Raw genomic sequence first — 114369 nt, forward strand, 5'->3', positions numbered from 1 at the left:
GTCGTCGGCCATCAGGACGGCAGCAGGTCGATTTCCTGCTGTACTTCTTCTTCCTGGTTCTCGCTGGTGTCAACAACCTGGGGGTCAGCCATGACTACCTCACTCTGCGAAGACGACAGTGACGAGCTCATGATCACTCACATTGGCCCAACATGCTGCGGATTCCGGCGAAAAATCGACCCTGGTGGTGGGCGCGGAGAGCGGACGCGACCGGGACCGAGACAATGGCGGGATGACGGACCCGTACCTATGGCTCGAGGACATCACCGGCGACGACGCGCTGGGCTGGGTCCGCAAGCACAACGCACCGACCCTCACCGAGTTCGGCGGGCCCCTGTTCGAGGAGATGCGCACCGAGGCGCTGGAGGTCCTCGACACCGAAGCGCGGATCCCGTACGTGCGGCGGCGCGGCGACTACCTGTACAACTTCTGGCGCGATGCCGCCAATCCGCGCGGGCTGTGGCGGCGCACCACACTGGAGAGCTACCGCACCGACGATCCCGACTGGGACGTCCTGCTCGACGTCGACGCGCTTGCCGACGCCGAGGACGAGAACTGGGTGTGGGCCGGCGCCGACGTGCTGGAGCCGGATCACTCGCTGGCGCTGATCGAGCTGTCCCGCGGCGGCGCCGACGCCACCGTGGTCCGCGAATTCGACATGGCGAAGCGGCAATTCGTCACCGACGGTTTCGAACTGCCCGAAGCGAAGTCGAATATCACGTGGCAGAATCGCGACACCGTGCTGGTGGGCACCGAATTCGGCCCAGGCGCGATGACCGACTCCGGCTATCCGCGGATCGTGAAACGCTGGCGGCGCGGCCAACCCCTGGACAGCGCGGTGACCCTGTTCGAGGGCGAGTCGACGGATGTCAGCGTTGGCGGCGGCTACGACCCGACGCCCGGCTTCGAGCGCCTTTTCATCACGCGGTCATTCGATTTCTTCAACCGTGACCGCTACGAACTCCGCGGCGAAGACCTGATTCCGATCCCCATCCCCACCGACGCGGGGATGTCGGTGCATCGCGAGTGGCTGCTGATCCGGCCGCGCAGCGAGTGGACCGTCGGCGAAGTCACCTACCGGCCGGGTTCACTGCTGGCCGTCCGCTACGACGAATTCCTTTCTGGCACCGGCGAACTGATCGTCGTCTTCGAGCCGGACGACCATTCAAGCCTGGACAACTACGTGTGGACGCGCGACCACCTGGTGCTCATCGCACTGGTGGACGTGTCCAGCCAGGTGGAGCTCGTGACCCCCGGGACCTGGGAGCGCTCCCCCATTGCCGGCATCCCGCCGAACACCAATACCGTGCTCGTGGACATCGACGAGTACGGCGACGAGTTCTTCCTCGACTCAAGCGGTTTCACCGTTCCGTCGCAGCTGCTGTGGGGCCGTGCGGGTACCGAGGTGGTGCCCGTCAAGAGCGCTCCCGAGTTCTTCGACGCGTCCGACCTCGAGGTGAACCAATACTTCGTCGCATCTGCCGACGGCACGAAGATCCCGTACTTCGTTGTGGGGCACCGCGATGCGACCGGCCCCGGACCGACGCTGCTCAGCGGTTACGGCGGATTCGAGGTCGCCAACACGCCGGGATACGCAGGCGTGCTCGGCCGGCTGTGGCTGGCCCGTGGTGGCACCTACGTGCTGGCCAACATCCGCGGCGGCGGCGAGTACGGGCCGACGTGGCACACCCAGGCGATACGCGAGAACAGACACCTGGTGTATGAGGACTTCGCCGCGGTGGCAAAGGATCTCGTCGATCGGGGTATCACCACCGTCGAACAGCTCGGCGCCCAGGGCGGCAGCAACGGTGGCCTGCTGATGGGTGTCATGCTGACGCAGTATCCGGAATTGTTCGGTGCGCTGGTGTGCAGCGTGCCCCTGCTGGACATGCGCCGTTTTCACCTGTTGCTCGCGGGCGCATCGTGGATGGCCGAGTATGGCGACCCGGATAATCCCGACGATTGGGCGTTCATCTCGAAATACTCGCCGTACCAGAACATCTCGGCGGACCGACGCTATCCGCCGGTGCTGATCACGACGTCGACGCGCGACGACCGGGTGCATCCGGGGCACGCCAGGAAGATGGCTGCGGCACTCGAGGAACTCGGCCACACGGTGCACTACTACGAGAACATCGAGGGCGGCCACGCCGGCGCCGCCGACAATGCCCAGACGGCGTTCAGGTCGGCGCTGATCTACGGCTACCTGTGGAAGATGCTCACTTCACCAGCAGATCGCCCAGGAATCGATCCGGACCGGTGACGCCGGGCAGCACGAAAAAGAAGCCGCCACCGACCGGCATGATGTACTCCTCGAGCGGCTCACCCTTGAGCCGGCGCTGCACGGTGAGGAAGCCCTTCTCGAGGCTTCGCTGGTAGGCGACGAACGCCAGCCCCTGATCGAGCCTGCCCGCACCGTCGAAGCCGCGTGAGTAGTTGAAACCACGCCGCAGGATACGGTTTTCGTCCGTTTCGGGCGTGCGCGGGTTCGCCAGCCGGATGTGGGCGTCGAGCGGGATCCGCTTGCCGTCGGGATCGGAGGGATAGTCCGGATCGGTGAACTCACCCGTCAGCCCCAGCGGCGCGCCGCTGACCTTGGAACGCCCGATGAGGTGCTCCTGTTCGATGAGCCGGGTGCGGTCCCAGAACTCGACGAACATCCGGATGATGCGGATCGCCTGATATGACCCGCCGACCGCCCATTCGGGTTCGCCGTCGTCGGGCCCCACCCACACATGTCTATCCATCAGGCCCTGATCATCGACGTCGAGGTTGGCCGTGCCGTCCTTGAAGCCCAACAGGTTTCGCGGAGTCGCCGCTTCCGACGCCACCCCAGCGCCGATACCGCGGGCATAACCGTCGATCATCCAGCGCAACACCAGATCGCTTCGCGTGCGCCGCATCACCTGACGTAGCGCGAACTGAACCGTGTCATTGTGTCCGGCCTCGAAGATGATCGAGATGTCACCATGCGAGAGCTTGGGATCCAGCCGATCGTTGGCCAGGAACGGCATCGTTTCCAGTTCCTTGGGCTTGCGATCGGCAATGCCGAACCGGTCGTCGAACAGCGATGCCCCGACTCCCACAACGATCGACAGGTTGTCCGCGGGCGGCTTCTCGCCGAGGATGCCGGAGTCGACCGGCGGGTAGGCGGCATCGCGCGTTTCCGGCGGCTTACCGGCCATCAGCCCACGGATCTCCTCGGTGAGCTCCTGGAGCGCCCTCGTCAGCCCGGCTCGATCCTTCGACTGGACGTTGAACGTCGCCACCAGGCCCTGCTCGGGAATCGGCAGGGCCGTGACGCCTGTTTGGTGCACCCCTTCGAACGGAACGAAGGCCCCCTGGGCGGCGGGTGCGGGTGGCTGTCGCGCGCCGGAGTTCGTCAACGCCAGCGTGGCGCCGGCACCCACGGCAGCTCCCGCACCCGCGCTCAGGGCACCCGTGACGAATCCTCGACGCGAGATGCCCTGGCGCGGCTGCTCGGTCACGACAGCTTCAAAACCCCCGCGACCTGGGACACGTTCTCCGACAGTCCAGCCAGTTGAGCCTTGAGTTTGTCGATGGTCGCCGGGTCGACCGTCACACCGGTGCACCGGGGCGACGGGTACGGATCGTTCTCGGTGCAGTAGAGCACCCAGCCATCACCGCGGCGCAACGGCGCCAGCGTGGTGTTGATGTCTGCGAACCCGGCCTCGATCTTGCCCAGCAGCTCCGGATCGGCCTTCTCCAGAGCGGGTTTCAGCTTGTCGATCGCGGCCTGCGAGCCCTGCAGGTTGGCATCGAAGTCCCACAGGTCGGTCTTGGAGTAACGGTCCTCCTCGCCGGTGATCTTGCCCTCGGAGACCTCTTCGATCAGCTCGGCGGCGCCGGTTGCGACGTCGACCGGCTTCACCTCGACCGAGGGGAACTGCTCCTTCAGCGACGCGATGTCCTTGTCCAACTGGTCGGCGAACTGGGCGCCGCCCTCGGTCGTGTTCTGGTCGAACAGCAGGTACTCCAGGCGGTGCCAGCCCGTGAACTCCGCGTCGTCGACGCCGGCGAAGTCGTCGACCCGCGCGTCCACCTTGCCGTCGATCTCCTCGACCAGACCGGCCAGCGGCTCGATCCGCTCCCACGGGACGCGCGACGGCGCGTAGGCGTCCTGCGCGGCCTGCAGATTGTTCGCCCGCACCGCGTCGGTGAGCACCTTGACGGCGGCGACGAGCTCGTCGATCTGACCGGCTGCGTACGTCTTGTACTCGGCTGCCGCCTGCTCTGCCAGAGGATCGGGAGCGGCCGGCGCGGCGCTCGACGTCGTAGTCGTCGCACTGGCGGCGGATGTCTCCTCGCTACCGCTGGATTTGTCACTGGAGCAGCCGGCGACGATGAGGCTCACGGCAACAACCGGCACCGACCAGGCGAGATAACGATTCATTTGCACCTCTTAAGTTAGGAAAGGCAAAACATAGCATTGCCGCAGACGAGAAGGGTAGGCACACCTAAATCTTGATTCAAAGCGGTCTGTTCTTGACTTGGCGATCGTCAGTGACTCGACTGCTCCTATGCCTGCTCCTATGCCGACGTTCGAAACCCTGCTCTACAAGACCGAAGCCCCGATCGCGACCATCACGCTGAACCGGCCCGAGCACCTCAACACGATCGTCCCGCCGATGCCCGACGAGATCGAGAAGGCGATCGGCCTCGCCGAACGCGACCCCGAGATCAAGGTGATCGTGCTGCGCGGCGCGGGGCGCGCATTCTCCGGGGGCTACGACTTCGGCGGCGGCTTCACGCACTGGGGCGAAGCGATGAACACCGACGGTCGCTGGGACCCGGGCAAGGACTTCGTGATGACGACGGCCCGAGAAACGAGCCCCAACCAGAAGTTCATGGCGATCTGGCGGGCATCCAAACCCGTCATCGCGCAGGTGCACGGCTGGTGCGTGGGCGGCGCCAGTGACTACGCGTTGTGCGCCGACATCATCATCGCCAGCGACGACGCCGTCATCGGCACCCCGTACGCGCGCATGTGGGGCGCCTACCTCACCGGTATGTGGATCTACCGGCTCAGCCTGGCGAAGGTGAAGTGGCACTCGCTGACCGGGGAGCCACTGACCGGAAAGGAAGCCGCCGCAGTCGAACTCATCAACGAGTCGGTACCGTTCGAGAACCTCGAAGCGCGGGTCAAGGAGATCGCGCACAAGCTGGCCCGAATCCCGTTGTCGCAACTGCAGGCTCAGAAGCTCATCGTCAACCAGACCTACGAGAACATGGGCCTGGCATCCACCCAAACGCTGGGTTCGATTCTCGACGGCTTGATGCGCAACACTCCCGATGCGCTCACATTCATCGAAACTGCTGCGTCCCAAGGGGTTCGGGCGGCCATCGAAAAGCGTGACGGCCCGTGGGGCGATTACAGCCAGGCGCCGCCGGAGCGGCGACCCGACCCGAACCACATCATCGAACCCTAGCCCGAAGATCCAGCAGCGCATCGAGATCGGCGATGGCACGCAGCGTGTCGTTGAGATGCGTACACGTGCTGGTGCCGACGAACTCGCTACGGATGCGCTCGCGCAGCTCCGACAGCGTCACCCCCTGCACGCGCGCGGCGCTGCCGATCGCGCCGGGACAGTCCTGCCACGGCAGCACCCGCACGTGCGCGGTGACCGAAGCGATCGTGCGCGTCGACGTGTCCACCGCGCCCTCGACGGTGTATTCGTGCACGATCGTCTCGGCCCCGTCGCCGTCGACGTGTGAATCGCGGAAATGCGCGTCGAAACCCACCGCCGACGACGACGCGTCGACCGGATGCAGATCGAGCCGCCGGTACCGCCGCATCCCGTGCGCGCGCAGCGGTTCGACCGGATGCAGCCCGTCGAGAGGTGGTGCCGTCGGCCCGTGCACCGACGGGATGATGCCGATGCGACGCGCGTACCCGACGAGGGAAGCCTCCGGCGCGAACCCGGCGCAGATACCCGCCATCCGGTCGACGGTTCCGGGAGGCAACTTCTCCTCGACGCCCGTGATGATCGCCGCGTGCTGCGTCGAGTAACCGGATACCAGCGCCGCGCCGACCCAGTCGTCGAGCAACAGGTGCAGCAGGCTGGCGCGCTGCGCTTCCCCCGGCAACTTGGTGTTCACCGACGACCGGAACCCCGGGCCGACCCTGCACCCGCGCAGCGCGGCCAGGCGCTCGTCGCTTGGAGTGGACCCGATCTCGTCGATCACGCGCTGGGACAGGTGCGCGCGCACCCGGATCTCGTCGAGGACGTCGACGCCCTCCGGTCCTGCCACCACATCACGCGCCCGCAGGTCGACATCGGACTCGCCCGTTTCGGCCGGATGGGTGTCGATGGTGCTGGTGCGACGGAGCGCGCCGACGGCCAACACCACAGGCGTCTGGACGGGCTGCTGCGGGCCCACGATGTCCGAGACGAACGGCATGGCAGAACGGTACCTGGGCCTACTCCCGCCGACGCAGACCGCCGAGCAACGACACCGCGACGCCGAACACCACCAGCACACCGCCCGCGGCGAGCGTGAGGTTCAGCCACTGGTGCATGCTCGCCTCAGCCTGGGCGACCATGACCTCGGCGACGGATCGAATGTCACCCACCGTCTGGTTCAGTGCGTCGTTGACATATCGGCGTGACACCTCCAGCGCCGCCCACCCCGCGGCGCCCACGAGCAGTGCCGAAACACCCAGCGCCGCAAGGGCTCTACCACGTGAGCGAGCCGATGCCAGCACGAGCAGCGCCGACACCCCCGCCAATATCGTCGACCCCACGCTCACCCATGGACCCCACGTGGACGCCGCCCGCAGCTGACCGGGCCGCAACGACGAGGACTCGGGCACCGTGAGCGGCACAGTCAGCGTCTGCGGAACATCCAGGTCGAGATCACCGAGGGTCTGTTTGATCGAGGAATCGTTGAGCATCGGCGCGATGTCGACCAGCCAGCGGTCACCCGAGCCGCCCTCGGGCTGAACCGCGTTGGTGAACATCCAGCGATGGGCGATTCGATTGGCCTGCGCGAACTGGCCGGGGAATCCGTCATTTCGGGTGTAGGAGGTGACCACGCCGGACACCAGGTCGCGGTTGAGCGTGCCGTAGCCGTTGTCTGCGGCGAAGGTGATGATCTGTGTCGTCAACTCCGTGGCCATGGCCCGCTGCAGTTTCGGATCGTGTGCCGCCGCGGCCGCCAGCGCGGCGTAACCGTCCTCGCTCACCACGTTCCGTTGCGCCCACATCGTCGGAACCGCGACCGCGAGCAGGACGGTCGTGACGAGCCACAGGAACAGGGTCGCGACGAACCGCACACGTCCTCCTCATCCAGACCGGGTGTCGCCGCCGCTGCGGCTCGTCCCCCTCAGACGAACTTACTCAACGCACGGGGGACGGCGTTCACGCGTGCATCGTGAACCGGTGGACGGGAGGTGGACTACTTGGCGACCCGCCGCGGGCGCGTCAGCGCCAGCTTCGTCATCATGTTGGTCGTCCGCTTCAGCGCCTTCAGCGAGTTGTTGTAGTAGTTGCCGCCGGCGCCGACCTTGGTACGCGGCGTGACCACAGTCTCCTGCCTGCAGTACTTGCGCATGCCGTCGGCGCCGCCGAAGCGTGCCCCGATGCCCGACTCCTTCCAGCCACCCATCGGCGCCGTGATGCACATCAGGTTCGCCACCACGTCGTTGATGTTGACCGCGCCGGCATCCAGCTGCAGCGCAACGTCTTTGGCGCGTTTGACATCGCCGGAGAACACCGACGCGCTCAGCCCGTACGGGCTGTCGTTGGCCAGCCGGACCGCTTCGGCGACCGACGACACCTTCATGATCGGCAGCGTCGGCCCGAAGGTCTCCTCGGTCATGCAGCTCATCGAGTGGTCGACGTCGACGAGCACCGTCGGGGGGTAGAAGTTGCCCTCGGTGCGCTTGCCCCCGGTCAGCGCGCGCGCTCCTGCGTCCAACGCCTCGCGCACGTGCCGGTCGGTCACCTCGACCTGGGTCTGGTCGATCATGGATCCGAAGTGGTTGCCCTCGCCTGCGCCGACCTTGAGCTTCTCGATGGCAGCGACCACCGCGGCGACGAACTGGTCGTAGATCGGCTCGAGCACGTAGACGCGTTCCACCGAGACGCACATCTGGCCCGCATTGAACATGCCGCCCCACACCGCGGCCTGCGCGGCGAGTTCGACGTCGGCATCCTCCAGCACGATCATCGGGTCCTTGCCGCCGAGCTCGAGGCTGACCGGCGTAAGCCGGCGCGCGGCCCGCTCCATCACCTTGGCGCCGGTTCTGCTGGAGCCGGTGAAATGGATGAAGTCGGAGTTGTCGATGATGGCTTCGGAGACCTCACGCGCCCCCTGCGCCAGGGCCAGCACCTCAGGCCCCCCGGAGTCCTGCCAACCACGCAGCAGCAACTCAGCCGTAAGGGGTGTGCGCTCGGACGGCTTGAGCAGGACCGCACAGCCGGCGGCCAGCGCGCCGAGCGCATCCATCATCGCGTTGGCGACGGGGAAGTTCCACGGCGCGATGATGCCGACTACCGGGCGCGGCCGAAAGTGCACCTCGACCTTCTTGACCGCCATGAACGGCAGTGCGGCAGGCCGGGTTTCGGGCGCCAGCGCTTTTTCCATCGTCTTGATGTAGTAGGACGCGATCATGATGAGCATCGGCACTTCCTGCACGGCGTCAGTCGCCGACTTGCCGGTCTCCTTGATCAACAGCTCCTCGATCTCATCGCGGTGCTCACCCATCCACACCGCGAAACGGGCCAGCACCTTGGCACGGCCGGCGGCGCCGCGGGCCTCCCACTGCGCCTGCGCCGTACGCAGTCCCGCAGCGATGCGCGGAATATCGGCGGGGTCGGTCCATCGCACGGTGCCGGCGACGGCGCCGGTCGCGGGGTTGTGAACGGTCCTGGCGTCGGGCAGATCGACATCCGGTGTTGCGGTCATGGCCATATGTTAGCCATCGGATGTGATCTAGATCGCACCGGGGTTGACAGGTGTCAAGTCGCGGCGGGCGGCGAGCGCCGCGACAAACACGATGGACGATCCGAACAACAGCCCGCCGACGGTGTCGGTGAAGTAGTGGAACGTGGACCCGACCCCGACCATGGCCAACGCGAGGTAGGCGGCGGCGGCGAGGACACTCCACAGCGCGCCGCCCGCTACGACGACCAGGAGTCCCAGGACGACGGACGTCATCGTGATGTGCCCGCTGGGGTATGCCAGACCGCTGCCCTTGATGCGTCCGAAGAACGGTTTGATCAGCTGCACCAGCAGATAGGCGGCCGGCGGAAGCACGATCGCGACCGCCGCGAACCGCCACCACCGCCGATAGCCGGCGACGCCGACCACGATGCACCCGAGGACGGCCAGCGTCAGCGGGTTCGCCAGGTAGGCGAGCAGCCTGACGGGGGTGTGGCGGAACTGCTGGAACCAGTCGTCGAGCGGGGTGGCGCCGTTACCGACGGCCAGGCCGAGCACGATCATCGCCGCAACCCCGACCGGCGGCCACCACCGACTGTGGTTCACGCGATGCCGCGTACATAGGCCGCCTGGCCCAGATGCTGTGCGCTGTCATCGAAGATGCTCACCAACCGCACGCCGGCCGTCACCGGCGGATCCCAGTTGTCGTCGACGACGCGGTCCAGTTCCTCGGGCGTCACCGAGGCGATGTACTCGAGCGTCACCTTGTGCACCGCGTGGTAGTAACCGGCGAGCAGGTCCGCCGAGGCCCGCACGCGGGCGACCTCGTCGGGCCCGTCGCCGTACCCCATGGCGCCGCGCGGCAGGTCGAGGCCGAACCGGTCGACCCAGCCGTCGGTGAACCAGACCTGCTCGGTGCCTGCGATGTGGGCGAGCTGAATGTCGTGCTGGCGTGCGCTGTGCCAGATCAGCCACGAGATGCTGTTCGCGTTGGCGGTCGGCCGGAAGAACGCGACCTCGTCCGTCAACCCGTCGGTCAGGTCCTCCACGTGTTCGATCAGCCTGGTGAAGGAATCCCGGAGCAGTGCGCGGACCGCGGTCGCATCAGAGGAAGTCATCCCCCGACCGTACCCAGTTCAGCTCTGGGGACCCCCGCCGTGGAAAACGGCCTCGATGTTGTTGCCGTCCGGGTCGCGCACGAACGCTCCGTAGTAGCCGGGGTGATACTCCGGCCACAGCCGCGGCGCATGAAGGGATTCGGCTCCCGCCTCGATGGCAGCGTCGTAGAACGCCTGGACAGCGTCGGTGTCGGCGGCCTGGAACGCGAAGTGCACCTCACGGTTCGGCCCGGTCGCGTCGCCCGCGTTCATGTCGGCGATCCAGAAGTCGGGTTTGCCGTCTCTGCCGTAGCCGATGGCCACCTGGAAGTCCATTTGGCGGGTGTATCCGAGCACCCCGAGCACCTTGTCGTAGAAGGCTTTGGATTCATCCCAGTTTGCACAGTTGATTCCGAAGTGGTCGATCACCCGGCCATCGTAGATTCGATATATGACATTCGATTTGGTCATTCGCAACGGCACCATCGTCGACGGCTTGGGCGGCGAACCATATGTCGGCGACGTCGCCGTCTCCGACGGTGTGATAGCCGCGGTCGGCGCCGTCGAAGGTACGGGCGAGCGAGAGATCGACGCGACGGGCCTGCTCGTCACGCCCGGCTTCGTGGACCTGCACACCCACTACGACGGGCAGGCGATCTGGAGCGACCGGATGAACCCGTCGTCGGCGCACGGTGTGACGACCGCCGTGATGGGCAACTGCGGCGTCGGCTTCGCCCCGTGCCGCCCCGAGGACCACGACGTGCTCGTCGACGTGATGGCCGGTGTCGAGGACATCCCCGGCGTCGTGATGGTCGACGGGTTGCCGTGGACCTGGGAGACCTTCCCGGAGTTCATGGACGCGTTGGACTCCCGCCGTCGCGATATCGATGTCGCCGCCTTCCTCCCCCACTCCCCCCTGCGCGTGTACGTGATGGGCCAACGGGGCGTGGACCGCGAACCGGCCACCGCCGAAGATCTTTCGCTGATGCGCAAACTCGCCGCCGAGGCGGTGCGGGCCGGTGCGCTGGGCTTCGCGTCGTCGCGCCTGACATTGCACAAAACCATCCAGGGCCAACCCATCCCGAGCTACGACGTCGACTACGCCGAGATCGAGGCGATCGCACGCGGCATCGAAGACGCCGGCGGCGGACTGCTGCAATTCGTGCCCGACCTGATGGCCAGTGACTATCAGGAATCCCTTGGGGCGGTGTTCGACGTCGCAGGCGAGGTCGGGCTACCCGTGACGTTCACGATGGCGATCGGCAACGCGGGCCCGCCCATCCACCTCGATGCACTCACGATGGTGGAGAAGGCCAACGCCAACGGCGGCGACGTCACCGGTCAGATCTTCCCGCGGCCGATCGGCCTGATCCTGGGGCTCGAGCTGTCGGGCAACCCGTTCGTGATGTATCCGTCCTACCAGCAGATCGCGGACCTGCCGCTGGCCGAGCGCGTCGCCAGGATGCGGGATCCGCAAGTGCGCGAACGTATCCTGAACGACCACCCGAGTAGCGACGGGCATCCGCTGATGTTCGCAGCGCAGGCATGGGACTATATGTTCCCGCTCGGCGATCCGCCGAATTACGAACCGGCGCCGTCGGATTCGATCGGTGCCCGGGCCCGTGCGCGCGGTGTGACTCCGTTGGAGGAGGCCTACGATCGTCTCCTCGACGACGACGGGCACGCCATGCTGCTGGTCACCTTGGCCAACTTCCGCGACGGCTCGCTGGACACAGTCGCCGAACTGATCCAGCGCGACGACGTGATACTCGGCCTCGGCGACGGCGGTGCGCACTACGGAATGATCTGTGACGCAAGCTATCCCACGTATCTGCTGACGCACTGGGTCCGCGATCGCAAGTCCGGGCGGCTCCCGCTGAATCAGGTGATCAAGGAGCTCACGTCCGTGCCCGCCCGGATCGCCGGGCTGAACGATCGCGGGCGCCTCGCGGTCGGGTACAAGGCAGACGTGAACGTCATCGATGCCAACGCGCTGCACCTGCACCGCCCGATCGTCAAGTCCGATCTGCCCGCGGGCGGACGCCGCCTGGACCAGACCGCCGACGGCTATGTGATGACGGTGGTGTCGGGAGAGGTCATCGCGGATAACGGCGAGCCCACCGCCGCTCGTCCCGGCAAGCTGATCCGCGGCCGTCAGCCCGCGCCGGCCAACTAGCTCAACGGGTTACGACGACCTTGCCGGTCATCCGGCCGGTCTCGACATCGCAGTGAGCCTCGCGCAGACCGGCAGCGGTGAAGTCGTCGATGGTCTTGGTGACGGTCGTGCGCAGCGTGCCCTCGTCGACCAGCGTGGCGGTCCGGGCGAGCAGGCGCTGCTGTTCGATCATGTCGGGTGTCTCGAACATCGATCGGGTGAACATCAGCTCCCAATGCCACGCGATGCTCTTCTGCTTCAGATCGAGCAGGTCCAGACCCGGCGGTTCGTCGATCGCGGTGATGTGGCCGAACGGCCGCACAATCGCGGCGTAGTCGGCGATGTTGCCCTTGGAGTGAGGGGAGAACAGATAGTCGACGCCGTCGGGGGCGACCGCCAGCGCCTCGTCACGCAGATGGCGGTGGTTGATGACGGCGTCGGCACCCATACGCTCGGCCCATGCGCACGACTCGTCGCGACTGGCGGTCGCGATCACCCGCACGCCGGTCAGCGCCTTGGCCAACTGGATCATGATCGAGCCGACGCCGCCCGCGGCGGCGAGCACCACCAGGTCGCCCGTCGAGTCCTTGGTCAGGCCGAATCGCTCGAACAGCGTCTCCCACGCAGTGATGGTGGTCAGCGGCAGCGCCGCCGCCTCGGCGAACGACAGCGACGTGGGCTTAGGTGCGACGATGCGCTCATCGACCGCCTGAAACTCGGCGTTGCTGCCTTGGCGGGTGATGTCGCCGGCATACCAGACCTCGTCGCCGACGGACAGCGTTTCCACTTGGGGCCCAACGGCTTCCACGATTCCCGCAGCGTCGTATCCGAGGATGGTCGGCGTCTTGGACGGCTGCAGAGCAGCGCGCTGTTTGACGTCGGCGGGGTTCACCGAGACCGCCAGGACGCGGACCAGGACGTCGCGCTGCCGTAGCGTCGGCAGATCGACAGTGACGTCGACCAGCGCCTCGTCGTCGTCGATCGGCTTGGCGGCGAACGATCCGATCGCTGACATCCGGGTCATGTTTTCGCTCAACGCCGCGACGTGGTGGAAATCTTCCCTATGCCTCGTATCCTCGGTTCATGAGCGTCAAGGTGGATCTGGACCAACTCGCCGACGCGCTGGCGGATTTCTCGTTCGGTTATCTGATCACCGTCGGCGACGACTACCGCGCGCACACTGTGGCTGTCGATCCGGTGCTCAACGACGGCGTGTTCGACGTCGGGCAGATGGGCTCGAGCACCCGTCGCAACGCGGGCGAGCATCCCGACGTCACGGTCGTCTGGCCGCCGGCCGAGCCCGGCGGGTACACGCTGATCGTCGACGGCCGCGCCGAGGTGACCGACGACCGACTGACGGTCGCACCCACCCGCGCGGTGTTGCATCGCAGGGCCACGTCCGACTCCGTCGCGACGAGCCCCGACGGCCTGCACGACTGCTTGCCGCTCAAGAAGTAGCCAGCCGAGTTATCCACAGGTCGGCAACGGCGCCCTTTCGACCGCCGCCCTGGTGGGCTGCGATGGAATGGTGACCGAGATCGAGCGCATCGTCGCAGCGAATGGCGGAGTCGTATCCGCGGCCCAGTTGCGCACGGCAGGGTGGTCGCGACCGCAGATCAACACGCTGTTCACGCAGGGCTGGCTGCCGGTGCGGCGGGGTTGGTACGCCAGTTCTTCCGCCGACGCTCATGTCGTCCGCGCCGTCTCTTCCGGAGGTGCACTGGCCTGCGTGTCGGCTCTGCGCCTGCGCGGCGTGTGGGTTCCCGATTCCGGATTGCACGTTCGCTACTCCGCACGAGCGCGCAGGTCACGCTCCGGAGTTCGATCCTGCCACCCGCACCGTCTGGACCCACCCGTCCTCAGCGCCGTCGATCCGACGGAAATCGCGGTCGCGTCCGCGGCGAACTGTCTCGACGCGGAGGGGCTCGTCATTGTGCTGGACTCGATGCTGAACAAGCGGATGATCCAGATGGCCGACGCCAAAACGATCGTGGCAGCGTCGCGGTTCGCACGCCACGATCTTGCCGAGCGTTGCGACCCCAAAAGCGAGTCGGGTACCGAGACGATCATCAGATTGCGACTGCGGGCCGCGGGAATCCACCTGCGCACTCAAGTGGTGATTCCCGGAGTAGGGCGCGTCGATTTTCTTGTGGGCAATCGGCTCATCATCGAAGCGGACAGCCGAGAGCACCACCTGTCCAAGTATCAGGTAGACCGGACGCGAGACCGGGTCGCGACGGGATTGGGCTTCATGGTGATTCGGCTGACCTATCAGGATGTTGTGCATCGCTGGAACGCGGTCGTCGAGGACATTCGAGCAATCATCCGCAGACGGGAACATCGACGTCCGATCACAACGTCAGCCTGAGAGCTTCGCCGCGCATATATAGCCGCGGACGCTCTCTCAGCGCGACTTTGCGCTAGGCGAATCCACGGAAAAGCCCCGACTCGCCAAGCGAGCCGGGGCTTTTCCGGATTGGACAGACTTAGAAGTCCATGCCGCCCATGCCGCCGGTCGGGTCGCCCGCAGGTGCAGCCGCCTTCTCCGGCTTGTCGGCGACAACGGCCTCCGTGGTCAGGAACAGCGCCGCGATGGACGCCGCGTTCTGCAGCGCCGAACGCGTCACCTTGACCGGGTCGGCGACGCCCGCCTTGAGCAGGTCCTCGTACTCGCCGGTCGCGGCGTTGAGGCCGGTGCCCGCAGCGGAGTTGCGAACCTTCTCGGCGACGACGCCGGGCTCGAGACCCGAGTTGAAGGCGATCTGCTTCAGCGGAGCCTCCAGCGCCACGCGAACGATGTTCGCGCCGGTCGCCTCGTCGCCGCTGAGCTTCAGCTCCTCCAGCGCCGGGGCCGACTGCAGCAGCGCCACGCCGCCACCGGCGACGATGCCCTCCTCGACGGCTGCCTTCGCGTTGCGAACGGCGTCCTCGATGCGGTGCTTGCGCTCCTTGAGCTCCACCTCGGTGGCAGCGCCGGCCTTGATCACCGCAACACCGCCGGCCAGCTTGGCCAGGCGCTCCTGCAGCTTCTCGCGGTCGTAGTCGGAGTCGCTGTTCTCGATCTCGCTGCGGATCTGGGCCACGCGACCGGCGATGGCTTCGGAGTCACCCGCGCCCTCGACGATGGTGGTCTCGTCCTTGGTGACGACGACCTTGCGGGCCTGGCCCAGCAGCGCGACGTCAGCGGTCTCCAGCGAGAGGCCGACCTCCTCGCTGATGACCTGGCCACCGGTCAGGATCGCGATGTCCTGCAGCATGGCCTTGCGGCGGTCGCCGAAGCCCGGAGCCTTGACGGCGACGGACTTGAAGGTGCCGCGGATCTTGTTGACCACCAGGGTCGACAGGGCCTCGCCCTCGACGTCCTCGGCGATGATCAGCAGCGGCTTGCCCGACTGAATGACCTTCTCCAGCAACGGAAGCAGATCCTTGACAGTCGACACCTTCGAGCTGACGAGCAGGATGTACGGATCCTCGAGGACCGCTTCCTGACGCTCGGCGTCGGTCACGAAGTAACCCGAGATGTAGCCCTTGTCGAAGCGCATGCCCTCGGTGAGCTCGAGCTGCAGGCCGAAGGTGTTGCTCTCCTCGACCGTGATGACGCCCTCGTTGCCGACCTTGTCCATGGCCTCGGCGATGAGCTCGCCGATCTGGGTGTCGCCGGCCGAGATCGCGGCGGTGGCAGCGATCTGCTCCTTGGTCTCGACCTCCTTGGCCGACTTGAGCAGCGTCTCGGTGACCTTCTCGACGGCCTTCTCGATACCGCGCTTCAGGCCGAGGGGGTTGGCACCCGCGGCGACGTTGCGCAGACCCTCGCGAACGAGCGCCTGAGCCAGGACGGTGGCGGTGGTGGTGCCGTCGCCCGCGACGTCATCGGTCTTCTTGGCGACTTCCTTGACCAGCTCAGCGCCGATCTTCTCGTACGGGTCCTCCAGCTCGATCTCCTTGGCGATGGACACACCATCGTTGGTGATCGTGGGGGCGCCCCACTTCTTCTCGAGGACGACGTTGCGACCCTTGGGGCCCAACGTCACCTTTACGGCGTCGGCGAGGCTGTTCAGGCCCCGCTCGAGGCCACGGCGGGCCTCTTCGTCATACGCAATTGTCTTGGCCATTGCGAAGTGTTTCCTCCGGATCGGGGATGCACGTATGTCGGCCGGGTGCAGTGCCCGCGACGGACGGCTGGGGATGTGCTCCGCGTGTGCGGCCCCTGCCTCACCGTCCCGACCTAGCACTCACCGGTCGCGAGTGCCAACTGCATTTTTAGCACTCAACCATGGCGAGTGCAAGATCGTTCACCGGGGGCGAAGGCCGTCCAAGACAACGCTGGTGAGCCGCTCGGCCGCCTCGTCGCTGTAACTCTGCATGGCCTGCAGTCCGACCAGGATCGTCTTGATGTCGCGCACCGAAAGATCCCGACGCACCGCCCCGGCGTCCCGCGCCGCCGACAGCAGCTCACCCAGCATCGCGAAGAATTCCCCCTCCGCCTCGGGCATCGCCTTCGCGACGTCGACCCCGACCCCCGCGAGCGCTTCGGACAGACCCCGGTCGGTCGCACCCCAGGTGAGCACCATCGCCCGGAGGAACTCGAACAGCGCATCCGCGGGCTCGGCCTCGACCAACACCCGCCGACCCTCGCTGATGATGCCGCGGATCCTGTCCTCGACGACGGCACGGAACAAGTCCTCTTTGGTCGGGAAGTGGCGGTACACGGTGCCCGCACCGACGCCGGCCCGCCGCGCGATCTCGTCGATCGGCACCGAAAGTCCCTCGGCGGCGAAGGTGTCGTAGGCGACCTCCAGCACGCGGGCCCGGTTACGGGCCGCGTCTGCACGCAATGGTCGTTCGGTCTGGGTCAACTTCTCCCCCGGGAATGGACTAAGCGGGGCGTGCGTTCCGTATAGTTGTCGTCAACCGGGGCGCACGCTCCGCTTACCACTTTACCGAGGAGACCTCATGTCCAAGTGGACAACCGCTCAAATGCCGGATCAGACCGGTCGCACTGCCGTCATCACCGGCGCCAACACCGGTCTGGGCTATGAGACCGCCAAGGCGTTGGCCGCCAAGGGCGCGCACATCGTGCTGGCCGTGCGCAACCTCGACAAGGGTCGGGCAGCCGCGGACCTCATCACCCGTAGCGCTCCCAGCGCCCGCGTCTCCCTGCAACAGCTCGACCTGGCCTCGCTGACGTCTGTCCGCGAGGCCGCCGACCAACTCCGCTCCGACTACGACACCATCGACCTGCTGATCAACAACGCCGGCGTGATGATGACCGCCAAGTCGAAGACCGCCGACGGCTTCGAAATGCAGTTCGGTACCAACCATTTGGGCCATTTCGCGTTGACTGGTCTGCTGTTGGACCGGCTTCTTGTCGCCGAGGGGTCGCGGGTGGTCACGGTCAGCAGCGTCGGACACCGGTTCGCGCGCAACGGCATCCGGTTCGACGACCTGCAGTGGGACCGCGCCTACGGCCGCGTCGGCGCATACGGCCAGGCCAAGCTCGCCAACCTGATGTTCACCTACGAACTGCAGCGTCGATTGCAAGGCACTCAGACGATCGCGGTCGCGGCGCACCCCGGCGGGTCGCGCACCGAGTTGGGACGAAACCTGCCGCGACCGTTCGCCGCCGCCCTGCCGCTGCTGGAGTGGTCGTTCGCGTCCGCTGAGATGGGTGCACTACCCACGCTGCGGGCGGCGACCGATCCCGGCGTGATCGGCGGCCAGTACTACGGCCCGGACGGATTCATCGAGCAGCGGGGCTATCCCGTGGTCGTGGCATCCAACCGGGTGTCTCATGACGTTGATGCGCAGCGTCGGCTATGGGCAGTTTCTGAGGAGCTGACCGGCGTCACTTTCCCGGTTCCCGCGCTGGTCTGACTGTGGCAGGGTGGGTAGGGATGTCACTGGTTGTGCCGCCCTACCCACCGCCGCGGTACACCCGCGATGAGCCGGAGGTCAGTGCCTGGCTTCGGCCAGGTACTGCCCCTCCGGACTACGACTCGTTCGGCCTCGTCAAGTACCACTATCTGGCCAATCAGCAAGCCACCGACGGGGATTACGGCCTGTACCGCGTCGACATCGCGCCCAACGGGGGCGGACCGGGCCCGCACTTTCACCGCGCCATGTCCGAAGCCTTCTTCGTGCTCTCGGGAACACTGAAGCTCTACGATGGCAACGACTGGATGGACGGGCATCCCAACGACTTCCTCTACGTGCCGCCAGGGGGCATCCACGGTTTCCGCAACGACGCCGACGCGCCCGTCTCGATCCTGATGTTGTTTGCTCCGGGCGCGCCGCGAGAGGCGTACTTCGAAGGCCTCGCCCAACTCGCCGAGCTGTCCGACGAAGAACGCTCCGAGTGGTTCATCAAGAACGACAACTATTTCGTCTAGAGACACGCAATAGCCGACACGCCGAAACGTGCGCAGTCGTAATCCGTTGCGCTAGGCTCGCTCCGATCGCGTTCCGATCAGAACAAGGAGCTTTGGGTGCGGGCTAGTTCAGCGCCCGACACCCAGGCTTTGCGAGGCTGGCAGCGTCGGGCATTGGTGCGGTATCTCACCGCTGCGCCGCGTGACTTCTTGGCGGTCGCGACACCTGGCTCGGGCAAGACGACGTTTGCCCTACGGGTCGCCGCAGAGCTGTTGTCCACGGGTGTGGTCGACCGGATCACGGTAGTGGTGCCCACCGAACATCTGAAGATCCAGTGGGCACTTGCGGCCTCGAAGGTCGGCATCGCGCTCGACCCGAAGTTCTCCAACTCGTCGGCGCAGACCTCGTCGGAGTACCACGGTGTCGTCGTCACCTACGCCCAGGTGGCCAGCCACCCGACGCGGCATCGGGTGCGCACCGAGAACCATCGCACGCTCGTCGTGTTCGACGAGATCCACCACGGCGGCGACGCCAAGAGTTGGGGCGAGGCCATGCTGGAGGCGTTCAGCGACGCCAGCCGCCGGCTCGCGCTGACGGGCACCCCCTTTCGCAGCGACGACAGCGCGATCCCGTTCGTCAGGTACGAACGCGGCGCCGACGGGCTGCTGCGCTCGCAGGCCGATCACACCTACGGCTACGCGGAGGCCCTGGCCGACGGTGTCGTCCGCCCGGTGGTGTTCCTCGCCTATTCCGGCGAGGCGCGCTGGCGCGACAGCGCGGGCGAGGAGCACGCGGCCCGCCTCGGTGAGCCGCTCAGCGCCGAGCAGACCGCACGCGCATGGCGCACGGCGCTGAACCCGGCGGGCGAGTGGATGCCCGCGGTCATCGCCGCGGCCGACACCCGGCTGCGGCAGTTGCGCCAGCATGTTCCCGACGCCGGCGGCATGGTCATCGCCTCCGACCAGACCGCCGCCCGCGCATACGCAGAGCTCCTGACCAAGATCACCGGCGAGGCGCCGACGGTCGTGCTCTCCGACGACCCCGGGTCGTCGGACCGCATCAGCCAGTTCTCCGCGGGCACCAGCCGCTGGCTCGTCGCGGTGCGCATGGTGTCCGAAGGCGTCGACGTCCCCCGGCTGGCCGTCGGCGTGTACGCCACCAGCGCCTCGACCCCGCTGTTCTTCGCCCAGGCCATCGGGCGCTTTGTGCGGTCGCGCAGGCCCGGCGAAACCGCGAGCATCTTTTTGCCGTCGGTGCCCAATCTGCTGCTGCTGGCCAGCGAGATGGAGGCGCAGCGCAATCACGTGCTCGGCAAGCCACACCGGGAGACCGAGGGCGACGAGGAATTCGTCGAGCGGCGCCAGAGCGAGCCCAGCGAGCTCGACAACAGTGTCGAGTATCTGGGCGCCGACGCCGAGCTGGATCAGGTGATCTTCGACGGCTCCTCGTTCGGCACGGCGACGCCTGCGGGCAGCGAGGAGGAGGCCGACTATCTCGGCATCCCGGGTTTGCTCGATGCGGAGCAGATGCGCGACCTGTTGCGCCGGAGGCAGGAGGAGCAGCTCACCAAACGCACGGCGTCCGGCGAGGTGCCCCGCCCGTCGACGCATGGACAGCTGCGCGAACTCCGCCGCGAACTCAACGCGCTGGTGTCGATCGCCCATCACCGCACGGGTAAACCGCACGGGTGGATTCACAACGAGCTGCGCAGGATCTGCGGAGGCCCGCCGATCGCGGCGGCGACCAGCGATCAGCTACGCGCGAGGATCGAAGCCGTCCGCGACCTCTGACGCTACTGGGACTTGATCTCGAAGCGGAAATGGCTGTCGCCGATACGCACGTGGGATCCGTCGACCAGTGGAGCACTGCCACGAATTCGCTTGTGGTCCAACTCGACTCCGTTGGCCGAGCGCGCGTCGATGAGGATGAAACTGGTCCCGGTGTCGATGATCACCGCGTGGTGGCGACTGACCCTCGGATCCGCAAGGGCGATGTCGTTGTCGGATCGCCGCCCGATCCGCGTCGCCACACCCTTCACCTCGAAACACTCACCGGAGTCCGACCGCAGCTGTGCGCGCGCCTTCCCGGTGTCGATGGCCGTGCGGTTCGCGAGGCTGATGAAGGTGGCGCGGATCGTGGTGTCCCCACCCAGCTTGGTATCCATCGGCTCCTGCCGCAGGATCCGTTCGTGAAGGTCGCGTAGCTGCGCGCTCGGGTCGATACCGAGTTCCTCGGCCAGGACCATCTTCAGCCGCTGAAACGCATCGAGGGCGTCCGACTGCCGCGCCGAGACGTAGTAGGCGATCATCAACTGCTCCCACGCCGGCTCCCGGAACGGATGCTCGGCCACCAGCCGCTCGAGATCCCCGATCGTGTTTTTGGCTCGCCCGCATGCGATCTCGGATTCGGCGAGGGCGATGTGGGTGGCGATCCGGTCCTCTGCCATCGCGGTCGCGAACGCGGAGACGAAGTCGAAGCCGCGAAGGTCCTCGAGCATCTCACCGCGCCACTGGGCCAGCGCCGCTCGGTAATGCCTACTCGCCTCGTCGAATCGGCCGGCGGTCGCGGCCTGCACCCCTTCGTTGCGCTCGTGGATGAACCGCCCGAGGTCGACGTCCAGCTCCGCGACATTCAGCCGGTACCCGGGCGACACTTTCTCGAGCATGGTCTTACCGTCGAAGCCCACCGTCGAAAGCAGTCGGCGCAGATTGGACACATAGGCGTGCAGACTCGCGCGGGCCTCTGACGGCGGATCCTCACCCCAGACAGCGTTGATCAGGGAATCGGCCGCCATCGGCCGGTTGCGGTTCATCACGAGCGCCGCCAACACCGCCCGCTGCTTCGGCGTGCCGATAGGCACCGCATTGCCGTTGACCGACAGCTGCAACGGCCCGAGAAGACCAAACACAGGGTCCCTCTGCGACATCGGCTGCTACCCCTCGGCGAGAAGTGACGACAGCCAACGATACGGCCTGAGGGCCCTACCGCTCTGCGAGCCCGGCCAGGTTCTTCAGCGAATTGTCCAAGTGCTGGGTCGGAAACGGCGGAAACCCGATATCGCGCATATGCGCAGGCACCCCTGACCAGTCGTAAGTCAGCGTCACCCGCGTCTGGCCGGGCCCCACCGGTTCGAGGTCGTAGCGCCAGATCCAGCCGCCGAATTCCCGCTCGGTGCCATGCAGGAGGTAGCCACGCTCCTCCGGGCCCTGGCCCGGCTGCCAGGCGATGGCGCGCGGCGGGTCGAACACCTCGACCCGGTTGGCCATCTCGTAGTCCTTCTCGGGATGGTTGTCGTGGTACATGGCCATCCGGAAGATCTGACCCACTTCCGCAAGGGGTGCGCTGTCGAGGGGTTCGCGGACCCATCCCGTGCCGTCGATCGCCTGGTGTGTCGACGGGTCGGCCAGTACGTCGAAGACCGCCTCGGGGGTTGCGTTGACGGTCACGACGGCGTGTACGCGTTCATTGGTCATGTCGATACAGACCGCTGCCGGAGCCGGAAGTAATCGTCAGAACAAGCCGCACCCGGCGACGCCGCAGAGAAACGACGTCGCCCAGAGATACGGCCACGCAGCCACCATGACCACCAGCGCCGCAATATCGGAGAAAATCGGGAAGGTTCCGGTGAGCGCCGCCTGAAGTTCGCTCATCAGCTCGACGTGGAAGACGGTGTATCCGACGCCGATCACGATGTAGACCAACGTGATCCACAATGCGAGTTCCAGATAGGTGTTGATCCCCCGCTGCAGCAGCATCCGCTCGACCCGCTGCCACATCCCCGGCGCAGACATCGCTACAACCCTAGCAACCCCGGCAGGTCGGCGACCGAATCGATGACGTGGTTGGGCTGCATCGCGAACTCGTCGGCCGCCCACCGGTCCAACGTGTCCTGACGAAACTTGCCGGTGCGCACCAACACCCCGGTCATGCCCACCACCTGTGCGGGCAGCACATCGTTGTTGAGGTCGTCGCCGATCATGTACATCTCGTCCGGGTCGACACCGAGACGGCTTGCGGCGGCGAGGAACCCCTCGGGTGCGGGCTTGCCGACGGCGGTGGCCTTGCGCCCCGACGTCTGCTCCATGCCGATCAGGTACATGCCGGTGTCGATGCGCAGACCGGCGCTGGTGGTCCAGGCCGTGCTGCGATGCATCGCCACCACCGGGATGCCCTGGGACATCCAGTCGTAGACCCACGACAGCGTCAGATGGCTGTATTCCGGCCCGGCCCCGCCGAGCAGCACCACGTCGGGCTTCTCCGGCGCCTCGGGTCCGCTGAACTCGGTGGAGTACACGATGTCGATGCCGGGCATGTCCTCGGCGATCTGACCGCTGTTGACCAGGAAGCACCGCGCATCCGGATAGTTGTGCCGGACGTATTCCGCGGTCAGCACGGCCGCGGTGATCACCTCGTCGGAGCGCACGGCCATGCCCGCATTGGTCAACAGCTCGGCGATCTGCACCCGGGTCTTGGTGGTGGTGTTCGTGAGGTACGAGCACGCGATCTGGTGCTCGGCCAGGGTCTGCAACGCCTCCGCGGCGCCCGCGATGGGCTGCCATGAGGTCACCAGGACGCCGTCGATGTCGAACAACACACCACCGATCGCCATGGCCCGACAGTAAACGGCGGCTGAATCAATGCAAGTCGGGGTCACCCCGAGTTACCCAAGTCACCTGCCCATTTGCAGTTCGCCACCCACGGCGACGCCGCGGCCGCAATGGACCAGGCGATGTCCGCGGGCACATCAATCACCTGGTAGTGCTTGACGCCTGCCGCGGTGGCGGCGATCAGCGTGGCCACGCCGGCTCGGCGCTGCATCAGGGTCTGCCGCACGGTCCATCCGATGATGCCGGGTCCAGCGATGCAGTCGCGCCTGCGATGAAGGCTTCCGGTCCGCGCCACCAGCCAGCCGTCGCCCACCCGGTGGCCGAGCGCGCGTGAGCGGTCGTGGGCAAGCAGTGCACAGCAGACGCCGAGCAGCGCCAGCACCACCCAGGCCCACGCGGGCACGCCGACGATCAGCAGCACGATCGCAGCCAACGCGGGCAGTACCAGGGCACGCGTCCAACGCCTGCGAGTGGCCGCGGGCCCGTGCCGGCGCAGCGGCCCCCACACGGCGTCCGGCTGGGCGATCAGTTCGGCGAGCACCGCTTCGGCGGTCGACCTCGGGCACGGCGGTAACAACGTCGACGCTTCACCCGCCCCGCCGACCCCCGTCATCACCGCGTCCAACCGGGCGCCGCCGAACATCCTGACCAGCAACGGCTCTCGCAGCGTTCCGCCACGCAACCTGCGCATGTCGAAGGTGTGCTCGCGCACCCGCAGCAGCCCGTGCTTGAGGTGCAGGACGTCGGCGTCGCGCCGCAGATCGAGGTTTCCGTACGTCAGAAGGGACTGCAGCACCGACAACACCGACGACGCGAACAGCACCAGCACCACGACGGCGACGACGATCACTGCGATACCGAAGCGGTCTGCCAACGCCGCGCCGGACTGTTCGAGCCGCGAATCACGCAGTGCCGCAGTCGCACCCACTTGATAAGCCAGGCCGGCCGCCGCGGCGATCATCGCCAGACCGGTGAAGCTCAACGGGCTGTATCGCAGCCAGGACGGCTGCCAACGGGCGAGCACCCGCCCCGGCGTCATCGTCGGCTGCTCGACGTCGGGTGCCAACGAATCGGCCAGCAGAATCGCGCGCAGCCGCGGCACCTCGTCGGCCACGACCGCGTCGAGCGCGAATGCGTTGTCCCCTGTCGCCGCCTGACCGGTGCTGACCCGCACGACGGTCAGCCCGAGCAGCCGGTGCAGCAGCCTGGAATCCGTCGACACCGAGCGAATCCTGTTGCGCGGAAGGGAAAGTACCTTGCGTTGCAGGATTCCCGTCCGCAGTTGCACCTCGCCGGGGCCGATGCGGTAGCTCGTGGTGAACCAGCGGGCGATGCCGAACGCCACCGTCAACACGAGAACCACGACCGCGTACATCGGGTTCCCGGTCGCCGAGCCCAGCACGACCGTGCCGATGATCACCGGGATCTGCCGCAGCACCTCATGAACGGGATGCACCAACAGCATGCGAGGACTGAGCCGGTTCCAACCCCCGTCAACGGGCGTACTCACGTGGCGTCCTCGGCGCCGATCGCCGCGATGTCGGTGAGTTGCGCGACGACGCGGTCGGCGACGTCGACGTCCAGCGCGACGATGCGTACCGCACCTGCCGACGACGCCGTCGTCACGGTGACATTCGCAAGGCCGAACAGGCGGTCCAGCGGCCCGCGTTCGGTGTCGACGGTCTGCACTCTGGATATCGGGGCGATGCGCCGTTCCTGCACAAGCCATCCCGTGCGGGTGTACACCGCGTCCGGACTTACGTCCCAGCGGTGTACGCGGAACCGCCACAACGGAACCACCACGACGAACAGGACCACACCGACGGCCGTCGCCATCGCCACGAGCGCGTTCAGCCACCACCGGCTGTGGTCGATGACGAACCACACCAGCTGGCCTAACGCGAACATCGTCCAGGGAATTGCCGCGCCCAGCGCCCACACGAGCGGCGCCTTGCGGCTCGGTGGGTTCGCGGGATCCTGCATAGAACGAAAGTAACCGCCGACGCAAGACCAGTTCGCCAGACCGGTTGGCCTGAGTATGTTGATCGCATGAGCGCCAAATGGACCGCGGCCGATGTGCCCGACCAATCCGGGCGAGTCGCGATAATCACCGGATCGAACACCGGCATCGGCTACGGAGCTGCGGCCGTGCTCGCCGCCAAGGGCGCCCACACGGTGTTGGCAGTGCGCAACGTCGACAAGGGCAACGACGCCGCGGCGCGCATCAAGAGCGCGAGCCCGAACGCGACCGTCACCGTCCAACAGCTCGACCTGACCTCGCTGGACAACATCCGCGCCGCGGCCGACGATCTGCGCGCCAAATTCGACCGCATCGATCTGCTGATCAACAACGCGGGCGTGATGTACACGGACAAGGCCCGCACCAAGGACGGTTTCGAGCTGCAGTTCGGCACCAACCATCTGGGCCATTTCGCGCTCACCGGTCTGCTGCTCGACAACCTGCTGTCGGTGGACGGCTCGCGGGTCGTCACGGTCAGCAGCATGGCCCACCGCATCCGCGCCAAGATCCACTTCGATGACCTCAATCTCGACCGCAACTACAACCGCGTCGTCGCATACGGTCAGTCCAAGCTCGCCAACCTCCTGTTCACCTACGAGCTCGCGCGGCGGCTGCAGGCCAAGGGGGCGCCGACGATCGCCACCGCGGCGCACCCGGGTGCCGCCGACACCGAACTGCTGCGCAACATGCCCGCAGGTATCCGGCAGGTCGGCCAGTTCTTCTGGTCGACGTTCATCGCGCAGAGTGCCGACATGGGGGCCGAGCCGACGCTACGCGCGGCGACGGACCCGGCCGCCAAGAATGCGGAGTACTACGGCCCCAGTGGCTTCCAGGAACAGCGGGGCCACCCGAAAGTCGTTGCCTCCACCGCACAGTCACACGACGAGAGCATTCAGCGTCGGTTGTGGACGGTGTCCGAGGAGCTGACCGGCGTGACCTTCCCCGTGTGATGCGGTCCGTCGAAGAACATCAGCGCGTCGTCGCCGGCCTGATCACTCGCAGGCCGGCGGTCACCATGCCCATCGCTGAGACGCTGGGCCTGGTACTCGCCGACGATGTGGTGGCTCCGCTGTCGCTTCCCGGCTTCGACAATTCCGCGATGGACGGGTACGCCGTTGTCGCCGAGGATATTTCGGGCGCGACACCAGAACAGCCGGTGTTGTTGCCCGTCGCCGAGGACATTCCGGCGGGCCGCACCGACCAGCTCACGCTCAAGCCCGGCACCGCGCACCGGATCATGACGGGCGCGCCGCTGCCCAGCGTCGCCACCGCCGTGATCCCCGTCGAGGCCACCAACGCCGCCACCGACACCGTCGAGATCCGCGCGAGCGCGAAACCGGGACAGCACATCCGCCGTGCGGGTGAGGACGTCACCGCGGGCACCACCGTGTTGCGGGCGGGGCAGGTGGTCACCCCCGCGGCGCTCGGCCTGGCGGCGGCGCTGGGGCTCGGCGAGTTGTCGGTCATTCCGCGCCAGCGGGTCCTGGTGATGTCGACGGGATCGGAACTCGTCGCACCCGGAACTCCGCTGCAGCCGGGCCAGATCTACGAATCCAACGCGGTGATGCTCGCCGCGGCCCTGCGCGATGCCGGCGCCGAGGTGGTGGCCACCCCGACCGCCGGAGACGACGTTGCGGTGTTCCGCGACGCACTGGACCGCCACCGCGGCGACGCCGATCTGATCATCACCACCGGCGGCGTGAGCGCGGGCGCATACGAGGTGGTCAAGGACGCATTGGGCGAAGGCCAGGTCGAATTCGTCAAGGTCGCGATGCAGCCCGGCATGCCGCAGGGTTCGGGCGTCGTCGACGGCACCCCGATCATCACCCTGCCGGGCAACCCGGTCAGCGCGCTGGTGTCGTTCGAAGTGTTCCTGCGGGCACCCCTGCGGAGCGCGATGGGGCTGCCTCACCCCGAGCGCCCGCGGCGCACCGCGGTGTTGACCGAGGACCTCACCTCACCGCGAGGGAAACGTCAGTACCGCCGCGGAGTCTTCGATCCGGACGCGGGCACCGTCACCAGTTATGGGCCGCCCGCATCCCATCACCTGCGCTGGCTGGCGTCGGCGAACTGTCTGTTGGAGATCGACGAGGATGTCGTCGAACTCGCCGGTGGATCCCATGTTCAGATCTGGGACTTGGCATAGGCCTATTGGCGCCACGTCACGCCCGTAGAATCGCCCCACGATGGCCAGACGCCCCGACAACAACAAATCCGGCCCCGCACGGTTCGCCGCGCTGGTGCGTACCTCGATACCCCCGATGCACCCTGCGGGCCTGCCGTTCGTCGGTGCCAGCCTCGCGGTGGCGGCGCTCGGACACCGGAGTCGGTGGCTGCGACGCGCAGGCGTCGCATCCGCATTGGCCAACGCCGCGTTCTTCCGACATCCGCCGCGGGTGCCACCAAACCGTCCCGGCGTCGTCGTGGCTCCGGCCGACGGGCTGATCTGTCTCATCCAGGACGCCATACCGCCGGCCGAACTCGGCCTGCCCGCAACGCCTTTGCCGCGGGTCAGCATTTTCCTGTCGGTACTGGACGCGCACGTGCAGCGCGCACCGGTCGGCGGTGAGGTGGTGGCGGTCTGCCACCGGCCCGGAAAGTTTCATTCGGCCGAACTTGAGGCGGCCAGCGAGCTCAACGAACGCAACAGCATCGTCATCCGCACGCCGGAGGGTGCCCAGGTGATCGCGGTGCAGATCGCGGGCCTGGTGGCCCGCCGCATCGTGTGCGACGCGAAGGTCGGTGACAAGCTGGCGATCGGCGATACGTACGGGTTGATCCGGTACGGCTCACGCCTCGACACCTACCTGCCCGCGGGATCAAACCTCCTGGTCACCGTCGGCCAGCGGGCAGTCGGCGGGGAAACGGTGTTGGCCGAGCTCGGGCCCGATGACGTCGGGCGGACGGCTCCCGCATGATCAAGCCCCGCGTCAAGGCGCCGGTGATCAGCCTGCGCATTCTGCCCAGCGCCATGACCGTGACCGCCATCTGCCTCGGCTTGAGCGCAGTGAAATTCGCCCTCGACGGCCGACCGACGGAATCGATGGCGTTTCTGGCCGTTGCCGCGATCCTCGACGCACTCGACGGCCGCATGGCCCGGATCTTGAAGGCCACGTCCCGGATGGGCGAGGAGATCGACTCACTCGCCGACGCGGTGAACTTCGGTGTCGCACCGGCGTTCATCGTCTACGCAACCCTGCTCTCGACGTCCCAGATCGGCTGGATCGTGGTGTTGCTCTACGCGGTGTGCATCGTGTTGCGGCTGGCGCGGTTCAACGCGATGCTCGACGTCGCCAAGCCCGCATACGAGAACAAGTACTTCGTCGGCATGCCTGCCCCCGCCGGGGCGATCGGGGCGATCGGTCCGCTGGCCGCCAAGATGCAGTTCGGCGAAGGCTGGTGGACGTCTGAAATCGCAGTGATCGTCTGGATGGTCGGCGTCTCGCTGTTGGTGGTCAGCACGCTGCCGATGCGCAAGATCCACACCTTCTCGGTGTCACCGAACATGGTTGCGCCGCTTCTGGTGGCCGTCGCGATTCTGGTCGCGGCGTCGATCCTGTACGGCTACCTCGTGATCCTGGCGATCATCCTCGGCTATGTCATCCACATCCCGTTCGCGATCCGGACCCGGCGCTTCCTGGCGGAGCATCCCGAGGTGTGGGACGACAAACCGCGGCAGCAGCGGGCCGCGCGACGGGCGATCCGCCGCGCGCAGCCGCACCGGAGGTCCGTGATGCGACTCGGATTGCGCAGGCCGGGCTCCTGACGTGACCGGTTTCGACTCGGGGCGCTCTGCAACCGACCGCCCCGCCCTCAAACAGCAGCTCACGCTCACCGCCAGGTTGAACACGTCGGCGTTGGACACCCGCCGCGGTGTGGTCAGGCTTCATCCGGAAGTGATTGCGGCACTTGGTATCCGCGAATGGGATGCGGTCGCGCTGACGGGTTCGCGCACCACCGCCGCGGTGGCGGGCGTGGCACCGCCGGGCACACCGACCGGCACCGCGCTGCTCGACGATGTGACGCTGTCCAATGCCGGTGTTCGCGAGAACGCCCCGGTGCTGGTCGAACCCGTGACGGTGTACGGCGCGCGTTCGGTGACGCTGTCGGGCTCCAACCTCGCCACTCAGTCGATCTCACCGGCGACGCTGCGTCAGGCGCTACTGGGCAAGGTGATGATGGTGGGCGACACCGTCTCGTTGCTGCCGCGTGAGCTGGGTCCGGACATCCCCACGTCGGCGGCGACCTCCGCGCTCGCGTCGTCGGTGGGCATCACCTGGACGTCCGAACTGCTCACGGTGACCGGCGTCGATCCTGCGGGACCGGTGAGCGTACAACCCAATTCGTTGGTGAGCTGGGGAGACGGGGTGACGCCCACGAAGGCTGCGTCGTCGGCCCAGCCGACCGTCACCGCGGGCGAGAAGGCCCCCGCTGTCAGCTTCGACGACCTCAAGGGCGCGCACGCCCAGGCGTCTCGGTTGTCCGAATGGCTCAAACTCGCTCTCGATCAGCCGGAGCTGCTCGAAACTCTGGGTGCCACAGCCAATCTCGGTGTGCTGGTGTCCGGACCGGCAGGCGTCGGCAAGGCCACCATGGTGCGCACGGTCTGCACCGATCGCCGTCTCGTCGAGCTCGACGGTCCCGAGGTGGGTGCGCTGCGCGCCGAGGATCGGCTGTCCAGCGTGTCGTCGGCGGTGTCCACCGTGCGTGACGGCGGCGGCGTGCTGCTGATCACCGATATCGACGCATTGCTCCCCTCACCCGCCGAACCCGTTGCGACGCTGATCCTCACGGAGTTGCGCAACGCCGTCGCCACCCGAGGCGTCGCGTTCGTCGCCACCTCCGCGGTACCCGACAACGTCGACCCGCGGCTGCGGGCGCCCGACCTCTGCGACCGCGAGCTCGGCCTGAGCCTGCCGGACGGGTCGATCCGCAGGCAGCTGCTCGAGGTGCTGCTGCGCGACGTCCCGTCAGGTGAACTCGATCTGGGCGAAATCGCCGAACGCACACCCGGTTTCGTCGTCGCCGATCTGTGTGCGCTGGTGCGCGAGGCGGCGCTGCGGGCGGCCGCGAGGGCCAGCTCGGACGGCAAGCCGCCGGAGTTGACGCAGGACGATCTGACCGGCGCGCTGAGCGTCATCCGGCCCCTGTCGCGGTCGGCCACCGAAGAGGTGTCGGTCGGTTCGGTGACACTCGAGGACGTCGGCGACATGGCCGACACCAAGCAGGCGCTCACCGAGGCGGTGCTGTGGCCGTTGCAGCATCCGGAGACCTTCGAGCGACTCGGTGTCGAGCCACCGCGCGGTGTGCTGCTCTACGGCCCGCCGGGCTGCGGCAAGACGTTCGTGGTGCGGGCGCTGGCCAGCTCGGGACGGCTGAGCGTGCACGCCGTCAAGGGTGCCGAGCTGATGGACAAGTGGGTCGGCGCCTCGGAGAAGGCGGTCCGCGACCTGTTCCGTCGCGCGCGCGACTCTGCGCCGTCGCTGGTGTTCCTCGACGAGCTCGACGCATTGGCGCCGCGGCGCGGGCAGAGCTTCGACTCCGGGGTCACCGACCGGGTGGTCGCCGCGCTGCTCACCGAACTCGACGGGATCGAGCCGCTGCGCAACGTGGTGGTACTCGGCGCGACGAACCGTCCCGACCTGATCGACCCGGCGCTGCTGCGACCCGGACGGCTGGAGAAGCTGGTCTTCGTCGAGCCGCCCGACGCCGAGGCACGTCGCGAGATCCTGCGCACCGCAGGCAAATCCGTGCCGCTGGCCGACGACGTCGATCTCGACGCCCTGGCCGGCGACCTGGAGGGCTACAGCGCCGCCGACTGCGTGGCGCTGCTGCGCGAGTCCGCGCTGACGGCGATGCGCCGCTCGATCGACGCCGCCGCCGTCACAGCTGAGGACGTCGCCAAGGCCCGCGAAACCGTGCGGCCGTCGCTCGATCCCGTCCAGGTCGAGTCGCTACGCGCGTTCTCCGCCGCACGCTGACTCCCCCTTCCGCCGAGACTGCTGCCAGATCGCGATTTCGCGGAAATTCGCGATCTGTGCGCAGTCTCGGCGACCTCCGGATTAGATCTTGACAGTGACTAGTTGAGGGTGCATAGTCGTAACTAGCCACTGTCAAGATTGACTATCGGGAGGCACGATGCGAGCCGGCGATCTCGAACGGGAGCGGACCGCGAATCAACTGGGTCAGGCACTGGCGCAGGGCTACCTCACGCTGGACGAATACGAGCCCCGACTGCAGGCCACATTCGCCGCGCACACCACCGACGAACTGCACGACCTGGTCGCAGACCTGCCGCTGGACCGGATCCGGCGCAACGACCCGGCCCGCAGGCAGGCCCGCCGAACGGCAGCACGCCGCGGCGTGCAGATCCACCTCGGCGCCTACATGTCGATGGTCGTCATCGTGCTGGCCGTGTGGCTGGCCGTCGGCCTGACCGCCGGCGCCTGGTACTTCTGGCCGATCTGGCCCATCCTCGGCGCGGGCATCGGGCTCGTCGGCCATGCCCTGCCGGTCCGCTTCGCGACACCCGCGCTATGCGGAGCGCGTCACGGTTCGATCAGGCCGGCGCGGATCGCGTAGCGCGTCAACGCCACCCGGTCCTGCAGACCGAGTTTGGCCAACGTGTTGGTGCGGTGGCGGTCGACGGTCTTGGTGCTGATGCTCAGCGTCGCCGCGATCTCCCGCGTCGAGAAGCCCTCGGCGATCAGCTTGAGCACCTCCTCCTCGCGAGGCGTGAGGATGGTCTCGGGCAACGAGTCGCCGTGCCGCGCCCTGTGCAGGTAGTCGCGGATCAGCGCGGTGACCGCACCGGCATAGAGGAACGGCTCGCCCCGCAGCGTCGCGCGGCACGCCTCGAGCAGATCGCGGTCGGCCACCGACTTGAGTACATAGCCCGACGCGCCCGCTTTCAACGCCTCGAAGAAGTACTGCTCGTTGTCGTACATCGACAGGATCAGGATCCGCACATGCGGATACCGCCGATTCATCTCCCGCGCCGCCTGCAGACCCGTCATCCGTGGCATCGCGATATCGAGAATCGCCAGGTCGGCCGGGATACGCGAGAGGACGTCGAGCGCCTCGTGTCCGTCGGCGGCCTCCGCCACCACCGTCAGATCCGGCTCCGCGTCGAGGATCATCCGCAGGCCGCTGCGAACCAGGGCATGGTCGTCGGCGAGCAGGATCCGCGCGGGCGAGGCGAGCATCAGTCATCCGGCCCGGGCAACGGGATCACCAGTCGGACCTCGGTGCCCTCGTCCTTGGGGGAGGTGATCGTCAGCGCCGCGTTCACCAGCAGCGCCCGCTCCCGCATCCCGTTGATTCCCGCACCCTCCTCCGCGACACCACCACATCCGTCGTCGGCGATCCGCAACGTCAATCGCTTGGCGGTGGAGTGCATGTCGAGCCACACCTTGTTGGCCCCCGCATGCCTGGCGATGTTCGTGAGGCTCTCCTGGGCGACCCGGTAACACACCAGCTCGACGTCGGCGGGCAGCCGATCAGCATGGGACGCAATGTGTTTGACCACCTTCAAACCAGTGGCCTGCGAGAACTCACTGCACAGGGCGTTGAGTGCGCTGGTCAGTCCAAGGTCCTCGAGTGCGTCCGGACGCAACCGGCGGACGATGCTTCTGACCTCGTCGAGGCTCGCCCGTACCGCCTCCTGCGAACCGGCCAGTTCGCTCTTGATGTCTGCGGGTGCACGGTCGACGGCGCGTTTGAGCATCAACAGCGCGACGGTGAGCGTCTGCCCGATCTCATCATGCAGCTCGCGCGCGATGCGCTGACGTTCGTTCTCCTGCGCCGCCAGCGCCGCCGCACCCGCGGTCGTCCGTGCAGACTTCAGCATCGGCGCCAGACTCGATCGCAGCAGCAGCGCATTCGCCGTCAGCATCACCGCCAGCCCGACGACGAGAACCGGGATCTCCGTCAACTTGATACGCGACGACACCGTCGCCGGGGACAACGCCAGGACCAGGGTGCCGAGCACGAAGATCAGCCCGTTGATCACGAAGACACGCCGGAACAGCGCGTTGGCCCGGGTGCGCGCCCCTTTCATGACCCCAGCGTGGACCGTCAAACCGAGATTTGTCCATACAGGGCGTTTCCCTGCCCGAATGGGTGTCAGACCCGATGGTGCGGTGTCCGTTCCACGCCGAGACTGACCTCACCATGCACAAAGTGCTTCGCCGCCGACCGGAGAACGAGGACGATGACGCTTACCGCAGATACCGCCGGCACTAGATGGACCGCCCGAGAAGAAACCGTCATGCAAGCACATGAGATCGCCGTGACCCCACCGACGGTGCGAATGGACGATCCGGTGTCCAAGGCCATCCAACTGATGGTCGTCAACCGACTCCCGGGCCTCGTGGTGGTCGACGAATCCGACCACCCCGTCGCCGTATTGCCGGGCACCCAGGTGTTGCGGCTGACCATCCCGGAGTCCTACCGCGACGATCCGGCACTGGTCCGGACCGTCGACGAAATCCACGCCGACCTGTTCTGGCACGGCCCAGGCAAGCTGACCGTCGGCGACTGCCTGCCCTCACCGGTCGCCAAACCGGTGACGGTGGCACCCGACGCGACCCTCCTGGAGGTCGCGACCGTGATGGCGACCAAGCGCAGCCCGCTCATCGCGGTGGTGGATCGCGACGGAAAGCTGGTCGGTGCAGTGACGCTCGAGCGATTACTCACCAGCTTGGCCGTGGCCGGCCCCAACGACTGAACCCCCGACCCCCGTGCTGGCTCCACTACTGGCGCTGGCGATATTCGTCGTCGCGTTCTGGTTTCTGGCGACCGAGCGCGCGAACAAGGTAAAAACCGTCCTCGTCGCCGCCGGGCTGATGACGCTCCTCGGCCTGACGCCCGGCGTGCAGATCTTCTATTCCGAACACGAGGGCATCGACTGGAACGTCATCTTCCTGCTGCTCGGCATGATGGTCATCGTCGGCGTGGTCAAGCAGACCGGCCTGTTCGACTTCCTGGCCATCTGGGCCGCAAAACGGTCCAAGGGCAGCCCATTTCGGCTCATGGTGATGCTGATGGTCATCACCGGCGTGGCCTCCCCGGTGCTCGACAACGTCACCATCATCATGCTCGTCGCACCCGTCACGCTCGTGATCTGCGACCGGCTGGAGATCGCACCTCAACCGTTCCTGATCGCCCAGGTGTTGGCGTCCAACATCGGCGGCGCGGCCACCCTCATCGGCGATCCGCCCAACATCATCATCGGTAGCCGGGCGGGCCTGACGTTCAACGACTTCCTGGTCCACATGGCGCCGGTGGTCGCCGTCATCTTCGTCCTGTTCGTGTTGTTCACGCGATTTCTGTTCCGAAAAGACCTGCGCTCCAACCACATGCGGATGGACAAGGTGATGGCGCTGCAGGAACGACGGGCCATCAAGGACACCCGGCTGCTCGTGCGGTCGATGGTGGTGCTGGCGTTGGTGGTCATCGGCTTCTGTCTGCACTCGGTGCTGCATGTCGCCCCCTCCATCGTCGCCCTGCTGGGGGCGGGCACCATGCTGCTGGTCACCAACGTCGATGTCGCCGAGGTGCTTCCCGAAGTCGAGTGGCCCACGTTGGTGTTCTTCATGGGCCTGTTCGCCATGGTGTCCGGTCTGGTGCACACCGGGGTGATCGGTTGGCTGGGCGACGCGGCGGTCCACCTGTTCAGCGACAACTTCTTCCTTGCCGCCACCGGCCTGATGTTCGGCTCCGCGGTACTCGGCGCGTTCATCGACAACATCCCGTACACGGCAACGTTGACGCCGGTGGTCGAGGACATGGTTGACCACGCACCAGACCCCGAATCCGGCAGAGCGCTGTGGTGGGCATTCGCACTGGGCGCATGCTTCTCGGGCAACGGCACCGCGATCGCCGCGAGCGCCAACGTGGTCGCCATCGGCATCGCGCAGCGCGCCGGCCACGCGATCAGCTTCTGGCGCTTCACCCGCTACGGCATCGTGGTGACGATCCTCTCCACGGCGCTGGCGTGGCTCTACGTCTGGCTGCGCTACTTCTGATGAATCCAGTTATCAACCGCCGCAACCAGTTCCGCTTCACTTGGCACCCGGTCGCTCGCCCATGCCACATAACCGTCCGGGCGGACGAGAACCGCGTCGGGAATTTCCGGATGCCTTCCGGTGACCTGCACGACGTCGGAGCGGCCGATCTCCACCGGCGTCGCGGTGACGGCGACGAACTTCTGACCCCGCAGCAGTTCGTAGAGCCGGGTGCCGTTGCAGTCGATATCGGGCATCCGCCGGCCCACCATCCGATGCTCGCCACCCTTGTGCGCGTAGGCAATTCCGATACCGCTGAGGAACTCCCGCAGGATTCGCCTTGTCTTCGGGACCCGCGTCAACGTTCCGATCACGATGTTTCGCGCAAGACGCTGCACCTTCGAGTTTCCCAGCACCACCTGGTTGAACGCATCGGTCGTGCGCAGCACGGCGGCACCGACCGGATGCCGCTCGGCTTCATAGGTGTCCAACAGCGACGGCGGCGCCGTTCCGTTGACGGCGGCGACCAGCTTCCAGCCCAGGTTCATGGCGTCCCCGATGCCGGTGTTCATGCCCTGGCCGCCGAGCGGCGAGTGCACGTGCGCGGCGTCGCCCGCGATGAACACCCGCCCCGACCGGTAGTGCCGTGCCTGTTTGCGCTCCGACAGGAACCGCGAACTCCACCTCATGTCGGTCATGCCGTAGTCGTCACCCGCGATGCGCACGAACGAATCGCGAATCTCGTCCAGCGTCACGGGTTCGGACAGGGGCGCCTGTTCGCGCAGCCGGTCCCATCCGATGGCGCGGAACCAGCCGTCACCGAACGGGATCATCAGCACGACGCCGCGTTCGTTGGTCACGCCGGTCAACGTGTCCTCCGGTGCCCGCGAGAGCGCGATATCAGCCAGCAGGATGTGGGTCTCATACTGCTTGCCGACGAAGTCGATGCCGATCTGGCTCCGGACCGTGCTGTGCGCGCCGTCGCAACCCACGACGTACTTCGCGCGAACGCTGTGGCCGTCGGCGCACTCGACCGTGACGCCTTCGTCGTCCTGGGTCAGCCCCACCACCTCAGCGCCCCGGACGATCGGCACTCCGAGTTCGGCGGCCCGACCCTCGAGCACCTGCTCGGTGCCGCTCTGGGGGACGATCAACAACATCGCGTACCGGCCGGGCAGCTCCCGCAGGTCCAACGTCGCGCCACCGGGCGGAGCGACCTCGTACACAGACACACCGAGCGGGATCAGAGCGTCGGCCATGCCGCGCGCGTCGAGCAGTTCGAGGGTCCGGGCATGCACGGCGAACGCCCTGGTGATGTTGGGTGTTGAGGCCCGCTCCTCGAGCAGGCGCACCGACAGACCGCCCAGCGCGAATTCGCAGGACAGCATCAGGCCGGTCGGCCCCGCACCGACCACTACCACATCGGCAATGTCCACTACGCCGGATGGTAGCCCTATCGGCCCACGTAGAATGGCTTAAAGCCAGAGCATTCACCCGGCTGACACCCCGCCATCTGCCCTTCGCCGACGGCTGATTGCCGAGCCCACGACAGAAACGGAGTGCCCTTGCTCGCCGTCCTCATCGCCCACGCGGTCGCGACCGCGCTGGCACCCCTGCTTGTGCAGAAGTGGGGACGGATGGCGTTCTACCCGTTGGCACTGGTGCCGCTCGGCTCGCTGATCTGGGTGGTCACCAACTGGCCGAGGCCCGGCGCGGCGCCGACGGTCGATGTGCCGTGGGTGCCTGAGCTGTCGATGAACATCGTCCTACGGTTCGACTCCCTCGCGGCCATCATGAGCGTGCTCGTGCTGGGCATCGGTGCGCTGGTGCTCTTCTACTGCACCGACTACTTCCACCACCGCGACGGACACACCGAGAAGCGACTACCCAGCTTCGCGGCTGAGCTGGTGGCGTTCTCCGGCGCGATGTTCGGCCTGGTGACCAGCGACAACATGCTCCTGCTGTACGTGTTCTGGGAGATCACGACGGTGTTGTCGTTCCTGCTCGTCGGCCACTACGCCGAGCGCGCCACCAGCCGCCGCGCGGCGACCCAGGCGCTGCTCGTCACGACGTTCGGCGGGCTGGCGATGCTGGTGGGCATCATCGTGCTCGGCAACACCGCGGGCACCTATCGCCTGTCCGAACTCGTCGCGTCACCACCGACCGGCGTGGCCGTATCGGTCGCGTTGGTGCTCGTCCTCATCGGGGCCCTGTCCAAATCCGCCATCGTGCCCCTGCACTTCTGGCTGCCCGGCGCGATGGCCGCCCCGACGCCGGTCAGCGCCTACCTCCACGCCGCGGCGATGGTCAAGGCGGGGGTCTATCTCATCGCCCGCATGACCCCGGGGTTCGCCGATGCGGCGCCATGGCGACCGACCGTGATCACGCTCGGCCTGCTGACGATGCTGCTTGCCGGCTGGCGCGCGGTGCGTGAATACGACCTCAAGCTGATCCTTGCCTTCGGCACGGTCAGCCAGCTGGGCCTGATCACCGTGATGGTCGGTGGCGGCGGCAGTGACCTGATGCTCGGCGGGTTGGCGATGCTGTGTGCGCACGCGATGTTCAAGGCGGCACTGTTCATGGTCGTCGGCATCATCGACCACACCACCGGCACCCGCGACATCCGCAGGCTCGCCTGGCTCGGTGCGCGTGCGCGCCCGCTGCTGGTCATCGCCATCGGCGCCACGGCGAGTATGGCCGCGTTGCCGCCGTTCTTCGGGTTCGTCGCCAAGGAGGCCGACTTCGAGACCGTGCTGCACAGCCCGAGCCTCGGCGCGGCAGCGCCCTTCGTGCTCGCGGGAATCATGCTCGGTTCGGTCTTCACCACGATCTACAGCCTGCGTTTCCTGTGGGGAGCGTTCGGCCGCAAAGGATTACCGGAACCGAGCAAGCGCGTCGTTGAGATGCACCACCCGAATGTCACCTTCCTGATCGCACCCGGCATCCTCGCCGCGGCGGGGCTGCTCTTCGGGTTGTGGCCCGGCGGACTGGGCAACGTGCTGGACACCTATGCGGACACGGTGCCGGGCGGGGAGGACTATGAGCTCGCGCTGTGGCACGGCCTGAATCTGCCGCTGCTGTTGTCGGCGCTCGTCCTCGGTGTCGGCGTCGCCGCGTTCCTCGCCAGGGCCCGCCTGTGGCGGGTGCGCGGCATGCGCGAGTCTCTCGGCAACGCCGACCGCATCTATGACTCCGTGGTGCGCCACCTGGACCGGTGGTCGGTGGAACTCACCGCGGTCACCCAGCGTGGTTCGATACCCGTCACCCAGTCGGCCATCCTGACGACGTTGGTGTTGGTGCCGACGATCACGCTCGCTCTCGGGGCGAAGGACCGCCCCGACTTCAAACTCTGGGGCTCGCCGCTGCAGGTGGTCGTCGGACTGATCATCCTTGGCGCGGCCGTGGGCGCGATGGTGATGCGCAACCGGTTGGCGGCGGTGCTGCTGGTGGGGGTGACGGGCTACGGCTGTGGCGTGATCTTCTCGCTGCACGGTGCGCCCGACCTGGCGCTGACCCAGTTCCTGGTGGAGACGCTGACACTCGTCGTGTTCGTGTTGGTATTGCGGACGCTGCCCGCCGAGTCCGATCGCGTCCACATCAAACGCAACCGCCTGCCGCGGGTCGTACTGGCCCTCGCGGTCGGCGCCACGGTCACCGCCCTGGCGGCGTACGCGATGGCCGCGCGCACGGACATCCCGATCGCGTCGCTGATCCCCGATGCGGCGTACTACCGCGGCCACGGCTCAAACGCCGTCAACGTGCTACTCGTCGACATCCGCGCCTGGGACACCATGGGCGAGATCATGGTGCTCCTGGTCGCGGCGACGGGCGTGGCCTCGATGGTGTTCCGGCACAGGCGATTCGGGGCACCACCCCGGGTCTCCGACGTCGGTCAGCCCGATATCGGACGCCTGCCACCGATCCCGGGCACCAGCCCCGCGGCGGGCGACATCACGTGGCTGCGGGGCAGCGAACTGCGCGACCCGAGGCATCGGTCGCTGATCCTCGAGGTCGCCACACGGCTCATCTTCCCGCTGATCATGGTGTTGTCGGCGTACTTCTTCTTCGCCGGTCACAACACTCCTGGCGGCGGATTCGCCGGCGGATTGACGGCGGGGCTGGCGCTGGTGCTGCGCTACCTCGCAGGCGGACGCTATGAACTGGGCGAGACGCTGCCGCTGGACGCAGGCAAGATCCTCGGCGCGGGTTTGAGCCTGTCGGCGGGCACCGCGATCGCCTCGCTTCTGGTGGGAGCGCCGGTGTTGTCGTCGGCGCTGATCGAGATCGACGTGCCGGTACTGGGCACCGTCAAGTTCGTCACCGCGTTGTTCTTCGACCTCGGCGTCTACCTGATCGTCGTCGGACTGGTCCTCGACGTGCTGCGCAGCCTCGGCGCCCGCATCGACGTCGAGTTGAGTCAGGACCAGAAGAGGACGGTGGCCGCCTGATGACCACCTCGTTCGTGCCGCTCGTCCTGATCGGCGGACTCACCAGCGCAGGCATCTACCTGCTGCTGGAGCGAAACCTGACGCGAATGTTGTTGGGCCTGTTGCTGATCGGCAACGCCGTCAACCTGCTGATCCTGGTGGTCGGGGGTCCGTCGGGCAACCCGCCGATCAGGGGCCGCACCAGCGCGGACAACACCGTGACGGCGGATCCGTTGGCGCAGGGCATGATCCTGACGGCCATCGTCATCACCATGGGCGTCGCGGCGTTCGTACTGGCGATGGCGTACCGGTCCTACCGGTTGACCACTGAAGAGGAAGTGGGCGACGACCCCATGGATGCGCAGGTCTCGGAGCTGGCCGCCCAGGACACCGGTGCCGTAAAGGAGGACCTTCCGCAACCAGACGTCGCCCGCGACACCGATGCCCCCGACGAACTGGACGCGCTGCCGGGATTCGAGGGGTCGAAATGAACCTCCCCGCCACGCTGATGCCGCTGCCCGTGTTGATCCCCACACTGGGCGCGGCGGCGACACTGATCGCCGGTCGCCGTCCGAGGCTACAGCGGCTCATCACCCTCATCGCCTTGTCGATCGTCGTCGCCGTGTGCGCCGCGCTGCTCGTCCTCGCCGACCGGGAAGGCACGCTCGTGCTGAACGTCGGCGGCTGGGGCCAGTCGGTGCCCGGCATGGGTCCGCTGGGCATCACCCTCGTCGTCGACCGGCTGTCGGCCCTGATGCTCGTCGTCTCGTCGATCGTGCTGCTGGCGGTGGTGTTCTACGCCATCGGTCAGGGCATCCGAGACGGTGACGAGCGTCAGCCCGTGTCGATCTTCATGCCGACCTACCTGGTGCTGTCGGCCGGCGTCTACACGGCCTTCCTCGCCGGTGACCTTTTCAACCTCTTCGTCGGATTCGAGGTGCTGCTGGCGGCGAGCTTCGTGTTGCTGACCATCGGGGCGAGCAAAGACCGTGTCCGCGCGGGCATCTCGTACGTGATGGTCTCGATGGTGTCGTCGCTGATATTCCTGTTCGGGATCGCCCTCGTGTACGCCGCCACCGGGACGCTGAACATGGCGGAGATCGCCGTGCGGCTCGACGACGTGTCCACCGGCACCCGCTCGGCGATCTTCGCCGTGCTGTTGGTGGCCTTCGGGATCAAGGCCGCGGTCTTTCCGCTGTCGGGGTGGCTGCCCGACTCCTACCCCACCGCACCTGCCCCGGTGACCGCGGTGTTCGCCGGCTTGCTCACCAAAGTGGGTGTGTACGCGATCATCCGGGCGCATTCGCTGTTGTTCCCCAGCGGTGGGCTCGACCCTGTCCTGCTGGTGGCGGCGTTGTTCACGATGCTGATCGGCATCCTCGGTGCCATCGCCCAGAACGACATCAAACGACTGCTTTCCTTCACCCTGGTCAGCCACATCGGCTACATGGTGTTCGGCATCGCGCTGGCCAACGCGCTCGGGATGTCGGGCGCGATCTACTACGTCGCACACCACATCCTGGTGCAGACCACCCTCTTCCTCGTCGTCGGCCTGATCGAACGTCAGGCCGGGGCGTCGACGATGGACCGGCTCGGCGGCCTGGCGGCGGCCAGCCCGCTGCTGGCGTTCGTGTTCGTGGTGCCCGCACTCAATCTCGGCGGTATACCGCCGTTCTCGGGTTTCATCGGAAAGGTCGCGCTGCTGGAGGCCGGCGCACAGGTCGGCTCGGTGCTGGCGTGGACGCTCGTCGGTGGCGGCGTCGTGACCAGCCTGCTGACGCTCTATGTGGTGGCCCGGGTGTGGACGAGGGCGTTCTGGCGCTCGCGCGCGGACGCGCCGGAAGGTCATCTCTCCGCGGCCTCACCGTCGGCGCTGCTCGACGAGCCCGAGGACATCCAGTTTGTCGACCGTGACAACGTGGGACGGATGCCGGCCGGGATGGTCGCGCCGACGGGCGCGCTGATCGCCGTCGGACTGGCACTGACCGTCTTCGCCGGGCCGATCTTCTCCTACAGTGAGCGCGCCGCGGATGAGGTGTTGGACCGCGGCCAGTACATCAGCGCGGTGGTGGGGACCCCATGAGACGTATTGCGTTGCGGGTCTGGGTGATCTGTTGGCTGGTGCTGGTCTGGGTGTTGCTGTGGGGCACGTTCTCCGCCGCCAACATCCTCTCGGGGCTGGCGGTCGCCCTGTTGATCACCTGGCTCCTGCCGTTGCCCGTGGTACCCGTCAACGGCAAGGTGCACCCCCTGTCGCTGCTGCGGCTGCTCCTCACCGTCATCTACTTCCTGGTGTTGTCGTCGGTGCAGGTCGCCTGGCTGGCAATCAAGCCGGGGCCGCCGCCGTTGTCGGCCGTGATGCGCGCGCACCTTTCGGTCAAGTCCGATTTGGTACTGGCGTTGGCGGTCAACATCTTCAACCTCATCCCCGGATCGATCGTGTTGGAGATCGACCAGACCCGCCGACGGCTGTACATGCACGTCCTCGACGTCGGTTCGGACCGCGCGGTCGAGAAGTTCCACCGCCAGGTCGCCGTCGTGGAGCGGCTGCTGGTGGCGAGCTTCGAACGCGACGAGGACTGGCGCCCGACCGTGAGTGAGGAGAGCGCGTGACAGTCGTCTGGGTCATCGCCGCCGTCATGATCATCACGGCGGCGGCATTCACGATGTTCCGTCTACTGGCAGGGCCGAGCACGCTGGATCGTCTGGTGGCGGTGGATTGCCTTGTCGCGGTGGCGATGTGCGGCATCGGGATCTGGGCCGCCTACAGCCTCGACACCACCGTCACCTACGGCCTCACCGCGTTGGCGTTGATCAGCTTCGTCGGCTCGGTGAGCGTCGCGAGGTTCCGCGTGCCCGACATCGACAAGCCTCCCACCAGGCGGCCGCGATGAGCATCTTCGACATCGTTGCCAGCGTGCTCATCCTCGGCGGCTCCGCGCTCGCGCTGACCGCCGCCATCGGCGTGGTCCGGTTTCCCGACACCCTGACTCGGATGCACGCGGCTTCCAAGCCGCAGGTGCTGGGTCTGCTGCTCGTGCTCGCGGGGGCGGCGGTCCGGCTGCACGGTCACGTCGACGTCGGCATGCTGGTGCTGACCGGATTGTTTACGGTGATCACCGCCCCAGTCATCGCCAACAGGGTTGGCCAGCTTGCTTATCGGGAACAGAACGTTCGCGACGACTTGCTGACAAAGGACGAGATGTACGAGTTCACCGAACCCGAGACCGGCAATGGCCAGGTCTGACGACGACAGCTGGGACATCACCGAAAGCGTCGGCGCGACCGCGCTCGGGGTGGCGTGGGCGCGGTCTCAGGAAGCGGGTTCGTGTTGCCCACTGTTCACCGACTCCTATGCGCAGCGATTCATCGATGCGGCCCTTGCGCGCGGCTGGCAGTTGCCGCCGTCCCACATGGTCGAGCGGATCCGGTCGATATCGAATTACGCGGCGTCCCGCACGAAGTGGTTCGACGACTTCTTCATCACCGCCGGCGCCAACGGCGTCGTGCAGGCTGTCATCCTCGCCGCGGGACTCGACGCCAGGGCCTGGCGGCTGCCCTGGGCCACGGACAGCGTCGTCTTCGAGATCGACCAGCCGAAGGTGCTCGCTTTCAAGGCCGAGACGCTGGTGAACGACCGACCGGCGGCCCGTTACGTGGCGGTGCCCATCGATTTGCGCCAGGACTGGCCTACGGCCCTGCGCGACGCGGGTTTCGATACGCAGGAGCCGACGGCGTGGGCCGCCGAGGGCCTGCTGCCCTACCTACCTGCCGATGGGCAGGACCTGCTGTTCGAGCGCATCCACGAACTCAGCGCGCCCGGCAGCCGCATCGGCGTCGAATCGTTTGGCGCCGGGTTCTTCGACTCCGGATATCTGGAGAGCCGACGCGAACAGTTGCGCCAACTGCGTGAGCAGGCCGGTGACGACGCCGACGCCCCCGATGTGCAGGATCTCTGGTTCATCGAGGAGCGCACCGACGTCGCCGAGTGGTTGATGAAGCACGGCTGGCGGGTGTCGTCGGATGACGCCGGGGCCCTGATGGAGCGCTACGGCCGACCGCCCACCGAGACGACGCCGCGTACCGCGTTCGTGGAGGGTGTGCGCGTCTAGCCTGAGCGCTACTCGGACAGCTGGAACTCGACCATCGCGGTGACGGTGTCGACGGCCTCACTCAACGCCGCCACGCGTGCGGCGACGGATGGCGCGGCGAGCACCGCGTACCGGTCCGCCTGGCCCATCGGGAGGCGGGAAGCCAAGGCGTACAACCACATCGACGCATCGCCCGACTCGTCGGCACCCGCGACGATGTCCCTTCCGACCACCTGGGCGCCGCGCGCCTGCGCGATCCGCTCGAACAACGCGACCATCCGGTCCTCGATGTCCCTGATCGCGTCCACATCGACGCCCTCGCCCGGTTCGTCGGGCCAGGGTTCGACAGCCGCGCGGGGATACGGATCGTCGGGCTGCCACTCCACGACCCTGATCCGCTCGCCCATCGCGCACCGCAGACGATAACGGCCGTCCCCGAAGTCGGCGGCCTCGACGATGTGTGCCATGGCGCCGACGTCGCTGCGGACGTCACCGCCACCCACCTCGCGGCCCGCGGCGATCAGCACCACGCCGAACGCCGGATCGTCTGTGGTGAGGCACTCGGAAATCATTGCGGTGTAACGCGGTTCGAAGATCCGCAGCGGAAGCTCCTCGCCGGGCAGCATCGCCACCTGCAGCGGGAACATCGGCGTGACGGCCACCCTCAGATGTCCAACTCGGCGACCAGCGCGTCGACCACCGCGCGCAGATCGCCGTCGTGCTCCTCCGCGACCCGCCGTTGACGCTGGTAGGACCCGCCCGACTTGCAGATGTCGGTGACACGGCGGAGTTCGTCGGCACACTTCAACGACGCGGCCACCGGCTCCAGGCGGTTCAGCAGATCGTCGAGATCCTCGGTCACCAGACGCTCGTTGCTGTCTTCGTCCAGGATGATCACGGCGTCCAAGCCGTAACGGGCTGCGCGCCACTTGTTTTCCTGTACATGCCATGGCGGCATCGTGGGGAGCCGTTCCCCGGCGTCCAGGCGTCGATCGAGATCGACGATCAGGCAATGCGTCAGCGCGACGATCGCGCTCAGCTCGTGCACGTTCGACACCCCGTCGAAGACCCGCACCTCCACCGTGCCGATGTGCGGCGACGGCCGGATGTCCCAACGGATCTCGTTCATGTGGTCGATGATGCCGGTCTTCTTCTGGTCGTGAACGAAGCCTTCCCACTCCCGCCACGTCTGAAAGTGGAACGGCAGCCCGGCCGTCGGCAGCTGCTGGAACATCATCGCGCGGTTGGACGCATAGCCGGTGTCCTCACCGTCCCAGAACGGCGACGACGCGGACAGCGCCAGCAGATGCGGGTAGTGATTGAGCAACGACGTGTTGATCGCCATCACCTTGTGCGCAGACGAGATACCGACGTGCACATGGACACCCCAGATCAGCATCTGCCGACCCCACCACTGCGTGCGCTTGATCAGCTCGGCGTAACGGGGCGCATCGGTCAGACTCTCCGGGGACCACTTCGCGAACGGATGCGTGCCCGCACAGAACAGCTCCATGTTGCGGTCGCGCACGATCTTGCGAGCGGTGCGCAGCGTGGAGCGCAGATCGTCCATCGCCTCGGGGACGGAATCACAGACGCCGGTGACGATCTCGACGGTGTTGCGCAGCAGCTCCTTGTGGACCCGCGGGTTGTTCTCGCCGAGTTCCTCGATGACCTCGGTGGCCTCGTTGCTCACGTCGCGGGTCTCGGCGTCGACGAGCGCGAACTCCCATTCCACCCCGATGGTCGGGCGGGGTGAACCGACGAAATCTATATGGCTGCTAGCCGGTGCCGATGACACCGCACGCCACGCGCTTTCCGGCGTCGCCCGTGGCCAGCGTGGTCTCGTCCGGCGGCGGGGCGCCGTTGACCTGCTGATAGCGCTCGGGCGGGATGTTGGCGAAGTTGTCCGCCTTCTCGTGGATGATGATCGCCGTCTTGGCGTCGCTCGTCAGGTCCTCCGCGGTGAACGCGTCGGTGGTGGTCACCAGCAGCGCGGAGCCGTCCTCGCGAACCTGCAGCGATGACAGGTCACCGCTCGCGGGATGACCGGTGTGTCCGGCCACCTGCAAATGTCCACCGGCCGAGTTAAAGTCGCCCGGCGCACCGCCTGCCGGCGCGACCGAATTCGGCTCGCACTTGCCGACCGAGTGGATGTGCAGGCCGTGGAAGCCGGGCGCCAACTCGCCTGGGGCGGCGGTCTCCACGGTGACGGTGGCGTAGTTCCCGCTGAACGCGATCTGCGCCGTTGCGACCGTGGTGCCTTCCGCGTTCTTCAGGTCCGCGGTCAGCGTCTCGCCGGCGGCCTCACCCCCGGTGCCACCGTGGCCACCCCCGTGTTCACCCGGCGGCGCCGCCGGCGACGGCGAACCCGTCCAGATCGACGGCGTGGTGCCCGGCGAGGTTGCGGGTTGTTCGGGGGAGCTACAAGCGGTCAACACGAGAGCGGGAACAGCGAAGCAAGCTGCGGCAGCGACGGTCTTCAGCATGGGCAAGAGCCTAGCCGGTGACCACCACGAGGACGCCCGGCGGTTGCTCTGCGAGCTCGGGCAGTCGCGGTTCGACCGGGGCGTCCAACAACCTGCCGATCTCCTCGGCGGCCTCCCGCTCCCCGGGGCCGTCGGTGAAGTACACGGTATTGACCGTGACGTCCGGCAACTCGAGGTTCCCGGTCTCGGCGACGTCCCAGCCGCCCTCGCGAAGCCGACTGGCGGTACCTTCCGCGGCACCATCGACCGTCGAGATGTTGTAGACGCGCACCTCGGGCTTGGCCGGCTTGGTTGTCGTTGGGCTGGTTTTCGTGGTCGTCGTGGTGGTTGTCGCGATGGGCGACTGCTCGCCCTCGTCGTCTCCGCCACCCATCGCCTGGAATCCGACCAGCAGAAACACCACGCCGAGGAACAGCAGGACCATCACCATCGCGCGCAGGGGGAGGCCAGAGGATTTTTGCTGATTCATTGCGTTCACTGTATCCAGCCGGACAAACCGGCCCGCCAATCCCCCGACGGGCTCAGGTGACGTCGAAGCCCAACCGACGTGCGGCCCGCGCCTTCTGCCGGCTGGCCCGCAACCGGCGCAACCGCTTGACCAGCATCGGGTCGGCGGCAAGGGCCTCTGGGCGGTCGACGAGGGCGTTCAGCACCTGGTAGTAGCGGGTCGCCGACATGGAGAACAACTCTTTGATCGCGTCTTCCTTGGAGCCCGCGTACTTCCACCACTGGCGCTCGAACGCCAAGATGTCGTGCTCGCGCCGGGTCAACCCGTCAGCCAGGGCAGGGTCGTCCCCGGATTGCTCAGTCCGCGCGATTGCGCCGTCCATTTCGCTCCTGGACCCTTCCAAACACTCGAAATGACATCGCTGTGGTTCGGCGCTCATTCAACCACGGGTTAGCAACCTGAGGCGGCCGACATGCCCGCGAGTCGGGCGATAAGGATTGCCGACTTAAGCTGTTGCGCGTGGCAGTCGTACCGATTCGCATCGTAGGAGATCCCGTCTTGCACACCGCGACCGAGCCGATACCCGTCGGCGAGGACGGTTCGCTGCCTGCGGATCTCGCGGAATTGATCCAGGATATGTACGACACGATGGCCGCCGCCAACGGTGTTGGGCTGGCCGCGAACCAGATCGGTGTGTCCAAGCGAGTGTTCGTCTACGACTGTGCCGACGACCGCGGTAAGACGACGCGACGCAAGGGCGTCGTCATCAATCCGGTGCTGGAGACCTCCGAGATTCCCGAGACGATGCCCGACCCCGACAACGATGACGAGGGCTGCCTGTCGGTGCCCGGCGAATCGTTTCCGACCGGTAGGGCCGATTGGGCGCGGGTGACGGGTCTGGACGCCGATGGCACGCCCATCACGCTCGAGGGCACCGGACTGTTCGCGCGGATGCTGCAGCACGAGACCGGGCACCTCGACGGTTTCCTGTATCTGGATCGGCTGGTCGGCCGCCATGCCCGCAGCGCCAAGCGTGCGGTGAAGTCGCACGGCTGGGGCGTGCCGGGACTGTCGTGGACTCCCGGCGAGGATCCCGACCCCTTCGGTCACTGATGCAGATCCCGCCGGTGGGCACGCGGGTGATGATTCGTCACCGCCTGCCCGCCGGGTCGGTACCACCCATGACCGACGTCATCGGCCATCTCGAGCAGACCGGGCCGACGCTGCAGGTGCGCACCAAGCGCGGTGATGTGGTGGCGGTTCGCGTCGACGATGTGGTGGTGATCAAGGCGCTCACCGCCGCGCCGGTGCGCACCGGCGACATCCGCAACCTCGAGCATGCGGCCGCGATGGGATGGCCGGGTGTGGAGCAGCAGTGGGTGGGCGGCTGGCTCTGCCGGTTCGGACACGGCAGCACGCGGCGTGCCAATTCGGCTGTACCTCTGGACCCTTCGGCGCGCCAGGACATGGGCGCGATCGCCGACTGGTACACGGCGCGATCAGTACCGCCGCTTGTCAGCGCACCGGACCAGCTGTTCCGCATTCCGCCGGATGCCCCGGCCGACGCCGAGAACCTCGTCATGGCATGCGATGTCGGCCCGCGCGGCCCGTCCGATGGCGTCGTGCTGGCCTCACGACCGGACGACGGGTGGCTGCGGATCTATGAGCGCGACGTGCCCGTCGACGTGTTGACCGCCGTCGTCGACGGCGAGGTCGCCTTCGCGACGATCCCAGGCGCCGCGGTGGCACGCGCAGCCGTGACCGCCGCCCCCGACGGCACCCGCTGGCTGGGGTTGTCGGCGCTGAAGGTGAGCGAGGATCAGCGACGGCACGGTCACGCGCGGACCGTGTGCGCCGCACTGCTGAGTTGGGGCGCGGACCGCGGCGCTCAGCGGGCGTACACCCAGGTGCTGTCCGACAATTCCTCAGCGACCGCGCTTTTCGAGTCGATGGGGTTCATGCTGCACCACCGCTCGCGCTACGTGCGACTGCGTCCGTAGGCTTTCGACCATGCGGCTGGCCACATGGAACGTCAACTCGATCCGGGCACGAGTCGACCGCGTCGCGGACTGGCTTGAACGCGCCGACGTCGACGTGCTCGCGATGCAGGAGACCAAGTGCTCCGACGAGCAGTTCCCCACGATGCCCTTCCTGGCCGCCGGCTACGAGGTGGTGCACTGCGGGTTCAACCAGTGGAACGGCGTCGCGATCGCGTCCCGCGTCGGCATCGAGGACGTTGCGGTCGGCTTCGACAACCAACCGACGTGGAGCGACAAGCCGGAGATGGAAGCGGCAGCAGAAGCGCGGGCGCTCGGCGCGACGTGCAACGGGGTGCGCGTGTGGAGCCTGTACGTGCCGAACGGGCGATTCGTCGGCTCACCGCATTATGTCTACAAACTCCAATGGCTTGCCGCGCTGCGCGATACCGCACAGAGCTGGCTCACCGAAGACCCGTCGGCGCAACTCGCACTGGTCGGCGACTGGAACATCGCACCGACCGACGAGGACGTGTGGAGCGTCGAGGCCTACGAGGGCAGCACCCACGTCACCGAACCGGAGCGGGCGGCGTTCAACGCGATCCTCGACGCCCAATTCACGGATGTGGTAAGGCCTTTCACGCCCGGTCCGGCCGTCTACACGTACTGGGACTACACCCAGCTGCGGTTCCCCAAGAACCGGGGCATGCGGATCGACTTCATCCTCGGATCACCGGCGTTGGCGCAACGCGTGACGCACGCCGAGATCGTCCGCGAGGAACGCAAAGGCAAGGCGCCGAGCGATCACGCGCCGGTACTCGTCGAGCTGTCCTAGCGTCGCCCGAGGGATTCACGCCTCGATGTCGGCACCTGGTGCGTCGGCGTAACGGCCGGGGTTGAACATCGATGCGACGGCACCGATCAGCATCATCACCGCTGCGGCCACAAACACCACGGTCAACCCGGAATGGAACGGAGCGGTGATCAGCTGCGGGAAGAACGTCTGGCCGGTCAGCACATCGACGTTGACGCCCGGCGCCTGTAGTGCACCCGACGGGCCGAGCAGTTCGCCGATCGGGTTGTAGCCGAGGAACGCTGCGAACAGGCTGCCCACCGGTGGAAGGTTGGCGACCTCGTGCGCGACGTCGGCCGAAACCCCCTGCGCCTGAAGGCCGTCGCTCATCGCCGTCGGCAATGTACTTGCCAGGCCCACGATCATCAGCGAGAAGAAGATGCCGATCGACAGCGAGTTGCCGGCGTTGAAGAACGTCGACCGCACACCCGACGCGGCGCCACGTTGTTCGGCGGGAACGCTGGACATGATGGCCGCGGTGTTGGGCGCGGTGAAGATGCCGCCGCCGAGACCGTTCAGGAACACCAGCAGCGCGAAGATCCAGTAGTCGAAGTTCACCGGAATCATCAGTAGCGCTACGAATGTCACGGCCATCAGCAGCATGCCGCCGACGGTCAGCGGACGCGCACCGAACCGGTCGGACAGCCAACCGGCCGCGGGTGCGCCGATGAGGAAGCCGAATGTGGCGGGAAGCAGATAGATGCCCGCCCACAGCGGCGTCGACTCGAAGCTGTAGCCGTGCAACGGAAGCCAGATCCCCTGCAACCAGATGATCAACATGAACTGCAGGCCGCCGCGGCCCACCGAGGACATCAGACCGGCGAGATTGCCCATACCGAATGCCGTCGACCTGAAGAGCCGGATATCGACCATCGGCGATTCGACGCGCAGTTCGACGAAGCAGAACACGACCAGCATCAGCAAGCCGATCCCGATCGAGCCGAGCACCCACGGACTGGTCCAACCGGTGGTCGAGTCGCCGTAGGGCTGAATTCCGTACGTGATGCCGACCAGCAGCACCGTCAACCCGAGCCCGAACGTCACCACGCCTGCCCAGTCCAACCGGCCGGGGTTTCGGCTACCCAACTCGCGCAGGGAGCGGTAGCTCCAGATCGTGCCGACGATGCCGATCGGCACGCCGACCCAGAACACGGCCTGCCAGTGCCATTCGGAGAGGACGCCGCCGATCAGCAGGCCCAGGAACGACCCCGCGACCGCAGCGACCATGTTCACCCCCAGCGCCATCCCCCGCTGTTTGGCTGGGAACGCGTCGGTGAGGATCGCCGACGACGAGGCCATCAACATCGCGCCGCCGACACCCTGGACGACGCGCCAGGCGATCAGCCAGACCGCGCCGCCGCCCATGGCGAACGGGTCGAAGGACAGCGCGACGGCCGCCACGGTGAACACGACGAAGCCGAGGTTGTAGATGCGGACGCGGCCGAACATGTCGCCGAGCCGACCGAACGGGACGACGAGCACGGCCGTCACCACCAGGTAGCCCATGATCAGCCAGAGCAGGTAGCCGACGTTGCCGGGCGCGAGCGGGTTCAGGCCGATGCCGCGGAAGATCGCGGGAAGGGAGATCAGGACGATCGATGCGTTGATGGCCGCCAGCAGGATGCCCAGCGTGGTGTTCGACAGGACGACCCACTTGTAGAGCGGGTGGTCGCGATCCATCCGGGACCGGCGACGCGCGGTCTCGGCCGACGCGTCGGCCGCCGTTCCCGCGGAGTCGGGTGTCTGGATCTCAGTCGTCATCCGGTTCGCTTACCTATCGGCACAAAACACATATATTAGCTATACAAAGTGACTCGAGGCAATTCCCCTACGCGCGCCACTCCCGCGCCGGCTCGACCTGAGCTAGCGTGTCTAGCGTCCACACACGGGAGCGCGCACCCAGTGCGCTGAGAGGACGGGTGGGCCCGTCGACCGTACGAACCTGACCGGGTAATGCCGGCGTAGGGAGATGCCATGACGTCTGTTGTCGATCCATCCGTCACCACCGGCCCCATCGCGGGCAGCACGAAGATCTACCGGCGAATCGACGGGCTGGGGGTGCCCTTTCGCCGGGTGAAACTGTCCAACGGCGAGCACTTCGACCTGTACGACACCTCGGGACCGTATACCGATACCGATGCGGTCCTCGACCTACACAAGGGACTACCGCCCCGCGCGGGCGTCGTGAGTGATCGCGGCACCCAGCTGCAGCGTGCACGCAACGGCGAGATCACCACCGAGATGGCCTTCATCGCGGCGCGCGAGGGGTTCGCCCCCGAACAGGTCCGCGACGAGGTCGCCCGCGGCCGAGCGGTGATTCCGGCCAACCACAACCACCCCGAGTCCGAACCGATGATCATCGGTAAGGCGTTCGCCGTCAAAGTCAATGCCAATATCGGTAATTCGGCGGTCACCAGCTCGATCGCCGAGGAAGTCGACAAGATGGTCTGGGCTACCCGCTGGGGCGCCGACACCATCATGGACCTGTCCACCGGCAAGAACATCCACGAGACCCGAGAGTGGATCCTGCGCAACTCGCCGGTGCCCGTCGGGACCGTGCCCATCTATCAGGCGCTGGAAAAGGTCGACGGCGATCCGACCGCGCTGACGTGGGAGTGCTACCGCGACACCGTGATCGAGCAGTGCGAGCAGGGCGTCGACTACATGACCGTGCATGCAGGCGTGCTGCGCGCCCATGTCCCCCTGGCCGTCAACCGTGTGACGGGAATCGTGAGCCGGGGCGGCTCGATCATGGCGGCGTGGTGCCAGGCGCACCGCCAGGAGTCGTTCCTCTACACCCATTTCGACGAGCTGTGCGAAATCCTGCAACGCTACGACGTCACGTTCAGCCTTGGTGACGGGCTGCGGCCGGGTTCGATCGCGGACGCCAACGACGCCGCCCAGTTCGCCGAACTACGCACCCTCGGGGAACTCACCAAGGTCGCGAAATCCCATGGCGTGCAGGTGATGATCGAGGGTCCCGGTCACGTTCCGATGCACAAGATCGTCGAGAACGTGCGTCTGGAAGAGGAGCTGTGCGAGGAGGCGCCCTTCTATACGCTGGGCCCGCTGACCACCGACATCGCCCCAGCCTACGACCACATCACCTCGGCCATCGGTGCGGCGATCATCGCCCAGGCCGGTACTGCCATGCTGTGTTACGTGACACCGAAGGAACACCTCGGACTGCCCAATCGCAGGGACGTCAAGGACGGGGTGATCGCGTACAAGATCGCCGCCCACGCCGCCGACCTGGCCAAGGGGCATCCCCGCGCACAGGAACGCGACGACGCCCTGTCCCGCGCCCGCTTCGAATTCCGTTGGCACGACCAGTTCGCCCTGTCGCTCGACCCCGACACCGCACGCGAGTTCCACGACGAGACCCTGCCCGCCGAACCGGCGAAGTCCGCGCACTTCTGCTCGATGTGCGGGCCGAAGTTCTGCTCCATGCGCATCACCCAGGATCTGCTCACATGACGTTTCTTCCGCTGACACCGCCGCGCCAGACCCCGCTCCGGGTCATGACCATCGCCGGATCCGACTCCGGCGGCGGTGCGGGCATTCAGGCCGACATGCGCACTTTCGCCATGCTGGGTATGCACGGACTGGTCGCCGTCACAGCGGTGACCGTGCAGAACTCCATGGGGGTCAAGGGATTTCATGAGATTCCCCTGGATGTCATCGCCGGTCAGATCGAGGCGGTGGCCTCCGACATCGGCGTCCAGGCGGCCAAGACCGGCATGCTGGCCTCCTCCGCGATCATCGAGACCGTCGCCGACACCTGGCGATCGCAGGGCCTCGCAGGCACGGTGCCGTTCGTCGTCGATCCGGTGTGCGCGTCGATGCACGGCGATCCCCTGCTGCACCCGAGCGCGCTGAATTCCCTGAAGAGCCAACTGTTCCCGCTGGCCACCTTGGTGACACCGAATCTGGACGAAGTGCGGCTGATCACCGGTATCGACGTCGTCGACTACGACACGCAACGCGAAGCGGCGCGCGCCCTGCACGCGCTCGGCCCGCAGTGGGTGCTCGTCAAGGGCGGTCATCTACGGGCGTCGTCCCAGAGTCCCGACCTGCTGTTCGATGGCACGGACTTCCTGGAGTTCGACGCCGCACGCATCGACACCCCGCACGACCACGGTGCGGGCGACACGCTGGGCGCGGCGGTCGCCAGCGCGCTCGCCCACGGGTACACGGTGCCCGACGCGGTCGCGTTCGGGAAACAGTGGGTGACCGAATGCCTGCGCGCCGCCTATCCGCTGGGACAGGGCCACGGCCCGGTGTCGGCACTCTTCAGGTTGGGCGAATGACCCTCGAGCAGATTGCGGGCATCGCCCACGAGCCGGCGGGCAAGGCGACGGGCGTCGTGGTGCTGACCCACGGCGCGGGCGGCAGTCGCGAATCGCCTCTGCTCGTGAAAATCTGCGACGAATGGGCCTCGCGGGGCTGGCTGGCGATTCGGTACAACCTGCCGTATCGGCGGCGACGGCCGAAGGGACCGCCGTCCGGGTCGGCGGCGTCCGATCAGGCGGGCATCGTCGAGGCCATCGAGCTGGCCCACACCCTGACGGCAGGACCGGTCATCGCGGGCGGACACTCCTACGGTGGTCGCATGACGTCGATGGTGGTCGCCGAGGAAGCGGCGAAAGTCGATGCCCTGACCCTGTTTTCGTATCCATTGCATCCACCCGGAAAGCCGGAGCGAGCGCGCACCGAGCACCTGCCCCGCATCGCCGTGCCCACCGTCTTCACCCACGGCACCGCCGACCCGTTCGGGTCGATCGAGGAACTTCGCAACGCCGCCACACTCATCCCCGTCGCCACCGAGATCGTCGAGATCACCGGCGCACGACATGATCTCGGCTCGAAGACGCTCGACGTGCCGACACTCGCGGTCGACGCCGCACTACGCGTGCTTGGCTGATCGGTGGTCATCAATCTATGAATGAAGCTACTGTCACGGGATGACCACGCCGCCGGGCAATCCCCCGCCATATGGCCAGCAGCCACCGTACGGCGGGCAGCCTCCCTACGGGCAGCAGCCGTACGGCGAGCAGCCGCCCAATCCCTATCCCGCACCTCCGCCCGCGGCCTCCTATCCGCCGCCTCCGCCGCCCCCACCCCCGCCGGGTGCCTATCCGCCCCCACCACCGCAGCCGTATTCGCAGCAGCCGCAGGGCTATTTCCCGCCGCCGCCGAAGTCGAACTCCAACAAGGCCGGGCTCATCGTCCTCGGCATCGTCGTGGGGCTGCTCGTGCTCGGGGTCGGCGGCGGCATCCTGATCTACCTCCTCGTCGGTAAGGGCACCGTCACCGCGACGGACGTCAAGATGGGCGACTGTCTGTCTGAAATCCCGGCCGACACCCGGGTGCTGACCGTGAAGACGATCGAGTGCTCCGAACCGCACGCGGGCGAAGTCTTCGCGGTACTGCAGATGACCGGCGACAAGTTCCCCGGCCAGTCGGCCATCGACAAATACGCCGACAAGTGCAGCCCGGAGCTCGCGAGCTACTCGCCCGAGGCGATGACAGACGATTCCGTGCAGCTATACGTGCTCTACCCCACCGCGGAGACATGGGAGCAGGGCGACCGGGCTGTGACTTGCATCGCAACGCTCGACCCACCGCGCTCGGGAACACTCAAGCGCTGACGCGAACCACGGAAGGCCTCCCGGTACCTAACTGGTACCTGAGGTACCGTCTGATCATGGGTTCGGAGCAGTTCGACGCCGTCATCGTAGGCGCCGGTTTCGGGGGGATCGGCGCTGCCATCCAGCTCAAAAGGTTGGGCATGGAGAACTTCGTCATCCTCGACCGCGAGGACGACCTGGGCGGGACCTGGCATGTCAACCGCTACCCCGGCCTGGCCGTCGATGTCCCGACCACCACCTACTCCTACTTCTTCGAGCCGAACCCCAACTGGTCGCGCTTGTTCTCCACGGGTGCGGAAATCAAGCAGTACGCCGACGACGTGGCCGACAAGTACGACGTCCGCTCGCACATGCGGTTCAACACCACTGTCGAGAGCGCGCGGTGGGATGAAGAGGCCAAGATGTGGCAGGTCGCAGTGGGCGGCGGCGAGACGCTGAGCACCCGCTACCTGATCACCGCCACCGGCTTCCTTTCGCAGCCCCACACCCCGGACATCCCGGGTATCACCGGGTTCGAGGGCAAGGTGATCCACACCACCGCCTGGGACGACAGCTACGACCTGACCGGTAAGCGGATCGCAATCATCGGCACCGGTGCAACCGCAGTGCAGCTCATCCCCGAGCTGGCAAAGAAGGCCGCCGACCTGACCGTGTACCAGCGGACCGCGATCTGGGTGGTGCCCAAGCTCGACTTCGGGTTCTCCGAACGCACCAAGCGGTTGTTCGCACGGGCTCCGTTGACACAGAGGGCAATTCGAGCCATCACCGACGCGGTATACGAGTTCTTCAACTATGTCGTGCTCCATCACCGCCAGCTACTCTTCCGCAGGCTCAACATCAGCGCCTCGGATCTGGCCAAGCTGCACCGGTTCCTGTCGGTCCGCGACCCCGAGTTGCGTGCAAAGCTCACGCCGAACTACGACTTCGGCTGCAAGCGCCCCACGTTCTCGAACAACTACTACCGCATCTTCACCAAACCGCATGTCCACCTTCAGGACAGCGGGATCGAACGCATCGAGCCTGACGCGATCATCGCCAACAATGGCACCAGAACCCCCATCGACACCTTGGTGCTCGCCACCGGTTTCGACCTGTGGGAAGCAAACTTCCCCGCCATCGAGATCATCGGCCGGGAGGGTCGCAACCTCGGAAAGTGGTGGCGCGACACCAGGTTCCAGGCATATCAGGGCGTCTCCGTGCCGTACTTCCCCAATTACCTGAGCCTGGCCAGCCCCTATGCGTTCCTCGGATTGAACTTCTTCAACACGATGGAATACCAGATGCGGCACATGGATCGGCTGTTCGGTGAGATGAAGAGGCGCGGTGCGACGACGTTCGAAATCACCGAGGACGCCAACACGCGTTACCTCGACCGGATGACGGAGCGGGTCGGCGACTCGGTGTTCGCCATCGGCAATTGCGCGACGTCGAGGTCGTACTACTTCAACCCCAGCGGTGAGGCCACCCTGCTGCGTCCGATGTCCACCCGCACGGCCATCAAGGAAGCCTCCGAGTACCCTCTTAGCGATTACGAGATCTCCTGACCGAGAGGAACATCAGCTGTGCCGAAGCAGAATTCGCGGGTCGTCAAGCTGGTCGGCCTCGGTCTCGCCGGTGTCGGGTTGTCGCATTTCGTGAAGCCGCAGCTGTTCGAGTCGATCACCGTGTCGGCGTTCCCCCGCGACACCCGTCAGCACATCTACATCAACGGCGGTATCGAAACCGCGATCGGCCTCGGGCTGGCCGCGCCGAAGACCCGCAAGTTGGCGGCTCTCGGCACCGTCGGATACCTGGCCTATTTGGCGGGGAACGTCGCGCGTAACCGGTAGCGGCCCAACAGCGTCAGGTCGAGCAGCCGCCTGACCGTCGCAACGCTCTGCGCCGACCGCTGATACTGCATCAGTCGGCCGAGATCGATCACCAGTGACATCGAGGCGTGGACGGCGAACCGCGCCTGTCCCGGCGTCCACTCCTGGCGCACGGCCGTCACGAGCTCGACCCACGCCTCGACGGTGGCGCGCTGCATGTTGCGCAGGATCTTCTGATCCGACACGGCCATGTTGAGCCGCTCGCTGTAGTAGACGTAGTCCAGCTCCGGCTGGTCGAACGACCGCGCCACGTACGCATCGATGATCGCGGTCAGCGCCTCCACCGGCTCGTCGATCGTGGCGGTGATGGCCGCCGTGTCCGCCGAGAGGCGATCGGCCGCCCTCCTGAAAACGGCGGCAAGGATGTCGCTCTTGCCGGAGAAGTAGCGATAGATCCCCGACGCCGGCATCCCAACCGCTGCCGCGATGTCTTCCATGCCGGTGTCCCGATAGCCCTTGAGGTTGAACAGCCGCAAAGACTCGTCCAACAGCGCTTCATATCGCGACGGCTCCACCGCCGGCGTCAGCTGCGCCTCGACGGTGCCCTCGTCGTCATCGATATCCGGCAGCTCGGCGCTCAGGACCGTGTTGGTCAGGTCGGCCAGCAACGCCCGAACCTGGATGGCAGGCAGCTTGGCCCGGTGATCGACGATGCTGCCCACCACCGAAAGGGCCGCGGTGGAAAGCGTCCAGCGCTGCCGCGGCGTCAGCTCCGGACGGATCGCGCACAGCGGTCGCTGGATTCGACGGTGCACGGTGCGCATCTGCGAGAACAGGGAGGCCTGATCGTCGCCGCGCAGATACCTGGCCTCCCACCGATACAGCCCACCTGAATCTCGATTGGCCATCGCGGTGTCGATGAGCGCGGTGATCAGCTGCTGCAGGACCAGATGTGGGTCGTGCAAAGGATGCTCGCCGTCAACTTCGTCGGCGAATTCCGTGCTGTCGACCAGCTGCTGACCGAGGCTGAGCACCGCGTCCCGGAAGAGTTCGTACTTTCCGGTGTAGTGCCGGTACAGCGCGGCCGCCGAGATGCCCACCCGGGACGCGATAGCCTCCATGCTGACACCGTGAAAGCCCAGCGTGCTGAACGCCTCGGCCGACGCCCGCGCGATCTGGTCCTTGCGGTCCTTCGGGCGGCGCCGAACCTCATCGCCACTCGCGGACCGGGGGCGCGCCATGGCGATCACGATAACGGATGCTGGGCACGCATAGTCGCCCAACTAACGTCAAAACCCAGGCCCAGGCTATTGCAGCAAAGAGAATGAGCATTAACATAAAGACATGCTCGGCCTACTGCGGAAGCTCTTGAGCTTCCAGGTGACGGTCGGCGAACTGATCACAGTGGCCCTGGTCCTGGGCACGCCGTATCTGATCGTCGGCGCCATCTGGTCGAGCACGCACACCGCGCACCTGCAGCGCATGGCCGGCGTCGACCTGGTCGTCTCGTATCTCGGGGCAATCGTGTCGTGGCCGGTGCTGCTCTTCGCGGACGTATGCATGACATGACGGGGGAACACAGTGCAAAAGCGTCACCACCGCCTTGCCTATACGGGCATCGCGGCCGCCAGCGTATTGGCCGTCGGACTTCTGGCGTTGAACTTTCCGGTCTTCATCGACGCGTTTGACCAGTGGGGTTGGCAGATCAAATGCGGGACGGGCTATATCACCGACCTGACCCAGGCCGCGGCGAGCGCCGGTGACGCGAACTACGTCGAGCAGTGCGAAACGGCGCTGTTGATGCGCCGCTTGTGGACCATCCCGCTCGTCGTGATCGGCGCCGTGGTGGTCATCGTGGTCTCGGTGGCGTCCGCGACGGCGTCGGCCCGCGAAACCTTGTCGGCGTACCGCGAGACCGCCTGACACACCTGCGCGGACGCGCTGGCCTAGCATCGGCTCGGTGAGCGCGCCCGGCGGACCGCAGCTACACCGGCGGCTCGGCACATTCGATGCCGTGACCATCGGCCTCGGCTCGATGCTCGGCGCAGGTATCTTCGTCGCGCTTGCGCCTGCCGCCGCGGCCGCAGGCGCCGGATTGCTCATCGGCCTGGGTATCGCCGCCGTCGTCGCGTACTGCAACGCCACCTCCTCGGCCCGACTGGCCGCCCGATACCCCGAGTCCGGCGGCACCTACGTGTACGGCAGGGAACGTCTCGGCGAGTTCTGGGGCTACACCGCGGGATGGAGCTTCGTCGTCGGTAAGACCGCGTCGTGCGGCGCGATGGCGCTGACCGTCGGCTACTATGTATGGCCGGCCTGGGCGCACGCCGTCGCGGTCGCGGCGGTGGTGGCGCTGACGGCGTTGAACTACACCGGCATTCAGAAGTCGGCGCTGCTGACGCGGGCCATCGTCGTGGTGGTCCTTGCGGTGCTCGCCGCGGTGGTGGTCGTCATCCTCGGGTTCGGGGATGCCGACGTCACCCGCATCTGGTCCGGCTCCGACATCTCGGCGATGGGCGTGCTGCAGGCCGCCGGACTGCTGTTCTTTGCATTCGCCGGTTACGCCCGCATCGCCACCCTTGGCGAGGAGGTCCGCGATCCCGCGCGCACGATCCCGCACGCCATCCCGATCGCGTTGACCATCGCGCTGCTGGTCTACGGAATCGTCGCCGTCGCGGTGCTGGCCGAATTGGGCAGTGCCACACTGGCATCCACGCCGGCTCCGCTCGCCGACGCGGTGGCGGCGGCCGGCTTCCCGACCCTGGAACCGATGGTGCGCGCAGGTGCTGCAGTGGCAGCGTTGGGGGCATTGCTGGCGCTGATCCTGGGGGTGTCACGTACGACGCTGGCGATGGCGCGCGACCGCCACCTACCGCACGCCCTGGCCGCAGTGCACCCGCGGTTCGGTAGCCCGCACCGCGCCGAGGTGGCCGTCGGCATCGTGGTGGCGGTGGTGGCGGCACTCGTCGACGTCCGCGCGGCAATCGGTTTCTCGTCGTTCGCGGTGCTGCTGTACTACGCGATCGCGAACGCATCGGCATGGAATCTCGGTGCTCTCGGTGCGCGAATCGTCCCGGGCGTCGGCCTGGCGGGCTGCCTGCTGCTGGCGTTCACGCTGCCGCTGCCCGCGGTGATCGTCGGCTCTGGTGTGGTCGTCGCGGGCGCCGTTGCCTACGGTCTTAGGTCATGGCGATCACCCCGTCGTTGAAATGGACGAGAGTCGAGGCCCGTGCCGACGACGACTTCGTCGTCGCACCTGACGAACGGCTGGACTGGTTCCGCACCATCGGCATCGGCGCGCAACACGTCGTGGCGATGTTCGGTGCCACCTTCCTGGTGCCGGTGCTCACCGGCTTCCCGCCCGCCACCACCCTGCTGTTCTCGGGTGTGGGCACGGTGTTGTTCCTGCTGATCACCGGCAACCGGCTGCCCAGCTATCTGGGCTCGAGCTTCTCGGTGATCGCACCGGTCACCGCGGCCGTCGCGTCGAACGGCACCGGCAGCGCATTGGGCGGCCTGGTGGCCGTCGGTCTCACGCTGATCGTCATCGGCGCGGTCGTGCATCTGGTCGGCACCCACTGGATCGACGTGACGTTGCCGCCGGTGGTCACCGGCGCGATCGTCGCCCTGATCGGGTTCAACCTCGCACCCGCGGCGAAGTCGAACTTCGAGAAGGGTCCACTCGTGGGCATCGTCACCCTGGTGATCCTGGTGGCGACGCTGGCGTTCTTCCGCGGCATCATCGGCAGGCTGGCGATCTTCCTCGCCGTGGTCGCCGGTTACGTGCTGGCGCTGATCCTCGGCGAAGTCGACACCTCCGGCATCGCCGCGGCGCCGTGGCTCGGCCTGCCCGAGTTCCAGACCCCGACGTTCACGTTGGCGGTGCTGCCCATGTTCCTGCCCGCCGTCATCGCGCTGGTCGCCGAGAACATCGGGCATGTGAAGTCGGTCGGCCAGATGACCGACACGGACGTCGATCCGGTGATGGGCCGTGCGCTGGCCGCCGACGGGGTGGCCACGACACTCGCGGGGTTCGGCGGCGGTTCGGCGACCACTACGTACGCCGAGAACATCGGGGTCATGGCGGCCACCCGCGTCTATTCGACGGCCGCGTACTGGGTGGCCGCGGCGGTCGCCATCCTGCTGTCGCTGTGCCCGAAGGTGGGCGCCGTTATCTCGGCCATCCCCGCAGGCGTGCTCGGCGGGGCGACCGTCGTGCTCTACGGGCTGGTCGGCATCCTCGGTGTGCGGATCTGGCTGACCAATCGAGTGGACTTCGCCAAGCCCCTGAACCAGATGACCGCAGCGATCCCGTTGATCATCGGTATCGCCGACTTCACCTGGCATGCAGGCAATCTGACGTTCACCGGCATCGCGCTGGGATCGATCGCCGCGCTGGTCGTCTACCACGGCATGCGGTTGTTGGGCCTGCGGCCGGCTAGGGAGCGCTCCGATGCCGCTGATCCCACGCCGGAACACCGTTGACGCCGTCAACCGATTGCGCATAGGTGCCCACCGCGAACGCCGCCGCCGACCCCATGACCGCGAGTGCGTCCCGGTCTATGTTGTCGATCGTGTCGCGCGGCGTGCGGTAGTTGGGGTCGTAGGGCAAACCGGCCCGGCCACCCCAAAGACGTGCCTGCACCTCGGTTTTCAGCTGTGCCCCTCCGGTGGTCAGTCCTCCGACAGGAACGCCGACGGACAGGAAGGGGTAGTAGTCGGTGTAGCGGGTCAGCGGCATATCGGCGGGCCGCACCCCTGCGGAGTTCAGGTATGCCGCCAGCGTCCGTTCGATTCCTGCCGAGCCGTCGGGTACGGACTGCACCGGGATCTCGGGATTGGGCTGGGCCGACTGATCGCCGTCGTAGGTGAAGTACCCGGCGTTCGGCGAGCCGATCATGTCGAGATTGAGATAGAGCGCGATCTCGTCGAGTTGCCCGCCCTGCAGTCCGCGGATGTACTTCGTGGGCCCCTGAAGCGAGTTCTCCTCCGATCCCCACAGGGCGAATCGCACAGCGTTGCGGATCTGCGGTGACGAACCGAGCGCCACCGCGGTCTCCAGCACCGCCGCGACCCCGGAGCCGTCGTCGTTGATGCCGGGGCTGACAGCCGAACTGTCGAGGTGCGCGCCGACCATCACCACGTTGCGGGTATCACCGGACTTCGTTTGCGCCAACACATTTCGCGTCTTCTTCATCACCGGCTTGCGGTCGAGTACCAGCTTGACCGGCGCGGTGGTGCGGCGCAGCGCCGCGTTGGCGTCGGTGCCGATCACGCCGACGGGGATGGTGAGCTTCTGGTAGTAACCGGGCGTGAAGAGACCCGCGGGGCTGCCGGCGCCTGGCTGCGGCGCACTCACGACGAGCAGGCCCACGGCGCCCTTGTCGACGGCGGCGTTCTGCTTGTCGACGATCGAGCAGCCCGTGTCGTCGACGACGGCGATCGCACCTTTCATCGACACCGTCCCGTAGTCGGCGGAACGGCAGCCTGCCGCCGTCTTCTGCGGTCGAAGCGTCACCGCGTTGAGTCCGCCGCGCGGCGTCGTGATGAGCAGGGACGCCTGGTCCACCTTGTGGTTCCGGCCGCCGATCGTGAGTTGGGGGTTTCCACCCTCCGTACGGTCGAGCACCTCGAACTCCGGAGTCTGGACGTCAAAACCCTTGTCCTGCAGGATTCGTGTGACGTAGTCGATGCTGGCGTCGTATCCGGGGGTGCCGTTGGCCCTGGTGCCGTCGTTGGCGTCGGCGATCTTCTGCAGTTCCTGCAGGTGCCCGTACATGCCGTCGATGCCGACCTTGCTCGCGAGGTCGGCTGCCAGATCCGTTGGTGGACCTGCGGATTCCGAAGACGAGCAGGACGTCAGCACCGCAATGGCCGCGCCGACCGCCCCCCACTTCGTCAGGCGGCGAATCATGATTCGATGACGTGGCGCGTGCGGTCCTCGCGGATCGGCACGCCGTTGCGGCCGCGCTGATCCTGCGCGTAGAGCGCGACGGCGTATGCCGCACCGCGACCGTTGATCTCGAGCGCGGTCTGGTTGACGTTGTCGATCGTGTCGGAGGCCTTGTGGTAGTTGGGGTCGAACGGCTCGCCCGCCTTGCCGCCCCACCGCTCGGCCTGTTCGACGGTCATCTTCTCCTCGGCGCCGGTGAAGAGACCGCCCGCTGCGACTCCCGCCAGCGTGAAGCTGCTGAAGTCCGAACGCCCTTCGAATTGGACGTCCTCGGGGTCCTTGCCCGCCCGCTTGAGAAAGGCCACCAGCGTCCGCTCGATGCCCGCCGACCCTTCGGGTATGCGCGGCGCCTCCATCTCCGGGTCGGGTGCCTCGGATTGATCGCCGTCGATGGTGAAGTACCCGGGGTTGGGCGAGGCGATCATGTCGAAGTTGAGATAGAGCGCGAGATCTTTGAGCTCCTCGACGTCCAGGGACGCCACGTAGTCGTTCGATCCGAGCAGTCCTAGCTCCTCGGCGCCCCAGAACCCGAACCGCACCGCGTATTTCACATCGGGTGTGGGCCCCAACTGCAGCGCCGTCTCCAACACCGCCGCCACCCCTGAGCCGTTGTCGTTGATTCCCGGGCCTTCCGCGACGCTGTCGAGGTGCGCACCGGTCATCACGACGTCGGACGTGGATCCCGTCTTGGTCTGGGCGATCACGTTCCGGGTGCGTTCGACGCGCACGCCCGCGTTGAGCTTGATGGTGGTCGGCCCCGGCTCGGCACGCAGCCGCTCACCGGAGTCCTTCGTGACGGCAATGACGGGGATCTTCACATCGGTGTCCTCCCCGAGCGTGCCCCCCGCCTGATCGCCGTCGACGTTGTTGGCGACGATCAACGCGACCGCGCCGCGTGCTGCGGCCGCTTCCTGTTTGTCGCTGAACGGGCACTTCCCACGGTCGACCAGCACGACCGCACCCTTGACCGGCAGGCCGTCGTAGTCGGACACCGTGCAGCCCGGCGAGTCCTCGACGCGGGCGGGCACCAGCTCACCCGAAACGCCGTTCGGTCCGGTGCCGATGGTGTACTCCAGCGGAAAAGCGTCGACTTTGGCGCCGCCCACCGTCAGCGCCGGGTCGTCGGAATACGGCAGGCGCACTTCGAACTCGGGGGTCTGCACGTCGAAACCCTTGTCGCGCAGAGTGTTCGCCACGTAGTCGACGCTCGCGTCGTAGCCGGGTGTACCGAGAGCCCGGTTACCTCCGTGCTCGTCGGCGATCTGTTGCAGCTTGGTGATGTGCACCATCATCGCGTCCCTGGTCACCGCCTGGGACACCTTCTCCGCGAAGGCCGTCGCGGCAGGGCTGGGCCCCGCGGGGGTCGCCGGTGACTCGGTCGGCACCGGGCGCATTTCGCGTCCGCACCCGGCCAACACCATGGCGGCGGTCAGTAACAGCGCGGCCACCCTCGACAACGTTTTTCGACACATCGCCCACCACGTTAGCCCGAGCCGGCGCCGTCACGCCCGGACACCTGCGCGACAACCAGATCGGCAACCATCCGCATGCCGACCGCATTGGGGTGTAGTGGAGCGGGCCGCCCGGGCAGCGGCAGACCGAACCGGGTCGTCCACGGTTCGGCCGACCACGCATGGTGGGCTTCGCTGCGCTCGGCGGCACGGACCAGCTCACAGCCGGTGTCCGCGGCGGCCTCGGCCGTGGCCCGTGCCAGCTCGCTGGCGACGTGCCGCCCCGTCGCGGCGTCGGAGTCGGACAGCGGCGGCGCGGGCACGCCTGGCGGGGGCAGCAGGGTCAGGTAGTCGACGAACAGGACCCGGGCCGCGGGTGCACCGGTGCGCAGGGCGCGTCCGACATCTCGCAGCGACTCCGCGACGTCGGCCAGCGCACGATCGATCGTGGCGGTGTCGAGCATGCCGGCGAGGCGGCCGCCCAGCAGCGGCACGGCGCGCAGGAATCGCGGCACCCCCGCCGCGAACAGCAACGGCACATAGCCGACGTCGTTACCGCCGATGGTCACGGTGACCAGGTCCTCGGTTCCGTCGAGCGCCTCGACCTGCGGCGGGGCGCCCGGCTGCGGCTCCGACAGGATGTTGGCGGTGGTGGCCCCGGAGTACGTCACGTCGACGAGCTCGAGCCCCAACCGCTCGGCCACCAGGTGCGGGTAGTTGCGCGCCGACCGGCCGGCAAAGAACGGCGCACCGTCCGCGCGCGGCCTGATACCCGGTCCCGCAGCCATCGAACTACCGAGCGCCACATACCTTTTCATGAGTCGCTACAGGGAGGGACTGGAGGCTTGCGCCCAGAACCGCTTCGGAATCCGGCCCGCCCGCCGCGCCAGGTAGCCGGCGGTGACGGCGGAGGCCATCGCCGCAGCCATCGTCGACGGGTCGGCGGCTCGGGTGACCGCTGTCGCGAGAAGCACTGCGTCGCAGCCCAACTCCATCGCCAGCGTCGCATCGCTGGCCGTGCCGATGCCCGCGTCGAGTATCACTGGCACCGATGCATGGTCGACGATCATCTCGATGTTGTGCGGGTTGGCGATGCCCAGCCCGGTTCCGATCGGCGAGCCCAGCGGCATCACGGCCGCACATCCGGTGTCCTCGAGCCGACGCGCGAGCACCGGGTCGTCATTGGTGTACGGCAGCACGACGAACCCGTCGTCGACCAACTGCTCTGCGGCTCTGATCAGTTCGACGGCGTCCGGCAGCAGTGTGCGTTCGTCGGCGATGACTTCCAGCTTGACCCAATCGGTTTGCAGCGCCTCGCGTGCGAGCTGCGCGGTCAGCACCGCTTCGGCCGCGCCGCGGCAGCCTGCGGTGTTCGGCAGGGGGGTGATGCCGAGGCGGTTCAGCAGATCCAGCACACCGGTGCCGCCCTCGCTGTCGACGCGGCGCATCGCGACGGTGGTCAGCTCGGTGCCCGACGCCACCAGCGCCTCCTCGAGCACCGTGAGATTGGCCGCGCCGCCGGTGCCGAGGATCAGGCGCGAGCCGAACTCGCGGCCTGCGATCGTGAGCTTCGTGTCAACCACCCTGCACCGCCGTCACCACCTCGACCCGCGCGCCCTCGGCGAGCGTCGTCTCCCACTCCGACTTGGGTAGCACCGACCAGTCCACGGCGACCGCGATGCCCTTCTCCGGAAACCCCAGCCTGTCCAACAGCGCGGCGACGGTCGTCTTTTCGTCGATCTCTACCGCTTCGTCGTTCACGGTGACTTTCATCGCGCTCCCACCAGATCAGCTTCAGCCAACGGCACCCCGTTGAGCTCACCAACGATCGCCTCGGCTGTCCACGGCGCCAACAGGAATCCGTTGCGCCCGTGCCCACCCGCGACGAGTGTGCGCTCGTCGAGTCGGCCGACGACGGGCAGACCGTCGGGGGTCATCGGGCGCAGCCCCGCCGCGCATTCGGCGAACTCGTATTCACCCAGCGCGGGCATCACGGTGCAGGCGTCGTCGAGCAGCTCGCGTACGCCGGTGACGGCCGGCGCGGTGTCTCGACCGTGCTCGTACTGCGTGGCACCGACGACCACGCCGTCGTGGCGCGGCACCAGGTACACCTGACGGCCATGTACGCGGGCGCGAATCACGCGCTGCGGTATGGGCATACATCCCCGGCGCCAACGCAGCCGGAGCACCTCGCCCTTGACCGGGCGGATCGGCAGTCCTGGCCACAGCGACGGCGCATCGATGCCGTTGGCGATCACCACGACGTCGGCGCGGACCTGGGTCAGCTTGCCGACCGGAGGCGCCCAACCGACCCCGAGGCGTTCGCACTCCGAGACAAGAGCGTCGACGAGCATCCGATTGTCCACCGCCAGTTCGGTTTCAGCGCGGAAGCCGTGCCGAATGCCCTGCGCGAGCAGTGGTTCGATCTCGCGCGCGGCCGTGGTGAGCGCCACGGGGTGGCCCTGCGCGGCCAGCCATTCCCCGACGGTCTTCAGGTCGGCGGCGTCGGCCCTGTCGACGGCGACAACCAGCGATTCGCGTGCGGTGACGATCGCCTCGGGAAGACCATCGAGGAAAGAGCCCGGCCCGACCTGATTCCACATGGCCAGCGATGCCAGACCCAATCGCAGCAGTCGTTCCTCACCGGGCCAGCCCTCACTGTGCGGGGCGAGCATGCCGCCCGCCACCCACGATGCGCCGTTCTCGTCGCTGCGGTGCACATGCACGGTCCACCCGTCGAGCGCCGCCCGGCGGGCCACCGACAGACCGATGACGCCGCCGCCGATGACTGCGACCGATCCCTTCACCGTTACCCCTCCCTTCGCCGGCATGACCCGGATCAGGTGCGACGGTAAGGGCAGGGCGTGCCCACTCTCAGTCCCCGGTCCCGGGACTCCCGTGTCAGTCCATCACGGTAGTCGCTAGCGTCGCGGTGTGCACAAACCCCGTGAACGCCTCGCGACCGCATCGCTCTACCTGTGCACCGATGCGCGGCGCGAGCGCGGTGACCTCGCCGAGTTCGCCGAGGCGGCGCTGGCCGGCGGCGTCGACATCATTCAATTGCGCGACAAGGGTTCGCCGGGCGAGCAGCAGTACGGGCCGCTCGAGGCGCGCGAAGAACTCGAGGCGCTGACCGTTCTCGTCGATGCCGCCCGCCGCCACGACGCGCTGTTGGCGGTGAACGACAGGGCGGACATCGCGCTGGCCGCGGGCGCCGACGTGCTGCACCTCGGCCAGGACGACCTGCCGCTGACGATCGCGCGCCGAATCATCGGTTCAGGCCCGGTGATCGGCCGGTCCACCCACGACAAAGCCCAGGTCGCCACGGCGATCAGCGAGGATGTCGACTACTTCTGTGTGGGGCCATGCTGGCCCACGCCCACCAAACCCGGCCGGTCGGCGCCCGGCCTCGACCTCGTACGCACGGCGGCGCAGTCCGGAACGGAGAAGCCCTGGTTCGCCATCGGCGGGATCGACGCGGCGCGGCTGCCCGAGGTGATCGCGGCAGGGGCGCGGCGGGTCGTCGTGGTGCGCGCGATCACCGCCGCCGACGACCCGCAAGCGGCGGCGCGGTTGTTGAAGGACGAGCTCAGAGCCGCTTGTTGACCAGCAGCGGGATTGCCGCGGATTCCGTCCGCAACCGCGCCCAGCTGGCGGCGAAGCCGGGGTGCAACGGCAGATCGGCGACCTCGTCCTCGGCAACCCAGCGCAGTTCGGCGCTCTCCCGATTCGGGATGGTCTCCAGCTGTTCAGGGGCGTCGGCGATTACCGTCGTATAACTCCAGTACGCGTTGTCCTTGCCGAAGACCTCTTTGGTGACCACCTTGGTACGCACCGTCAGCTGATCCTCAGCCAGCCCGGCTTCCTCCCGGGCCTCCCTGATGGCGGCCTCCTCGACCGTCTCGTGGCTGTCCCTCGCGCCGCCGGGCAGACCCCACGTCCCGCCCTGGTGACTCCACGCCGCGCGGTGTTGTAACAGCACGGCCGCCGAGCCGTCGTGGTGCGGGGCACGCAGCAGCAGACCGGCCGCGCCGTGTTTACCCCAGAACCACGCGCCGGTGTCGGAGACCACCCAACCGTCGCCATCCCCGCGCACGCGTCAAGAATACGGACGCGCGTCTTCGATGAAGCTCTTAGGATTTTTTTATAGAGTGGAAAGCGGTCAGGAACGATAGCCAGAAGAGCATCAGCCGGATAGAAAAAATGGAGTCCGCGCACTTGTGACTGTGGAGCTGGCGCACCCGTCGACCGAGCCGCTCGCGTCGCGGTCGCCCACAACACCAGCGCACCCACGCTGGTGGTTCCTCTGGACCACCCCCGGCCGGATCCTGAGCATCGGTGTCGTCCTTTCCGCCCTCGTGATCGCGAGCGCGTTTGCCACCTCCACGACGATCAACGACCGGCAAGAGGCGCTGACGACCGTTCTCAACCACACCGAGCCGCTGGCGTTCGCCGCCGGACAGCTCTACACCACGCTGTCGGTCGCCGATGCCGCGGCGGCGACGGCGTTCATCGCCGGTGCCGAACCCCAGGATGTCCGGCAGCGCTACGAGCAGGCGATCACCGATGCCTCGGTGGCCGTCACCCGGGCCTCGAGCGGACTCACCGACGAGCAACTGGTTCAGCTACTCGGCCGCGTCAACGCCGAACTCTCGGTGTACACGGGGCTGGTCGAGACGGCGCGCACGAACAACCGGGCCGGAAATCCGGTCGGCTCCTCATACCTGTCCGAGGCGTCGGCGTTGATGCAGACCCGGATCCTGCCCGAGGCGCAGCGGCTCTACGAGGAGACGTCGGCACGGGTGGATAAGGAGACCACCGCCTCGACACGGATTCCGGGGCCGGTGATCCTCATCGTGCTCGCCACGCTGTTGTTCGGCCTCTTCGCCAACCGGTGGCTGGCCCGGCGGACTCGGCGGCGGATCAACATCGGGTTCATCGCGGGTGGCCTTGCGGTGCTGATCATGTTGGTGTGGGTGGGCACCGCGCTGATCATCTCGACGGCGGACAGTCGCAACGCGAAAGACACTGCGGCCGAATCCCTCAAGACCGTCACCAACCTCGCGATCACCGCACAGCAGGCCCGCGCCGACGAGACGCTGTCGCTGATTCGCCGGGGTGACGAGGACGTGCGTAAGCAGTCGTACTACCAGCGCATCGACGTGATGCAGCAGCAGCTTTCGGACTACCTCGCCCGCGACGACGTCATCGACAAGACCGACCTGGCCGACGCCGAACAACTGCTCAAGCGGTGGCGCGCGGCCGACGACCGGATCAACGCCTACATCGCGGTCGGCAACTACCAGGCCGCGACCCAGGTGGCGCTCGGCACCGGCGAGGACGACTCGACGCCCGCGTTCAACAAACTCGATGACGCGCTCGGCAAGGGCATCGAAGAAAGCCGCAGCCAGCTGCGCAGCGACATACTCAACGCCCACCGGGTGCTCTCCGGCGCTACCGTCGGTACGGCGGTGCTGTCCGTCGTTGCCGCGTTGGCGGTGGCGTTGGGACTGTGGCCCAGACTGAGTGAGTACCGGTGATGACGAAGAAGCTCGTTGCCATCGTCGCCGCGGCGGCGGTGGTGGCGGGTTGTGCGCAGGCGTCGTCGGTGGCTCAGCTGCCCGGCGTCACGCTGGCGCCGCCCACACCGGCGGGTATGGAGGAGATGCCGCCCGAGCCGGTGCGCGTGCCCGCCACGGCAACCGACGAGTGCGATCGCACCGCCAGCCTGCGGCCGTTCAGCAATCGGGCCGACGCCGACGCCGCCGTGGAGAACATCCGCAGCCGCGGACGGCTGATCGTCGGACTCGACATCGGCAGCAACCTGTTCTCCTTCCGCGATCCGATCACGGGTGAGATCACAGGATTCGACGTCGATATCGCCGGCGAGATCGCACGCGATATCTTCGGCACCCCGTCACAGGTCGAGTACCGCATCCTGTCGTCGGCCGACCGGATCGCCGGGCTGCAGAACAACCACGTGGACGTCGTCGTCAAGACCATGACGATCACGTGCGAACGCAAGAAGCTGGTCAACTTCTCCACGGTGTACTTCAACGCCAACCAGCGGATCCTGGCGCCGCGAGATTCGACGATCTCGGAGCCGTCGGACCTGTCCGGTAAACGGGTGTGCGTCGCGAAGGGCACCACGTCGATGCGGCGGATCCAGGAGATCACTCCGCCACCGCTCATCGTCGGCGTCGTCGCATGGGCCGACTGCCTGGTGGCTGTGCAGCAGCGCCAGGCCGACGCGGTGAGCACCGACGATTCCATTCTCGCCGGCCTGGTGGCCCAGGATCCGTACCTGCACATCGTCGGGCCCAGCCTCAACGAGGAACCGTACGGCATCGGCATCAACCTGCAGAACACCGGCCTGGTGCGCTTCGTCAACGGGACGCTCGAACGCATCCGGCGCGACGGCACGTGGAACACGTTGTACCGCAAGTGGTTAACGGTGCTCGGACCTGCGCCGGCGCCACCAGTGGCGAGGTACTCGGGCTGATGGCCGAACCGCAGTCTGAGGAATTCGACGAGGCCGGACCTGGCACCCAACCGGCCACCCTCGACGACATGGAGGACAGCGCCGCCACGCTGCGTCCGATGGCGACGCAAGCGGTCTTCCGCCCGCATTTCGACGACGACTCCGAAGGGATGTCCGTCGGCACGGGCGACACCGAACCCCATGACCACACGACCGCGACGCGAGCGCTGTCGCGGACGCGCCGCCTCGGCGGCGGCCTCGTGGAGATCCCCCGCGTGCAGGCGAAGGATCCGCTCGAAGCGTTGATGAGCAATCCGGTGGTCGCCGAGTCGAAGCGGTTCTGCTGGAACTGTGGCCGCCCCGTCGGCCGCTCCACCGAGGACGGTGAGGCGCTGTCCGAGGGCTGGTGCCCCCACTGCGGAAGCGCGTATTCCTTTCTGCCGCAACTGAGTCCGGGAGACCGCGTAGCCGACCAGTACGAGATCAAGGGGTGCATCGCCCACGGCGGACTCGGCTGGGTGTACCTGGCACTCGACCACAACGTGAACGAACGGCCGGTTGTGCTCAAGGGTTTGGTGCACTCCGGCGATGCCGAGGCTCAGAAGATCGCGATGCTGGAGCGGCGGTTCCTCGCCGAGGTCACCCATCCCGGCATCGTGAAGATCTACAACTTCGTCGAGCACGAGGACAAACACGGCAACCCCGTCGGCTACATCGTGATGGAGTACGTCGGCGGCACATCGCTCAAGCAGGCCAAGGGCGAGAAGGTGCCAGTGGCCCAGGCCATCGGCTACATGCTCGAAATCCTGCCCGCCCTCGGTTATCTGCACTCGCTCGGGTTGGCGTACAACGACCTGAAGCCCGAGAACATCATGATCACCGAGGAGCAGCTCAAGCTGATCGACCTCGGCGCGGTGTCCACCATCAACTCGTTCGGATATCTCTACGGCACCCCCGGCTACCAGGCTCCGGAGATCGTGCGCACCGGGCCGACGGTCGCGACCGACATCTACACCGTCGGACGCACCCTGGCCGCGCTGACGCTGAACCTGCGCACGCGGAAGGGCCGATACGTCGACGGCCTGCCCGAGGACGATCCGGTGCTGGCGGAGTACGACTCGTATGCCCGGCTGCTGCGTCGCGCGATCGATCCGGATCCGCGCAGGAGATTCGCCAGTGCGGAGGAGATGACAGGTCAGCTGCTCGGTGTCCTGCGCGAAGTCGTCGCCCGCGACACCGGGGTGCCCAGGCCCGGCCTCTCGACGGCGTTCTCCCCCTCGCGTTCGACGTTCGGCGTGGATCTCCTGCTGGCGCACACCGACGTTTACCTCGACGGACAGGTGCACTCGGAGCGGCTGACCGCGCAGGAGATCGTGAAGGCGCTGCCGGTGCCGCTGCTCGATCCGACCGATGTCGGCGCGACGGTGTTGTCGGCCACCGTGCTGTCCCAGCCCGTGCAGACGCTTGACTCGTTGCGCGCCGTCCGGCACGGGGCGCTCGACACGGAGGGCATCGACCTGTCGGAGTCGATCGACCTGCCACTGATGGAGGTGCGCGCGCTGCTCGACCTCGGCGATGTCGCCAAGGCCACCCGCAAGCTCGACGATCTGGCGGAGCGCGTCGGATGGCGCTGGCGGTTGGTGTGGTTCCGCGCCGTGGCTGCACTGCTGACCGCCGACTACGATTCCGCCACAAAGTATTTCACCGAGGTGCTGGACACCCTGCCGGGTGAGCTGGCACCCAAACTCGCGCTGGCCGCCACCGCCGAACTGGCGGGCGCCGACGTCGATGACGGTCCGCAGCGCAAGTTCTACGACACCGTCTGGTCCACCGACAACGGCGTCATCTCGGCAGGGTTCGGATTGGCACGTTCGGAGTCGGCGGCAGGAGATCGTGACGCCGCCGTGCGGACCCTCGACCAGGTGCCCGTCATGTCGCGCCACTTCACCACAGCGCGACTGACCAGCGCTGTGACCTTGCTGTCCGGGCGATCGACGAACGAGATCACCGAGCAGCACATCCGCGACGCGGCCCGTCGCGTCGAGGCATTGCCCGATACCGAGCCCCGGGTGCTACAGATCCGGGCGCTGGTGCTCGGCACCGCGATGGACTGGCTGGCCGACAACACGGCCAGCACGAACCACATCCTCGGCTTCCCGTTCACCGAACACGGACTACAGCTCGGCGTCGAATCGTCCCTACGCGCCCTCGCGCGCGTCGCGCCCACCCAGGCCCACCGCTATGCACTGGTCGATCTGGCCAACAGCGTGCGCCCGACATCCACATTCTGATTGTTTGCTACGAAATCCGTCGTCTCCCGGCGCACGCCGCTGCGAATAGCCCGGAAAACCCTCATCAAGCTGCCATAGTCAAGCCACGAAATTAGTAGTAGCGTTCAGCTCAGGTTGAGTTTCCAGCCTAACTGGTGAGCAGATCAGTTCGACTGAGGAGCCGATCATGACCATAAGCACCTCCCGGGTATTTCGGCCGGACCCCGAGTCAGTCGGAAAGCGCGAGGTGCATCACCGCGCGACTTTCACTGCCCACAGTGACGCGCCGTCGACCGTCACCGTGACCGTCGAGGGTGAGGTGGACGCCTCCAACAGCCGTGAGCTGGCCGGCTACGTCCAACGCCACATCGCGGGGACCACCCACCTCATCGTCGACCTCAGGTTGGTCGACTTTCTGGGCACCGCTGGATTCGCGGCGCTGCACAACATCAACGTGATCTGCTGTGGTGCCGACTCCACCTGGGTGTTGCAGGCAGGACGGCGGGTGCGCCGCTTGTTAGAGATCTGCGATCCCGAGGGAGTACTACCGCTCGAGCGGTCGCGGTCGCTGCTCAGCTCCGATTCGTAAGCACCGACACACAGGCTCGCGCGATCGCCAGCTCCTCGTCGGTGGGAATCACCAACACTGTGGTCGCCGAGTCGTCCGTCGAAATCCGGCGTGCCACCTTGCTGGGGTCGGTGTTTCGTTGCTCGTCGAGCTCGATACCCAACGCGGTCATGCCGCTCACGGCGTCGCGTCGCACCGCGGCGTCGTTCTCGCCGACGCCCGCGGTGAAGGTGATGACATCGGCGGAGCCGAGCACGGCCAGATATGCGCCTATGTATTTGCGCAGTCGGTGGATGTACACGTCGTAGGCCAATTGTGCTGCCGCATCGCCCGATTCGATCTGCCGGTGGACCACGCGGAAGTCGATGTGGCCGCCGAGACCCAGCATTCCGGAGCGCCGGTTGAGCATCGACTCGATGTCGTCGACGCTCATGTTCGCGGTGCGCCACAGGTAGGCGTAGATGCCGGGGTCGAGGTCGCCCGAGCGGGTGCCCATCACCAGGCCCTCCATCGGCGTCAGACCCATCGACGTCTCCACGGGCCGGCCTCCGACGATCGCCGACGCCGATGCCCCGTTGCCGAGGTGCAGCACGATCTGGCGCAGCGAATCCAGTGGGGCGCCGAGAAATTCGGCGGCCTGTTCGCTCACATACTGGTGCGAGGTGCCGTGGAAGCCGTACCGGCGAATACCCCATTGCGCGGCGATGTCGCGGTCGATCGCATATGTCGCCGCCGCGGGCGGCAGATCATGGAAGAAGGCGGTGTCGAACACGGCGATGTGCGGCAGATCGGGAAGCGCGCGGCGGGCCACCTCGATACCGAGCAGCGCAGGTGGATTGTGTAGCGGCGCAAGCGGGGACAGCTCGTCGATCTTGCCGATCAGGGCGTCGTCCACGAGCGTGGGCTCGTACAGGTCCGGTCCGCCATGGACCACCCGGTGTCCCACGGCGACCAGTCCGGCCATGTCGTCGTCCAGCGCGTCGAAGGCGGCCTGCAGTGCGGCGGCGTGATCGGGTACTCCGCCGTCCTTGGTCTCTCCGATGCGCTCGACGATGCCATCGGCGACCGTGCTGCCCGAGTCCGCGTCGACGACCGCGTATTTCAGCGATGACGACCCTGAGTTGACGACCAGAACACGGTTCATAGGGTCTGCGCCTGGATCGCAGTGATGGCAACAGTGTTGACGATGTCCTCGACCAAGGCGCCCCTCGACAGATCGTTCACGGGTTTCTTCAGACCCTGCAACACCGGGCCGATCGCGATCGCGCCAGCGCTTCGCTGCACCGCTTTGTAGGTGTTGTTGCCCGTGTTCAGGTCGGGGAAGATCAGCACGGTCGCCCGCCCGGCGACCTGGGAGTCGGGCATCTTCGTCTCGGCGACCGACGGTTCGACCGCGGCGTCGTACTGAATGGGTCCATCGACCAGCAGGTCGGGCTCCCGCTGGCGGACGAGTTCCGTTGCGGTCCTGACCTTGTCGACATCTGCACCGGTGCCGCTCGTGCCCGTCGAGTACGACAGCATGGCGACTCGCGGATCGATGCCGAACCTGGCGGCGGTGCGCGCCGAGGAGATGGCGATGTCGGCGAGTTGTTCGGCCGTCGGATCCGGCACGATGGCGCAGTCACCATAGGCGAGTACCCGGTCCGACAGGCACATCAGGAAGATGCTCGACACGGTCGAGACGTCGGGCAGCGTCTTGATGATCTCGAACGATGGCCGCACGGTGTGCGCGGTGGTGTGCCGGGCCCCCGACACCATGCCGTCCACGATGTCGTTGTGCACCAGCATCGTCCCGAAGTACGACACATCGTGGATGATCTCGCGGGCCTGCTCGACCGTCACGCCCTTGTGCTTGCGGATTTCGGCGTACTGTTCGGCGAACATGTCACACAGCTCGCTGGTCTGCGGGTCGAGGACCTCAGCAGCAGACAGGTCGAGGCCGAGTTCGGCTGCGCGAGCGCGGATCCGGGCCTCCTCGCCGAGGATGGTCAGATCGGCGACGCCGCGCTGCAGCAGTCGTCCCGCCGCGGTGAGGATGCGATCGTCGTCGCCCTCCGGGAGCACGATGCGCTTGCGGTCCGAGCGCGCCCAATCCAGCAGCTGGTAGGTGAACATCTGCGGGGTCACCACCGACGGAATCGCGATGCTCAACTGCGCCAGTAGATCCGCGGTGTCGACATGCTCTTCCATCAGCGCGAGCGCGGTGTCGATCTTGCGCAGCGAGGTGGCCGTGACCCGCCCCCGGGTCGCAGCCACCCGGCTGGCCGTCTCGAACGTGCCGAACCGCGTCGCGATGATCGGCACCCGCAGGCCCAGCCCGGACACCAGGTCCGCGATCGACGGGTGCAGCTCCAGGCCGCCATTGAGGATGAGACAACTCAGCGACGGAAAGCCTTCTGCGGCATGGGCACTCACGACGGCAAGGACGACGTCGGAGCGGTCGCCGGCTGTGATGACGGCGACACCTTCCTTGAGCCGCTCCAGCACATGCTCGGCGGTCATGCCCGCGACCAGGACATGCATCGCCTCGCGCGACAGCAGCGCCGGATCGCCCGCGATCACGGTGCCCTCGACAGCTGACTGCAGCTCGGCGACCGAGGGGGCAACCAGCAGCGGCTCCTCGGGTAGCACGTAGCACTTCGGGCCGAACGGCTCGAGCGCCGCCGCCACGGCGGCCATTGCATTCGGGTCGCAGCGGTTGGCGACCACCGCCGCGGTATGCGCATGCTGGGCGCGGATCTCGGCCAGGCACACATCGGTGATCTGCGCGACCTGCTCGGGGCTGCGGTCCTTGGCCTTCACCGCAAGCACGACGGGCGCACCGAGATTGGCCGCGATACGCGCGTTCGTCGACAGCTCGCTCGGTGCGGCGACGTCGGTGTAGTCGCTGCCGACGATGAGCACCGCATCGCACTGGTCGGCCACCCGGTGGTACCGGTCGACGATGTCGCCGATGGCCGAGTCGGGGTCTTCGTGCAGCTGCTGGTAACTGACTCCTATGCACTCCTCATAGGGCAACCCCGCGGTCGCCTGAGAGAGCAGGAGCTCAAGGATGTAGTCGCGCTCCTCCCCAAGGCGGGTGATCGGACGGAAAACGCCGACCTTTGCCACTGTCGCCGCGAGTCGATGCAGGATGCCCAGCGCGATCGTCGATTTCCCCGTGTCGCCTTCTGGTGAAGCGACGTAGATCCCGGAATTCGGCTCAGCGGGCACGACACGAGCCTAAGACAACCCCCGGTTGGACTGCGCTGAGCCTCAACGTCGTTTACGATCTTGATCGCGAACGGCTTCGGGGGCCGGTGACACGCCTCGCACGCTGGGGTTATCCGCTGCGGTGCTTCCGTGTAATTGACGGCTGTGTGATTTAGGTCATACGGCACGCCGAGTGACGGAATTTGCTGGTATCGTGCTTGGAAGCTTAAAGCCGTTATCAGTGATCTTGTTACTGAGGCAGATAGCGTAACTGACTGCCCGTCGGGGGGCTGTCCGTAAGGTGAATCTTGGAAACGAAGCTCGCCGCTTCCGTGCGTCCGCTTGCTCTGGTCGAGGAGCCACCACCACCTCCGTCGATCCCCTTTACGCAGCGATACTGGCCCCGCCTCGCGTTCGTCGGCGTCCTGGCGTTCGGCTCCTACGCCTTCGCGGTCGCAGAGGTCATCGGCCACGCATTGGTGGGATCGCGGGCGGTACTCCTGCTCGTCCTGCCGATCCTGATCGGCGTGATTGCCAGTGGGTACCGGCAAGCACCACGGGGTGTCAGCGACGGCGAGTCGGACTGGATTGTCGCCGTCCTGGTCGGAGTCGTCGGCTTCACCGGACTTCATCTGTTACAGCATCGGACGCCGACCTTGGCGCTGCTGTGGCAGCTGAACCTGTTCGGAGTCGTCCTTTGGACCGCGTGCCTGTTCGCCATCATGCTGGGCGTTCGCTACGTCGTGCGGATGTGGCAACTGTGGCTGTTCGCGCTGTGCTGCGTCAGCCCGCTGCCATTTCTCATGACAGCGGCCGCGTTCGGTGGTTCGGATACCGCAGTCGCGCTTCTGACGGCAGTCATCGGGGCAGTCGCGGTGTTTCTCGCCGGACGCTGCGCGCCGCTGGGCCGACGCATGCTGGCGACTTTCGTATGCCTGGGCACCGCGGTCGCGCTGACGCTGACGCTGGTTGGTCACCTGAGTCTCGCGGCCACGGTCGTGCTCGTCGCAGGCATCGTGCCCGTCATCATCACGGTGGCCATGTTGCGTGTCGGCGCGAGGCACGAAAACGCCGCAACCGCACGGCCCACCCTGCCGCGGCGCTCACCGCTGTCGCTGGTGCCCCTCGTGCTCGTGGCCGTGGCGCTGCTGGCGATCAATACGCCGCACACACGGAGCGCGGACGCCACGCCCGCCGCCCCCGATTGGGCGCAACGCGCGGGTTTCGGTGCGCCGCAGACGTTCCCGTTCATCGCGAGGTTCGCCGGTCATGACGCCACGCTGGTGCGCTATACCGTGCCCGCCGCGGCCGGTATGCCGGCAGCGGCCGTCGATGTCATCACGGCCCGTCAAATCTCGACGCTACGGGACCTCGACCACATGGTCTGGTATCCGAGCAGCCGGCCCCTCGAATACCAGTCGGCGGCAGGCGAATCGATGCCCGCGGGTGCGCGCATCATCCACAGCAACGCCGACGCCACGACGGACGCCAACGCCGTCGACTGGTACGCCGTCACCTGGCTGTGGGATACCGGCACCGCTCATCAACGTGTCACCGTGATCGTCAATCAGGCTATCAACAGCGATGCACCGCCGCCGGCCCCGGAAGAACTGTCATTCCTCGACATGTCACTGGCGCCCGCGCTGTGGTTGGCCCGCCAGCAGCCCGACGGCATCGGTCAAGTGGACCCGCTCGTCGTCAAGCGAGCGGACCAGATCGTCGAACTGCTGAACCACTCGTCCGGCGTCGAACCCCGGGCAGAGACCGGTGTCTGAGACGCCCGAAGCTGTTGTGCTGCCGGCGCATTTGTCGGCACGCACACTTCTCGGGCGCACATCGCTGATCATCTTCGGCGGCCTTGCGGCGGTGCTCATCACCGTCATCATCTTCTGGCCGCACGACATCCCGCCGCTGATCACCGGGCTGATCGCACTGCTCTATCTCTGTTCGACAATCGACCGGAACTACCTCGTGCTCAGAGGTCTGAAATCGTCGGCCCTGATCCGCGTAAGCAACCAAGAGGCGCGGATGCTGACCGACGAGGAGCTGCCGGTCTACACCGTCCTGCTGCCCGTCTACGACGAGCCGGCCATCGTGTCCAACCTGATCAACGGCGTCGGCAAGCTCGACTATCCGAGCGACAAACTCGAAATTCTGCTTCTGGTGGAAGAGGACGACATCGCCACGCAGAACGCTCTTTTCGACGCGGATCTGCGGTCTGTACGGATCGTCCTGGTGCCCCACAGCATGCCCAAGACGAAACCCAAAGCGTGCAACTACGGTATGTCGCTGCCCGACCTGCGGGGCGAACTGGTGACGATCTACGACGCCGAGGACATTCCCGACCCGCTGCAGCTGCGTCGCGCGGTCGTCGCCTTCCGGCGCACCCCACCCGACGTCGGCTGCCTGCAGGCACGGCTCGCGTATTTCAACGAGCGGCAGAACCTGCTCACCCGGTGGTTCTCGCTGGAGTACGACCAGTGGTTCGGCGTGGTGTTGCCTGCCGTCGACGAGCTGCGTTGTGTGGTGCCGCTGGGTGGGACGTCCAATCACATGCCGACCAAGGTGTGGCGCGACATCGGCGGCTGGGACGAGTTCAACGTCACCGAGGATGCCGATCTGGGCGTGCGCCTGGCACGCCATGGCTACCGGACACTGATTCTCGACTCGATCACATTGGAGGAAGCCAACTCCGACGTCGTCAACTGGATCAGGCAGCGGTCGCGTTGGTACAAGGGCTACCTGCAGACCATGATGGTTCACCTGCGTACGCCAGCCGACCTACGAGAGAAGGTCGGAACGAAGGCGACTCTACGTTTGATCAACATGACCGGCGGCGTTCCCATTACCGCCGCCATCAATCTGCTGTTCTGGTTCATCATGGTCATCTGGGTGCTGGGCAGACCCGACTTCGTGACCGAGCTCTTCCCGCCGATCACCTACTACATCTGCCTGGCTCTGTTCATCGTCGGCGCACCGCTATCGATCTTCGTCGGACTGATCGCCACCCAGGCACTCGGTAAGCCATACCTGTGGTGGGCTGCACTTCTGGCGCCGATGTATTGGTTACTGCAGTCGATTGCCGCGTTGAAAGCCCTGTACCAGTTCGTATTCCGCCCATTCTTCTGGGAGAAGACGGTGCACGGTCTCACCCACCAGGCAGCCTCGGCCCCGACTCCCGGAGGAAACTGATGCATCCGATCGCGCGGACGCTGATTGTGGCGGTTGTCGCCGCCGGCGCAGTCGTCGGCCAAACGGTGGTTGCGTGGGGACCTGTCGTGACGGCACAGCCGGACATAGTCGAACCGGTCGAACCAATCGAACCAGTCGAACCGGTCGAACCAATCGAAGTGGTCGAACCAGTCGGAGTGGTCGAACCAAACGTGACGCCTGCGATCAGCTGGACGCAGTTGGGCCTGCCCGAAAGGATGGACCTGATCGGTTCGAACCAGAAGTTCGACACGTCGATTCCGGTGCCGGAGGGCATCGGTCCCGCGTTGCTGACCGGTGAGATCGGGTCGGTTGTCAACGTGGTCGACGGCCGCGTCGACGTCCTGGATTCTCGTGGCATCGTGCTCGGCAGCATCGGCGTGCCCGTGGGGGTGTCCACGGCGCCATTCCTGGTCGACATCACCGCCGCACAGGTGACCGAGGGCCGGGCACCGCTGAGTTTCATTCTGCGCGAGAACAACCCGCCGTCGAACAGCTGCTCGGTACCTCCCTCACTCAGCCTGAGCCAGCTCATGACCACCTACTCCGGCCCTCCCCCGGACCCCACCACTGTCGCTGGATTCCTGCCGGGCTACCTCGACCAGATCCTGATCAACGTCGGCCCCCACCCGAGCGGCAGCCAACAGCAGGCGGCCCTCAATCTGGTGTCCGCCCTCACCCGCGTCTACCGCCCGATGCCCGTGCGTATCGCCGTCACCACCACCGAGTTCCCCCCGCTGGCTGGTGGCCCGCTGACCCGCGTCATCGATATGCGCGACGGGGAACAAGCGGGAATCGCGGTGGAGAACCCGGGCACCCCCAACGCCGTGCTGGCCATCACCGGCACCGGCGACGAACTGATGCAGCAGGTGGACCTTCTGACCGACCGACGCATCGGACTGGCCCAAAGCGATTCAGCTGTCGTGCTTTCCGCCCGCACCGATGTGGCGCAGTCGACCAACATCAAGACGTTCGGCCAGCTCGGCATGACGGGTTCGACGTCGGTTCTCGGGACCAGCACGCTCTACGCAGGGTTCGACGTCAGCGAGTTCGGGGTCGGGTCCATCAGTAGCGCCACGATTCACCTGAAGGCCAAGTACACCCCGATCAGCGGCGGCGAGGGGTCGATTCTCATCCGTTCGGGTTCAACCGTCGTGGCCACCCATACGCTCGACAACTCCGGTGTGCTTGACCTGACCGGCGAGATTCCTCCGGAGTCGATCACCTCGAACGTCGGTATGGCGATGGAACTTCGGTACATTCCCCGCCAGGAATGTGCGCCGCTGAATGACCGGATGACGTTCACGCTGGACCCTGCATCGACGGTCGCCGTCACGCCCGGCACACACAACCGGGGCGGTTTCCCCATTCTGCCGATGGCGTTCACCCCCGAGTTCGATGTCGCGATCGACAGCCCCGAGCACCTGCCGCACGCCGCACAGGCGATCAACCTGATGGGACAGCACACGGCGGTGATGCTTCGGCCACGGCTGACCGCATTCTCGGCCGCCGCCTCCTCGAGCACCCCGCTGCTCGCCGTCACCAGCAGCGACGAACTTGCCAAGGCGAACATGAAAGCGCCGCTGCTGCCCGGCGGCCCGAACACGGTGGAGGTCACCGGAAGCACCTCCACCGACGTCGACCTCAAGGGCGCACTCGGTATCGTGCAGGCGTTCACCGATAAGGAGCGCACGATACTGGCCGTGTCCGGCAGCGGTGACTGGTCGTTGGTCGACGCCAGCTTCGAGTACATCCGTGCATTGCCGAACCGATGGGCGTCGTTGACGGGCGACGTGGTCGCAACCGGTGCGGCCCACGAAACTGTCAACCTCACCGTCCGCGAAGGCGGCGGGCTCGTCAACGAGTACCCCGGCGACCCGTGGAAGTGGTGGGCCTGGGCGACGATCGGATTGGGCGGCTGCGCCGTGCTCGCGGCGGCGATATGGATGATTGTCCGGCGACGCACCAGGACCTGACACCATGACGGCACCGGCACGGCGTTGGGGCATCGCACTTTTTGCGATCCTCACTGTGTTTTACTTCTCGGTCGGTGCCGTACTCATCCTGCGGTACAACATGTTCGACCCGGACGCGCCGAGCCGAGTGGCGAACGCCGGATACGTGGTGATGAGTCGCCATCCCCACCTCTCCGCGATCGGATTCGTCTGGAATCCGCTGCCCAGCCTTGTCGAAGTGCCCGTGCTGCAACTCAGTCGCTGGTGGCCGGAGGTGAAGACGCACGGGCTGGCCGGTGTGGCGCAGAGCGCGCTGTTCATGGCGGGCGCAGCGGTGATGGTCCGGCGCATCGCACTGGACCGCGGTGTCGGCGACGTGTGGCGCTGGCTCGCAGTCGCCTGCTTCGCACTGCAGCCCATGATCATCATCTACGGCGCTTCCGGGATGAGCGAAGCCGCGCAGGTGTTCTGTGTGCTGTGGTGCGCCCGCCACCTGATGCAGTGGGTGAGCAGGAGACGAGTCGGTGATCTCGGCTGGGCCGGAGTGGCTTTGGGCGTGGGCTACCTGGCCCGGTACGAGATCGTCGCCGCCGCGTGCGGTGCAGCCCTGTTGGTTGCTGTGATCGCATTCCGGCGTTCCGAACGTGAAAACCGGCTCAACTCCGCGGTTCTCAGCGTGATCATTGTGTTGTTCCCATTGGCGGCGGCATTATCGATATGGGCGTTCACCGGGTGGGTGGTCTCCGGTGAGGCGTTCGCAACCCTCACGTCGCAGTACGGCAACGGCAGCCAGGTGGCCGCAGCCGCGGAACGCGCAGGCCCGCATATGAAGGCCGCCTCCGACGACTGGGTGGTCATCTCCGCCCGGATACTGGGCATGCAGCCGTTCGTCGGGCTGGCGTCTGCGGGCGCGGTGGTGCTCGCCGCGCTGAGCAGGAAGGCCGACGCTCTGGTCCCGGTCTTCACGTTCGGTCCGATTCTGGCCTTCGCCGCGTGGAGTCAGTACTCGTCGACGACGTTCGGCTGGTTCCGGTTCTATCTGCTCGCGGTCCCGCTGGTGGTGTGCATAGCGTTGGCGTGCTGGGAGCCCGTTGCCTCGGCGGCACGGGCTGCGCGGGCGTGGTGGCGGGCGGACAACGTCCCGAGCCGGGTCGGTGCGGGACTGTTGTGCGCGTCGTTGGCCGTCGGGCTGCCCGTGACGGTGTTGGCGATGTCGAACGAGCGAATCGGCAACCAGCAGTTGCAGTATGGGTTGAAGTCGTTGATCTATCCCGAGGACTATCCGCCCACCGAGCAGTGGTACCGGCGGTTGATGGTCAACGATCGTTCGTTGGCCCAATACTTCGACCGCAAGCACCTACCGGAGGGCTCCGTCCTGATGGACACTTTCAACACCTGGGGCGTCTGGCTCGCGTCGAAGAACCCGAAACAGTTCGTCATCACGAGCGACTACGACTTCACCGCAGTGCTGAACCGACCGTGGGATTTCGGCGTGCAGTACATCGTCGCGAGCAATCCGGCGATCTCCCAAGCGGACGCGTTGAACATCCGCTACCCGTCGCTGTGGGCCGACGGCGCGGGCCTCGGCACGCTTGTGCACTCGGTCTATGGAGCCACGGGCGACGAACGATTCCGTATTTACCGCACCACCGGAAGGCCGGCCCCGCCGAACGCTCAGACCACCGGATAACTCGCGGTCGTCGGTTCACTCATTGCGGTAACCCGCCTCCGCATTCCCGTCGCCAATCAGAAAATGCCTCTTGCAACGAATACTGTTGGACGAAGCCAATATCGGCGAGGCGGTCCGAGCTGATGTTGGTATCGAGATGCAACTTCTGGATGCGCCGCGGATGAACGCCGAAGCGTCCGCCCAGCGGGTCGATCAACCCGAAGGGCGTCGCCGCGGCCACGGCAAGACGATAAGGAACGGTCGGCGGTCGGCGGTGCCACCCCCACGCCCGGTTGATGGCATCGACGATGTCTCGGATCGTGGTCGGCTGCGGGTAGACGGCGTGGTAGGTGTCGTGTGGCCCGTCGTCGTCGATGAGGTGGACCAGCAGCCGCACCATGTCCTTGAGGTAGATGCAGCTCTTCACCGTGTCCTGACGACCGATGTAAGCGAAGCGCCGTCGGCTCAGGCCGTGGATCAGGCGTCGCATGTTGCCTTGATCGCCGGGGCCGAAGACCACGCCGGGGCGAACGATACGCAGACGGCGCCCGGGTCCGCCGGCCTGCCACGTCCGGAGGATCTCCTCGGCCTGCAGCTTGCTGCAACCGTACGCGGTGTCGGCGTCGAGGAAGTCGTTCTCGGCTCGTCGCCAGGGGCCGGCGGCGAAGGCCATCATCGAACTGGTGAAGATGATGTTCTGCACACCCGCGCGTTCGGCCGCCCGACACAGCCGACGGGTGGCCTCGGCATTGTTCGCGAAATAGTCCCGCCAGGGACTGCCGGGCTCTTTTGAGAGGGCGGCGAGGTGGATGATGGTCGACGGACGTGGTGTGACATCGAATGCATCTTCGTCAAGTGTGGTCAAATCGCAGCGGAGTGAGTCAGTCGGCTCCGCGGTACGGTCGAGACCAACCACCGGACGGCCGATCTTGCGGAGATGCGCAACCAACGACCCACCGATGAACCCTGAACTGCCCGTAACGATGACCGAATCGTTGAAGGTCATCGTGCGCGTCGCCTGCGGGCGACGATCAGAGCGGCCGCTGCGATGACGAGGGCGGCGACCGATCCCGCGCCGAGCCACCATAGCCAGCCCGGCCGCGCATCACTGTCACTTTCAGATGCGGCGACCGAGGCAGAAGAATATGACGGGGGATTGATAGTCACCGGATCGTGCCCGGCCACCGACACCACAGCGATACCACGGAGATTCTGCCAGCGCTGCGGCTCGCCGTTGAGCCATCCGAAAAGCTCGTCTAGTTGAGCGGCAGGCCCATTGGACGTGGCGATCAACATAGTCCGACCGTTGTCGAAAACCGTTTGTAGAGAAGCGAACCGCAACGCCGGATCCAGGGTGACCACGGTGGGATCACCTCCAGATTCGTTGGCGTTGAAGGTGATCGGCCCAGTATCCGATGCGGCAACGGGCAACACGATGTTGGAGTTGTTCCAGCCTTCAGCAGCGATCACCAAGGCAGGGTTTGATGAGTCGATCGCCTCCTGAACGCTCTTGACGACAACGTCGATAGGCGTGTTCGAAGTCCGCTTCTGCAGACCCACGACAACGTTGACCGCTCGAATGGTGTCAGGCAGCGAGCGGGGTTTGATGCCCACCGTGAGTTGCGGCATCAGTGCCTGCGGCAGCGATTGGAATCCGGCAGGCACGGGCGGTTTCGCCGGACTGCTCTGCACTTGGCTGTCGCCGTCGATTGTCAACGTCGGTACACGGTCGCCGGGATCGAAGGTGTAGAAATCTCCGCATCGTCCGGCGTTACCTGCCTCGTTCAACGCCACACGAATCAGGGTGTATCGATCGAGGAGCCGATCCGGAACTGTGACCGAGCGGTCGATGTTGCCCGTGTTGTCAGCGGGCCAGTGGTCGATGATTTCCTCGCCTATCGACACTGTGATCTGCCCGCCGATATCGGGCGGCATCGGGGTGTAGGACCCCTCCAACTGCAAACGCACGTCATGGATTGATCTACCAAATCGCGTCTGGTCCAATCCGATCGACACCTGCGGCTCCAGGGCGGTGGCGCTGAGGGAGGGCTGACCGAGGTCACGCAGCGTTGTCGTGTCACTGGGGAACTGCTCGGTGGGATCCAGGGAGTCCACGACAGCTTTGGGGGATAGAGCGAGCGGGGACAGATCGTCGAACAACAAATCGATGTCAGGCTTGCTTGCCTGCCCCAAAGGCCCTGAGATCAGCAACCACGGCGCTTCGGGGGCACCCTGTACTGACAGTCCGTCGTTCGGCCCTTCTTTGATCACGACCTGGCGCTCCAGAGGTTGCGGAGGCCCCGGCGGTATCGCCTGGGCGTTCGGCAGCGGAACCACCACGATCTGGGGGGCGTGACCACCGTAATTCACGGTCGCTGAGCTGGCCAGTTGAATTGCCGCCTCAGACTCCGCGGGCGAAGGTGACTGTGGCAGAAATATCGTCAGCTGGCGGAGCACCGGCGGCAGGAAGGCGGCGACTGTGGCGGGCGGCTGCTCGACACCGGCGAAGCTGACGGAGCCATCGATCAGACGCAACGGGCTCTCGGCCCTGAAACACTGCCTGTCCAGCGGAAGTAGGTAGGTGTGCACGGACACCGTCACGGAGCCGTCGATCACCGCTGCGCCACCGAGTGGGATCTCCACCGGCACCAGGTTGGCGGGAGGCAGGTCCACACGCCCGAGGATCCGGTCGCCCTGCATCACCGTCAGCAGTCCGGACTGAAAATTGATCGGTAGCTCGACCGTCGTGTTCAGTGCAATGGGCGTGAGCCCGGGCGGAACCGGCAGAGTCAGACGCTGTGATGAGGTTTCGCCGTAGAACGCCAAGGGCGAAACGATCCCCAGTTCCCGAAGCGAAATACTTGATGTGCCCCCCGGTGGCGCCGTGTCCGTCGCCGCGATCTCGTCGCCGGGCTGACCATGGGATGGCGGAGCCGTAATGGCAAAGACACCAACCGCGGCAATCGCGAGCGCAACGACCACGTCTACACACTTCCGGTACATCACGGCAACAGTATGCATTCTTTGCGCCTGTTCTTGAGGTAACGTTCCGGGACGATCTGTCAGATGTCGACTCCGGTGGAATGCGGGTGATCTCCCGATTTGGTGCCTGTAAGCCATGACTGAGCCGCCGGCACCCGGTGCGGAAGTACCGTCTGTTCCCCTCACGCGAATCGCTCACGCGTTCTCGATCCAATTGATCTGCCGGGTGCTGGGCCTAATGGCGTCGGTGTTCTCGGTGGCGATGACCGCGCGCTACCTGGGTCCTGACAGTTACGGCCAGCTGGTCATCGCGGTGATGTTCATCGGAATGTGGACCAGCCTCGCCCATCTCGGGATCGCCACCGTGATCGTTCGTCGCGTGACATCCGGTCGCGGCGACCTCGAGAGACTGGTGCGGGTCAACAGCGGCCTGGCTTTGATCTATTGCATTCCGCTCGCCGCTGCGGCCGCGCTGTCGGGCTTGCTCATATACGACGACTTCGACGTACGAGTCATGCTTGTCGTGTTGTCCGGGGGGCTGCTGCTGCAGACCATGGTGACGAGGTTCGAGCCAGTGTTCCTTGTCACCGTCCGCTTTTCCGCGGTCGCACTGTCGGACGTGGCAGGCCGGGTAGGCACGCTGATCATGGTGGCCTGTCTGGTGTCCATTCAGGCTGACGTCATCTGGTTCGCTGTCGCGCAACTCATCCCTCCCGTCCTTCAGCTGTTGATCCAGGGCACCGCCGCGATGCGGCACGTCTCGGTACGTCCGATCTTCGCGCTTCGTGAGGCCGCCGATCTGTTGCGAGAAAGCCTGCCGCTCACTGCCTTCCTGGTGGCCGGGCTCCTGTATTCCAATGCAGACGGCGTGGTCCTTTCGCTCCTCTCCACCGATTTCGAGGTGGGGGTGTACGGGTTGGCGTTCACGATCGCGTGGAGCACTATCGCGGTCTCCCTTGTGTTCCACAGTTCAACCCTGTCGACGCTCACGGGCTCGTTCGCACGTGACGTCGGCGACTTCGCCAGCTTTCTGCGCCGCAGCGTCGAAGTGATGGCCTTTGTGGCAGTCCCGATCTGTGTCGTCGGCGCACTTCTCTCCGGCCCGTTGATCGCGCTGTTCGGCGACGATGCCTTCGTCGAGCGCGGGACCCCGACGCTGGCGCTGCTGTTCATCGCCGCGGGGCTGCGCTTCATCAGCAGCACCCTTGGTCAGGGGTTGATCGCCTCTCATCAACAACGAGTCCTGTTGTGGTTGACCCTCGTCACCCTCGTGCTCAACCTCGCATTGAATGTCGCTCTCGCGGAGCGATTCGGCGCCGTCGGGGCCGGCGTGGCATTGGTATGCACCGAGTTGTTCCACATGACCGTCTCGACCTGGCGGCTGCGTACTCGATGCGGATACCGCACACCGGTGGTGTTCCTGCTGCGACTTCTGGTGCCAACAGCAGCCAGCGTTGTGGTGACACTGTGGCTCTCCGACCACCACGTCGTGCTGACACTGGGTGCTGCCGCAGTTGCCTATGTGGCCACCAGCGCGCTCGTCGGCCCGATCAGATGGTCCGACCTGAAGTCGTTCCGGCAGAAGCAGTCTGCATCGTGAAAGGCAAACCCGACCGCGCCTATCTGAAACCCGCCGTCGGCGGCACCGAATCCATGCCGCCGATCCGCACGATGGCGGTGTTGATCGTGAACGACCAGGCCCACTCCGCGCTGGGAATGTGTTTGGCAAGTGTCGCCGAACACCTGCCTGAGCTACAGGTCTATGTGTACGACGACAGCGCCGGTCACCTCGCCCGGGATGAGCTCGGCGCCCGCTACCCCGCGGTGCACTGGATATGCGGTCCGTCGCGTCCGCGCTTCGCCGCGGCCTTCAACGCACTGGCCGAGAACGTGCCGAGCGACGCCGACCTGCTGTTCCTGCGTGCCAATGCCCGTGTGCTCGGGCCGTTGACCCGCACCAAGGAGTTGCTCGGCGAGCCATCGGTAGCGGCGGTTTCGCCGCTGATGCGCGACAACACTGCACCCGGACGGGCCCGCTGGGACAGCGCCATCCGGCGTCAAACGCTTCTTCGGTCGCTCGTCTCGACGGCGGGGTTATCTGATTCGCTTCGCCGAACCCCTGTCTCGCTGTTGTACCCGCGCCAACCTTCCGAAGCGGAGAACATCGGCGGCTATTTGGACAGCCCGTGCCTGGCGATCAGCCGAACGGCATGGAACTCTGTCGGCGGCTTTGACGAAGAGTTCTTTCTGTACGGCGAGTCCGCCGATTGGCAGGCTCGCGCCCGCGCTGCCGGATGGCGAATACTGCTGGCCGATGAACTGGGCGTCGAGCGGGTGACTCCCGACCCCGGTCAGGCTGGTAGTCGACGTGACCGCGACGTGACACGCACCAATACCGCGCTGCTGCTCGAGCATCACGAAGGTGTCCGTAAAGCAGATGTGTATCTGGCCGGCGCCACGCTCCTGGATCGGCTACGGCGGCCGAAGCGGAGTGTCCCGACACCTGGAGCCGGGCGCAGCCGCACGGACTTGCCGGAGGTGGTGATCGTCACCAACCGTCTCGTATACGGCGGGGCCGAACGGCAAAAGGGCCTGCTGGCAACGGAGTTGGATCGCCGCGGATATCCGGTCACGATTGTCTGTGTTCAGCGATACGGTCCGGTCATCGCTGAAATCCCGGAAACCGTACGTGTCGTGCGCCGCCCATGGTGGGCTCCGATACGTGAGAGATCCACCCGCCCAGCCGTCCTCGTCACCGGCGACACCAACACCGAGACGGGGTTCGGCACGTTGTGGCGCGCGGGCGCCGCGAACCGGCGATGGCTCGTCGCGGCCCATGTTCCGCCAGCGGACGACGAGCCGATCTACTCCCACCCACTGACCGCGGCAATGAACCGCGCGGACGGCTTCATTGTTCTGGCACAACGGCATTGGGACATGCTGGTCTCGACACATCGGCTCCGCGGCCCGTACTTCATCGCGCCGAACGGAGTGAGCTTGACCGGGAATCCGACCCCACGGATACGTCCCGACGACTCGCTCCCACACCTCGTGATGCTCTCGCGAATCGTCGAACACAAGAATCCACATGTGCTGATTGAGGCGCTCAGCCAACTCGCCGATATGCCCTGGCAACTATCAATTTTCGGCGATGGTCCTGATCGTGCGATGTTGGAGGCCAAGACCCCTGACCACCTGCGTGATCGGGTGCAATGGCGCGGGTGGTCAGCGGGTCCGGAGCCGGCACTCGCTGACGCCGACCTGCTGTGTGTCCCGAGCCGCTCCGAGGCTTTCCCGCTAGTGATCCTCGAGGCGATGGCCCGCGCGGTCCCGGTCGCCGCCTCGGCGGTATGCGCCGTCCCTGAGATGCTGGACTTCGGAAGAGCCGGGTACCTCGTCGAGCCGATCTCGGTGGCAGGATGGCGAGATCAGCTCGCCCAGATCCTGGCAGACCCCGGGGCATTACCTTCGGTCGGGCAACGTGGCTACGAGCGCATGCGCCAGCACTACACGGTGGAGGCGATGACCGACGCCTACATCGAAGCAATCGAGGCCGTTCTATGAATTCTCCTCGGGTGCTGTGGCTTTCGCCGTGGATGCGTAGTCTGGCCCGAGTTCAGACCGAAGCGCTGCTGCGGCAGGGCGCCGATGTCCTGTTGGTCACCTCCGATCAGCACCCGGAGTCCGACGCCGCCCGCGATTACGAGTTGGTGCTCGAGCCGCGGTTCAAGAAAGCCGCGACCTGGATACCCACCCTCAAAGCCCTGCGCCGCGTCCGCGAGTACAGACCCGATGTCGTGATCACCGAACTGGTACGGGATCCACGCTGGATGATGTTCGCCGGACGAACTCCACGAATCCAGGTGATCCACGACGACCGTGCACATGACCCCGATGAAGAAGTTCCTGCCTACGAACGCGCTGTCTTCGACCGCTTCGGCGCCCGCTCGGCAGCGACCGTCACCTACAGCCGATATGTGGCGCAGGCCGTGGCAGGACGACGCGACGTCGCGGGCACCCAGATATGGGTAGCGCCCCTGCCGAGCGATCTCGACCCCGAGCGGGTCCCCCCATGGGTGGACGCGTCTGGACGCGCCGACTTCGTGATGTTCGGTCGGCTCAACCCGTACAAGAACCTGGACGTCGTGCTTAAGGCCTGGGACCAACACGTTGGCGGCGGCCGCTGGCGAGGCGACAATCTGGTACTCATGGGCGACGGGCAAATCGAGGCCGGTGCGCTACCCGACTACACGCGCTGGCGCCAGGGCAACTACCGATATACCGAGGTGGTCTCCACGCTGGCAGCCGCGAAGGGCTCGGTCGCCCACTATCGGCGCGCATCACAGAGCGGTGTCCAGGTGCTCTCGATGCAATTGGGTGTGATGCCGATCGTGTCTACCGCGGGTGCGTTGCCGGAATATCAGCCGCCGGGCTGCCCTCCCGTCGGTGTCGACGATGTCGCCGGACTGGCAGCGACGTTCGATCTGCTTGCCGATCCCGTCATCGCCGCACAGAGTGGAGATGCAGCGGCGCGACACTATTCTCAGCTGTACGCCGCCGAGCACGGAGCACGGCGGTTCCTCGAGGTCATTGCGCAGGTGGTGGCCCGTCGGCGTTGACCCGCCGGCCACCCCATCGCCGGCGGCGCCTTCCGCTCTCGGCAAGACCGGTCCAGTATGTCTGGAGCCAGCCGGTCAGCTCGCTTGCTCGGCCCAACGAACCAGAGGGGGCCGGCATCGATCGCGCCGCCTCGATGGCTGCGGCGAGGTCGTCCATTTCGTGGACCACTGTCGCCAACCCCGCAGTTTCCAGCTTTTCGGCGAACGGCAGCTGGTGCTCGTCGACCTGTTCCCCGTACACGGGGCGTCGGGGCACCACCACCGGGCGCTTGCCCTGCTCGACGCACAGCAGCGCCGACCCGGCACCAGCGTGGGTGACGACCACGGAAGCGCGGCCGATCTGGTCACGAACATCTCCGAAGGACAGGAAGCGCTCATACCGGACGTGACGCGGCTCGTAATTGCACGTGCCGAGCTGCATAAAGAAGTCCTCCCCCACCGCACCTGTGCGACCCAGTTCGTCGACAGCACGAGCGAGCCGGTCGAACGGATGCACCTCCATTCCCGTGATCACGAAAATCACACGATTCTCCCGTGGTATTGCGCACCGGGAGTCTTGTCCGCCAACTCAGGCCACTGCACCAGGAAACGGGCAGCGAAAGGCTTGACCATTCTGGCGGTCAGCGAGATTTCAGTGATCCGCGTGATGGACTCGACGAACACGGCTGGAATCCGCAGTAGCCACGCCAGCCATAGGAAGGGGGCTGCCACTCCTGAACCGGTCGTCAGAATCATGGCCGGCCGCTCGCGGGTCAGGAGCCGCAGCGCCAAGACCAGATTGCGCAGCAGATTCGGAACGTTGCGAACGGTGGGGTGCGCCGCCCAGTGCACCTCTTCTTCGTCCCGCAGCAGGTACCGAGCGTCCGACGTCCCGAAACTCACCCAGAACCGATCCTTGTCCTGCCAGAATTCGCGCAGGCAGTACATCTCGTAGATATGCCCCCCGGAGGAGGCGATCAAGAGCAAGCGACGACGACCAGTTCGCACTGCCCACCCCTCTCCGGTGCATCGGATCGAGCGCCCGGCATACAGTATTGATTATCCTCTTGCAGGACAGTGGCGTTCGCGAGATCGCGGTCCCGTGTCGCATCAGCGCCGGGCCGAACGCGCACCCGCCGGTTCAAAGGCGCGGAGCGCTCGCAGGCGGCTAGGCTAGCATCGCCGGGTGGTCCGAACTTTGCTGAAACGCCTGGCCGTCCTGGGTGCGTGTGGGGTTCTGACGCTGAGCGGGTGCGGTGGCCTAGGTGGCCCCGCGACAGTGACGGCGGAACGGAGCCAGCCTATCCCGCTGTCAGCTCCCGACATACCCAACCCGCTGCGCGGGCAGTACGAAGGTCTCTTGACACCCCTATTTCCGCAAAGCAATCCCGCCCAACACATGTTCCCAGCGTGGCCTGCGTCATACGACACCAGTCTGCGAGTTGAATGGCGACAGTTGCAGCCCATCGACCCGAGCACCCTGCCGCCCGACGCCCCCGATGATCGAAAGTTCGACTTCAGCGTCATCGACGATGCGCTCGCGAAGCTGGCCGATCGAAATATGCGTTTGACTCTTCGCGTGATGTCGTACAGCTCGTGTTGTGACACAGTCTTTCCCGAGGATACGAACATCGCGATTCCCGACTGGATGCGATCTGCTGCCACCACATTTCCCGGTTCGCAACAAGATCCGTCCAATCCCGGGGTGGCGCAGGTGGTCCCCAATTGGGACGATCCCAAGTACCTCAACGCGTTCGAACAATTGCTCGCCGCGCTTGGTCGTCGTTATGACGGCGACGAGCGTCTCAGCGTTTTCGAGTTCTCCGGATACGGGGACTGGAGCGAGAACCACATTTCCTTTCTGCGAGACTCGCTCGCCGCACCGGGGCCCTCGCCAGACGAAAGTATCGCGAAGTTGGGTTACTACAGCCAGTTTCGTGATCAGAACATCACGATCGCGTCGATTCGGCGCCTGGTCGCGGCGAACGTGAACGCCTTCCCGCGGACACCTATGGTGACGACGGTGTTGAACCCGGAGATCGTCCGTCAACTGTTCTCCGACGACGTCACGAAGAAGCTCGCCGCCCCTGTGGGTATCCGCGCTGATTGCCTCGGCGTTCAGGACATGTTACCCACGTGGGCCACCTCGGACGGCTCGTATTACGTGAAGACGAAGGATCCGGTGGTCGCCAAGGTGAAAGACCGGCTCACCTCCGCACTGGTCATCACCGAGTGGTGCCAATTACCCGATGGCACCGATCCGAGGGCTTATTACGAAAAAGCCCTGCGCGACGTCATCAAATTCCATGTGTCGATGACGGCGAGCTTCAACTTTCCAGCCGCGAAGTCGACTACCCCAATGGACCCGGCGCTGTATCAGCTGTGGGCACGAGCCAACGTCGCCGCTGGTTATCGATACTCGGCCGACGCACGTCCGGGGAGCCAATCGGTAGACGACGGCGTTGCGCGGATCGGTGTCACCTGGACCAACTATGGTTCGGCCGCCGCGAGCGAGAAATGGGTTCCCAGCTACCGATTGGTGGATGAGTCGGGGGCGACGGTCCGCACGATACCGTCGACGGTCAACCTCAAGTCGTTGGTGAACACCGGTCCGAATCGACCGCCCGACACGCCGGCTCCGGTGACGTTCACCGAGTCCGTGGCAGTGGACCTGGACGGCTTGCCGCGGGGAAATTACACGGTGCGTGCGGCCGTGGAGTGGCAACAACACAAGCCACGCGCATCACACACTGTGGACTATCCGCCGATGCGGTTGGCCCGCGACGGGCGCGACGACTCCGGGTGGTACCCGATTGCGACCCTCGACGTCTGACGCGGACTCCCCGAGGGCCTTCACGCTGCGTCGATGCGGCGTTGCGACGTGTCATAATGTGCGATCAGCCGCGTGAGCAGGGGAGCTAGGCGTTCAGATGACCTTCCGTAACTTCATCCGGATCCTGATCGCACGCTGGAAGCTCGCACTGACTGCTGTGCTGGCATGCGTGATCGGCGCCGCGTTCGTCACCGCAGTACAAACCAGACAGTACGAAGCGTCGGCCACAGTCCTCGTCACCTTCTCCGGCGCTGCCAATCTCAACGAGTTCTACAACGGCACGCTCGCTTCGCAAGAACGACTGTCCTCTTACGCGCAGATCGCCGGGGGGCGGGCGGTAGTGGAACGTGCCATCAGTCAGCTACAGCTACCGGTCAGCGCCGAGGACGTCATGAACCAGCTGACCGTGGACTACACGGTGGATTCGTTGCTGTTCACGATCACCATCAAAGACACCGATCCACAGCGCGCAGCGATGTTGGTAGGAGCGATCGCCGAACAGTTTGGTGCAATAGTCCCAACGCTCGGAATGAACTCGCAGCCGACCATCGCTACAGATCCACGCCCAGATATTCCGGGACTGTCGCCGCCACCAGGCAATTCTTTGCCGCGGGGCCAAGCGACGATTGTCGAGGCGCCCCGGGTTCCGGACACGCCGGTTTCGCCGGTACCGATGCGCAACCTCGCCGTCGGGCTCCTCGCCGGTCTGCTGCTCGGCATCGCGGTCGCAATCATCCGCGAATCCACTGACCGCACCGTGCGCAATCGCAATGGGCTGGGCGAATTCCCAGATTATCCAGTGCTGGCCGAACTGCCCGGCAGGCGTGGACGCGCTCCACGGCTCGGCACCGACGGCGAATACGACAACGCCGTGCACGGCCTCGCAGCCCGGCTACGCAGCGCAGCCGGCTCCGAAAGCCGCAGTGTCCTGCTCGTGGCGCCGGCCGGCGGGGAAGGAACCACGACAACCGCTCTGAACCTGTCGTACGTCCTCGCTGACATCGGGGAGGACGTACTGCTCGTCGAAGGTGACAGCCGCCGACCTGCCATTGCCCGTCTGCTGAACGTCGAGTCCGGGAGCGGCCTGGTTGACGTGCTGGCCGACTCCACCCTCGCCACGGACGCGACGCAACCGACCCATGTCTCGAAGTTGTTCGTCCTCGCGTCGAGTGCCGATCCGAGCCCCACCTCACTGGCCAGCGCCTACCCCGCCGAAACCATCGACACCGTGCTGACAGATTTGTCATCGAGCTTCGACCGAATCGTGGTCGACGGTCCTCCGGTGCTGGCCACCGCGGACGCCGGCCTACTCGCCTCCGCCGCTCAGGCCACGGTGCTGGTGATCCGAGCTCGACGCACCACCGTCGATGATGTCAGAGAAGCGATGGACGCACTTCACGCAGCCAACGCGAACGTCGTCGGCATTGTCCTGACCGGCGCTCGGCCGTCGATGCGCACTAGGGCTGCGACGCAGAATTATCGTGCGTCCGCCAGCAGCCGAACGTGACCTTTTACGGCCTTTGGGACAGGCACCGCTTCGCGGTAAACGGAATTCTTCTCGCGGGCTTTGTATTTGGATGCTTTGTGTTTGGCGTGCTGTCGGTACGCCAAACCACTGAGGGACTGATACTGACCGGCGCGTTGTTCTGCTTCGTCGTCTATCTGGTGAAGCCCGAAGCGATGATCTGGGTCACGCTGTTCGCTGCGTTCGCCGCGCTCCCCGAGGGATTGAATGTCGGCAAGGTCATCGGCCCTATGACGCTTTGGGTTTATCAAGTCGCCGCAGTGCTCGCGATCTGCTTCCTCATACCGTCTGTCCGGCCTCGATTCTCGGACTTCGTGTTACCGGGGATCTTCGTACTCACGGTGGCCTACGCGACTGTGACCGGTTTCGCGACCGATCAAAAGGACGTTGTGGTCTGGCGCGAATCGACGACCATTTTCGAAGTCGCACTCGGGTTCGTGTTGGCGATGTTGATCGTCTATGGGAACCACGTCAAATCATCAATGCGGGCGATGATTATCGTGCTGTGGTTCTCGGCAGGCATGGCTGTGTTGAGTTCGGTGGCCGGCCTACAGTTGGCCGGTCGGGCCGAGAGCCTGGCCGGGACGACGGGCGCCACTCAAGCGGTCCGCTTCATCCTCACCACCCAGACGGCGGCCACCGCCGTGCTCAGCGCACTCGTGGCTGCCACCATCGTCTGCCGTGTCAGGCCCATTCTGTATCTCGCACTGGGTCTGCCGACGGTGCTCATTTCGCTCCTGTCGTTCTCCCGCAACACGCTGATCGCGATGGCCGTCGCCGGACTCGTCGCCTTCCTCGGAAGCATGAGCTGGGCGGCCGTGCGCCGGGCCCTCAAGGCATCCGCGATCGGACTGGCTGTCATCGCCGCGGCCGTGCCAGGAATTCTCATCCTGCTGCAGCAGACGAAAACGGGAATTTGGTTGAGCGATCAGTTGACTGCATTCAGTGGACGAGTGCTCCAGGGCATTTCATCGAACGCACTCGCTGCAGACGAGTCGGCGCAGGCACGAGTACGAGAATTCAACCTCCTGAAGGAAATCATCCCGGAAGCTCCGGTATTCGGCCACGGCCTGGGCTACGCCTACCAGGGGCCGAACAACGACGACGAGTTCGGCACGATCTTCTACCCGGCATATTCAGAGAACTTCTACATGTGGTGGTTGGCGAAGGCAGGGGCCGTCGGAATGGCAGCCTTCGCCCTCCTCGCACTCACGCCGGTGGTACTGGCCTTGCGATGCGCGTCGGCGCCGGCGAAAATCAGCGCCGCGGTCGTGACCAGCCTCCTGGCCGTCTCAATCGTCTGGCCCCTGCCAGAGCAGCCGCACGACGCGTTGGCGATAGGTATGGCGATGGGTGCAGCGATGGGCTTCGCCCGCCTACCGCGCAGAAACCAGAACGCATCCGACGCCAGTGCGAACGCTGCACCTGTGTCGGCCGCTTTACCCGTGTCAAGTTGAAATGCCTTCTCCAGCCGAGGTGCTGCCCTATTTTGGCGGTGTGGCCAAGATTGCCGTCACGCACGTAGGACCCGACATCCATAGCTTCGGCGGGACGCAGTCGGTGATTCGCGTGATACGCGACAACAAGATCGGCGCGGACGACATCCAAGTGCTATCGACATGGAATGGATACCGCCACTTACACAATCTGCTCCTTACCGTCCGCGCGGGCTGGGCGCTGGCTCGCACCCCTCGCAGCACCATCGTGCATTTCCATATCTCCAGTGGAGGCGCGTGGCTTCGGGAAGGACCGTTGATCCACCTCGCGAGGGCGCGCCGATTACGAGTGGTGATCACCATTCATGGCTTCGACATCGCTGAGTTCGCACGGAGGCACGCTCGTCTCGTGGGACCTACGCTGAGTCGCGCGGACCATGTGATCCTGTTATCGGAGGACGCGCGTCTCACGGTTCGCGAGGTAGCTCCGTCGGTGCCCACCTCCATCGTGCCCAACCCGATCGTGATCGATCGATCTGCGCCCGGTGCCGCTACGACCTCACCGGTGGTTCTCTTCGCCGGGACGATTGGAATGCGCAAGGGCGTGGACGTCCTGGTCTCGGCCTGGCGGCTCCTCTTGGCTGAAGGCATCGACGGGCAGTGTCGAATCGTCGGCCCCATAGATGACTACATCCCGCCGCCGATGGAACACCTGTCGGTGGAGGGCCCGGTTCCCCCCGCCCAAGTCCCCGAATTGATCCGCTCGGCTCGCGTAGTTGTGCTCCCGTCTCGTGCTGAGGCAATGCCGCTGATCGTGGCCGAGGCTCTCGCCGGCGCGAGACCAGTCGTCGCAACCCCGGTTTCGGGCACGCCGGCAATTGTGTCGGATCCGAAGATGCTGGTGCCGGTCGGTGACGCACGAGCGTTGGCGGATGCGATAGGTCGTTACCTGCGTGACCCCGATCTGGCCGAGCACGATGGCACAAAAGGCCAGGCGCACATAGCGGCCACCCGGAGTCCCGAGATCATCGATGTGAAACTTCGGCGAATCTATGAGGACTGCGGTGCCAGAACAGGTTGAGCTAACCGGACCCAAGCTGACCTTGAGCGCAGTGGGTTTCGGCTGCGGCAGTTTGATGCAGTCACCCTCCCGCCGCGAGCGGATGGCCGTACTCGGTGCCGCACTTGATGGTGGCATAACGCATTTCGATATCGCACGGATGTACGGGTTGGGTATGGCCGAGGCCGAATTAGGCCGGTTTCTGCGTACCGTAGAACGCGACACCGTGACCGTAGCAACAAAGTTCGGTATCGGCGTCGGCCGGTTGACTGAGCACCTGGCCCGGTTTCAATCCCCGGTGCGGGCACTGCTTCGCAAAGCGCCGGCGTTTCGACGCACCGTGAAGCAACAGTACGACGCCGACAGGACTTCCCGCAGGTACGACGCCACGGTCGCCGCGGAGAGCCTCGACAAGAGCCTGACGATGCTCGGGCTCGACTATGTCGACATCCTGTTGGTACACGATCCAGGTCCCGGTGACACGGTTGTGACCGATGAGCTCCGCGAATTCTTCGAGCGTGCACGACGTGAGGGCAAGATACGCGCGTGGGGTGTCGCACAAGACCGGAAGAACGACGCCGATATCGCCGCGGCATTCGAACCAGAAGGAGTCAGGCAACTCCGCGCCGATCTGTTTACGCCCCCGCTTAGGCCGGCAGATATCTCGTTCGGTGTGCTGAACCGGTCGCTTGCGCGGTTGTCGCAGACGTTACGGGCGGATTCATCGCTGGCGAACCGCTGGCGCGACATCCTGGACATCGATCCGCTCGATCCCAGCACTCTGGTCCGGCTGATCTTGGGGTCTTCCGCAACGGCAACGAATTGCCGCGCGGTCCTTTACAGCAGCACAAATCCCCGTCGAGTCGCCGCAGCTGCGAGGGCGGTCTCGGTACCACTCGACCACGACGTCATGGTCAAATTCCTCGCTCTGGTCCAGGAACTGCGCTCGGACGGTGCTGAATGATCCGCAGCCCAGGGGATTTCACGGCCGGCATGACGATCGAGACGGATGTAGTGGTCGTCGGCGCGGGTGCGATCGGCATCGCAGTGGCGTTGGAACTCGCTGGTGCAGGTGTCAGAGTGGACCTGATCGAGAGCGGGCTCTCCGATCACGTCAGTCGCGAGGCGCAGGATCTCGCCAAATTCGATGCACGGCAGGATGATTACTTCCATGCCGACAGCATCGAGACCGTGCGTCGGGGAATCGGCGGCACCACCGCACTATGGGGCGGGCGCTGCGTCAAGTTCGACCCCATCGATTTCGAGAAGCGCCCGATCACTGCCCATGCACCCTGGCCGATCAGGTACGAAGATGTCGAGCCGTACCTGCAGAAAGCGTGTGACTGGGCGGGCTGCGGTCAGGCGGTGTTCAATGCGCGCGACATACCGGAACTCGCGGACCGGGATCTGATCGCCGGGCTTCTCGACGGGGAAATTCGCACAACTGATCTCGAGCGCTGGGCTGTCACGCGCTTCGGCAGTCAATACCGGAAAGACCTGAAAGCCACCCCCGGTCTCACCGTATGGACGGGCCTTACGTGCACAGAGGTCGTGACGACGGAGGCCGGCGACTGCGTCGCCCATCTCGTTGTCAAGACACTCGACGGCCGCGAGGGCCATGTGGTCGCCGCAGATTACGTAATCGCGACCGGCGGACTGGAGGCGACCCGCTTGCTGATGGCGTCAGACCGCCAACACCCCACTGGGTTGGGAAATTCAGGTGGCCACCTAGGCCGCTGGTACATGGCACACGTGGACGCCCGGGTGGCCCGCGCGCACTTCACCGCCGAATACATCACCCACGGATACGAGCGTGACCGCGACGGCGTGTACCTGCGGCGCCGATTCACCTTCGACCCGAAGTTCCTTCTTGAAGCCGAAATGCCCAATGCGGCTATCTGGTTGGTGAACCCCCCGATCAGCGATCCCGGTCACAAGAGCGGGATTCTGTCGGGCGTCTATCTCACGTTGATCTCGCCGGTCGGACATCTGCTGCTCGCGGACGCGATCCGCCGGATACACACCAAGACAGAGGGCCCCCCTCAGATCGCTGCGCACTTGCGCAATGTCCTCCGTGATGCGGTTCCGTCGCTGCGCTTCGCGATCGGCTTCATCTACGCCCGATTCCTGCGCCGCGGTCGTAAAGCACCGGGCTTCTTCGTGAAGAGTCCGGGCAACCAGTACCTCCTCGAATACCACGGGGAGCATCTCCCTCACTGGGAAAGCCGCGTCGAGCTGACCGACGAGCGCGACAACCTTGGAATGCGGCGAATTCGGACCCACCTGTACTTCTCCGACGATGATTTCCGAAGTGTTCGCAAGGCAATTGCCGCCATCGACGACCATCTTCGTTGCCATGGTGTCGGATATGTCGATTGGCTGACCGACGACGTCGAGGGCTCAGTACGTGCTCACATGGAGAAGTACGCCGGTTTCCACCAGGCCGGAACCACGCGGATGTCGGAATCGCCAGAAGACGGCGTCGTTGACCCGAACCTTCAGGTCCACGGTGTACGTGGACTGTACGTAGCAAGCACATCGGTACTACCCACGTCCAGCCAAGCCAACCCCACGCTCGTCGGGATCGCGCTGGGAGTCCGGCTCGCCGAGCGGCTCAAGGAGTTACGCCGCCGGAGGCCAGAACTCGTCGATTAGCGACTTCGTCTGGTGGATGTTCGCTTTGCTCGAGGCACCAAAAACAATCGAGTCGATCTGCGGTTGACTGCAAACGTATTCGATCGCCTCGCGCGGCGGAATGGCGCCGGAGGCGAGCACCGACATAGCAATCACCCGGCATTGGCGTTCGCGAATCGTCCGCTCGTAGAGCGCCACCCCTCCGCACATCCGGAAGCCGATCTTGTTGAAATTCACACACACGATCGGGTTTTCGATCCCCTGGCCGTGGAGGGCATCCAGCAGTGCAGGCAGATTCATCGAAATGAACCCGGGCTCAGCTCCGTATCTGTCCTTCACGTGGTCTGCGAAAACTCGGAATGCCTCATGCATTCCGAGTCCGAGCAGCAGGTCAGTGACGATGTTCTGAATGAAGATCACCGGCGTAGACAGTCCGGCGAACATCTTCATCTCGGCATCGATCAGCAGCTGCATGATGGGTTCGATGTCCTTACTGGCTACCGCAACGCCGCCCTTGAACATCGACTTGATCGCGCCGTCGTCGGGAAGGAACCTGCGCAGCGCATCCACCATCCCGAACTCTGTCACCGCGTTTGCGTACTTGTGCGCGTAGGGCATACCGGGATAGAAGACGTAATCGGGATACCGGGATTGGTTGGCACGAAAATGATCACAGATTTCGGCGACACGATCGTGGGTCGTGCATACGAACGTCCGGATGCCCTCGCTGTATGCCGCATCGAGAGTAGCGAGCACTGGCTCCAGATTCTGGAACCTCATGGCCTGTGCGCGCGCTTTTTCCTCGGACATGTGATTGACGCCGAAAAACTGGTTGTCCCCAAATAGCACTCTGTCCATGGTTACGAGTTCCTCGATGCTGCAAGGCTTTTGACACGCGCACCGATCCAGCTACGGAAGGATCGGCGCTGAGACCCGTTAACCGATGGTTGCGCCACCTGCTCAGGGCGCGAAGTCAGGCCCACGCCGGTAATCATCTCGACCACGCGATCGCAGTCGAGCGCGGACCGAAAGGAGTTCTCGCCGTCTAATCGGCCCATCTTGATGCTGTTGGCGAAGTAGTCGATCTGTGCCGAGTATTCCTCTCCGCGAAGGTAATACCAGACCTCTTCGGTGAGGTCCGTGGTGTAACGGATCGTCCACCCCTTCGTAATGTCGGGTAGCGAGGGGTGGACGTCACGAAGATAGATCTGGCATTCCTGTCGGTCGGCCACGACACGGCCGTTCGTCCCCCACACGGAGATCTTCGTCGACATTTTTCGAAAGCTCTCGTCGCTCCAATTGACGCACAACTGGCCGCTCGCGCCGCCAGCATAACGCAGTGTGCAATACACCTCGTCGTCGACGTCGCGCGAGAAGATGCTATGGCGGACAACGCCGTCGACCGATCTCGGAACTTCGCCGACGACGAAGTTGGTCAGGTCGATCGCATGGCACGCGTAGTCGTACAGCGCTCCGCCACCTTCGGCCTTCACCCCGCGCCACGTACTTCCCTTTGCGCGGAGAACCACTGGACCGTATGCCTCCACGCGCACGTGGTGCACACGTCCGAGCCCACCCGACGCGACAATCCGTGCCGCCTCCTGGAACGCACCAATGAAACGATTGTGGTATCCGACCTGCGTGACAACCCGCTCGCGTTCGGCTAGCGCCACCAACCGCTCGCCGTCCTTGACGTCGAGGACGAACGGCTTCTCGCAGAAGACGTGCATTCCGCGCGTAAGAGCCTTTTCGACCATCGGTGCATGCAGCTTGGATGGGACAGCGACGACGACTGCCTCGGCGTTCGTCTGGGTAAGCATCCGGTCGAAGTCGTCGTAGCAGTCCACGCCGGTGTACTTGGCGAGGACATCGCGCACATAACCTGTGGAATCACAGACACCAACCACGTTCAGGTCCGGGTGCATACGGAGGATGGCCAGGTGGGACAGACCCATCTTGCCGAGGCCGACGATCGTTGTCCGAATCATCGCTTGCACCTCTCACTCACGCCGGACCTCCATTCACAGGCGCGTCGAAACCGGCAAAGCGCAGCCATCGTCCCGCAGCGGCCATCAACTCGTGAAACGGTTCAAGCTGCATCTCGGGATAACGGCGCCCGAACGCATTCGCCGGCAACTTGTGCTTTGTCCCCTGAACCCACCACAGGTTCTTCTCGACGGTTGGCGATGGCTCGATTCGCTGCGGCTCGCTGATCGGCGGCACGAGCCGCTCTTTCAGCTGCTGTTTGAGCCGCGATCTGGTCTCAGCCGGAATGCGGCGCTTGATCGCCATGGCAGGCGCGGTTTCGCGAAGGTCGAGCACCCGCCGCATCAAGCTTTTCCGGATCGCGGAATCGGGTAGCCGGTGTATTGTCCGCTCGTCGACACCGACTTCATGCGCAATTGCTCGGTAATAGTCGGCCCAACAGTGTGTTTCGATGTCCGAGACGTTGAAGACTCCCGACTCGATCTTGTCAGTGCGCGCGAGTTGAACCAGGTGCCGGATCAAGTTGTCCACATGGATCAGATTGCAGATTCCGTTGCCGTCGTTGAACAGGTAGGCGGTGCCGTCGACCAAGGCGCGCGCAGGACCTACCAGCCATCCCGACCCCGGTCCCCAGATCAGTCCGGGGCGCAGGATAACCGCTTTCACCGGCCCGTCCGACTGCAGGCGTAACCACGCTTCTGCAGCCGCTTTCTCCCTTCCGTACTGCATCCAATGCTGGCCATCCGGAACGGAATCCTCCTCGAGGTCAGGCGCTTCCGCTCTGCCGAATACCTCTGCCGAACTCATGTGAACCAGTATGGGAACCTCTGCTTCACGGCAGGCGTGGTGAATGGTTTGCACATCCCCGACGATGCGTTCGTCGTCGCCCATCGTCAGGTTCACGGCCATACCGCATCCCTTCAGCAAGGGCACCAGCGATGTCGTGTCGCTCGCGGACCCGCGCACCGTTCGAACGCCATACCGCGCTAAGCGTCCCTGGCTGCGCCACGATCTCACGATCGGTACCAGCTGCAATTCGCCTAGAAGCTCGGCCTGTTCGATGAGGCGTGATCCGACATATCCCCCGGCTCCGATGACCGCGATGGGCTTCATACCGCTCGCGATCCTTTCCAGTGCTTCGTACGCGCCGCGACCTGTTCAGCTTCCGGCAACCAGGAACATTCGATGGGTTCAGCGATCTCATAGGCTCTCGCCATCGCCGCTTGCACGTTAGCCGCCTGGGCCCCGGTTACCGGGAAAGGCTCGCCATACGCAATGCAGCGAAGCATCGCGGTCAATTGCACTTCGAAGCAGACGTTGTAGTTGACGGGCCGCACGCGTTTTCCTCCGCTACGCACCATGTCCGCCGGCCAGTCCGTTTTGGCGGGCATCAGCATCCAACCCTCGCGTGTCCTACGCCGATAGGTTCGGATCTCGTCCAGATCGATCAGGACCTCCCCGGCACTCCCCCAGATCCGCAATCCGTTGTTCAGCGGATACTCCCAACTGACGTGCATGGTCCCGCGTGCGCGTGGAAATGCCAACTCCAGAATCGAATTCGTCTCGACCCCTCCGACCAGACTGTCATCGAACGCGCGCTCCACCACGGGATCACCGAAGATCCAACTCAACTGATCGAGAACGTGCACACCTTTGTCGAGAAGCGCACCACCGCCCGACTTTTCACGCCTGAAGGCCGCGTCGGTCGTGACCGGCCAACCGTAAGTGCCACCCTCGCGATAGGTGAACTGCAGCTGATCGCCGAGTTCCCCGCTAGCCACCAACTTCGCGACATCGGCAAAACTCGCGTAAAACCGCCTGGTGTAAGCCACACCGAGAACTCGACCCGCCCGGTCCGCAGCTGCATTCATCCTGTCGGCATCAACCATCGTTGTGGTCATTGGCTTTTCGCACAACACGTGGCAACCATGATCGAATGCAGCGACCGCATGGTCGGCGTGCAAGCCAGCGGGCGAAGTGATCATCGCCAGGTCATACGAACCGGCCGCAAAGGCGGTACCGCACTCGGGGTAGTACGTCGCTTGTTTGAATTCGGCAGCTATTCGTTTTCCCCGCGACTCGTCTGGGTCCACTACGCCGGTGACTCGTACTGCGCCGAGTTTCTCGAGACGACGCAGCGCTGGACGGTAGTGCTCATCGACGACTGCCCCGGCGCCAACCAATAGCCCCTCGATCATCGACTGCCTTTCAATCCAGATTGGAGTGCCCCGCCCAAGCCGGCCCGCCTGCAAGGTTAGTGAGGACTTGCAATTGTCTCGTGTAGTTGATGAATTGTGACGAATTTGCGGAGGCGGTCCGGACTCGGGGCGGCCCCCGGCTACTCAGACCACCGGATAACTCGCGGTCGGGTCGACCGGGACGTCGATGACCGTTGCAAGCCCACGGTGGTCGGAGCCGGGCAGCGCGACGGTCTGCGCCGTGGACGCGGAACAGTTGTAGACCAGCACGTGGTCGATGCCGACCACCGGCCTGCGCCAGGACTTGCTCGGATAGGTGAGGGTCAGCCCGGCGCCAGCCTGTTCACCCGCGTCGCGGTAGCCCTCGGCAAGAAGCTTGCGGAACGGCTGCATGTCGAGGGTCGAGTTGAAATCGCCTGCCACGATCACCGCACCCGAGCCCGCCTCGCGAGACACCTCGCGCAACGTGACCGGAAAGTGGGCGAGGTCGTCGCGGAAGTAGTGCAGCGACTGCACCCATGGTGCGGCAAGGTGTACCGCCACGACGGACGTCGGGAACATCACCCCCGGGATCTGAATCCGCGCTCGCAGCATCGGCATCTGGTAACCGTCGATGCGCGCGGAGTCGATGATCGGATATCTGCTCCACACCCCTATTCCGGAACTCGACGCTCCGGGGTTGAGCACGCGGTACGGGAAGGTCGCGTCCAGTCCCGCCGAGGACAGGCCCGTCGCAGCTTCCGGTGTCAACTCCTGGATCACCAGCACATCGGCCGTCGTGCTGGCCATTTCGGTGACAGCACGCGGATCTGCGCTTCCGAAGCCAAGATTGGCCGTCACCACTCTGACGGCGACACTCGGCACGCCCACCTTCTCGGGTCCGATGAAGCGCGGCAGCTGGACGGCGATCATCACCACGCACAGCGGGGCGGCGACGATCGTCAGCACCCAGCGCCGCGCTATGACGAACATGAAGAGCGCGATCAGACTCGCGACGGTCAGGTACGGCGCCGCCGCAGCAACGACGAGCACGACATCATTGGTCACCGGCAGGTAGCGCGCCACCAACCCCGCCGCCCCGACTGCCAATGCGAGCAAGCCGAGAACGGTCACGAACAACCGAATCATGCTGCGCTGGTGGCGTTTGGCGACCTACTCAGCCGAGGCGCCGAAGTCGGGGCTCCAGGTCCTTCTGGAACAGCTCGAGGAAACGGCGCTGATCGTGGCGGGGATCATGGAACACCAGGTGATTCAGACCCCACTTGACGTACTGCCCGACCATCTCGACGGCTTCGTCGGGATCCGATGAGACGATCCAGCGCTTGGCGACCTGCTCGATCGGCAGCTCATTGGCGGCCTTCTCCATCTCGATGGGGTCGTTGATGCTGTGCTTCTGCTCGGCGGTCAGCGAAAGCGGCGCCCAGAACCGGGTGTTCTCCAACGCCAGCTTCGGATCGGGATCGTAGGAGATCTTGATCTCGATCATCCGATCGATGCTGTCCGGATCGCGGTCGGCGGCCTGCGCCCCCTCGATGACCGCAGGGATGAGCTTGTCCTTGTACAGCTCCTCCCCCTTGCCCGACGTACAGATGAGGCCGTCGCCTGCCCGACCCGCGTACTTCGCGACCTGCGGGCCGCCTGCGGCGATGTAGATGGGGATGCCGCCCTCGGGAACGTCGTAGATCGAGGCGCCCTTGGTGTGGTAGTAGTCGCCCTCGAAGTCGACGCGGTCACCGAGCCACAGTTCGCGCATGAGCCTGATGGACTCGCGCAGACGGGCGTAACGCTCCTTGAACTCCGGCCAGTCGCCCTCGTATCCGGTCGCGATCTCGTTGAGCGCCTCACCGGTGCCCACCCCAAGGAAGATGCGGTCGGGATACAGACACCCCATGGTGGCGAAGGCCTGGGCGATGACCGCCGGGTTGTAGCGGAACGTCGGCGTCAACACCGACGTGCCGAGGAACAGGCGCTCAGTGCGCTCACCGACCGCGGTGATCCAGGCGAGCGAGAACGGCGCGTGGCCCCCCTCATGGCGCCACGGCTGGAAGTGGTCGCTGACGGTTGCGCTGTCCATGCCGTGCGCTTCGGCGGCGACACCGAGTTCGACGAGTTCGCGAGGGTCGAATTGCTCGGCCGACGCCTTATATCCGAGTTTGAGTTCAGGCACGTTTTCCTTTCTACCCTGATGCTTAGACTCACCGATATGGCAGTAGCCCTGGAGGCCATCACCGACAGCGTCCACTTCGCGTACACCGACCTCGTCAACTGGACCCTGGTCACCGACGGGGACGGGGTCATGCTGATCGATGCGGGATTCCCCGGCAGCCGAGATGACGTGCTCGCGTCGCTGAGGCAGCTGGGCTTCGGTGTCGACGACCTCCGCGCGATCCTGTTGACGCACGCGCACATCGACCACTTCGGTTCGGCGATCTGGTTCGCGAAAACACATGGCACACCTGTGTATTGCCATGCCGCGGAGGTCGGCCACTCCAAGCGGGAGTACCTGGAGCAGGCCTCGCCGGTCGACATCGCCAAACACATCTGGCAGCCCCGTTACCTCACGTGGTCCGTGGCGATCAGCCGGAAGGGCGCGTTGACCCGAGAGGGCATCCCGACCACGCAGGCACTGACCGAGGAGGTCGCCGCCCGGCTTCCCGGTGCACCGGCGGCGATTCCCACGCCCGGTCATACCGGCGGCCACTGCTCGTTCGTGGTGGACGGCGTGCTGGTCGCGGGCGATGCCCTGGTGACCGGCCACCCGTTGGCGCCCCGCAGCGGGCCGCAACTGCTGCCCAAGTTGTTCAACCACGACGAGGCGGGGTGCGTCCGCAGTCTGGCCGCGCTGGGCCTGCTGGACACCGACGTGCTGCTGCCGGGGCACGGGCCGGTGTGGCGGGGGGCGATGCGGGAGGCGGCTGAGCAGGCTCGAGCTCAAGCAAGGGTGTTGTAGCCGAGCAGGAACAGTGCGGTCAGGCACAGGCCGCAGGCCACCACGACGGTGGGCATCAGGATCATGCTGTCGAGCTCGTCGTCGTCGAGCACATCGCCCTCGAAGCGACCGAACAGCACCTTCGCGATACCGGTCCTGCGGAAGGCATGCACCATCACCCGCACTGGTCTGGTCTCACGTCTGCGGCCGAAGAACACGCGCGAGGCCAGGCCGAGGACCACGATCAACGCAGCGGAAGCCAGGAGCAACCACCCGACCGCTGTCTGAGACAAGGACATCTCCACCCCCGCGGGGGCCAGCCTATAGGCCAAGATGGTCGCGCAGCGTATGCCCTGAGTATTCGGTGCGGAACGTGCCACGCTCCTGGAGCAACGGGACGACGCTCTCGACGAACTCGTCCAGGCCCCGCGGAGTCAGGTGCGGCACCAAGATGAATCCGTCACAGGCATCCGACTGCACGTGGAGGTCGATCTCTTCGGCGACCTGTGCGGCCGTGCCGACGAACTGCTGCCGGCTGGTAACGGCGATGACCAATTCGCGGATGGACAGGTTGTCCGCCTCGGCGCGTGCACGCCACGCGGCAGCCACGGCCTTTGGATCACCGTGGCGCACCCGGCCCTGGCTGATGGTCGGATCGTCGGCCGGTTCGACATCGGGCAGCGGCCCGTCGGGGTCGTAGGTAGACAGGTCGCGCTGCCACACCTGTTCGAGCATTGCGATCGCGGTCTGGGGACTGACCTGCTGGCGGCGGATCTCGCGGGCCTTCTCCGCCGCCTCCGCCGCCGTGTCACCGAGCACGAACGTGGCCGCTGGAAAAACCTTGAGCCGGTCGGGGTCTCGTCCGTACGACGCGGCGCGGCTCTTGACATCGGCGTAATAGGCCTGGCCGGCCTCCAACGACGAGTGCATGGTGAACGCGGCGTCGGCGTACTTGGCCAGGAACGCCCGCCCGTCGTCGGAGTCGCCGGCCTGCAGCAGGACGGGATGTCCCTGCGGTGCGGGCGGCAGGGTAGCGACCCCGCGTACGTCGAACTGTGGCCCGCGATGCTCGACAACGCGAATACGGCTGGGGTCGACGAAGATTCCGTTCTCCCGATCCGCGACGACGGCATCCGATGACCAGCTGTCCCAGAACTCACGCGCGACCGTGACGAACTCCTCGGCCCGCTTGTATCTCTCCGAGTGGTCGAGGAACCCGCCCCTGCGGAAGTTCTCGCCGGTGAACGCGTCCGACGACGTGACCATGTTCCAGCCGGCCCGGCCATCGGACAGATGGTCCAGCGACGCGAATTGCCTTGCCACCTCGAACGGTTCGTTGAACGTCGTGTTGATGGTCCCGGTCAGACCGAGCCGCTCGGTGACTCCCGCCAGCGCGGCGAGCACCGTGAACGTGTCGGGTCGGCCGACGACGTCGAGGTCGTGGATGAGCCCGCGATGTTCACGCAGCCGAAGGCCCTCGGCGAGAAAGAAGAAGTCGAACAGCCCCCGCTCGGCGGTCTGCGCCAGATGCACGAACGAGTCGAATTCGATCTGACTGCCCGATTCGGGGCTCGACCAGACCGTGGTGCTGTTGACGCCAGGAAAATGCGCGGCCAGGTGGATCTGCTTGCGCTCTTTGCCTTCTCTACGCTTGGTCATAGTCCCCACCTCTTGGCCAGCAGCTCGTGGGAGCGCAGCCGGTCGGAATGGTCGTGCGTCACGGAGGTGATGACGAGCTCGTCGGCCTCGGTGACACGTTGAAGGGTTTCGAGCTTCGCGGCGACCTCGTCGGCATCGCCCACGAATTGCGTTGCGGTACGGTCCTTCACGACCTCGAGTTGGTCGTCGGAGAGCGGTTCGACGGAGTCGGGGTCCGGATAGGGGACGGCACCGTCACCCGCGCGGATCGAGTAGACCCAGTGCCCGTAGCTGGATGCCAGGTGACGGGCGGTCTCGGTGTCGTCGGCGACGACGACGTCGGCGGATACCACCACGTACGGCTCCGACAGCGCCGCCGACGGTTGAAACGCCGCGCGGTAGGCGTCGACAGCGTCCAGCGCCGTGGCCGGTGTGATGTGGTAACTCGCGACGAACGGAAGTCCCCGTGCGCCTGCGACCTGCGCACTCTGCCCCTTGCTGCTGCCGAAGATCCAGGGCGTCAACTTCGCCCCTTCACCCGGGGTGGCGTGCGCGTCGACGCCGCCGACGCGGTAGCTGCCGTCGATCATCGCGAGTATGTCGCCGACCTGTTCGGCGAAGTCCGGGGCGACAGCCTCGGGCTGCTGGAGGACCGACATCTTCGCGCGTAGCCGCGGATTGCGCATCAGCGCGCTGATATCGAACGGCGGCGGTACGACGACGCCTCCGACATCGCGCCACTCCTCGGGCGGTTCGGGTTTCGGGGTCGATGAGGCCTCCTTGATGGCCTCTCTGCGCCGCTGCCCGGATCGCCCGACCCCGAGGTCGATACGACCCGGGTGAAACGCGTCGAGGATGCCGAAGCTTTCGGCGACGGCGATGGCGGTGGTCTGGCCGAGCTGCACCGCTGCTGCGCCGACCCGAATGGTGTTGGTGGCAGCTGCGATCTGGCCGATGAGGACGGCAGGTTGCGCGGACGCGACCGCGACGAAGTGGTGCTCGGCGACCCAGTAGCGCTGGTAACCCCATAGTTCGGCGTGCTGGGCGAGGTCGACGGTGTTGCGCAAAGCCGTTGCGGCATCGCCGCCTTCGCTGATCGGCGCCAGGTCGAGTATCGATAGCGGGACGGTCATGGCTGTCCTACCTTTGTGTAGCGGTTCTCGGCGACCGGGAGACCGAGGCGTTCGCGCAGCGTTTCACCGTCGCGGTAGGCCGTGCGGAACCCTGCCTCGCGCTGCAGAATCGGCACCACGTCATCGACGATGACGGGTAGGTCGTTCGCGTTGATCGAGGGACGTAACCGGATTCCGTCGATGCCGAGGTGCTGCCATCCGGTGATCAGTTCGACGAGTTCTTCGGGGGTGCCTTCGAAGACCAGCGCATCCGAGCGTGGGTCGGTGATTCCGGAGAACGAGACGAACACGTCGGCGTACACCTTGAGTTCGGTGCCGCCCGCCTGCTTCACCTCATCGAGGATTGTGCGCAACGAGTCGTCGCCATCCTTGGGGGTGATGAACACCAGATCGGCGCTGCGAGCGGCGAATTCGTAGGCAGGCCGCGCGTGAGCCAGGGCGGTGACGACAGGTTGCCCCTGCGGAGGGCGTGGCGTGATCGACGGACCCTTTACCGAGAAGTACTTGCCGACGAAGTCGATGTAGTGCAGCTTGTCACGGTCGATGAAGCGTCCGGTCTCGACGTCGCGGATGACGGCGTCGTCCTCCCAGCTGTCCCATAACCGCCGGGCGACTTCCACCGCGTCGGATGCCTCGTCGAACAGGTCGACCGTGCTGACATCGCGACGCCCGAACAATTCCGACTCATGCTGGGAGCTGCTGACCCTGACCTGCCAGCCGGCTCGTCCGTGCGAGACGAAGTCAAGGGTGGCAACCGCTTTGGAGACGTGGAATGGTTCGGTGTGGGTAACGGTGGCGACCGGTATGAGACCGATGTGGCGGGTCACCGGCGCCAGCCGGGACGCGGTGAGTACGGCGTCGAGTCGTCCTGCCTGCCAACGTGGTTCGATCTCGGGGCGCCGCCGTCGCTGCGGGGTGAGCGCGTCGTCGAAGGTGACGAAGTCCAGCAGACCGCGCTCGGCGGTGGCGGCCAGACCCGACCAGTAGTGGCCGCTCGTGATCGACTCGCCATCGGGCGTGTGGCGCCATGCTTCTGGATGCCAGCCGTAACCGTCCAGCGCGACGCCGAGGTGCAGGCGTTCTGTCATCGCAGTTTCTTCTCGAACGCAATCGGATAGCCGCCGACCGCGGCGGGCAGGGGGCCTGCGAGGCGCGTGTACCCCGCCGACAGGTAGAGGGCCTCGGCTTCGGGTTGACTATCCCCGGTCGTCAGGTAGACGCGGCGATAACCCCGCGCGGCGATCTCGCGCTCGAGTTCAGCCAGCACGGCCTTGGCGTAGCCGCGCTGTCGATGGCGGCTGTCGGTCCAGACCCGCTTGAGCTCGGCCCTGGTGTCGTCGAATCGCCTGAACGCACCACCGGTCACGGGCACACCATCGAGAAGACCGATCAAGAGGGCGCCGTCCGGCGGTGTGAAGTCTTCGGCGGGATACTCCTCGAGCAGCCATTTCATGACGCGTTCTTCGGTGCTGTCGTAGCGGGTGGCGTACTCCATGGCCAACTCGGCCAGCAGCGGTGCGGCCAGCGGGTCGTGCTGGCTGACCGCCACGAAATGAAGCTCGTTGACTGCCGGCATGGTCATCACTTAACTGTCTAACGCACCACAGATGCATGCATTCCGGAGCCCGGGATTAGCTCACGCTGATCCGAACTGACCGCATGTCATGGCAACCGACCCCTATCCTTTCGCAATGGGATCGGGCGTCGCAGGAAAGGTCGCATTCGTCACCGGAGGGGCGTCGGGCATAGGTGCCGCACTCAGTACTGAGCTGGTGCACGGCGGCGCCAGCGTGTGGATCGCCGATCGCCAGATCGGCCGGGCGCAGGAATTGGCACAGCGGCTGAGCAGTGGCGGCGCCAGAGCGCACGCCGTCGAACTCGACGTACGCGACCCTGCGGCGTTCGAGCGGGTCGTGAACGCTGCGGTGCAGCAATCGGGGCGGATCGACTTCCTGTTCAACAACGCCGGTATCGGGGTCTCGGGCGAGGTCGACTCATACACGCTCGACGACTGGAACGACGTCTTCGATGTGAATCTGCGCGGGGTGGTGCACGGGATCCACACGGTCTACCCGATCATGATCCGACAGGGTTCGGGTCACATCGTGAACACCGCGTCGATGGCCGGACTGGTCACCACGGTGAACCAGGCCAGCTACGGCGCCACCAAGCATGCAGTGGTGGCGATCTCGAGGACATTGCGCCTGGAGGCCGAGCGTCATGGCGTGCGGGTCTCGGCACTGTGTCCGGGCGTGATCCGGACACCGATCCTCACCGGCGGCGAGTACGGCCGTATCAATGTCCCGGGTCTCACCACCGAAGATCTCCAGAAATCTTGGGACCGGTTGCGGCCCATGGCCGCCGACAAATTCGCCAAGCGTGTGCTGCGAGCCGTGCTACACAACGACGCGATCATCATCGTGCCCCGGTGGTGGAAGGCATGGTGGTACCTGGAGCGACTCTCGCCCGCGTTGTCACTGCGACTCGCGAGAGTGATGCTCAAGGAACTCCGTGAAATGGAGACCGCGCCTGGCAGCTAGAAGGGCGGCGGGTCAGGGTCGTTTCGGTCCTGTTCGCGTTCGGCTTTGATGCGCGCGGCGCGATTCTGGGCGCGGGTGCGTTTCCGTCGAGGCATCTTCAGGCCACGGTCGGACGTCGATGTTTCTGGTGGGGATGCGGGTGCGGGCGGCAGTTGCCCGGTATCGGTGTCCCAATCGGGAAAGTAACTTCGACACCCCGGATAGGTCGTGTACGTTCGCCCGGTCGGCGACGTCCACACCGCCGCACCGTCAGACAGCAGCTTGAGTTCCCAATCACCTGCCCAAAACGTCTTGAGGTGGTGATGTTTTCGGCACAGACAAGCCAGGTTCGACGGGTGCGTGGGCCCGATCGGGTACGGGATCACATGATCGATATCGCAGAACTCCGCAGGCGCCGTACAGCCGGGAAACCGGCACGTCAGGTCTCGCCCCCTCACAAAGCGCGCCAGCTTCGCCGATGGCCGATAGCCGGCCTCGGGTTCGGCGTCGACCTCTTGTGTGCACAGCGGTCGCAGTTTGGCCCCGTTGCGCAACAACTCGGCCAGCAACGGTGTCGGCAACACTTCCGTGCCCGACAACATGGCCGTCCCCGCGTCTGCAGGTGGCGCGGGCGTCTGCGGCGCGCGGCTCTGCGACGTGGTGGACTGCACCGTGTCCACCGTCGCTTGGTCGGTGTAGACGTTGACCACCACCGAGGACTTCGGGGCAGGCTGCCCTTGCCGCGCGGGGCAGTCCGGTAGCTCGCACGCGCACGGAAGGTGATCGTTGCCGTTGCTGGCCGCGCCCACCGCATCGGCACGGCGCTCGGCGGCCGAGCGTGGATCGTTGTCGCACACCGTGGCCACCATCGCGGTGACTCTCTTGTTCAGCACCGCGGCGTCGGCAGCGGACAACCTGCCCCTTACCGACGCCAGACCCGTTTCGTCATCGATATCGCCGATCACGAAGTCACGTGTGCGCAAGGTATTTCGGCTTTTCAGCAACGCGGCCCTGTCGAACTTCAACACCAACGCATCAACAGCGCAATCGAGCTTGTCCTCCGAGAGCGGACCCCACTTGCCTGCCCGTTTCGCCAATTCAGTATCGATGGAGGCCCACACCGCGTCATCTGTGATGTTCTGCGTCCGCCAGGTAATGACACCCACCACCCGCGTACTGAGCCGACCCTCAAAGAACAGTGCGGCCACCGCGGGTAGATGATCACGCAACGCCTGCGCCTGATACAT

Annotated in this window: 108 protein-coding genes, 1 pseudogene and 1 riboswitch (2 of these 110 only partly in view); of the genes and pseudogenes, 56 read left to right on the top strand and 53 right to left on the bottom strand. The window is 65.9% G+C overall.

Annotation, left to right across the window (positions count from 1 at the left end; all coding sequences use genetic code 11):
- Positions 1-12, bottom strand: partial view of a phytanoyl-CoA dioxygenase family protein gene (locus H7J93_RS24295; protein WP_267308846.1) — the 5' end (the start) only. It extends 864 nt beyond the left edge of the window; 12 of the gene's 876 nt are visible here — the first part of the coding sequence; its start codon is at positions 10-12; its stop codon lies off the left edge, out of view.
- A gap of 220 nt (positions 13-232) precedes the next feature.
- Here H7J93_RS24295 and H7J93_RS24300 point away from each other — a divergent pair, with 220 nt between their 5' ends.
- Entirely contained in the window at positions 233-2263 is a 2031-nt protein-coding gene (locus tag H7J93_RS24300) for a prolyl oligopeptidase family serine peptidase (RefSeq protein WP_267308847.1), read from the top strand.
- Here H7J93_RS24300 and H7J93_RS24305 read toward each other — a convergent pair.
- A complete protein-coding gene (locus tag H7J93_RS24305; protein WP_267308848.1) occupies positions 2220-3488 on the bottom strand; it encodes a Dyp-type peroxidase in 1269 nt (422 codons plus the stop codon). The genes H7J93_RS24300 and H7J93_RS24305 overlap by 44 nt on opposite strands.
- Positions 3485-4414, bottom strand: coding sequence for an EfeM/EfeO family lipoprotein (locus H7J93_RS24310; protein WP_267308849.1), 930 nt, complete (start codon positions 4412-4414; stop codon positions 3485-3487). The genes H7J93_RS24305 and H7J93_RS24310 overlap by 4 nt, the downstream gene beginning before the upstream one ends.
- 127 nt (positions 4415-4541) lie before the next feature.
- Here H7J93_RS24310 and H7J93_RS24315 point away from each other — a divergent pair, with 127 nt between their 5' ends.
- A complete protein-coding gene (locus H7J93_RS24315; protein WP_267308850.1) occupies positions 4542-5450 on the top strand; it encodes a crotonase/enoyl-CoA hydratase family protein in 909 nt (302 codons plus the stop codon).
- Here H7J93_RS24315 and H7J93_RS24320 read toward each other — a convergent pair.
- The 6 genes from H7J93_RS24320 to H7J93_RS24345 all read right to left on the bottom strand — a co-directional run bounded on the left by H7J93_RS24320 (position 5437) and on the right by H7J93_RS24345 (position 10433).
- Positions 5437-6423 (bottom strand): DUF2889 domain-containing protein, encoded by a 987-nt coding sequence (locus H7J93_RS24320; RefSeq protein ID WP_267308851.1) that lies wholly within the window; start codon positions 6421-6423, stop codon positions 5437-5439. The genes H7J93_RS24315 and H7J93_RS24320 overlap by 14 nt on opposite strands.
- Before the next feature lie 19 nt (positions 6424-6442).
- On the bottom strand, positions 6443-7297 hold the full coding sequence (locus H7J93_RS24325; protein ID WP_267308852.1) for a hypothetical protein: 855 nt from the start codon (positions 7295-7297) through the stop codon (positions 6443-6445).
- 122 nt (positions 7298-7419) lie between these two features.
- Positions 7420-8931 carry an aldehyde dehydrogenase family protein gene (locus H7J93_RS24330; protein ID WP_267308853.1) on the bottom strand — a complete coding sequence of 504 codons (1512 nt, stop codon included), beginning with the start codon at positions 8929-8931 and terminating at the stop codon, positions 7420-7422.
- Positions 8932-8958: 27 nt separating this feature from the next.
- Positions 8959-9513 carry a phosphatase PAP2 family protein gene (locus tag H7J93_RS24335; RefSeq protein ID WP_267308854.1) on the bottom strand — a complete coding sequence of 185 codons (555 nt, stop codon included), beginning with the start codon at positions 9511-9513 and terminating at the stop codon, positions 8959-8961.
- A complete protein-coding gene (locus tag H7J93_RS24340) occupies positions 9510-10025 on the bottom strand; it encodes a mycothiol transferase (RefSeq protein ID WP_267308855.1) in 516 nt (171 codons plus the stop codon). Before H7J93_RS24340 ends, H7J93_RS24335 begins: the two co-directional genes overlap by 4 nt.
- A gap of 18 nt (positions 10026-10043) precedes the next feature.
- Positions 10044-10433, bottom strand: a complete 390-nt coding sequence (locus H7J93_RS24345) for a VOC family protein (RefSeq protein ID WP_267308856.1) — start codon at positions 10431-10433, stop codon at positions 10044-10046.
- 22 nt (positions 10434-10455) lie between these two features.
- Between H7J93_RS24345 and H7J93_RS24350 the strand changes: the two genes are divergently transcribed.
- Positions 10456-12180: an N-acyl-D-amino-acid deacylase family protein gene (locus H7J93_RS24350; protein ID WP_267308857.1), complete on the top strand. Its 1725-nt coding sequence runs from the start codon at positions 10456-10458 to the stop codon at positions 12178-12180.
- Between the two features lies 1 nt (position 12181).
- Here H7J93_RS24350 and H7J93_RS24355 read toward each other — a convergent pair whose 3' ends face one another.
- Positions 12182-13183, bottom strand: a complete 1002-nt coding sequence (locus H7J93_RS24355; protein WP_267308858.1) for a zinc-binding alcohol dehydrogenase family protein — start codon at positions 13181-13183, stop codon at positions 12182-12184.
- Between the two features lie 59 nt (positions 13184-13242).
- Here H7J93_RS24355 and H7J93_RS24360 point away from each other — a divergent pair, with 59 nt between their 5' ends.
- Together H7J93_RS24360 and H7J93_RS24365 are read left to right on the top strand one after the other, a co-directional pair.
- On the top strand, positions 13243-13617 hold the full coding sequence (locus tag H7J93_RS24360; RefSeq protein ID WP_267308859.1) for a pyridoxamine 5'-phosphate oxidase family protein: 375 nt from the start codon (positions 13243-13245) through the stop codon (positions 13615-13617).
- Positions 13618-13684: 67 nt separating this feature from the next.
- On the top strand, positions 13685-14527 hold the full coding sequence (locus tag H7J93_RS24365; protein ID WP_267308860.1) for a type IV toxin-antitoxin system AbiEi family antitoxin domain-containing protein: 843 nt from the start codon (positions 13685-13687) through the stop codon (positions 14525-14527).
- 118 nt (positions 14528-14645) lie between these two features.
- On the opposite strand, the gene groL is transcribed toward H7J93_RS24365, so the two are convergent.
- Complete coding sequence (groL, locus tag H7J93_RS24370) at positions 14646-16271, bottom strand: chaperonin GroEL (RefSeq protein ID WP_267308861.1); 1626 nt, start codon at positions 16269-16271, stop codon at positions 14646-14648.
- A gap of 180 nt (positions 16272-16451) precedes the next feature.
- Positions 16452-17015 (bottom strand): TetR/AcrR family transcriptional regulator, encoded by a 564-nt coding sequence (locus tag H7J93_RS24375; protein WP_267308862.1) that lies wholly within the window; start codon positions 17013-17015, stop codon positions 16452-16454.
- 97 nt (positions 17016-17112) lie between these two features.
- Here H7J93_RS24375 and H7J93_RS24380 point away from each other — a divergent pair, with 97 nt between their 5' ends.
- From H7J93_RS24380 to H7J93_RS24390, 3 genes are all read left to right on the top strand, one after another.
- Positions 17113-18033, top strand: coding sequence for an SDR family NAD(P)-dependent oxidoreductase (locus H7J93_RS24380; RefSeq protein ID WP_267308863.1), 921 nt, complete (start codon positions 17113-17115; stop codon positions 18031-18033).
- Positions 18034-18053: 20 nt separating this feature from the next.
- Entirely contained in the window at positions 18054-18548 is a 495-nt protein-coding gene (locus H7J93_RS24385; RefSeq protein ID WP_267308864.1) for a cupin domain-containing protein, read from the top strand.
- Between the two features lie 96 nt (positions 18549-18644).
- Complete coding sequence (locus H7J93_RS24390) at positions 18645-20318, top strand: DEAD/DEAH box helicase (RefSeq protein ID WP_267308865.1); 1674 nt, start codon at positions 18645-18647, stop codon at positions 20316-20318.
- Positions 20319-20320: 2 nt separating this feature from the next.
- Here H7J93_RS24390 and H7J93_RS24395 read toward each other — a convergent pair whose 3' ends face one another.
- The 6 genes from H7J93_RS24395 to H7J93_RS24420 are packed head-to-tail and all read right to left on the bottom strand — an operon-like array spanning position 20321 to position 25118.
- Positions 20321-21454 carry a BTAD domain-containing putative transcriptional regulator gene (locus tag H7J93_RS24395; RefSeq protein ID WP_267308866.1) on the bottom strand — a complete coding sequence of 378 codons (1134 nt, stop codon included), beginning with the start codon at positions 21452-21454 and terminating at the stop codon, positions 20321-20323.
- 55 nt (positions 21455-21509) lie between these two features.
- Positions 21510-22001: an SRPBCC family protein gene (locus H7J93_RS24400; protein ID WP_267308867.1), complete on the bottom strand. Its 492-nt coding sequence runs from the start codon at positions 21999-22001 to the stop codon at positions 21510-21512.
- A gap of 36 nt (positions 22002-22037) precedes the next feature.
- Entirely contained in the window at positions 22038-22319 is a 282-nt protein-coding gene (locus tag H7J93_RS24405) for an addiction module protein (protein ID WP_267308868.1), read from the bottom strand.
- Positions 22320-22321: 2 nt separating this feature from the next.
- Positions 22322-23137: an HAD-IIA family hydrolase gene (locus H7J93_RS24410; RefSeq protein ID WP_267308869.1), complete on the bottom strand. Its 816-nt coding sequence runs from the start codon at positions 23135-23137 to the stop codon at positions 22322-22324.
- Between the two features lie 41 nt (positions 23138-23178).
- Positions 23179-24600 (bottom strand): PH domain-containing protein, encoded by a 1422-nt coding sequence (locus tag H7J93_RS24415; protein ID WP_267308954.1) that lies wholly within the window; start codon positions 24598-24600, stop codon positions 23179-23181.
- Positions 24601-24641: 41 nt separating this feature from the next.
- Positions 24642-25118, bottom strand: coding sequence for a PH domain-containing protein (locus H7J93_RS24420; RefSeq protein ID WP_267308870.1), 477 nt, complete (start codon positions 25116-25118; stop codon positions 24642-24644).
- 66 nt (positions 25119-25184) lie between these two features.
- Between H7J93_RS24420 and H7J93_RS24425 the strand changes: the two genes are divergently transcribed.
- The 6 genes from H7J93_RS24425 (at position 25185) to H7J93_RS24450 (ending at position 31737) form a co-directional block, all read left to right on the top strand.
- Positions 25185-26105 (top strand): SDR family NAD(P)-dependent oxidoreductase, encoded by a 921-nt coding sequence (locus H7J93_RS24425; protein ID WP_267308871.1) that lies wholly within the window; start codon positions 25185-25187, stop codon positions 26103-26105.
- Positions 26105-27301, top strand: coding sequence for a molybdopterin molybdotransferase MoeA (gene moeA / locus H7J93_RS24430; RefSeq protein WP_267308955.1), 1197 nt, complete (start codon positions 26105-26107; stop codon positions 27299-27301). The genes H7J93_RS24425 and moeA overlap by 1 nt, the downstream gene beginning before the upstream one ends.
- A 40-nt stretch (positions 27302-27341) precedes the next feature.
- The gene (locus H7J93_RS24435; RefSeq protein ID WP_267308872.1) at positions 27342-28073 is read left to right on the top strand and encodes a phosphatidylserine decarboxylase; all 732 of its coding nucleotides are present in this window, start codon (positions 27342-27344) and stop codon (positions 28071-28073) included.
- Positions 28070-28921, top strand: a complete 852-nt coding sequence (pssA, locus tag H7J93_RS24440) for a CDP-diacylglycerol--serine O-phosphatidyltransferase (RefSeq protein WP_267308873.1) — start codon at positions 28070-28072, stop codon at positions 28919-28921. Before H7J93_RS24435 ends, pssA begins: the two co-directional genes overlap by 4 nt.
- Before the next feature lies 1 nt (position 28922).
- The gene (locus H7J93_RS24445; protein ID WP_267308874.1) at positions 28923-31136 is read left to right on the top strand and encodes an AAA family ATPase; all 2214 of its coding nucleotides are present in this window, start codon (positions 28923-28925) and stop codon (positions 31134-31136) included.
- 157 nt (positions 31137-31293) lie between these two features.
- A complete protein-coding gene (locus tag H7J93_RS24450; protein ID WP_267308875.1) occupies positions 31294-31737 on the top strand; it encodes a DUF1707 domain-containing protein in 444 nt (147 codons plus the stop codon).
- Here H7J93_RS24450 and H7J93_RS24455 read toward each other — a convergent pair.
- Together H7J93_RS24455 and H7J93_RS24460 are read right to left on the bottom strand one after the other, a co-directional pair.
- A complete protein-coding gene (locus H7J93_RS24455) occupies positions 31704-32360 on the bottom strand; it encodes a response regulator (protein WP_267308876.1) in 657 nt (218 codons plus the stop codon). The genes H7J93_RS24450 and H7J93_RS24455 overlap by 34 nt on opposite strands.
- Complete coding sequence (locus H7J93_RS24460) at positions 32360-33214, bottom strand: sensor histidine kinase (protein ID WP_267308877.1); 855 nt, start codon at positions 33212-33214, stop codon at positions 32360-32362. The genes H7J93_RS24455 and H7J93_RS24460 overlap by 1 nt, the downstream gene beginning before the upstream one ends.
- A 210-nt stretch (positions 33215-33424) precedes the next feature.
- Between H7J93_RS24460 and H7J93_RS24465 the strand changes: the two genes are divergently transcribed.
- Complete coding sequence (locus H7J93_RS24465; RefSeq protein ID WP_267308878.1) at positions 33425-33883, top strand: CBS domain-containing protein; 459 nt, start codon at positions 33425-33427, stop codon at positions 33881-33883.
- A gap of 13 nt (positions 33884-33896) precedes the next feature.
- Entirely contained in the window at positions 33897-35183 is a 1287-nt protein-coding gene (locus tag H7J93_RS24470) for an ArsB/NhaD family transporter (RefSeq protein ID WP_267308879.1), read from the top strand.
- Here the strand turns inward: H7J93_RS24470 and H7J93_RS24475 are convergent.
- A complete protein-coding gene (locus H7J93_RS24475; protein WP_267308880.1) occupies positions 35174-36598 on the bottom strand; it encodes an FAD-dependent monooxygenase in 1425 nt (474 codons plus the stop codon). The genes H7J93_RS24470 and H7J93_RS24475 overlap by 10 nt on opposite strands.
- Before the next feature lie 129 nt (positions 36599-36727).
- Between H7J93_RS24475 and H7J93_RS24480 the strand changes: the two genes are divergently transcribed.
- From H7J93_RS24480 to H7J93_RS24510, 7 genes are read left to right on the top strand one after another with little or no spacing between them, the layout of a single operon-like run.
- The gene (locus H7J93_RS24480) at positions 36728-39610 is read left to right on the top strand and encodes a Na+/H+ antiporter subunit A (protein ID WP_267308881.1); all 2883 of its coding nucleotides are present in this window, start codon (positions 36728-36730) and stop codon (positions 39608-39610) included.
- Positions 39610-40080, top strand: coding sequence for a Na(+)/H(+) antiporter subunit C (locus H7J93_RS24485; RefSeq protein WP_267308882.1), 471 nt, complete (start codon positions 39610-39612; stop codon positions 40078-40080). The genes H7J93_RS24480 and H7J93_RS24485 overlap by 1 nt, the downstream gene beginning before the upstream one ends.
- Positions 40077-41672: a Na+/H+ antiporter subunit D gene (locus tag H7J93_RS24490; protein WP_267308883.1), complete on the top strand. Its 1596-nt coding sequence runs from the start codon at positions 40077-40079 to the stop codon at positions 41670-41672. The genes H7J93_RS24485 and H7J93_RS24490 overlap by 4 nt, the downstream gene beginning before the upstream one ends.
- Positions 41669-42202, top strand: a complete 534-nt coding sequence (locus H7J93_RS24495; protein WP_267308884.1) for a Na+/H+ antiporter subunit E — start codon at positions 41669-41671, stop codon at positions 42200-42202. Before H7J93_RS24490 ends, H7J93_RS24495 begins: the two co-directional genes overlap by 4 nt.
- On the top strand, positions 42199-42483 hold the full coding sequence (locus tag H7J93_RS24500; protein ID WP_267308885.1) for a monovalent cation/H+ antiporter complex subunit F: 285 nt from the start codon (positions 42199-42201) through the stop codon (positions 42481-42483). The genes H7J93_RS24495 and H7J93_RS24500 overlap by 4 nt, the downstream gene beginning before the upstream one ends.
- Positions 42480-42836, top strand: coding sequence for a monovalent cation/H(+) antiporter subunit G (mnhG, locus tag H7J93_RS24505; RefSeq protein WP_267308886.1), 357 nt, complete (start codon positions 42480-42482; stop codon positions 42834-42836). The genes H7J93_RS24500 and mnhG overlap by 4 nt, the downstream gene beginning before the upstream one ends.
- Positions 42823-43701 carry an SAM-dependent methyltransferase gene (locus H7J93_RS24510; protein WP_267308887.1) on the top strand — a complete coding sequence of 293 codons (879 nt, stop codon included), beginning with the start codon at positions 42823-42825 and terminating at the stop codon, positions 43699-43701. The genes mnhG and H7J93_RS24510 overlap by 14 nt, the downstream gene beginning before the upstream one ends.
- 8 nt (positions 43702-43709) lie before the next feature.
- Here the strand turns inward: H7J93_RS24510 and H7J93_RS24515 are convergent, their stop codons facing one another.
- The 5 genes from H7J93_RS24515 to napA are packed head-to-tail and all read right to left on the bottom strand — an operon-like array spanning position 43710 to position 46996.
- Positions 43710-44342 (bottom strand): LON peptidase substrate-binding domain-containing protein, encoded by a 633-nt coding sequence (locus H7J93_RS24515; RefSeq protein WP_267308888.1) that lies wholly within the window; start codon positions 44340-44342, stop codon positions 43710-43712.
- A 2-nt stretch (positions 44343-44344) separates the two neighbouring features.
- Complete coding sequence (locus H7J93_RS24520; RefSeq protein WP_267308889.1) at positions 44345-45478, bottom strand: glutamate--cysteine ligase; 1134 nt, start codon at positions 45476-45478, stop codon at positions 44345-44347.
- Positions 45459-46166, bottom strand: a complete 708-nt coding sequence (gene sodC / locus H7J93_RS24525; protein ID WP_267308890.1) for a superoxide dismutase[Cu-Zn] — start codon at positions 46164-46166, stop codon at positions 45459-45461. The genes H7J93_RS24520 and sodC overlap by 20 nt, the downstream gene beginning before the upstream one ends.
- A 10-nt stretch (positions 46167-46176) precedes the next feature.
- Complete coding sequence (locus tag H7J93_RS24530; protein WP_267308891.1) at positions 46177-46635, bottom strand: LytR C-terminal domain-containing protein; 459 nt, start codon at positions 46633-46635, stop codon at positions 46177-46179.
- Between the two features lie 52 nt (positions 46636-46687).
- Positions 46688-46996, bottom strand: coding sequence for a nucleoid-associated protein NapA (gene napA / locus H7J93_RS24535; protein WP_083156359.1), 309 nt, complete (start codon positions 46994-46996; stop codon positions 46688-46690).
- 137 nt (positions 46997-47133) lie between these two features.
- Here napA and H7J93_RS24540 point away from each other — a divergent pair, with 137 nt between their 5' ends.
- Genes H7J93_RS24540 through H7J93_RS24550 form a run of 3 tightly spaced genes read left to right on the top strand, consistent with a single transcriptional unit; the run spans position 47134 to position 49425 of the window.
- Positions 47134-47727: a peptide deformylase gene (locus H7J93_RS24540; protein ID WP_267308892.1), complete on the top strand. Its 594-nt coding sequence runs from the start codon at positions 47134-47136 to the stop codon at positions 47725-47727.
- Positions 47727-48614 (top strand): N-acetylglutamate synthase, CG3035 family, encoded by an 888-nt coding sequence (locus H7J93_RS24545; protein WP_267308893.1) that lies wholly within the window; start codon positions 47727-47729, stop codon positions 48612-48614. Before H7J93_RS24540 ends, H7J93_RS24545 begins: the two co-directional genes overlap by 1 nt.
- Positions 48615-48624: 10 nt before the next feature.
- Positions 48625-49425 carry an exodeoxyribonuclease III gene (locus tag H7J93_RS24550; RefSeq protein ID WP_267308894.1) on the top strand — a complete coding sequence of 267 codons (801 nt, stop codon included), beginning with the start codon at positions 48625-48627 and terminating at the stop codon, positions 49423-49425.
- 15 nt (positions 49426-49440) lie between these two features.
- On the opposite strand, the gene H7J93_RS24555 is transcribed toward H7J93_RS24550, so the two are convergent.
- Entirely contained in the window at positions 49441-51204 is a 1764-nt protein-coding gene (locus H7J93_RS24555; RefSeq protein WP_267308895.1) for an MFS transporter, read from the bottom strand.
- A gap of 114 nt (positions 51205-51318) precedes the next feature.
- A riboswitch (TPP riboswitch) is annotated at positions 51319-51429 on the top strand.
- Here H7J93_RS24555 and thiC point away from each other — a divergent pair.
- From thiC to H7J93_RS24585, 6 genes are all read left to right on the top strand, one after another.
- The gene (gene thiC, locus H7J93_RS24560; RefSeq protein ID WP_308204956.1) at positions 51418-52920 is read left to right on the top strand and encodes a phosphomethylpyrimidine synthase ThiC; all 1503 of its coding nucleotides are present in this window, start codon (positions 51418-51420) and stop codon (positions 52918-52920) included. (Overlaps the previous riboswitch by 12 nt.)
- Positions 52917-53753 (top strand): bifunctional hydroxymethylpyrimidine kinase/phosphomethylpyrimidine kinase, encoded by an 837-nt coding sequence (thiD, locus tag H7J93_RS24565; RefSeq protein ID WP_267308896.1) that lies wholly within the window; start codon positions 52917-52919, stop codon positions 53751-53753. Before thiC ends, thiD begins: the two co-directional genes overlap by 4 nt.
- Positions 53750-54367, top strand: a complete 618-nt coding sequence (locus tag H7J93_RS24570; protein ID WP_267308897.1) for an alpha/beta hydrolase family protein — start codon at positions 53750-53752, stop codon at positions 54365-54367. Before thiD ends, H7J93_RS24570 begins: the two co-directional genes overlap by 4 nt.
- Positions 54368-54407: 40 nt before the next feature.
- The gene (locus H7J93_RS24575) at positions 54408-55094 is read left to right on the top strand and encodes a septum formation family protein (RefSeq protein WP_267308898.1); all 687 of its coding nucleotides are present in this window, start codon (positions 54408-54410) and stop codon (positions 55092-55094) included.
- A gap of 56 nt (positions 55095-55150) precedes the next feature.
- Complete coding sequence (locus tag H7J93_RS24580) at positions 55151-56638, top strand: flavin-containing monooxygenase (protein ID WP_267308899.1); 1488 nt, start codon at positions 55151-55153, stop codon at positions 56636-56638.
- Positions 56639-56656: 18 nt separating this feature from the next.
- A complete protein-coding gene (locus tag H7J93_RS24585) occupies positions 56657-56923 on the top strand; it encodes a DoxX-related protein (protein WP_083156813.1) in 267 nt (88 codons plus the stop codon).
- Here the strand turns inward: H7J93_RS24585 and H7J93_RS24590 are convergent.
- The gene (locus H7J93_RS24590) at positions 56890-58143 is read right to left on the bottom strand and encodes a TetR/AcrR family transcriptional regulator (protein ID WP_267308900.1); all 1254 of its coding nucleotides are present in this window, start codon (positions 58141-58143) and stop codon (positions 56890-56892) included. The two genes, H7J93_RS24585 and H7J93_RS24590, sit on opposite strands and share 34 nt — an antisense overlap.
- Positions 58144-58246: 103 nt before the next feature.
- On the opposite strand from H7J93_RS24590, the gene H7J93_RS24595 reads away from it, so the two are divergent.
- The 4 genes from H7J93_RS24595 to H7J93_RS24610 are packed head-to-tail and all read left to right on the top strand — an operon-like array spanning position 58247 to position 61387.
- Positions 58247-58471 carry a hypothetical protein gene (locus tag H7J93_RS24595; protein ID WP_267308901.1) on the top strand — a complete coding sequence of 75 codons (225 nt, stop codon included), beginning with the start codon at positions 58247-58249 and terminating at the stop codon, positions 58469-58471.
- 12 nt (positions 58472-58483) lie between these two features.
- A complete protein-coding gene (locus H7J93_RS24600) occupies positions 58484-58825 on the top strand; it encodes a hypothetical protein (RefSeq protein ID WP_267308902.1) in 342 nt (113 codons plus the stop codon).
- 37 nt (positions 58826-58862) lie between these two features.
- Positions 58863-60110, top strand: a complete 1248-nt coding sequence (locus H7J93_RS24605; protein WP_267308903.1) for an APC family permease — start codon at positions 58863-58865, stop codon at positions 60108-60110.
- Positions 60089-61387 carry a uracil-xanthine permease family protein gene (locus H7J93_RS24610; RefSeq protein ID WP_267308904.1) on the top strand — a complete coding sequence of 433 codons (1299 nt, stop codon included), beginning with the start codon at positions 60089-60091 and terminating at the stop codon, positions 61385-61387. The genes H7J93_RS24605 and H7J93_RS24610 overlap by 22 nt, the downstream gene beginning before the upstream one ends.
- Here the strand turns inward: H7J93_RS24610 and H7J93_RS24615 are convergent.
- The 6 genes from H7J93_RS24615 to thiO are packed head-to-tail and all read right to left on the bottom strand — an operon-like array spanning position 61341 to position 67137.
- Positions 61341-62816 (bottom strand): M28 family peptidase, encoded by a 1476-nt coding sequence (locus H7J93_RS24615; protein ID WP_267308905.1) that lies wholly within the window; start codon positions 62814-62816, stop codon positions 61341-61343. The two genes, H7J93_RS24610 and H7J93_RS24615, sit on opposite strands and share 47 nt — an antisense overlap.
- Positions 62813-64327 (bottom strand): M28 family metallopeptidase, encoded by a 1515-nt coding sequence (locus H7J93_RS24620; RefSeq protein WP_267308906.1) that lies wholly within the window; start codon positions 64325-64327, stop codon positions 62813-62815. Before H7J93_RS24620 ends, H7J93_RS24615 begins: the two co-directional genes overlap by 4 nt.
- Before the next feature lie 11 nt (positions 64328-64338).
- A complete protein-coding gene (locus tag H7J93_RS24625) occupies positions 64339-65124 on the bottom strand; it encodes an SGNH/GDSL hydrolase family protein (protein WP_267308907.1) in 786 nt (261 codons plus the stop codon).
- 6 nt (positions 65125-65130) lie between these two features.
- Positions 65131-65889: a thiazole synthase gene (locus H7J93_RS24630; RefSeq protein WP_267308908.1), complete on the bottom strand. Its 759-nt coding sequence runs from the start codon at positions 65887-65889 to the stop codon at positions 65131-65133.
- Complete coding sequence (gene thiS, locus H7J93_RS24635; RefSeq protein ID WP_267308909.1) at positions 65882-66079, bottom strand: sulfur carrier protein ThiS; 198 nt, start codon at positions 66077-66079, stop codon at positions 65882-65884. The genes H7J93_RS24630 and thiS overlap by 8 nt, the downstream gene beginning before the upstream one ends.
- Complete coding sequence (gene thiO / locus H7J93_RS24640) at positions 66076-67137, bottom strand: glycine oxidase ThiO (RefSeq protein ID WP_267308910.1); 1062 nt, start codon at positions 67135-67137, stop codon at positions 66076-66078. Before thiO ends, thiS begins: the two co-directional genes overlap by 4 nt.
- A 103-nt stretch (positions 67138-67240) precedes the next feature.
- On the opposite strand from thiO, the gene thiE reads away from it, so the two are divergent.
- Positions 67241-67912 carry a thiamine phosphate synthase gene (gene thiE, locus H7J93_RS24645; protein ID WP_267308911.1) on the top strand — a complete coding sequence of 224 codons (672 nt, stop codon included), beginning with the start codon at positions 67241-67243 and terminating at the stop codon, positions 67910-67912.
- On the opposite strand, the gene H7J93_RS24650 is transcribed toward thiE, so the two are convergent.
- Positions 67896-68402, bottom strand: a complete 507-nt coding sequence (locus tag H7J93_RS24650; RefSeq protein WP_267308912.1) for an NUDIX hydrolase — start codon at positions 68400-68402, stop codon at positions 67896-67898. The two genes, thiE and H7J93_RS24650, sit on opposite strands and share 17 nt — an antisense overlap.
- A 124-nt stretch (positions 68403-68526) precedes the next feature.
- Here H7J93_RS24650 and glnX point away from each other — a divergent pair, with 124 nt between their 5' ends.
- From glnX to H7J93_RS24670, 4 genes are all read left to right on the top strand, one after another.
- Positions 68527-69846, top strand: coding sequence for a protein kinase G-activating protein GlnX (gene glnX, locus H7J93_RS24655; protein WP_267308913.1), 1320 nt, complete (start codon positions 68527-68529; stop codon positions 69844-69846).
- Positions 69846-70808 (top strand): glutamate ABC transporter substrate-binding protein, encoded by a 963-nt coding sequence (locus H7J93_RS24660; RefSeq protein ID WP_267308914.1) that lies wholly within the window; start codon positions 69846-69848, stop codon positions 70806-70808. Before glnX ends, H7J93_RS24660 begins: the two co-directional genes overlap by 1 nt.
- Positions 70808-73078 (top strand): serine/threonine-protein kinase PknG, encoded by a 2271-nt coding sequence (locus H7J93_RS24665; RefSeq protein WP_267308915.1) that lies wholly within the window; start codon positions 70808-70810, stop codon positions 73076-73078. Before H7J93_RS24660 ends, H7J93_RS24665 begins: the two co-directional genes overlap by 1 nt.
- 166 nt (positions 73079-73244) lie before the next feature.
- The gene (locus H7J93_RS24670; protein WP_267308916.1) at positions 73245-73646 is read left to right on the top strand and encodes an STAS domain-containing protein; all 402 of its coding nucleotides are present in this window, start codon (positions 73245-73247) and stop codon (positions 73644-73646) included.
- On the opposite strand, the gene H7J93_RS24675 is transcribed toward H7J93_RS24670, so the two are convergent.
- Positions 73630-74769, bottom strand: coding sequence for an acetate kinase (locus H7J93_RS24675; protein ID WP_267308917.1), 1140 nt, complete (start codon positions 74767-74769; stop codon positions 73630-73632). The two genes, H7J93_RS24670 and H7J93_RS24675, sit on opposite strands and share 17 nt — an antisense overlap.
- The gene (gene pta / locus H7J93_RS24680; protein WP_267308918.1) at positions 74766-76838 is read right to left on the bottom strand and encodes a phosphate acetyltransferase; all 2073 of its coding nucleotides are present in this window, start codon (positions 76836-76838) and stop codon (positions 74766-74768) included. Before pta ends, H7J93_RS24675 begins: the two co-directional genes overlap by 4 nt.
- Positions 76839-77125: 287 nt before the next feature.
- Between pta and H7J93_RS24685 the strand changes: the two genes are divergently transcribed.
- From H7J93_RS24685 to H7J93_RS24700, 4 genes are all read left to right on the top strand, one after another.
- A complete protein-coding gene (locus H7J93_RS24685) occupies positions 77126-78592 on the top strand; it encodes a hypothetical protein (RefSeq protein ID WP_267308919.1) in 1467 nt (488 codons plus the stop codon).
- Complete coding sequence (locus tag H7J93_RS24690; protein ID WP_267308920.1) at positions 78585-80009, top strand: glycosyltransferase family 2 protein; 1425 nt, start codon at positions 78585-78587, stop codon at positions 80007-80009. The genes H7J93_RS24685 and H7J93_RS24690 overlap by 8 nt, the downstream gene beginning before the upstream one ends.
- A 176-nt stretch (positions 80010-80185) precedes the next feature.
- The gene (locus H7J93_RS24695; protein WP_267308921.1) at positions 80186-82003 is read left to right on the top strand and encodes a hypothetical protein; all 1818 of its coding nucleotides are present in this window, start codon (positions 80186-80188) and stop codon (positions 82001-82003) included.
- Positions 82004-82007: 4 nt separating this feature from the next.
- A complete protein-coding gene (locus H7J93_RS24700; protein ID WP_267308922.1) occupies positions 82008-83672 on the top strand; it encodes an ArnT family glycosyltransferase in 1665 nt (554 codons plus the stop codon).
- Between the two features lie 19 nt (positions 83673-83691).
- Here the strand turns inward: H7J93_RS24700 and H7J93_RS24705 are convergent, their stop codons facing one another.
- Both H7J93_RS24705 and H7J93_RS24710 read right to left on the bottom strand, forming a co-directional pair.
- The gene (locus H7J93_RS24705; RefSeq protein WP_267308923.1) at positions 83692-84657 is read right to left on the bottom strand and encodes an NAD-dependent epimerase/dehydratase family protein; all 966 of its coding nucleotides are present in this window, start codon (positions 84655-84657) and stop codon (positions 83692-83694) included.
- Positions 84654-86672 carry a hypothetical protein gene (locus H7J93_RS24710; protein ID WP_372508025.1) on the bottom strand — a complete coding sequence of 673 codons (2019 nt, stop codon included), beginning with the start codon at positions 86670-86672 and terminating at the stop codon, positions 84654-84656. Before H7J93_RS24710 ends, H7J93_RS24705 begins: the two co-directional genes overlap by 4 nt.
- A 97-nt stretch (positions 86673-86769) precedes the next feature.
- Here H7J93_RS24710 and H7J93_RS24715 point away from each other — a divergent pair, with 97 nt between their 5' ends.
- The 3 genes from H7J93_RS24715 to H7J93_RS24725 are packed head-to-tail and all read left to right on the top strand — an operon-like array spanning position 86770 to position 91252.
- Complete coding sequence (locus tag H7J93_RS24715; protein WP_267308925.1) at positions 86770-88233, top strand: oligosaccharide flippase family protein; 1464 nt, start codon at positions 86770-86772, stop codon at positions 88231-88233.
- A gap of 53 nt (positions 88234-88286) precedes the next feature.
- On the top strand, positions 88287-90197 hold the full coding sequence (locus tag H7J93_RS24720) for a glycosyltransferase (RefSeq protein WP_372508026.1): 1911 nt from the start codon (positions 88287-88289) through the stop codon (positions 90195-90197).
- Positions 90194-91252: a glycosyltransferase gene (locus H7J93_RS24725; protein WP_267308927.1), complete on the top strand. Its 1059-nt coding sequence runs from the start codon at positions 90194-90196 to the stop codon at positions 91250-91252. The genes H7J93_RS24720 and H7J93_RS24725 overlap by 4 nt, the downstream gene beginning before the upstream one ends.
- A 40-nt stretch (positions 91253-91292) precedes the next feature.
- On the opposite strand, the pseudogene H7J93_RS24730 reads toward H7J93_RS24725, so the two are convergent.
- Positions 91293-91775: pseudogene (locus tag H7J93_RS24730) on the bottom strand (glycosyltransferase); the annotation flags it as partial.
- The gene (locus tag H7J93_RS24735) at positions 91772-92179 is read right to left on the bottom strand and encodes a glycosyltransferase family protein (protein ID WP_267308956.1); all 408 of its coding nucleotides are present in this window, start codon (positions 92177-92179) and stop codon (positions 91772-91774) included. The pseudogene H7J93_RS24730 and the gene H7J93_RS24735, both read right to left, overlap by 4 nt.
- A gap of 238 nt (positions 92180-92417) precedes the next feature.
- Between H7J93_RS24735 and H7J93_RS24740 the strand changes: the two genes are divergently transcribed.
- The 6 genes from H7J93_RS24740 to H7J93_RS24765 all read left to right on the top strand — a co-directional run bounded on the left by H7J93_RS24740 (position 92418) and on the right by H7J93_RS24765 (position 100740).
- Positions 92418-94064, top strand: a complete 1647-nt coding sequence (locus H7J93_RS24740; protein WP_372508024.1) for a hypothetical protein — start codon at positions 92418-92420, stop codon at positions 94062-94064.
- A gap of 97 nt (positions 94065-94161) precedes the next feature.
- Complete coding sequence (locus H7J93_RS24745) at positions 94162-95571, top strand: tyrosine-protein kinase domain-containing protein (protein ID WP_267308928.1); 1410 nt, start codon at positions 94162-94164, stop codon at positions 95569-95571.
- Positions 95568-97046: an O-antigen ligase family protein gene (locus H7J93_RS29310; RefSeq protein WP_267308929.1), complete on the top strand. Its 1479-nt coding sequence runs from the start codon at positions 95568-95570 to the stop codon at positions 97044-97046. The genes H7J93_RS24745 and H7J93_RS29310 overlap by 4 nt, the downstream gene beginning before the upstream one ends.
- 1 nt (position 97047) lies before the next feature.
- A complete protein-coding gene (locus tag H7J93_RS24755; RefSeq protein WP_267308930.1) occupies positions 97048-98106 on the top strand; it encodes a glycosyltransferase family 4 protein in 1059 nt (352 codons plus the stop codon).
- A 16-nt stretch (positions 98107-98122) separates the two neighbouring features.
- Positions 98123-99049 (top strand): aldo/keto reductase, encoded by a 927-nt coding sequence (locus H7J93_RS24760; protein WP_267308958.1) that lies wholly within the window; start codon positions 98123-98125, stop codon positions 99047-99049.
- Complete coding sequence (locus tag H7J93_RS24765; protein WP_308204957.1) at positions 99046-100740, top strand: FAD-dependent oxidoreductase; 1695 nt, start codon at positions 99046-99048, stop codon at positions 100738-100740. The genes H7J93_RS24760 and H7J93_RS24765 overlap by 4 nt, the downstream gene beginning before the upstream one ends.
- Here the strand turns inward: H7J93_RS24765 and H7J93_RS24770 are convergent.
- From H7J93_RS24770 to fgd, 6 genes are all read right to left on the bottom strand, one after another.
- The gene (locus H7J93_RS24770; protein ID WP_267308932.1) at positions 100708-101577 is read right to left on the bottom strand and encodes a hypothetical protein; all 870 of its coding nucleotides are present in this window, start codon (positions 101575-101577) and stop codon (positions 100708-100710) included. The two genes, H7J93_RS24765 and H7J93_RS24770, sit on opposite strands and share 33 nt — an antisense overlap.
- Before the next feature lie 2 nt (positions 101578-101579).
- Positions 101580-102707, bottom strand: a complete 1128-nt coding sequence (locus H7J93_RS24775; protein WP_267308933.1) for a Gfo/Idh/MocA family protein — start codon at positions 102705-102707, stop codon at positions 101580-101582.
- A gap of 16 nt (positions 102708-102723) precedes the next feature.
- Positions 102724-103818 (bottom strand): NAD-dependent epimerase/dehydratase family protein, encoded by a 1095-nt coding sequence (locus H7J93_RS24780; RefSeq protein ID WP_267308934.1) that lies wholly within the window; start codon positions 103816-103818, stop codon positions 102724-102726.
- Complete coding sequence (locus tag H7J93_RS24785; protein ID WP_267308935.1) at positions 103815-104903, bottom strand: Gfo/Idh/MocA family protein; 1089 nt, start codon at positions 104901-104903, stop codon at positions 103815-103817. The genes H7J93_RS24780 and H7J93_RS24785 overlap by 4 nt, the downstream gene beginning before the upstream one ends.
- Positions 104904-105047: 144 nt before the next feature.
- Entirely contained in the window at positions 105048-106031 is a 984-nt protein-coding gene (locus H7J93_RS24790; protein WP_267308936.1) for an endonuclease/exonuclease/phosphatase family protein, read from the bottom strand.
- Positions 106032-106059: 28 nt separating this feature from the next.
- Positions 106060-107070, bottom strand: coding sequence for a glucose-6-phosphate dehydrogenase (coenzyme-F420) (fgd, locus tag H7J93_RS24795; protein WP_267308937.1), 1011 nt, complete (start codon positions 107068-107070; stop codon positions 106060-106062).
- 36 nt (positions 107071-107106) lie between these two features.
- Here fgd and H7J93_RS24800 point away from each other — a divergent pair, with 36 nt between their 5' ends.
- The gene (locus tag H7J93_RS24800) at positions 107107-107853 is read left to right on the top strand and encodes an MBL fold metallo-hydrolase (protein WP_267308938.1); all 747 of its coding nucleotides are present in this window, start codon (positions 107107-107109) and stop codon (positions 107851-107853) included.
- Here H7J93_RS24800 and H7J93_RS24805 read toward each other — a convergent pair.
- Genes H7J93_RS24805 through H7J93_RS24825 form a run of 5 tightly spaced genes read right to left on the bottom strand, consistent with a single transcriptional unit; the run spans position 107835 to position 112185 of the window.
- The gene (locus H7J93_RS24805) at positions 107835-108131 is read right to left on the bottom strand and encodes a hypothetical protein (protein WP_267308939.1); all 297 of its coding nucleotides are present in this window, start codon (positions 108129-108131) and stop codon (positions 107835-107837) included. The genes H7J93_RS24800 and H7J93_RS24805 overlap by 19 nt on opposite strands.
- Positions 108132-108153: 22 nt before the next feature.
- Positions 108154-109491 carry an NtaA/DmoA family FMN-dependent monooxygenase gene (locus tag H7J93_RS24810; protein ID WP_267308940.1) on the bottom strand — a complete coding sequence of 446 codons (1338 nt, stop codon included), beginning with the start codon at positions 109489-109491 and terminating at the stop codon, positions 108154-108156.
- Positions 109488-110603: an LLM class flavin-dependent oxidoreductase gene (locus H7J93_RS24815; protein ID WP_267308941.1), complete on the bottom strand. Its 1116-nt coding sequence runs from the start codon at positions 110601-110603 to the stop codon at positions 109488-109490. The genes H7J93_RS24810 and H7J93_RS24815 overlap by 4 nt, the downstream gene beginning before the upstream one ends.
- Positions 110600-111691, bottom strand: coding sequence for an LLM class flavin-dependent oxidoreductase (locus H7J93_RS24820; RefSeq protein ID WP_267308942.1), 1092 nt, complete (start codon positions 111689-111691; stop codon positions 110600-110602). Before H7J93_RS24820 ends, H7J93_RS24815 begins: the two co-directional genes overlap by 4 nt.
- Complete coding sequence (locus H7J93_RS24825) at positions 111688-112185, bottom strand: GNAT family N-acetyltransferase (RefSeq protein WP_267308943.1); 498 nt, start codon at positions 112183-112185, stop codon at positions 111688-111690. The genes H7J93_RS24820 and H7J93_RS24825 overlap by 4 nt, the downstream gene beginning before the upstream one ends.
- Before the next feature lie 109 nt (positions 112186-112294).
- Between H7J93_RS24825 and H7J93_RS24830 the strand changes: the two genes are divergently transcribed.
- Positions 112295-113143: an SDR family NAD(P)-dependent oxidoreductase gene (locus H7J93_RS24830; protein ID WP_267308944.1), complete on the top strand. Its 849-nt coding sequence runs from the start codon at positions 112295-112297 to the stop codon at positions 113141-113143.
- Here the strand turns inward: H7J93_RS24830 and H7J93_RS24835 are convergent.
- Positions 113140-114369, bottom strand: the 3' portion of a protein-coding gene (locus tag H7J93_RS24835; protein ID WP_267308945.1) for an HNH endonuclease signature motif containing protein. 237 nt of this gene lie beyond the right edge of the window; only the last 1230 of its 1467 coding nucleotides appear in the window; the start codon falls outside the window, past its right edge; its stop codon occupies positions 113140-113142. The genes H7J93_RS24830 and H7J93_RS24835 overlap by 4 nt on opposite strands.

This window comes from Mycobacterium barrassiae, assembly GCF_025822765.1.
Lineage (GTDB): Bacteria > Actinomycetota > Actinomycetes > Mycobacteriales > Mycobacteriaceae > Mycobacterium > Mycobacterium barrassiae.

Excerpts from the sequence above, each read along its gene's own strand:
- H7J93_RS24385 (WP_267308864.1), top strand. The coding sequence starts at position 18,054 with ATGTCACTGGTTGTGCCGCCCTACCCACCGCCGCGGTACACCCGCGAT.
- thiS (WP_267308909.1), bottom strand. The coding sequence starts at position 66,079 with ATGAAAGTCACCGTGAACGACGAAGCGGTAGAGATCGACGAAAAGACG.
- H7J93_RS24765 (WP_308204957.1), top strand. The coding sequence starts at position 99,046 with ATGATCCGCAGCCCAGGGGATTTCACGGCCGGCATGACGATCGAGACG.
- H7J93_RS24490 (WP_267308883.1), top strand. The coding sequence starts at position 40,077 with ATGAACCTCCCCGCCACGCTGATGCCGCTGCCCGTGTTGATCCCCACA.
- H7J93_RS24590 (WP_267308900.1), bottom strand. The coding sequence starts at position 58,143 with ATGGCGCGCCCCCGGTCCGCGAGTGGCGATGAGGTTCGGCGCCGCCCG.
- H7J93_RS24435 (WP_267308872.1), top strand. The coding sequence starts at position 27,342 with ATGGCCAGACGCCCCGACAACAACAAATCCGGCCCCGCACGGTTCGCC.
- H7J93_RS24615 (WP_267308905.1), bottom strand. The coding sequence starts at position 62,816 with ATGATTCGCCGCCTGACGAAGTGGGGGGCGGTCGGCGCGGCCATTGCG.
- H7J93_RS24330 (WP_267308853.1), bottom strand. The coding sequence starts at position 8,931 with ATGACCGCAACACCGGATGTCGATCTGCCCGACGCCAGGACCGTTCAC.
- H7J93_RS24620 (WP_267308906.1), bottom strand. The coding sequence starts at position 64,327 with ATGTGTCGAAAAACGTTGTCGAGGGTGGCCGCGCTGTTACTGACCGCC.
- H7J93_RS24455 (WP_267308876.1), bottom strand. The coding sequence starts at position 32,360 with ATGCTCGCCTCGCCCGCGCGGATCCTGCTCGCCGACGACCATGCCCTG.
- H7J93_RS24450 (WP_267308875.1), top strand. The coding sequence starts at position 31,294 with ATGCGAGCCGGCGATCTCGAACGGGAGCGGACCGCGAATCAACTGGGT.
- H7J93_RS24780 (WP_267308934.1), bottom strand. The coding sequence starts at position 103,818 with ATGAAGCCCATCGCGGTCATCGGAGCCGGGGGATATGTCGGATCACGC.
- H7J93_RS24825 (WP_267308943.1), bottom strand. The coding sequence starts at position 112,185 with ATGACCATGCCGGCAGTCAACGAGCTTCATTTCGTGGCGGTCAGCCAG.
- H7J93_RS24725 (WP_267308927.1), top strand. The coding sequence starts at position 90,194 with ATGAATTCTCCTCGGGTGCTGTGGCTTTCGCCGTGGATGCGTAGTCTG.
- mnhG (WP_267308886.1), top strand. The coding sequence starts at position 42,480 with ATGAGCATCTTCGACATCGTTGCCAGCGTGCTCATCCTCGGCGGCTCC.
- H7J93_RS24510 (WP_267308887.1), top strand. The coding sequence starts at position 42,823 with ATGGCCAGGTCTGACGACGACAGCTGGGACATCACCGAAAGCGTCGGC.
- H7J93_RS24785 (WP_267308935.1), bottom strand. The coding sequence starts at position 104,903 with ATGATCGAGGGGCTATTGGTTGGCGCCGGGGCAGTCGTCGATGAGCAC.
- napA (WP_083156359.1), bottom strand. The coding sequence starts at position 46,996 with ATGGACGGCGCAATCGCGCGGACTGAGCAATCCGGGGACGACCCTGCC.
- H7J93_RS24460 (WP_267308877.1), bottom strand. The coding sequence starts at position 33,214 with ATGAAAGGGGCGCGCACCCGGGCCAACGCGCTGTTCCGGCGTGTCTTC.
- H7J93_RS24805 (WP_267308939.1), bottom strand. The coding sequence starts at position 108,131 with ATGTCCTTGTCTCAGACAGCGGTCGGGTGGTTGCTCCTGGCTTCCGCT.
- thiO (WP_267308910.1), bottom strand. The coding sequence starts at position 67,137 with ATGCCGGCGAAGGGAGGGGTAACGGTGAAGGGATCGGTCGCAGTCATC.
- thiD (WP_267308896.1), top strand. The coding sequence starts at position 52,917 with ATGACGTTTCTTCCGCTGACACCGCCGCGCCAGACCCCGCTCCGGGTC.
- H7J93_RS24395 (WP_267308866.1), bottom strand. The coding sequence starts at position 21,454 with ATGTCGCAGAGGGACCCTGTGTTTGGTCTTCTCGGGCCGTTGCAGCTG.
- H7J93_RS24320 (WP_267308851.1), bottom strand. The coding sequence starts at position 6,423 with ATGCCGTTCGTCTCGGACATCGTGGGCCCGCAGCAGCCCGTCCAGACG.
- H7J93_RS24715 (WP_267308925.1), top strand. The coding sequence starts at position 86,770 with ATGACTGAGCCGCCGGCACCCGGTGCGGAAGTACCGTCTGTTCCCCTC.
- H7J93_RS24820 (WP_267308942.1), bottom strand. The coding sequence starts at position 111,691 with ATGACAGAACGCCTGCACCTCGGCGTCGCGCTGGACGGTTACGGCTGG.
- H7J93_RS24380 (WP_267308863.1), top strand. The coding sequence starts at position 17,113 with ATGTCCAAGTGGACAACCGCTCAAATGCCGGATCAGACCGGTCGCACT.
- H7J93_RS24745 (WP_267308928.1), top strand. The coding sequence starts at position 94,162 with ATGACCTTCCGTAACTTCATCCGGATCCTGATCGCACGCTGGAAGCTC.
- H7J93_RS24530 (WP_267308891.1), bottom strand. The coding sequence starts at position 46,635 with ATGAATCAGCAAAAATCCTCTGGCCTCCCCCTGCGCGCGATGGTGATG.
- H7J93_RS24350 (WP_267308857.1), top strand. The coding sequence starts at position 10,456 with ATGACATTCGATTTGGTCATTCGCAACGGCACCATCGTCGACGGCTTG.
- H7J93_RS24410 (WP_267308869.1), bottom strand. The coding sequence starts at position 23,137 with ATGGCGATCGGTGGTGTGTTGTTCGACATCGACGGCGTCCTGGTGACC.
- H7J93_RS24405 (WP_267308868.1), bottom strand. The coding sequence starts at position 22,319 with ATGTCTGCGCCGGGGATGTGGCAGCGGGTCGAGCGGATGCTGCTGCAG.
- H7J93_RS24720 (WP_372508026.1), top strand. The coding sequence starts at position 88,287 with ATGCCGCCGATCCGCACGATGGCGGTGTTGATCGTGAACGACCAGGCC.
- H7J93_RS24710 (WP_372508025.1), bottom strand. The coding sequence starts at position 86,672 with ATGCATACTGTTGCCGTGATGTACCGGAAGTGTGTAGACGTGGTCGTT.
- H7J93_RS24735 (WP_267308956.1), bottom strand. The coding sequence starts at position 92,179 with ATGTACTGCCTGCGCGAATTCTGGCAGGACAAGGATCGGTTCTGGGTG.
- H7J93_RS24360 (WP_267308859.1), top strand. The coding sequence starts at position 13,243 with ATGAGCGTCAAGGTGGATCTGGACCAACTCGCCGACGCGCTGGCGGAT.
- H7J93_RS24465 (WP_267308878.1), top strand. The coding sequence starts at position 33,425 with ATGCAAGCACATGAGATCGCCGTGACCCCACCGACGGTGCGAATGGAC.
- H7J93_RS24790 (WP_267308936.1), bottom strand. The coding sequence starts at position 106,031 with ATGATTCGGTTGTTCGTGACCGTTCTCGGCTTGCTCGCATTGGCAGTC.
- H7J93_RS24705 (WP_267308923.1), bottom strand. The coding sequence starts at position 84,657 with ATGACCTTCAACGATTCGGTCATCGTTACGGGCAGTTCAGGGTTCATC.
- H7J93_RS24300 (WP_267308847.1), top strand. The coding sequence starts at position 233 with ATGACGGACCCGTACCTATGGCTCGAGGACATCACCGGCGACGACGCG.
- H7J93_RS24415 (WP_267308954.1), bottom strand. The coding sequence starts at position 24,600 with ATGCTGTTGGTGCATCCCGTTCATGAGGTGCTGCGGCAGATCCCGGTG.
- H7J93_RS24355 (WP_267308858.1), bottom strand. The coding sequence starts at position 13,183 with ATGACCCGGATGTCAGCGATCGGATCGTTCGCCGCCAAGCCGATCGAC.
- pssA (WP_267308873.1), top strand. The coding sequence starts at position 28,070 with ATGATCAAGCCCCGCGTCAAGGCGCCGGTGATCAGCCTGCGCATTCTG.
- H7J93_RS24610 (WP_267308904.1), top strand. The coding sequence starts at position 60,089 with ATGGCGATCACCCCGTCGTTGAAATGGACGAGAGTCGAGGCCCGTGCC.
- groL (WP_267308861.1), bottom strand. The coding sequence starts at position 16,271 with ATGGCCAAGACAATTGCGTATGACGAAGAGGCCCGCCGTGGCCTCGAG.
- H7J93_RS24485 (WP_267308882.1), top strand. The coding sequence starts at position 39,610 with ATGACCACCTCGTTCGTGCCGCTCGTCCTGATCGGCGGACTCACCAGC.
- H7J93_RS24425 (WP_267308871.1), top strand. The coding sequence starts at position 25,185 with ATGAGCGCCAAATGGACCGCGGCCGATGTGCCCGACCAATCCGGGCGA.
- H7J93_RS24420 (WP_267308870.1), bottom strand. The coding sequence starts at position 25,118 with ATGCAGGATCCCGCGAACCCACCGAGCCGCAAGGCGCCGCTCGTGTGG.
- H7J93_RS24575 (WP_267308898.1), top strand. The coding sequence starts at position 54,408 with ATGACCACGCCGCCGGGCAATCCCCCGCCATATGGCCAGCAGCCACCG.
- H7J93_RS24670 (WP_267308916.1), top strand. The coding sequence starts at position 73,245 with ATGACCATAAGCACCTCCCGGGTATTTCGGCCGGACCCCGAGTCAGTC.
- moeA (WP_267308955.1), top strand. The coding sequence starts at position 26,105 with ATGCGGTCCGTCGAAGAACATCAGCGCGTCGTCGCCGGCCTGATCACT.
- H7J93_RS24815 (WP_267308941.1), bottom strand. The coding sequence starts at position 110,603 with ATGACCGTCCCGCTATCGATACTCGACCTGGCGCCGATCAGCGAAGGC.
- H7J93_RS24770 (WP_267308932.1), bottom strand. The coding sequence starts at position 101,577 with ATGGACAGAGTGCTATTTGGGGACAACCAGTTTTTCGGCGTCAATCAC.
- H7J93_RS24665 (WP_267308915.1), top strand. The coding sequence starts at position 70,808 with ATGGCCGAACCGCAGTCTGAGGAATTCGACGAGGCCGGACCTGGCACC.
- H7J93_RS24570 (WP_267308897.1), top strand. The coding sequence starts at position 53,750 with ATGACCCTCGAGCAGATTGCGGGCATCGCCCACGAGCCGGCGGGCAAG.
- H7J93_RS24675 (WP_267308917.1), bottom strand. The coding sequence starts at position 74,769 with ATGAACCGTGTTCTGGTCGTCAACTCAGGGTCGTCATCGCTGAAATAC.
- H7J93_RS24400 (WP_267308867.1), bottom strand. The coding sequence starts at position 22,001 with ATGACCAATGAACGCGTACACGCCGTCGTGACCGTCAACGCAACCCCC.
- H7J93_RS24755 (WP_267308930.1), top strand. The coding sequence starts at position 97,048 with ATGCCTTCTCCAGCCGAGGTGCTGCCCTATTTTGGCGGTGTGGCCAAG.
- H7J93_RS24365 (WP_267308860.1), top strand. The coding sequence starts at position 13,685 with ATGGTGACCGAGATCGAGCGCATCGTCGCAGCGAATGGCGGAGTCGTA.
- sodC (WP_267308890.1), bottom strand. The coding sequence starts at position 46,166 with ATGCTGAAGACCGTCGCTGCCGCAGCTTGCTTCGCTGTTCCCGCTCTC.
- H7J93_RS24545 (WP_267308893.1), top strand. The coding sequence starts at position 47,727 with ATGCAGATCCCGCCGGTGGGCACGCGGGTGATGATTCGTCACCGCCTG.
- H7J93_RS24660 (WP_267308914.1), top strand. The coding sequence starts at position 69,846 with ATGACGAAGAAGCTCGTTGCCATCGTCGCCGCGGCGGCGGTGGTGGCG.
- thiC (WP_308204956.1), top strand. The coding sequence starts at position 51,418 with ATGACGTCTGTTGTCGATCCATCCGTCACCACCGGCCCCATCGCGGGC.
- H7J93_RS24580 (WP_267308899.1), top strand. The coding sequence starts at position 55,151 with ATGGGTTCGGAGCAGTTCGACGCCGTCATCGTAGGCGCCGGTTTCGGG.
- H7J93_RS24310 (WP_267308849.1), bottom strand. The coding sequence starts at position 4,414 with ATGAATCGTTATCTCGCCTGGTCGGTGCCGGTTGTTGCCGTGAGCCTC.
- H7J93_RS24775 (WP_267308933.1), bottom strand. The coding sequence starts at position 102,707 with ATGATTCGGACAACGATCGTCGGCCTCGGCAAGATGGGTCTGTCCCAC.
- H7J93_RS24830 (WP_267308944.1), top strand. The coding sequence starts at position 112,295 with ATGGGATCGGGCGTCGCAGGAAAGGTCGCATTCGTCACCGGAGGGGCG.
- H7J93_RS24495 (WP_267308884.1), top strand. The coding sequence starts at position 41,669 with ATGAGACGTATTGCGTTGCGGGTCTGGGTGATCTGTTGGCTGGTGCTG.
- H7J93_RS24700 (WP_267308922.1), top strand. The coding sequence starts at position 82,008 with ATGACGGCACCGGCACGGCGTTGGGGCATCGCACTTTTTGCGATCCTC.
- H7J93_RS24550 (WP_267308894.1), top strand. The coding sequence starts at position 48,625 with ATGCGGCTGGCCACATGGAACGTCAACTCGATCCGGGCACGAGTCGAC.
- H7J93_RS24625 (WP_267308907.1), bottom strand. The coding sequence starts at position 65,124 with ATGAAAAGGTATGTGGCGCTCGGTAGTTCGATGGCTGCGGGACCGGGT.
- H7J93_RS24340 (WP_267308855.1), bottom strand. The coding sequence starts at position 10,025 with ATGACTTCCTCTGATGCGACCGCGGTCCGCGCACTGCTCCGGGATTCC.
- H7J93_RS24800 (WP_267308938.1), top strand. The coding sequence starts at position 107,107 with ATGGCAGTAGCCCTGGAGGCCATCACCGACAGCGTCCACTTCGCGTAC.
- H7J93_RS24595 (WP_267308901.1), top strand. The coding sequence starts at position 58,247 with ATGCTCGGCCTACTGCGGAAGCTCTTGAGCTTCCAGGTGACGGTCGGC.
- H7J93_RS24315 (WP_267308850.1), top strand. The coding sequence starts at position 4,542 with ATGCCTGCTCCTATGCCGACGTTCGAAACCCTGCTCTACAAGACCGAA.
- H7J93_RS24810 (WP_267308940.1), bottom strand. The coding sequence starts at position 109,491 with ATGACCAAGCGTAGAGAAGGCAAAGAGCGCAAGCAGATCCACCTGGCC.
- H7J93_RS24555 (WP_267308895.1), bottom strand. The coding sequence starts at position 51,204 with ATGACGACTGAGATCCAGACACCCGACTCCGCGGGAACGGCGGCCGAC.